Annotated in this window: 90 protein-coding genes, 2 tRNA genes and 1 other RNA gene (1 of these 93 running past the window's edge); 70 read left to right on the top strand and 23 right to left on the bottom strand. The window is 65.9% G+C overall.

What is annotated here, in order from left to right; translation table 11 throughout:
• Both A7D17_RS10370 and A7D17_RS10365 read right to left on the bottom strand, forming a co-directional pair.
• Positions 1-505: the start of a TonB-dependent receptor gene (locus A7D17_RS10370; protein WP_064508995.1), read on the bottom strand. 2270 nt of this gene lie to the left of the window's left edge; the window shows 505 of its 2775 coding nt (coding positions 1-505); its start codon is at positions 503-505; the stop codon falls past the left edge of the window.
• A gap of 315 nt (positions 506-820) precedes the next feature.
• The gene (locus A7D17_RS10365; RefSeq protein WP_064508994.1) at positions 821-2902 is read right to left on the bottom strand and encodes a glycoside hydrolase family 97 protein; all 2082 of its coding nucleotides are present in this window, start codon (positions 2900-2902) and stop codon (positions 821-823) included.
• Positions 2903-3144: 242 nt separating this feature from the next.
• On the opposite strand from A7D17_RS10365, the gene A7D17_RS10360 reads away from it, so the two are divergent.
• The 3 genes from A7D17_RS10360 to A7D17_RS10350 are packed head-to-tail and all read left to right on the top strand — an operon-like array spanning position 3145 to position 8479.
• Entirely contained in the window at positions 3145-5331 is a 2187-nt protein-coding gene (locus A7D17_RS10360) for an alpha-L-rhamnosidase-related protein (protein ID WP_064508993.1), read from the top strand.
• Complete coding sequence (locus A7D17_RS10355) at positions 5328-6806, top strand: MFS transporter (protein WP_064508992.1); 1479 nt, start codon at positions 5328-5330, stop codon at positions 6804-6806. Before A7D17_RS10360 ends, A7D17_RS10355 begins: the two co-directional genes overlap by 4 nt.
• Complete coding sequence (locus A7D17_RS10350; protein WP_064508991.1) at positions 6806-8479, top strand: alpha-amylase family glycosyl hydrolase; 1674 nt, start codon at positions 6806-6808, stop codon at positions 8477-8479. The genes A7D17_RS10355 and A7D17_RS10350 overlap by 1 nt, the downstream gene beginning before the upstream one ends.
• 181 nt (positions 8480-8660) lie before the next feature.
• Here the strand turns inward: A7D17_RS10350 and A7D17_RS10345 are convergent, their stop codons facing one another.
• Positions 8661-9782, bottom strand: a complete 1122-nt coding sequence (locus tag A7D17_RS10345) for a LacI family DNA-binding transcriptional regulator (RefSeq protein WP_064508990.1) — start codon at positions 9780-9782, stop codon at positions 8661-8663.
• Between the two features lie 325 nt (positions 9783-10107).
• Here A7D17_RS10345 and thrS point away from each other — a divergent pair, with 325 nt between their 5' ends.
• The 29 genes from thrS to A7D17_RS10200 all read left to right on the top strand — a co-directional run bounded on the left by thrS (position 10108) and on the right by A7D17_RS10200 (position 40138).
• Positions 10108-12012, top strand: a complete 1905-nt coding sequence (thrS, locus tag A7D17_RS10340) for a threonine--tRNA ligase (protein WP_064508989.1) — start codon at positions 10108-10110, stop codon at positions 12010-12012.
• A 48-nt stretch (positions 12013-12060) separates the two neighbouring features.
• Positions 12061-12603 carry a translation initiation factor IF-3 gene (infC, locus tag A7D17_RS10335; protein WP_082861869.1) on the top strand — a complete coding sequence of 181 codons (543 nt, stop codon included), beginning with the start codon at positions 12061-12063 and terminating at the stop codon, positions 12601-12603.
• 239 nt (positions 12604-12842) lie between these two features.
• The gene (rpmI, locus tag A7D17_RS10330; protein WP_002811096.1) at positions 12843-13040 is read left to right on the top strand and encodes a 50S ribosomal protein L35; all 198 of its coding nucleotides are present in this window, start codon (positions 12843-12845) and stop codon (positions 13038-13040) included.
• A 10-nt stretch (positions 13041-13050) separates the two neighbouring features.
• Positions 13051-13410, top strand: coding sequence for a 50S ribosomal protein L20 (gene rplT, locus A7D17_RS10325; RefSeq protein ID WP_003484828.1), 360 nt, complete (start codon positions 13051-13053; stop codon positions 13408-13410).
• A gap of 283 nt (positions 13411-13693) precedes the next feature.
• On the top strand, positions 13694-14689 hold the full coding sequence (gene pheS, locus A7D17_RS10320; protein WP_064508988.1) for a phenylalanine--tRNA ligase subunit alpha: 996 nt from the start codon (positions 13694-13696) through the stop codon (positions 14687-14689).
• Positions 14690-14821: 132 nt separating this feature from the next.
• Complete coding sequence (pheT, locus tag A7D17_RS10315; protein ID WP_064508987.1) at positions 14822-17200, top strand: phenylalanine--tRNA ligase subunit beta; 2379 nt, start codon at positions 14822-14824, stop codon at positions 17198-17200.
• A 21-nt stretch (positions 17201-17221) separates the two neighbouring features.
• A complete protein-coding gene (locus tag A7D17_RS10310) occupies positions 17222-17521 on the top strand; it encodes an integration host factor subunit alpha (protein WP_002811076.1) in 300 nt (99 codons plus the stop codon).
• A complete protein-coding gene (locus A7D17_RS10305) occupies positions 17502-17858 on the top strand; it encodes a MerR family transcriptional regulator (protein ID WP_005995911.1) in 357 nt (118 codons plus the stop codon). Before A7D17_RS10310 ends, A7D17_RS10305 begins: the two co-directional genes overlap by 20 nt.
• A 61-nt stretch (positions 17859-17919) precedes the next feature.
• A tRNA-Pro gene (locus tag A7D17_RS10300) sits at positions 17920-17996 on the top strand.
• Positions 17997-18466: 470 nt separating this feature from the next.
• A complete protein-coding gene (locus tag A7D17_RS10295; RefSeq protein ID WP_029220295.1) occupies positions 18467-19165 on the top strand; it encodes a polysaccharide biosynthesis/export family protein in 699 nt (232 codons plus the stop codon).
• Positions 19147-20586: a GNVR domain-containing protein gene (locus A7D17_RS10290; RefSeq protein ID WP_095522593.1), complete on the top strand. Its 1440-nt coding sequence runs from the start codon at positions 19147-19149 to the stop codon at positions 20584-20586. The genes A7D17_RS10295 and A7D17_RS10290 overlap by 19 nt, the downstream gene beginning before the upstream one ends.
• Before the next feature lie 243 nt (positions 20587-20829).
• Positions 20830-22284: an undecaprenyl-phosphate glucose phosphotransferase gene (locus A7D17_RS10285; RefSeq protein WP_064509005.1), complete on the top strand. Its 1455-nt coding sequence runs from the start codon at positions 20830-20832 to the stop codon at positions 22282-22284.
• A 94-nt stretch (positions 22285-22378) separates the two neighbouring features.
• The gene (locus A7D17_RS10280; RefSeq protein WP_064508985.1) at positions 22379-23668 is read left to right on the top strand and encodes a hypothetical protein; all 1290 of its coding nucleotides are present in this window, start codon (positions 22379-22381) and stop codon (positions 23666-23668) included.
• Positions 23665-24753, top strand: coding sequence for an acyltransferase family protein (locus tag A7D17_RS10275; protein ID WP_064508984.1), 1089 nt, complete (start codon positions 23665-23667; stop codon positions 24751-24753). The genes A7D17_RS10280 and A7D17_RS10275 overlap by 4 nt, the downstream gene beginning before the upstream one ends.
• Positions 24754-24811: 58 nt before the next feature.
• Positions 24812-25849 (top strand): acyltransferase family protein, encoded by a 1038-nt coding sequence (locus A7D17_RS10270; protein WP_239692165.1) that lies wholly within the window; start codon positions 24812-24814, stop codon positions 25847-25849.
• Between the two features lie 67 nt (positions 25850-25916).
• Entirely contained in the window at positions 25917-27059 is a 1143-nt protein-coding gene (locus tag A7D17_RS10265; RefSeq protein ID WP_064508982.1) for a glycosyltransferase family 4 protein, read from the top strand.
• Entirely contained in the window at positions 27056-28093 is a 1038-nt protein-coding gene (locus A7D17_RS10260) for a glycosyltransferase (protein ID WP_064508981.1), read from the top strand. The genes A7D17_RS10265 and A7D17_RS10260 overlap by 4 nt, the downstream gene beginning before the upstream one ends.
• On the top strand, positions 28090-29592 hold the full coding sequence (locus tag A7D17_RS10255; RefSeq protein WP_064508980.1) for a lipopolysaccharide biosynthesis protein: 1503 nt from the start codon (positions 28090-28092) through the stop codon (positions 29590-29592). The genes A7D17_RS10260 and A7D17_RS10255 overlap by 4 nt, the downstream gene beginning before the upstream one ends.
• 64 nt (positions 29593-29656) lie before the next feature.
• Positions 29657-30859: a GumK N-terminal domain-containing glycosyltransferase gene (locus A7D17_RS10250; RefSeq protein WP_064508979.1), complete on the top strand. Its 1203-nt coding sequence runs from the start codon at positions 29657-29659 to the stop codon at positions 30857-30859.
• A gap of 49 nt (positions 30860-30908) precedes the next feature.
• Entirely contained in the window at positions 30909-31703 is a 795-nt protein-coding gene (locus A7D17_RS10245) for a polysaccharide pyruvyl transferase family protein (protein ID WP_064508978.1), read from the top strand.
• 4 nt (positions 31704-31707) lie between these two features.
• A complete protein-coding gene (locus tag A7D17_RS10240; protein WP_064508977.1) occupies positions 31708-32499 on the top strand; it encodes a WecB/TagA/CpsF family glycosyltransferase in 792 nt (263 codons plus the stop codon).
• Between the two features lie 34 nt (positions 32500-32533).
• On the top strand, positions 32534-32995 hold the full coding sequence (locus tag A7D17_RS10235) for a cupin domain-containing protein (RefSeq protein WP_064508976.1): 462 nt from the start codon (positions 32534-32536) through the stop codon (positions 32993-32995).
• Between the two features lie 95 nt (positions 32996-33090).
• A complete protein-coding gene (locus A7D17_RS10230; RefSeq protein WP_064508975.1) occupies positions 33091-34107 on the top strand; it encodes a TraB/GumN family protein in 1017 nt (338 codons plus the stop codon).
• Positions 34108-34361: 254 nt separating this feature from the next.
• Complete coding sequence (locus A7D17_RS10225; protein ID WP_064508974.1) at positions 34362-35360, top strand: 3-oxoacyl-[acyl-carrier-protein] synthase III C-terminal domain-containing protein; 999 nt, start codon at positions 34362-34364, stop codon at positions 35358-35360.
• On the top strand, positions 35360-36208 hold the full coding sequence (locus tag A7D17_RS10220; protein ID WP_064508973.1) for an MBL fold metallo-hydrolase: 849 nt from the start codon (positions 35360-35362) through the stop codon (positions 36206-36208). The genes A7D17_RS10225 and A7D17_RS10220 overlap by 1 nt, the downstream gene beginning before the upstream one ends.
• Positions 36205-37164: an NAD-dependent epimerase/dehydratase family protein gene (locus A7D17_RS10215; RefSeq protein ID WP_064508972.1), complete on the top strand. Its 960-nt coding sequence runs from the start codon at positions 36205-36207 to the stop codon at positions 37162-37164. Before A7D17_RS10220 ends, A7D17_RS10215 begins: the two co-directional genes overlap by 4 nt.
• Complete coding sequence (locus A7D17_RS10210) at positions 37155-38306, top strand: glycosyltransferase (RefSeq protein ID WP_064508971.1); 1152 nt, start codon at positions 37155-37157, stop codon at positions 38304-38306. Before A7D17_RS10215 ends, A7D17_RS10210 begins: the two co-directional genes overlap by 10 nt.
• On the top strand, positions 38284-38895 hold the full coding sequence (locus tag A7D17_RS10205) for a hypothetical protein (RefSeq protein WP_064508970.1): 612 nt from the start codon (positions 38284-38286) through the stop codon (positions 38893-38895). The genes A7D17_RS10210 and A7D17_RS10205 overlap by 23 nt, the downstream gene beginning before the upstream one ends.
• Positions 38885-40138 (top strand): glycosyltransferase, encoded by a 1254-nt coding sequence (locus tag A7D17_RS10200; protein WP_064508969.1) that lies wholly within the window; start codon positions 38885-38887, stop codon positions 40136-40138. The genes A7D17_RS10205 and A7D17_RS10200 overlap by 11 nt, the downstream gene beginning before the upstream one ends.
• A gap of 236 nt (positions 40139-40374) precedes the next feature.
• Here A7D17_RS10200 and dxs read toward each other — a convergent pair whose 3' ends face one another.
• The 6 genes from dxs to A7D17_RS10170 form a co-directional block, all read right to left on the bottom strand.
• On the bottom strand, positions 40375-42291 hold the full coding sequence (gene dxs / locus A7D17_RS10195; RefSeq protein WP_064509004.1) for a 1-deoxy-D-xylulose-5-phosphate synthase: 1917 nt from the start codon (positions 42289-42291) through the stop codon (positions 40375-40377).
• A gap of 674 nt (positions 42292-42965) precedes the next feature.
• On the bottom strand, positions 42966-43622 hold the full coding sequence (locus tag A7D17_RS10190; RefSeq protein WP_064508968.1) for an HNH endonuclease: 657 nt from the start codon (positions 43620-43622) through the stop codon (positions 42966-42968).
• 262 nt (positions 43623-43884) lie between these two features.
• Entirely contained in the window at positions 43885-45678 is a 1794-nt protein-coding gene (locus A7D17_RS10185) for an acyl-CoA dehydrogenase C-terminal domain-containing protein (protein ID WP_064508967.1), read from the bottom strand.
• 37 nt (positions 45679-45715) lie between these two features.
• On the bottom strand, positions 45716-46192 hold the full coding sequence (locus A7D17_RS10180; RefSeq protein ID WP_064508966.1) for an LEA/WHy family protein: 477 nt from the start codon (positions 46190-46192) through the stop codon (positions 45716-45718).
• A 90-nt stretch (positions 46193-46282) separates the two neighbouring features.
• A non-coding RNA gene (locus A7D17_RS10175) (sX9 sRNA) lies at positions 46283-46360 on the bottom strand.
• A 100-nt stretch (positions 46361-46460) separates the two neighbouring features.
• Positions 46461-46997 carry a lipocalin family protein gene (locus A7D17_RS10170; protein ID WP_064509003.1) on the bottom strand — a complete coding sequence of 179 codons (537 nt, stop codon included), beginning with the start codon at positions 46995-46997 and terminating at the stop codon, positions 46461-46463.
• 179 nt (positions 46998-47176) lie between these two features.
• Here A7D17_RS10170 and A7D17_RS10165 point away from each other — a divergent pair.
• Together A7D17_RS10165 and A7D17_RS10160 are read left to right on the top strand one after the other, a co-directional pair.
• Positions 47177-47252 (top strand) — tRNA-Phe (locus tag A7D17_RS10165).
• Positions 47253-47514: 262 nt separating this feature from the next.
• The gene (locus A7D17_RS10160; protein WP_064508965.1) at positions 47515-47790 is read left to right on the top strand and encodes a hypothetical protein; all 276 of its coding nucleotides are present in this window, start codon (positions 47515-47517) and stop codon (positions 47788-47790) included.
• Positions 47791-47962: 172 nt separating this feature from the next.
• On the opposite strand, the gene cho is transcribed toward A7D17_RS10160, so the two are convergent.
• On the bottom strand, positions 47963-48817 hold the full coding sequence (gene cho, locus A7D17_RS10155) for an excinuclease Cho (protein ID WP_082861867.1): 855 nt from the start codon (positions 48815-48817) through the stop codon (positions 47963-47965).
• 460 nt (positions 48818-49277) lie between these two features.
• Here cho and A7D17_RS10145 point away from each other — a divergent pair, with 460 nt between their 5' ends.
• On the top strand, positions 49278-49853 hold the full coding sequence (locus tag A7D17_RS10145) for a hypothetical protein (protein ID WP_064508963.1): 576 nt from the start codon (positions 49278-49280) through the stop codon (positions 49851-49853).
• A gap of 13 nt (positions 49854-49866) precedes the next feature.
• Here the strand turns inward: A7D17_RS10145 and A7D17_RS10140 are convergent, their stop codons facing one another.
• Positions 49867-50541 carry a class I SAM-dependent methyltransferase gene (locus A7D17_RS10140; protein ID WP_064508962.1) on the bottom strand — a complete coding sequence of 225 codons (675 nt, stop codon included), beginning with the start codon at positions 50539-50541 and terminating at the stop codon, positions 49867-49869.
• Between the two features lie 269 nt (positions 50542-50810).
• Between A7D17_RS10140 and A7D17_RS10135 the strand changes: the two genes are divergently transcribed.
• Together A7D17_RS10135 and A7D17_RS10130 are read left to right on the top strand one after the other, a co-directional pair.
• Positions 50811-51143: an SMR family transporter gene (locus tag A7D17_RS10135; RefSeq protein ID WP_039523025.1), complete on the top strand. Its 333-nt coding sequence runs from the start codon at positions 50811-50813 to the stop codon at positions 51141-51143.
• A gap of 133 nt (positions 51144-51276) precedes the next feature.
• Positions 51277-52902, top strand: coding sequence for a hybrid sensor histidine kinase/response regulator (locus tag A7D17_RS10130; protein WP_064508961.1), 1626 nt, complete (start codon positions 51277-51279; stop codon positions 52900-52902).
• 218 nt (positions 52903-53120) lie between these two features.
• Here A7D17_RS10130 and A7D17_RS10125 read toward each other — a convergent pair whose 3' ends face one another.
• From A7D17_RS10125 to A7D17_RS10085, 8 genes are all read right to left on the bottom strand, one after another.
• Complete coding sequence (locus tag A7D17_RS10125; protein WP_064508960.1) at positions 53121-53567, bottom strand: DUF6691 family protein; 447 nt, start codon at positions 53565-53567, stop codon at positions 53121-53123.
• Complete coding sequence (locus tag A7D17_RS10120) at positions 53564-54004, bottom strand: YeeE/YedE family protein (RefSeq protein ID WP_064508959.1); 441 nt, start codon at positions 54002-54004, stop codon at positions 53564-53566. Before A7D17_RS10120 ends, A7D17_RS10125 begins: the two co-directional genes overlap by 4 nt.
• A gap of 1 nt (position 54005) precedes the next feature.
• The gene (locus tag A7D17_RS10115) at positions 54006-54362 is read right to left on the bottom strand and encodes a metalloregulator ArsR/SmtB family transcription factor (RefSeq protein ID WP_082861866.1); all 357 of its coding nucleotides are present in this window, start codon (positions 54360-54362) and stop codon (positions 54006-54008) included.
• Positions 54363-54753: 391 nt separating this feature from the next.
• Positions 54754-55029, bottom strand: coding sequence for a DUF3658 domain-containing protein (locus A7D17_RS10110; RefSeq protein WP_064508958.1), 276 nt, complete (start codon positions 55027-55029; stop codon positions 54754-54756).
• A gap of 120 nt (positions 55030-55149) precedes the next feature.
• Positions 55150-55428: an oxidative damage protection protein gene (locus A7D17_RS10105; RefSeq protein ID WP_046962459.1), complete on the bottom strand. Its 279-nt coding sequence runs from the start codon at positions 55426-55428 to the stop codon at positions 55150-55152.
• A gap of 21 nt (positions 55429-55449) precedes the next feature.
• Positions 55450-56523: an A/G-specific adenine glycosylase gene (gene mutY / locus A7D17_RS10100; RefSeq protein WP_064508957.1), complete on the bottom strand. Its 1074-nt coding sequence runs from the start codon at positions 56521-56523 to the stop codon at positions 55450-55452.
• 341 nt (positions 56524-56864) lie between these two features.
• On the bottom strand, positions 56865-58538 hold the full coding sequence (gene ftsY / locus A7D17_RS10090; RefSeq protein WP_064508955.1) for a signal recognition particle-docking protein FtsY: 1674 nt from the start codon (positions 58536-58538) through the stop codon (positions 56865-56867).
• A 171-nt stretch (positions 58539-58709) separates the two neighbouring features.
• Entirely contained in the window at positions 58710-59426 is a 717-nt protein-coding gene (locus A7D17_RS10085; RefSeq protein WP_082861864.1) for an AraC family transcriptional regulator, read from the bottom strand.
• Between the two features lie 161 nt (positions 59427-59587).
• On the opposite strand from A7D17_RS10085, the gene A7D17_RS10080 reads away from it, so the two are divergent.
• From A7D17_RS10080 to A7D17_RS10020, 13 genes are all read left to right on the top strand, one after another.
• Positions 59588-60526 (top strand): proline racemase family protein, encoded by a 939-nt coding sequence (locus A7D17_RS10080; protein WP_064508954.1) that lies wholly within the window; start codon positions 59588-59590, stop codon positions 60524-60526.
• A complete protein-coding gene (locus A7D17_RS10075) occupies positions 60526-61764 on the top strand; it encodes an NAD(P)/FAD-dependent oxidoreductase (RefSeq protein ID WP_064508953.1) in 1239 nt (412 codons plus the stop codon). Before A7D17_RS10080 ends, A7D17_RS10075 begins: the two co-directional genes overlap by 1 nt.
• Complete coding sequence (locus A7D17_RS10070; RefSeq protein ID WP_064508952.1) at positions 61761-62006, top strand: 2Fe-2S iron-sulfur cluster-binding protein; 246 nt, start codon at positions 61761-61763, stop codon at positions 62004-62006. The genes A7D17_RS10075 and A7D17_RS10070 overlap by 4 nt, the downstream gene beginning before the upstream one ends.
• Complete coding sequence (locus A7D17_RS10065; RefSeq protein WP_064508951.1) at positions 61999-63312, top strand: NAD(P)/FAD-dependent oxidoreductase; 1314 nt, start codon at positions 61999-62001, stop codon at positions 63310-63312. Before A7D17_RS10070 ends, A7D17_RS10065 begins: the two co-directional genes overlap by 8 nt.
• A complete protein-coding gene (locus A7D17_RS10060) occupies positions 63309-64217 on the top strand; it encodes a dihydrodipicolinate synthase family protein (RefSeq protein ID WP_064508950.1) in 909 nt (302 codons plus the stop codon). The genes A7D17_RS10065 and A7D17_RS10060 overlap by 4 nt, the downstream gene beginning before the upstream one ends.
• Before the next feature lie 192 nt (positions 64218-64409).
• Positions 64410-66005: an aldehyde dehydrogenase family protein gene (locus tag A7D17_RS10055; RefSeq protein ID WP_064508949.1), complete on the top strand. Its 1596-nt coding sequence runs from the start codon at positions 64410-64412 to the stop codon at positions 66003-66005.
• On the top strand, positions 66002-67201 hold the full coding sequence (locus tag A7D17_RS10050; RefSeq protein WP_064508948.1) for a M24 family metallopeptidase: 1200 nt from the start codon (positions 66002-66004) through the stop codon (positions 67199-67201). Before A7D17_RS10055 ends, A7D17_RS10050 begins: the two co-directional genes overlap by 4 nt.
• Before the next feature lie 96 nt (positions 67202-67297).
• Entirely contained in the window at positions 67298-69115 is a 1818-nt protein-coding gene (locus A7D17_RS10045; RefSeq protein ID WP_064508947.1) for a DUF885 domain-containing protein, read from the top strand.
• A gap of 20 nt (positions 69116-69135) precedes the next feature.
• A complete protein-coding gene (locus tag A7D17_RS10040) occupies positions 69136-70959 on the top strand; it encodes a DUF885 domain-containing protein (RefSeq protein ID WP_064509000.1) in 1824 nt (607 codons plus the stop codon).
• A gap of 64 nt (positions 70960-71023) precedes the next feature.
• A complete protein-coding gene (locus tag A7D17_RS10035; protein WP_064508946.1) occupies positions 71024-72610 on the top strand; it encodes an APC family permease in 1587 nt (528 codons plus the stop codon).
• Positions 72600-74948, top strand: coding sequence for a S9 family peptidase (locus A7D17_RS10030; protein ID WP_064508945.1), 2349 nt, complete (start codon positions 72600-72602; stop codon positions 74946-74948). The genes A7D17_RS10035 and A7D17_RS10030 overlap by 11 nt, the downstream gene beginning before the upstream one ends.
• Positions 74948-76585, top strand: coding sequence for a DUF5597 domain-containing protein (locus tag A7D17_RS10025; protein WP_082861862.1), 1638 nt, complete (start codon positions 74948-74950; stop codon positions 76583-76585). Before A7D17_RS10030 ends, A7D17_RS10025 begins: the two co-directional genes overlap by 1 nt.
• Positions 76586-76702: 117 nt before the next feature.
• On the top strand, positions 76703-76999 hold the full coding sequence (locus tag A7D17_RS10020) for a flagellar basal body rod protein FlgC (protein ID WP_064508944.1): 297 nt from the start codon (positions 76703-76705) through the stop codon (positions 76997-76999).
• A 150-nt stretch (positions 77000-77149) separates the two neighbouring features.
• Here A7D17_RS10020 and A7D17_RS10015 read toward each other — a convergent pair whose 3' ends face one another.
• Positions 77150-78718: a S53 family peptidase gene (locus A7D17_RS10015; RefSeq protein WP_064508943.1), complete on the bottom strand. Its 1569-nt coding sequence runs from the start codon at positions 78716-78718 to the stop codon at positions 77150-77152.
• A gap of 398 nt (positions 78719-79116) precedes the next feature.
• Between A7D17_RS10015 and A7D17_RS10010 the strand changes: the two genes are divergently transcribed.
• The 4 genes from A7D17_RS10010 (at position 79117) to A7D17_RS09995 (ending at position 90203) form a co-directional block, all read left to right on the top strand.
• Positions 79117-81474, top strand: coding sequence for a glucosidase family protein (locus tag A7D17_RS10010; RefSeq protein WP_064508942.1), 2358 nt, complete (start codon positions 79117-79119; stop codon positions 81472-81474).
• 263 nt (positions 81475-81737) lie between these two features.
• A complete protein-coding gene (locus tag A7D17_RS10005; protein WP_425479586.1) occupies positions 81738-84002 on the top strand; it encodes a S9 family peptidase in 2265 nt (754 codons plus the stop codon).
• A gap of 503 nt (positions 84003-84505) precedes the next feature.
• Positions 84506-87397 carry a TonB-dependent receptor gene (locus A7D17_RS10000; RefSeq protein WP_064508940.1) on the top strand — a complete coding sequence of 964 codons (2892 nt, stop codon included), beginning with the start codon at positions 84506-84508 and terminating at the stop codon, positions 87395-87397.
• A gap of 412 nt (positions 87398-87809) precedes the next feature.
• Positions 87810-90203, top strand: coding sequence for a glycoside hydrolase family 127 protein (locus tag A7D17_RS09995; RefSeq protein WP_064508939.1), 2394 nt, complete (start codon positions 87810-87812; stop codon positions 90201-90203).
• 167 nt (positions 90204-90370) lie between these two features.
• Here the strand turns inward: A7D17_RS09995 and htpG are convergent, their stop codons facing one another.
• Positions 90371-92275, bottom strand: coding sequence for a molecular chaperone HtpG (gene htpG, locus A7D17_RS09990; RefSeq protein WP_064508938.1), 1905 nt, complete (start codon positions 92273-92275; stop codon positions 90371-90373).
• A gap of 237 nt (positions 92276-92512) precedes the next feature.
• Here htpG and rsmD point away from each other — a divergent pair, with 237 nt between their 5' ends.
• The 6 genes from rsmD (at position 92513) to A7D17_RS09955 (ending at position 98523) form a co-directional block, all read left to right on the top strand.
• Entirely contained in the window at positions 92513-93136 is a 624-nt protein-coding gene (rsmD, locus tag A7D17_RS09985) for a 16S rRNA (guanine(966)-N(2))-methyltransferase RsmD (protein WP_064508937.1), read from the top strand.
• Positions 93133-93639, top strand: coding sequence for a pantetheine-phosphate adenylyltransferase (coaD, locus tag A7D17_RS09980; RefSeq protein WP_064508936.1), 507 nt, complete (start codon positions 93133-93135; stop codon positions 93637-93639). Before rsmD ends, coaD begins: the two co-directional genes overlap by 4 nt.
• Before the next feature lie 48 nt (positions 93640-93687).
• Complete coding sequence (locus A7D17_RS09975; protein WP_029220243.1) at positions 93688-94185, top strand: hypothetical protein; 498 nt, start codon at positions 93688-93690, stop codon at positions 94183-94185.
• A gap of 234 nt (positions 94186-94419) precedes the next feature.
• Positions 94420-94704, top strand: coding sequence for a YfhL family 4Fe-4S dicluster ferredoxin (locus A7D17_RS09965; protein WP_029220241.1), 285 nt, complete (start codon positions 94420-94422; stop codon positions 94702-94704).
• A complete protein-coding gene (gene ggt / locus A7D17_RS09960) occupies positions 94701-96479 on the top strand; it encodes a gamma-glutamyltransferase (protein ID WP_064508934.1) in 1779 nt (592 codons plus the stop codon). Before A7D17_RS09965 ends, ggt begins: the two co-directional genes overlap by 4 nt.
• Positions 96480-96762: 283 nt before the next feature.
• Positions 96763-98523: a glycoside hydrolase family 9 protein gene (locus tag A7D17_RS09955; RefSeq protein ID WP_064508933.1), complete on the top strand. Its 1761-nt coding sequence runs from the start codon at positions 96763-96765 to the stop codon at positions 98521-98523.
• Positions 98524-98776: 253 nt separating this feature from the next.
• Here A7D17_RS09955 and upp read toward each other — a convergent pair whose 3' ends face one another.
• Positions 98777-99409, bottom strand: a complete 633-nt coding sequence (gene upp, locus A7D17_RS09950; RefSeq protein WP_029220238.1) for a uracil phosphoribosyltransferase — start codon at positions 99407-99409, stop codon at positions 98777-98779.
• A gap of 152 nt (positions 99410-99561) precedes the next feature.
• Here upp and A7D17_RS09945 point away from each other — a divergent pair, with 152 nt between their 5' ends.
• The 4 genes from A7D17_RS09945 (at position 99562) to A7D17_RS09930 (ending at position 105570) form a co-directional block, all read left to right on the top strand.
• On the top strand, positions 99562-102123 hold the full coding sequence (locus tag A7D17_RS09945; RefSeq protein WP_064508932.1) for a TonB-dependent receptor: 2562 nt from the start codon (positions 99562-99564) through the stop codon (positions 102121-102123).
• Entirely contained in the window at positions 102123-103241 is a 1119-nt protein-coding gene (locus A7D17_RS09940; protein WP_064508931.1) for a phytase, read from the top strand. The genes A7D17_RS09945 and A7D17_RS09940 overlap by 1 nt, the downstream gene beginning before the upstream one ends.
• Positions 103229-104617 carry a purple acid phosphatase family protein gene (locus A7D17_RS09935; RefSeq protein ID WP_082861860.1) on the top strand — a complete coding sequence of 463 codons (1389 nt, stop codon included), beginning with the start codon at positions 103229-103231 and terminating at the stop codon, positions 104615-104617. Before A7D17_RS09940 ends, A7D17_RS09935 begins: the two co-directional genes overlap by 13 nt.
• 245 nt (positions 104618-104862) lie before the next feature.
• Positions 104863-105570 (top strand): glycosyltransferase family 32 protein, encoded by a 708-nt coding sequence (locus A7D17_RS09930; protein ID WP_064508930.1) that lies wholly within the window; start codon positions 104863-104865, stop codon positions 105568-105570.
• Between the two features lie 609 nt (positions 105571-106179).
• On the opposite strand, the gene A7D17_RS09925 is transcribed toward A7D17_RS09930, so the two are convergent.
• On the bottom strand, positions 106180-107676 hold the full coding sequence (locus A7D17_RS09925) for an aminotransferase class III-fold pyridoxal phosphate-dependent enzyme (RefSeq protein ID WP_064508929.1): 1497 nt from the start codon (positions 107674-107676) through the stop codon (positions 106180-106182).
• A gap of 121 nt (positions 107677-107797) precedes the next feature.
• On the opposite strand from A7D17_RS09925, the gene A7D17_RS09920 reads away from it, so the two are divergent.
• From A7D17_RS09920 to secF, 6 genes are all read left to right on the top strand, one after another.
• Positions 107798-108229, top strand: a complete 432-nt coding sequence (locus A7D17_RS09920; RefSeq protein WP_064508928.1) for an Lrp/AsnC family transcriptional regulator — start codon at positions 107798-107800, stop codon at positions 108227-108229.
• 266 nt (positions 108230-108495) lie between these two features.
• Positions 108496-109566, top strand: a complete 1071-nt coding sequence (gene queA / locus A7D17_RS09915) for a tRNA preQ1(34) S-adenosylmethionine ribosyltransferase-isomerase QueA (protein ID WP_064508997.1) — start codon at positions 108496-108498, stop codon at positions 109564-109566.
• Between the two features lie 81 nt (positions 109567-109647).
• The gene (tgt, locus tag A7D17_RS09910) at positions 109648-110793 is read left to right on the top strand and encodes a tRNA guanosine(34) transglycosylase Tgt (RefSeq protein WP_064508927.1); all 1146 of its coding nucleotides are present in this window, start codon (positions 109648-109650) and stop codon (positions 110791-110793) included.
• A 133-nt stretch (positions 110794-110926) separates the two neighbouring features.
• Complete coding sequence (yajC, locus tag A7D17_RS09905; protein ID WP_064508926.1) at positions 110927-111280, top strand: preprotein translocase subunit YajC; 354 nt, start codon at positions 110927-110929, stop codon at positions 111278-111280.
• Positions 111281-111612: 332 nt separating this feature from the next.
• The gene (gene secD, locus A7D17_RS09900) at positions 111613-113457 is read left to right on the top strand and encodes a protein translocase subunit SecD (protein ID WP_064508996.1); all 1845 of its coding nucleotides are present in this window, start codon (positions 111613-111615) and stop codon (positions 113455-113457) included.
• A gap of 91 nt (positions 113458-113548) precedes the next feature.
• The gene (gene secF, locus A7D17_RS09895) at positions 113549-114517 is read left to right on the top strand and encodes a protein translocase subunit SecF (RefSeq protein WP_064508925.1); all 969 of its coding nucleotides are present in this window, start codon (positions 113549-113551) and stop codon (positions 114515-114517) included.
• The last annotated feature ends 826 nt before the right edge of the window (positions 114518-115343 follow it).

The following is a 115343-nucleotide window of genomic DNA, read 5'->3' as shown; positions in this document are numbered from 1 at the left end:
CCTGGCCTACCAGGCCGGCGTCCGGGGTCTTGTAGACAGTGACGCCGCTGACCAGCTCGGACGGATATTGGTCGAATTCCACGCTGCGGTTGTCGCCGGTGCTGACCACTTCGCGGCCATTGAGCAGGGTGGTGGAGAAGTCTGGCGACAGGCCGCGCACGCTGATGACCTGCGCGCGGCCGGCCACGCGCTGGGCAGCCAGGCCGGGCAGGCGCGCCAGCGATTCGGCGATGCTCACGTCCGGCAGGCGGCCGATGTCTTCGGCGGAAATGGCTTCCACGATCGAGGTGGAATCACGCTTGACCGAAATGGCGCCTTCGATCGCGCGGCGCAGGCCGGTGACCTGGACCTTGTCCAACTCGGTGACCTCGCCGGCGGCCGGCTCGGACGCGGTCTGTGCGGTGGTGGTGGTTTGCGCGGGCGTTGCCGATTGCGCGGCTGCCAACGTCGGTGCCATGGCAACGGCCAGGGCGATACTCAGCGCGGAGCGCTTGTGCTTCAACATTTTCCCCTCCCAGGTACATGTTGTTCTTTTGAATTTTGATCCGGCAGATGCCTGGATGTGCTGCGTCGTGCGTCATGCAAGGCGTCGCGACTGCAACGTATGGTAGACATCGCGCCTGCGTGCAAACGGCCGCTGCATACGTATTCAACCGCCACGATGGCGATGAAATCGATTCCATGCGCGGCTTTCGATCATGCCAAGTCGCCTGCTACGGATTGTCAGGCGACCGGAATGCTGCATCCGCAGCGGCACGGTGCCGCGATGGCATGCAATCATTGGCGGCGGCCTGCATGCGGGCCGTCGCAACGGTGTCGCTCAACGCGCGCCACCCACCGGCACGAAGCGGATTGCCTGCCCGCCGCCTGGTGCCAGCCGCAGCTCCAGGGTGTCGCTGCTGCTGACCTGACGCTCTTCGCGCACGAAGGAGAACGGGTTGCTCACATAGTCGGCGCCATCGCCATCGCGATAGATCTGCGCGGTATAGCGCACGCCCGGCTCAAGAAAGCCCAGCGGCACCTGCAGCAGGCGACCGTGTTCGTCGGTGATACTGCCCAGGAACCATTCGCGGCTATGCCGGTCCTTGCGCACGATGGTGACGTAGTCACCCACCTCGCCATTCAACGCGCGGGTCTGGTCCCAATCCACCGCCACATCCTCGATGAAGCGGAACGCGTCGCGGTGTTGCAAATAGTGCTCGGGCAGGTCGGCAGCCATCTGGATCGGGCTGTACAGCGTTACGTAGAGCGCGAGCTGGCGGGCGAGCGTGCTGGGAATCGCCTGGCCGTTGCGGCCTTTCAGGCTCACGATGCCCGGCGTGTAATCCATCGGCCCGGCCAGCAGTCGCGTAAACACCAGGTTGACCTCGTGCTCGGGCGGGTTGGGTGGCTGGCCCCAGGCGTTGTATTCCATGCCACGCGCGCCTTCGCGCGAAATCCAGTTGGGATAGGTGCGGCGCAGGCCGGTGTCCTTGATCGGCTCATGTGCGTTGACGGCGATATGCCGCTCCGCTGCCTCGCGCACCACGCGCAGGTGGTGGCGTGCCATCCACTGGCCGTCGTGCCACTCCCGCAGCGGTGCGCCGCCGGCCGGATTGCGTCGCTCCACCTGGCCATCGTCGCAGACATAGCCGGTCTTGACCGAGTCCACGCCAAAACGTGCATACAGGTCCATCGCTTCGGCGATCTGGTCTTCGTAATGGTCCACTGCGCACCCCGTCTCATGATGGCCGATCAGATGCACGCCCTTGCCGGCGGCGTACTTGCTCAATGCGGGCAGATCGAAATCCGGCGTTGATCTGGTGAAGTCGAAGCTGCCGCCATTGCCGAACCATTCGCCGTCCCAGCCTGGATTCCAGCCTTCCACCAGCACGCCGCGAAAGCCGTGCGCAGCGGCAAAATCGATAGAGCGCCGGGTCGTGGCTGTGGTTGCCGCGTGCTTGGGGCCGGTGGCCCAGGTCTGCTGGTTGAGATGCATCGACCACCACACCCCGACATACTTGGACGGCTTGACCCAGTCCACATTGCCCAGCGCATTGGGCTCGTTGAGGTTGAGGATCAGGTTCGATTCCACCAGGCCGGTGGCCTGATCGGCAATCTGCAGCGTGCGCCACGGTGTATCGAAGGGCAGGGTACGGCGCGCCTTCCAGCCTTCAGCCGCCGGCGACAATTGCGCGCGCAGGCGCTGGTCGTCGGTGCGGCGCAGCCACATGCCGGCGTAATCGACCAGCGCCGCTTCGTGCAGTGCGATATGCAGCCCGCTGTCGGTACGTAGCGTAAGCGGTGTATGCGCCAGGGTAAGTTGATTCAGGGGCGTGCGGTTGTAGAGATACTCGTAATGGATCGGTTCGCCCGCCGGAATCCACCATGCATCGGCGTGCTGGGCAATGGCGAATTCGGTGAGTTCGTCATCGATGATCGCTTCGCGCAGGCCGGCTTGTTCGGGAAAGTGATAGCGCAGGCCCAGCCCGTCGTCGTAGACGCGGAAGACCACCTCGAAGCTGCGCTGCGCACCGTCACGCTCACCCAGGCGAACACGCAGTTCGTTGTAGTGGTTGCGGACCAGGCGGGTTTCGCCCCAGGGCTGCTCCCAGGTGTCGTCATGACTCTGGCGTGCCTGCGACAGCACCACCAGTCCGCGATCCAGGCGCGCATCGCGCAGATTGAAACCCAGCCGTGAACGCTGCAGTACCGGCTGGCCCAGGCGTTGCACGCGGTAGTACGGCGTGCCGCCATCCAGCTCCAGGCTCACCTGCAGGATCTTGCCGGGCGAGGCGACCTCGATCGTGGTGACCTCGGCATGCAGCATCGGCGCCACGCTCGCGATGCAGGCGAGCAACAGCAGGCGCGCGATCCAGCACGCGCCCAGCGTCGAGCGTGCTCGACATGAAGACAGCGGCATATCCCCTCCCAAGGTGGCCGTTGCGTAAGCGACGACTATGCAGCGCGACGCCGGCACCGGACCATGTTGCGTACCGGCGTCGGCCATGAATACGTATGCAGGCGTGCGGAACGGCAAGGTGCGCGTCTACCATGGCGCCACGGCACCTGGGAGGGTCCGCGACCGTGGCGCAGGTGTGCCACGCACCACAACGCGTGCAACGAGGGAGGAAGGCCGACGGCGCAAGCCGTTTCGCCGCTTCGATGCTGAAGATGATCTGCATGGCTGCAACGCTGGGCGTTGCGGCAAGCTCGCCGGCAGTGGCCGATGAGCTGGAATTTCAGGGGCGTCGCGCACAGGCGCAGGCGCTGGACGATGGCGGTTTCGTGTTGCGATGGCCGCAGGGCGAGCGCCGCATTGCGGCGCAGCCAATGCGCACGCACACCGCCAGCCCGATGTTCGACGCCTTGTTTGCGTTAGCCCAGCAGGAGTTGGCCGACGACCGTGTCGATGCGATCCGCGATCCGGCCTTCAACGCCGGCAAGCCGGTGCCGTGCACCTGCTTCGAGACCGGCGAGCGCTGGCCGTACGTGTGGACGCGCGATGTCAGTTTCGCCGCTGATCTGGCGCTGGCGCGGCTGGAACCGCAGCGCACACGCAATGCGCTGCGCTTCAAGCTGTCGGCCGCACGCGACGGGCGCACGCCTGGCGTGTTCGTTGCGCAGGACACCGGCTCCGGTGGCAGCTGGCCGATCAGCAGCGACCGGGTGGTGTGGTTCCTGGCCGCGCGCGGTCTGCTGGACGACAAGCCGTTTGCCGACGAGGTGTGGCAGGCGCTGCAGGCCACGCTCGCGCAGGATCGCGATGCGGTGTTCGATGCACAGATTGGCCTCTACCGCGGCGAAACATCGTTTCTGGACTGGCGCGAACAGACCTATCCGGACTGGACGCGCGAGGACGTGCGCTTCATCGCCGAGTCGTTTGCGCTGTCGACCAACGTGTTGCATTACCAGGCGTTGCGCCTGGCCGAACAGATGGCGCGCCAGCGCGGCGATGCGCGTGCCGCGCGGTACGCGCAATGGGCCGAGGCATTGCGGCAGGCGATCGATGCGCGCTTCTGGGATGCGCCCAGTCAGCAGTATGTGAGCTACCTGGGCAATGCCGCGCATCCAGTGCGCTATGCCAAGGTCGACCTGCTTGGGGTGTCGCTGGGCGTGCTGGCCGATGTGTTCCCTGCAGAGCGGGCACGCACGGCGCTGCGCAATTACCCGGTAGTGGCCGGTGGCAGCCCGGTGGTGTGGCCACAGGAAGCCGCACAACCGATCTACCACAACCGCGCCATCTGGCCGTTCGTCAGCGCCTATGCCTTGCGCGCATCGCGTGCACTGGACGATGCGCCGCGCATCGCGCTGGAGTTGCAGTCGTTGATGCGCGGCAGCGCGCTGGCCGGCTCCAATATGGAAAACTACGAGATGCAAAGCCTGGCCGTGCACGTGGAAGACGGTGCGCGCAGCGGCCCGGTGGTGAATTCCCCGCGTCAGCTGTGGTCGGTGGCGGGGTATCTGTCGGCGGTACTGGAAGGCGTGTTCGGCCTGTCCGCCGATGGCAGCGTCACCCCGAAGTTGCCACGCAGCCTGGTGCCGCTGTTGTTTGGTGCACGCCAACAGATCGTGCTGGAGCAGGGCGCGCGCCGGTACGTGCTGCAGCGTCCGGCCGACGACCAGGGCGAGTTGCTGGTTGCCGGGCATGTCGAGCGGCAGGGCCAGACCACGCAGGTGCAGCTGGTCGGGCGCAAGGCCGACATGGCGGCGCCACCGCAACCGGCGCAGGTGTTTGCGCCGGCAACACCGACGCTGCCCGAGGTGCAGCAGCATGCCAATCGGTCTCTGGTTGCGATTCCGGCCGGCACGACGCTGTACATGGACGGCCGGGCCCTGGATGCCGCCGAGCATTACGCATTGCCCGACGATGGGCTGCAGCATGTGCTCAGCCTCACCCGGCGCGTGGATGGCCTGGAGTCGCTGCACAGTGCGTCGCTGACGCTTGGCCCATCGCAGACCTTGCCCGGCAGCCAGACCTGGGCATGGCAAGCCGCATCCACAGGGTGGCATCGCGTGTCGTTGCGGTATCGCAACGCCAATGGCCCGATCAATACCGGCGTCACTGCTGCGGTGAAGCGGCTGGTGCTGGATTGCCCGGGCAGGCCGACGCAAACGCAGGTGATCGTGATGCCGCATAGCGTGGGCGAGCAGGTGTCCACGCAGGTGCGCTTCGATGCCGTGGCAGTGCAGGCCTGCGTCTTTCGTTTGGAAGACGGCTTCAACATGAGTGCCCTGGCGCATTTTGCCCGGTACACCGGTGGCCGTGGCGGTCGGGACGGTGTGGTCAATGCGGCGCAGGTGAGTGCATTGATGATCGGGCCGGTAGCTGACACGGAGGCCGCGCCATGACCGCGAAACCACGCCTGAGTTTCTGGCAGATCTGGAACATGTGCTTCGGCTTTCTCGGCATCCAGTTCGGGTTTGCGCTGCAGAACGCCAATGCCAGCCGCATCTTCCAGACCCTGGGCGCGCAGGTCGACGACGTGCCGGGGCTGTGGATTGCCGCGCCACTCACCGGGCTGATCGTGCAGCCCATCATCGGCTATCTGTCCGACCGCACCTGGACGCCCTGGGGCCGTCGGCGCCCGTATTTCATGGTGGGCGCGGTGTTCACGACGCTGGCGCTGCTGGTGATGCCCAACGCGCCCGTGCTCTGGATCGCTGCCGGCACGCTATGGGTGCTGGATGCCTCGATCAATATTTCGATGGAGCCGTTCCGCGCCCTGGTCGGCGACCAGCTACCGCCGGCGCAGCGGCCCACCGGCTATGCAATGCAGAGCTTTTTCATCGGCATCGGCGCGATCGTCGCCAGCTTTCTGCCCTGGCTGCTGGCCCAATGGGGCGTGGCCAACACCGCGCCCGCGGGGCAGCTGCCCGACAGCGTGCGTTATGCGTTCTATCTGGGCGCGGCGGTGCTGTTCCTGTCGATCGGCTGGACAGTGCTGCGCACGCGCGAATACAGCCCACGCCAGCTGGCTGCCTTCGACGATGCGCATCCACCTGCTGCGACCGCAGCGATGGCCGGCCTGTTGCCGCCGCCGGCTGCCAGTGCAGCGTGGTGCGGCGCGGGTGTGCTGCTGGCTATCGCCATCGCCTGGCACCAGGGCGACCGCATGCTCTACGTGCTGGCAGGCCTGTGCATCGCCTACGGCGCACTGCTGGCGCTGGCGCGGGTGCTGCCGGCCGGCAGCATGCTGGTGGCGATCGTGCAGGATGTGCGCAGCATGCCGATCACCATGCGCCGGCTGGCCTGGGTGCAGTTCTTCTCCTGGTTCGCCCTGTTCGCAATGTGGATCTACACCACTGCCGCAGTGACCCAGGTGCATTTCGGCACTACCGATACCGCATCGGCGGCCTATAACGACGGCGCCAACTGGGTGGGCGTGTTGTTCGGTGCCTACAACGGTTTCGCGGCGCTGGCGGCGCTGGTCATCCCTGTGCTGGTCCGCGCGATCGGGCTGCGCTGGAGCCATCTGTGCAACCTGTGGCTGGGCGCAGCCGGACTGTTGTCGATGGTGGTGATCCGCGACCCACACGGGTTGCTGCTGTCGATGCTCGGCGTCGGCTTTGCCTGGGCCTCGATCCTGTCGCTGCCTTATGCCTTGCTGTCCGATAGCGTGCCTGCCGCCAAGATGGGCGTGTATATGGGCATCTTCAATTTCTTTATCGTGATTCCGCAGCTGGTCGCTGCCAGTGCGCTGGGCTTCGTGCTCCGTGCATGGCTGGGCGGCCAGCCGGTCTACGCATTGGCCATCGGCGGAGTCAGCCTGTTGGTCGCCGGCGTCTGCGTGGTGCGGGTTCCAGTCGCCTCGGGAGGGCAGTGATGCGTAGTGCGATCTATGTGGCGTTGACGATGTACGCAGGCGTGGCGTTCGCGGCGCCCGCGGCGAAGGAGTACTACGGCACTCTGGAGCCATTCGCTGCCGATGCGGTGTACTTCGTGGTCACCGACCGCTTCGTCAACGGCGATCCCGGCAACGACCAGCGCGAGCAGGGCGGTGCGCAGCGCAGCTTCGATGTGCCCACGCCTTGCGCCGATGGCAGCGACGACAACATCGGCTACCTGGGTGGCGACTTCAAGGGCATCGTCGATCATGCCGACTACATTCGCGACCTGGGATTTGGCGCGGTGTGGATCACGCCCATCGTCGACAACCCTGATCAGGCATTCACCGGTGGCAAGCCGATCACCTGCGGCAGCACGCTCAGTGATCACGGCAAGACCGGCTACCACGGCTACTGGGGCGTCAACTTCTACACGTTGGACGAACACCTGCCCAGCCCGGGCCTGGATTTCGCCGGTTTTACCCGCGCCATGCACGCCAACCACCTGAAAGTGGTGCTGGATATCGTCGGCAATCACGGCTCGCCGGCTTACACCATGCCGGTGGCGCAGCCAGGTTTCGGCAAGCTCTACGATGCGCAGGGGCGCCTGGTCGCCGACCACCAGAATCTGCCGCCCGCGCAGCTGGATCCGCAGCACAACCCATTGCATGCCTTCTACAACACCGGCGGCGGGCTGGCGGAACTGTTCGATCTCAACGAGAACAATCCGGCCGTGCTCGACTACCTGGCCAGTGCGTACCTGCAATGGATGGAGCAGGGCGCCGATGCATTCCGCATCGACACCATCGGCTGGATGCCGGATCGCTTCTGGCACGCCTTTGTGGCGCGCATCCGCGAAAAACGCCCGGGATTTTTCATGTTCGGCGAAGCTTTCGACTATGACGCCGACAAGATCGCCGGACATACCTGGGCGCGCAACGCCGGCGTCAGCGTGCTGGATTTTCCATTGAAGCAGCAGTTGTCTGCAGTCTTCGGTCGTGAACAGGCGGGCTTCGAAAAACTTGCCAAGCCATTGTTCCTGCGCCAGGGGCCGTACGCGAACCCTTACGAGCTGATGAGCTTCTACGACAATCACGACATGGCGCGGCTGGATGCCAGCGACACCGGCTTCATCGACGCGCACAACTGGTTGTTCACCGCGCGCGGGATTCCGGTGATCTATTACGGCTCGGAAACCGGCTTCATGCGCGGGCGCGCCGAGCACGCCGGCAATCGCAATTATTTCGGCGTGGAGCGTATCCGTACGGCGCCGCAGAGCCCGATCTTTGCGCCGTTGCAGCGCATCGCACGCCTGCGCCGCGAGACCCCGGCATTGCAGCGCGGCGTGCAGGTCGATATCAGCCTGCGCGGTCAGCAGGCCACGTTTTTGCGCGTGTATCAGCATGCCGGTACGACCCAGACCGCCCTGGTGCTGCTCAACAAGGGCGAAGCAGCCGCCAGCATCGAGGTCAATCGCTTCCTGCAACCCGGCATCTGGCGCGATGCAGTCAGTGGCGAACACCTGCAGGTGCAGGGGCGGCTGGTCACGCAGGTCCCGGCGCACGGCGTGCGCGTGCTGCTCTCGGACGCGCCGGTCACCGATCCCGCATTGCGCAAGCAACTCGACGCGCAGATGACCGAGCAGGCCGCCCGCGACGCCCGCAACCAGTAGGAGCGCCCCCGGGCGCGATGGGGCGCTTCATGCGCGGGACGCTACGCATGGGGTGTCACGGGTATCGGCAACGCCCCGCCGCGGCCGGGTCCGCTCCTACACGCAATCAGCAGATCGGGACCGGTTACAGCACACCGTGCATGCTGTTCCGATTCCCGATTCCCGATTCCCGATTCCCGAATCAGCGCCTGGCAGCCCCATCCGCCGCCCGACCAGCCAGTGCCTCGCCGGTCTCCGCGCCGGATGGGCTCCAGCCCAGCGGGGGCTGCAGGCCGTGGCTGTGCGATGAATCGCGCACCGCCAGCTTCACCGGAATCGTGCGGCTCTGCGCCGCTTCGCCACGGATCAGCGCCACCAGGCTTTCCACCAGCAGCGTGCCGGCCTGCTTGGTGTCCTGCTGCACCGTGGACAGGGCCGGCGCCACCGAGGCGGCCAGCGCGATATCGTCGAAGCCGCTGACTGCCACGTCCTGCGGCACGCGCAGGCCGCGCTCGCGTAGGGCGCGCATCGCGCCGATGGCAATCAGGTCGCTGGCTGCGCACACCGCATCGAACGCCTTGCCGCTATCCAGCAGCGCCAGGCATGCAGCGTGACCGGACGACTCGGTGGTGATCGCATCGAACTGCAGCGCCGCGTCGGCAACCAGATCCTGTTGCGCCAGCGCAGCGACGTGGCCGCGGTAGCGCTCCTCGAATTCGGGGTAGTGATTGGAGGCATGGCCCAGGAAGGCGATGCGTCGGCAGCCCTGCGCCAACAGGTGCTCGGTGATGTCCAGCCCGCCCTGGTAGTTGTCGCTGCCGATGGAGATGCCCGGCTGGCCCGGCAGCGCCGCGCCCCAGCGCACGAAATGGGTGCCTTGTTCCACCAGCAGCTGCAGCCGCTGGCGCGACTCCTGGTAATCGCCGTAGCCCAGCAGGATGATGCCGTCGGCCTTGTTGCTGTCTTCGTAGTCGGCCTGCCAATCCTTGGACAGCTGCTGAAACGACACCAGCAGGTCGTAGCCCTGCAGCGCGCAGGCGCGGGTGATCGAGCCCAGCATCGAGTGGAAGAACGGGTTGATCAGCGAATCGTCGGCGGTGGGGTCCTCGAAGAACAGCAGCGCCAGCGTGCCGGCATTGCGCAGCCGCAGCGAGGAGGCGTTCTTGTCGACCTTGTAGTTCAGTTCGCGCGCGATGCGCAGGATGCGCTTGCGCGTTTCCTCGTTGACCATCGGGCTGCCGCGCAACGCGCGCGAGACGGTCGGCTGCGATACACCGGCCAGGTAGGCGATATCCAGCGAGGTGGCTTTACCCTTGATGGTCATGGTTGGCACTGGCAGCACAGGTGGCCGGCATCATGCCACGCGCCCGCCGGCCCCGTGCCGGCCCGCCCGGTGGCCGCCTGATTGGTTTACCATTCACGCCCAAGACCCCTTGCGAGAAGGTGGCCCGCGCCCCGCGCCGGCCCAGCGTGCGACATGAGCACTACCACCGCCCACCGTTGACCCGGACCGGCCCCTGCGCAGCCAGCGCCCGCGTGCCGTCGTCTTCCGTCGCACTTTCCGTACTTTCTTTCCGAGCCTGTCCAGCAGTGGGCAGATCTCCCATGGCAGCGGACCGCTGCAGCCAGCCCAGACCCCATTCTTGCCCATGATCAATATCACGCTCCCCGACGGCAGCCGCCGCGAATTCGAATCCCCTGTCTCGGTGATGCAGGTCGCCCAGTCGATCGGCGCCGGCCTGGCCAAGGCCACCATCGCCGGCCAGGTCGACGGCCAGCTGGTCGATGCCAGCGACGTCATCGACCACGACGCCAGCCTGCGCATCATCACCGCCAAGGACGCCGAAGGCGTGGAGATCATCCGCCACTCCTGCGCGCATCTGGTCGGGCATGCGGTCAAGCAGCTGTATCCCGAGGTCAAGATGGTGATCGGCCCGGTCATCGCCGAAGGCTTCTATTACGACATCTACAGCGAGCGCCCGTTCACGCCCGACGACATGGCCGCGATCGAGCAGCGCATGCAGGAATTGATCGCGCAGGACTACGACGTGATCAAGAAGGTCACCCCGCGCGCGGAAGTGATCGAGGTGTTCGCCCAGCGTGGCGAGGAGTACAAGCTGCGCCTGATCGAGGACATGTCCGACGACATCACCGCGATGGGCCTGTACTACCACCAGGAGTACGTGGACATGTGCCGCGGCCCGCACGTGCCCAACACGCGCTTTCTCAAGGCGTTCAAGCTGACCCGTATTTCCGGCGCCTACTGGCGCGGCGATGCCAAGAACGAGCAGTTGCAGCGCATCTACGGCACCGCCTGGGCCGACAAGAAGCAGCTGGACGCCTACATCCTGCGCATGGAGGAAGCCGACAAGCGCGACCACCGCCGCATCGGCAAGCAGCAGGACCTGTTCCATCTGCAGGAAGAGGCGCCCGGCCTGGTGTTCTGGCATCCCAAGGGCTGGTCGCTGTGGCAGGTGGTCGAGCAGTACATGCGCAAGGTCTACCGCGACAGCGGCTACGGCGAGGTGCGTTGCCCGCAGATCCTGGACGTGTCGCTATGGCAGAAGTCCGGCCACTGGGACAACTACCAGGACGCGATGTTCTTCACCGAGTCGGAGAAGCGCACCTACGCGGTCAAGCCGATGAACTGCCCCGGCCACGTGCAGGTGTTCAACCAGGGCCTGCACAGCTATCGCGACCTGCCGATCCGCTACGGCGAGTTCGGCGCCTGCCATCGCAACGAGCCCTCCGGCGCGCTGCACGGCATCCTGCGCGTGCGCGGCTTCACCCAGGACGACGGGCACGTGTTCTGCCTGGAATCGCAGATCGAATCCGAAGTCACCGCCTTCCACCAGCAGGCACTGGCGGTCTACACCGCGTTCGGCTTCGACGACATCGAGATCAAGATCGCGCTGCGCCCGGAAAAGCGCCTGGGCGACGACGTCACCTGGGACAAGGCCGAAGCCGCGCTGCGCAGCGCGCTGGGCGTGTGCGGGGTGGAGTGGCAGGAGCTGCCGGGCGAGGGCGCCTTCTATGGTCCCAAGATCGAATACCATCTCAAGGACGCCATCGGCCGCACCTGGCAGTTGGGCACGATGCAGGTCGATTTCATGATGCCGGGCCGCCTCGGCGCCGAGTACGTGGACGAGAACAGCCAGAAGAAGCATCCGGTGATGCTGCACCGGGCCATCGTCGGGTCGATGGAGCGTTTCATCGGTATCTTGATCGAGCACCATGCCGGCGCCTTCCCGTCCTGGCTGGCCCCGGTCCAGGTCGTTGTCGCCAACATCACCGACGCTCAGGCTGAATATGTGGACTCGGTTCGGAAAACCCTTGCAAATCAAGGCTTCCGTGTCAGCGCCGATTTGCGTAACGAGAAGATCGGTTATAAGATTCGCGAGCATACGCTGCAACGCGTGCCCTATCTGCTCGTGGTCGGCGACCGCGAGAAGGAAAATGGCGCGGTTGCCGTGCGGACGCGATCGGGAGAGGACCTTGGAACCATGACGGTTTCGGCCTTCATCGAGCGTCTGCAGGCAGAGCAGGCAGCGTGAGCCAACCCCGGCCGGTCTGGATGATCCGGATGCGCCGGTTCGATTCCCCTGGGAGATTGCAATATCAGTACCCCTGACAACAAACAGAACCGCAAGAACCAAGAAATCCGTGTGCCGCGCGTCCGCGTGATCGGCAGCGACGGAGAGATGGTCGGCGTGTTGTCGCGCGACGAAGCGCTCGCCAAGGCCGAGGAAGAAGGCCTGGATCTGGTCGAAATCCAGCCGCAGGCCGATCCGCCGGTCTGCAAGATCATGGATTTCGGCAAGTTCAAGTTCGAGCAGCAGAAAAAGGCCAACGAGGCCAAGAAGAAGACCAAGCAGGTCGAGATCAAGGAACTCAAGTTCCGTCCGGTCACGGACGAGGGCGATTACCAGATCAAGCTGCGCAACATGCGCCGTTTCCTGGAAGAGGGCGACAAGGTCAAGGTCAACATCCGCTTCCGTGGCCGCGAAATGAGCCACCAGGAGCTGGGCCGCGAGATGGCGGCCCGGATCGAGGCCGATCTGGGCGACGACATCGTCATCGAATCCCGTCCGCGCCTGGAAGGGCGTCAGATGGTCATGATGATCGCGCCGAAGAAGAAGATCTGACCCGCTGCCGCGGCGGCCCCGACCGGGCCGGCCGCGGCAAGCGTGGCTCGATTTGCAAGAATTCCCGGCAACGGGTAGACTGCGCGGCCCGGTTTTGCCGGGGCGCCGCGTGAGCGGCACCAGGACCTGTCCGGATCGTGTTCGATCAAGGACTTACAAGCAGGCAAGGGCAAGGATGGAAAGCGTGGTCGCAAGACTGCCGCCCGTGTCAGTGACAAAACACCATCAAGGACATAGCAATGCCCAAGATCAAGACCAACCGGGCGGCGGCCAAGCGTTTCCGCAAGACCGCCTCCGGCAAGTACAAGTGCGGCCACGCCAACCGTAGCCACATCCTCACGAAGAAAGCGACCAAGCGGAAGCGCAACCTGCGGCAGACGAACCACGTCCGTGCCGAGGACGCTGGCCGTCTCGATCGTATGCTTCCCTACCTCTGAGGACTGACCCATGGCACGAGTAAAGCGTGGCGTACAGGCGCGTCGCCGCCACAAGAAAATTCTGACCCTGGCAAAGGGTTACTACAACGCTCGCCGCAAGGTGTTCCGCGTTGCCAAGCAGGCGGTCATCAAGGCACAGCAGTACGCCTATATTGGTCGTAAGCAGAAGAAGCGTAATTTCCGTTCGCTGTGGATCACCCGCATCAATGCGGCTGCCCGCATCAACGGCCTGAGCTACAGCCGTTTCATGAATGGCCTGCTCAAGGCTGGCATCACCCTGGACCGCAAGGTGCTGGCTGATATCGCCGTGCACGACGCCGCCGGCTTTGCCGCGCTGGCCGAGAAGGCAAAGGGCGCGCTGGCGGCATAAGTGCGAGTCCCTCGCAAGAGCCCGCACATCGTTAGTGCGAGTCCTTCGCAAGAGCCCGCACATCCATGTGCGGACTGTTGAAGGGGTAGTTCCCGTCAGAGCTTGTGCATGCGTGTGCAATCTCTGACCGGAGCGAAGCAGATATTCGGGGGAAGGGCGCGAGTCCTTCCCCTTTTGCGTTTTAGACAGCCGGTATCGGTCGATTCGATGGCTGGCAATATTGGCAATGCGTTCCGGCATGTCCGGAAACACCGTTCGGCTGAGCAGTTGAGGCGCAAGTGCAATGAGTGATATTCAATCCCTGACCGAGCGCGCGCTGGCCGATGTCGCCGCCGCGCAGACGCCGGACCAACTGGAAGCCTTGCGGGTCGCCTTGCTGGGCAAGAGCGGCAGCGTCACTGCCCAGCTCAAGCAGCTCGGTACGTTGCCGCCCGACCAGCGCAAGGCCGCGGGTGAGGCGATCAACCAGACCCGCGACACGCTGACCGCAGCGTTGGCGGAGCGCAAGACGACCCTCGAAACCGCCGCACTGGACGCCCGCCTTGCCGGCGAGCGCATCGACGTCACCCTGCCGGGGCGTCGGGGCGAACGGGGCGGCCTGCATCCGGTCACGCGCACGCTCGAGCGCATCGTCGAAATCTTCGCGCGGTTGGGCTATGAGTTGTCCGATGGCCCGGAAATCGAGGACGACTGGCACAACTTCGAAGCGCTGAACTTCCCGCCGCACCATCCGGCGCGCGCGATGCACGACACCTTCTACTTCGGCGACGGCCGCCTGTTGCGGACCCACACCTCCGGTGTGCAGGTGCGCTACATGGACGCACACCAGCCGCCGCTGCGCATGATCGCCGCCGGCAAGGTGTATCGCTCCGATTCGGACCAGACCCACTCGCCGATGTTCCATCAGGTTGAAGGGCTGCTGGTGGACGAGCATTCCAACTTCGCCGATCTCAAAGGCACCTTGTCCGAGTTCGTGCGCGCCTTCTTCGAGCGCGATTTCGAAATGCGCTTCCGTCCCAGTTATTTCCCGTTCGTGGAGCCGGGTGCGGAAGTGGACATCGCCTGGCAGCAGCCCGATGGCAGCACGCGTTGGCTGGAAGTGCTCGGCTGCGGCATGGTGCACCCGAACGTGCTGCGCAGCGTCGGCATCGACCCGGAGCGCTACACCGGCTTTGCCTTCGGTCTGGGCGTGGAGCGCTTTGCGATGCTGCGCTACGGCGTCAACGACCTGCGCGCCTTCTTCGAAAACGACGTACGTTTTCTCAGGCAGTTTGCCTGACGGCGGGGAATCGGGAATAGGGAATAGGCAATCGCAAAAGCCACGCGCTTTGCGGAGCCCGTCTCGAAGCCCCGGTGCCCCGCTTTTGCGATTGCCTATTCCCCATTCCTGATTCCCGATTCCCGGCCCCTTATGAAATTCTCAGAAAATTGGCTGCGTAGCCACGTTCCGATCCAGGCCAGCCGCGAGGAGTTGGCTGCGACGCTGACGGCGATCGGCCTGGAGGTGGAAGAGGTGACGCCGTTGGGCGAGTCGCTGGGCCAGGTGGTGGTGGCGCGGATCGTCGAAGCGGTGCGGCATCCGGAGGCTGACCGCCTGCAGGTCTGCAGCGTGGATGCCGGGCAGGGCGAGTTGCTGCAGATCGTGTGCGGCGCACCCAATGCGCGTGCAGGCCTGGTGGCGCCGTTGGCGCTGGTCGGTGCGCAGATCGGCGAGCTGACCATCAAGGCGGCCAAGCTGCGTGGCGTGCCCTCCAACGGCATGTTGTGCTCGGCCAGGGAGCTGGGCCTGGACAGCGATGCCTCTGGCCTGTTCGAACTGCCGGACGATGCGCCGGTAGGTCAGGCGCTGGCCGAGTATCTCGGCCTGCCCGACGCCAGCATCGAGATCAAGCTCACCCCCAATCGCGCCGATTGCTTCAGCGTGCGCGGCATTGCCTTCGATGTAGCGGCGGCTTGCGCCAGCGAAGTGGTTGCCTTCGACGCGGCTGCCGTTGCGCCGGTGTCCACGCGGACGCTGGCGGTGGAACTGGACGCCGGCAGGGAGGCCCCGCGCTACTGCGGCCGCGTGATCGAAGGCATCGATCCGGCTGCGACCACGCCGGTCTGGCTGGCCGAGCGCCTGCGTCGCAGTGGCGTGCGCCCGGTGTCGTTGCTGGTGGACATCACCCAGTACGTGATGCTGGAACTTGGCCAGCCGATGCACGCCTTCGACCTGGACACCTTGCAGGGGCCGATCGGCGTGCGCCGTTCGCGCGCCGGCGAGCAGCTGGCGCTGCTGGACGGGCGGCAGGTGACGTTGGACGACAGCTTCCTGACCATCACCGATGCTGGCCGCCCGGTGGCGCTGGCCGGGCTGATGGGCGGGCTGGACACGCGGGTCACCGAGACCACCCGCAACGTGTTCCTGGAATCGGCGTATTTCGATCCGGCCGCGATCATGGGCCGTGGTCGCAAGCTCGGCCTGCACACCGATGCCGGCCATCGCTTCGAGCGTGGCGTGGACCCGGCGCTGGCGCCGCAGGCCATCGAAGTGGCCACGCGCCTGGTGCTGGATCTGGCCGGCGGTACGCCGGGCCCGGTGGTGCATGCCCAGTTGCCGCAGCATCTGCCGCAGGCCGCACCGATCGTGTTGCGTCGCGCGCGGATCGCACGCGTGCTCGGTATCCAGATCGACGATGCGGAGGTGGTGCGCATCCTGAGCGCGCTCGGCATGCAGCTTGAGGCCGTGGCCGAGGGCTGGCAGGTGATGGCGCCGAGCCGCCGCTTCGATGTCGCCATCGAGGAAGATCTGATCGAAGAGCTGGCGCGCATCCATGGTTACGACCGGGTGCCGACCACGCTGCCCGGCGGCGCCAGCCGGATCGCGATGCCGAGCGAGACCCAGCTGGACGAGCTCAGCGTGCGCCGTCAGCTGGTGGCGCGCGAGCTGCAGGAAACCATCAATTACGCCTTCGTCGATGCCGAGCTGCTGCAGCAATGGCAGTTCAGCGAAGGATTGGTGCCGCTGGCCAACCCGCTCAGTGCGGAGCTGGCCATCATGCGTCCGCGCCTGCTGCCGGGCCTGGTGGCGACCCTGGGCCGCAACGCGGCGCGCCAGGCCGGGCGCGTGCGCCTGTTCGAGCTGGGCAAGGTGTTTGCCGCTGCCGCCGATGCGGGCGTGGCACCGCGCGAAGCCCAGCACGTTGCTGCTGCAGTGTGCGGCGATGCGCTGGCGCTGCAGTGGGGTGAGGCCGCGCGCAAGGTGGACTTCCACGATCTCAAGGGCGACCTGATGGCATTGGCTGCCGCCAGTGGCGCGCAGCTGGAGTTCCGACCGTCGGCGCAGCCCTTCGGGCACCCGGGCCGCTCGGCTGACATCCATCGCGACGGGGTATGCATCGGCTGGATCGGTCAGGTGCATCCGCGCCTGGCCAGGGCGATGGACATCGACGTGGACGTGGTTGCGTTCGAGCTGGAGCTCGCACCGCTGGTGCAGCGCGCCTTGCCGCGTGCCGGCGAGCTGTCGCGGTTCCCCTCGGTGCGCCGCGACCTGGCCTTCCTGGTGCCGGAGGAGGTGAGTTGGGCATCGCTGTCGGCCAGCGTGCAGACGGCGGTCGGTCCGTTGCTGCGCGAGGTCCAGTTGTTCGACCGCTATGTCGGGCAGGGGGTCGATCCAGGTTTCAAGAGTCTGGCTATGGGCTTGATTTTGCAGGATAACTCGCGCACTCTCACCGACCGGGACGTGGATGCGGTCGTGACCGATGTGGTGGCGGTGGTCGAGCGCGAACACCGCGCCCGGATCCGGAGTTGAGGCGGTAACCAGGGGATTGGCATGGCATTGACGAAAGCGGAGATGGCCGAGCGTCTGTTCGACGAGGTCGGTCTGAACAAGCGTGAGGCAAAGGAATTTGTCGATGCGTTCTTCGACGTGCTGCGCGATGCGCTGGAGCAGGGCCGTCAGGTGAAGCTGTCCGGTTTCGGCAACTTCGATCTGCGGCGCAAGAACCAACGGCCCGGTCGCAATCCCAAGACCGGTGAGGAAATTCCGATCTCGGCCCGCACGGTGGTGACCTTCCGCCCGGGCCAGAAGCTCAAGGAGCGGGTGGAGGCTTATGCTGGATCCGGGCAGTAATCGCGAACTACCGCCGATTCCGGCCAAGCGCTACTTCACCATCGGTGAAGTGAGCGAGCTATGTGACGTCAAGCCGCACGTGCTGCGCTACTGGGAAACGGAGTTTCCGAGCCTGGAGCCGGTCAAGCGGCGCGGCAATCGACGCTACTACCAGCGCCACGACGTATTGATGGTGCGGCAGATCCGCGGCCTGCTCTACGAGCAGGGCTATACCATCGGCGGCGCGCGCCTGCGCCTGGAGGGCGATGGCGCCAAGAGCGAGTCGGCATTGAGCAACCAGATCATCAAGCAGGTGCGGATGGAGCTGGAAGAAGTGCTGCAACTGCTGCGCCGCTAGGAAAACGTTTCACAAAGCCGCTATAATCGCAGGCCGCCCTCGCGGCGGGACGCAACATCTTCGGGGTATAGCGCAGCCTGGTAGCGCACTAGTCTGGGGGACTAGTGGTCGTCGGTTCGAATCCGGCTACCCCGACCAAACAACAAGCCCATGTCGTCATGACATGGGCTTTTTTGTTGCGTCGCAACATTGCATTTTTATGTCTTCGCCCGACGTGGTGGATATGCAGATCGGCATATCGCAGTGCAGCATGAACGGAACGCTAGTGCCCGGTTTTTGCGGTCCGGTTCGCTATGGACCTGGGTCACGAAGTGGTGCTAAGTGTGCGGAAACGTTCCAAAACATTAGGAGCGGATTAGAACGTGGATCACGGTTTGTTAACGCGGTATCGACGAACTTGAATCAATAGGCCAACGCCGTCAAAAAAATGGCGTGCAGCGTCTTGCGGCGCGATCTTTCTGTGCCATAGTGCAGTGCAACACGTCATACCCGTCGTGATCCCGGTGTTCCGGGATGAACCCTCTGTCGTACGTTCGTGCTGGCGTGTTTGGCCGGTTGAATGCTGCGCGAGCTCCTGTCCCACCCAACCGAGGCAGCCAGCCACACGCATGAAGAAACTGATCGGACGATTTTGCCAAGGCCTCAGCCTGGCGTTGATCTGCTCGATGACACTGGGTGCCTGCAGCACCGGGAAGGACATGGCGACGTCGTTGCCGCTTCCCGATCCGCTCGCAATGTCCGCAGTGCAGCCCGAGTATCGACTCTCCCCAGGCGACCTGTTGCTGGTCAAGGTCTTCCAGATCGATGATCTGGAACGGCAGGTGCGTATCGATCAGAACGGTCACATCTCGCTGCCGCTGATCGGCGACGTCAATGCCGCCGGCATGGGTGTCGGCGAGCTGGAGAAGATGGTTGCCGACCGCTACCGCAACGGGTATCTGCAAAATCCGCAGGTGTCGGTGTTCGTGCAGGAATCCAATGGCCGCCGCGTCACCGTGACCGGTGCCGTGACCGAACCCGGCATCTACCCCGTCATTGGCGCCAACCTGACCCTGCAACAGGCTGTCGCGCAGGCCAAGGGCGTCAGCACCGTCGCAAGCCGCGGCAACGTGATCGTGTTTCGCATGGTCAACGGGCAGAAGATGATCGCGCGTTTCGACCTCACCGAGATCGAGAAGGGCGCCAATCCGGACCCTGAGATCTACGGTGGCGACATCGTTGTGGTGTATCGCTCGGATGCGCGCGTCTGGCTGCGCACCATGCTGGAACTGACCCCCTTGGTGATGGTGTGGCGCGCTTACCGATGAGTATGAATTCCGACAATCGTTCCTCGCCGTCGCAGCGCCATGGGCATCTTGAGCTGGCAGACGTGAGCTTGCTCGACTACTGGCGCGCGCTGGTGTCGCAGCGCTGGCTGATCATCCTGATCACCATCGGCGCGACGCTGCTGGCGCTGGTGATCACGTTCCTGATGCCGGAAAAGTATCGCGCCACCAGTACGCTGCAGATCGAGCGCGACTCGCTCAACGTGGTGAATGTCGACAACCTGATGCCGGTGGAGTCGCCGCAGGATCGCGACTTCTACCAGACCCAGTATCAGCTGCTGCAGAGCCGTTCGCTGGCACGTGCAGTGATTCGCGAAGCCAAGCTCGACCAGGAGCCGGCGTTCAAGCAGCAGGTGGAAGAGGCGCTGGAAAAGGCGGCGGCCAAGAATCCGGAAGCCGGCAAGTCGGTCGACTCGCGTCAGGCGATCATCGAGCGCAGCCTGACCGATACCTTGCTTGCGGGCCTGGTCGTCGAGCCGATCCTGAATTCGCGCCTGGTCTACGTCAATTACGATTCGCCGGACCCGGTGCTGGCGGCAAAGATCGCCAACACGTATCCGAAGGTGTTCATCGTCAGCACGCAGGAGCGCCGCATGAAGGCATCCTCGTTTGCGACCAAGTTCCTCGCCGAGCGTCTGGAGCAGCTGCGTTCCAAGGTCGAGGATTCGGAGAAGACGCTGGTGGCGTATTCGACCGATGAGCAGATCGTGTCGGTGGGCGACGACAAGCCTTCATTGCCGGCGCAGAACCTGACCGACCTCAACGCAATGCTGGCCTCTGCGCAGGATGCGCGCATCAAGGCCGAGGCCGCCTGGCGTCAGGCCGCGACCGGCGACGCGATGTCGCTGCCGCAGGTGCTGAGCAGCCCGTTGATCCAGACGCTGCGCGGCGAGCAGGTACGCCTGACCAGCGAGTACCAGCAGAAGCTGTCGACCTTCAAGCCGGATTACCCGGAAATGCAGCGTCTGAAAGCGCAGATCGAAGAGTCGCGCCGGCAGATCAATGGCGAGATCGTCAACGTGCGCCAGTCGCTCAAGGCGACTTACGACGCGTCCGTGCATCAGGAACAATTGCTCAACGAACGCATTGCCGGCCTGCGCAACAACGAACTCGATCTGCAGAGCCGCAGCATCCGCTACAACATGCTCAAGCGCGACGTCGATACCAACCGCCAGCTCTACGATGCGCTGCTGCAGCGTTACAAGGAGATCGGTGTTGCGAGCAACGTCGGCGCCAACAACGTGACCATCGTCGACACTGCAGATGTGCCTACGTCGAAGACTTCGCCGAAACTCAAATTGAACCTCGCTTTGGGCTTCATCTTTGGCGTATTCCTTGGTCTGGCTGTGGCGCTTGTGCGCTACTTCCTGCGGGGCAACGGGCCGGAAACACGATTGAACTGACATCGTGGTGTTGCAAAACGGTGGTTAATTAAAGTGACAACTGATTCAGCGTGGAAAAGGTTGGATCCCGTATGTTTCGGGCTCCTTCGTTTGAAAGTTTGTCTCTGTTGAAACAAAGGGCTGTCGAGCGATCTGGGGTCGGTAGGTATTACCGCGGTGATCGTTCGACGGAGATGATTGAAAGCTCGCGTGCGATTCGTATGTTCCCCCGCATGCGCCGTATCGAGTTTGGAGGACATCCCCATGCTTTTGGCAGACTTGAGTAGCGCGACTTACACCACATCCTCGCCGCGATTGTTGTCCAAGTATTCGGCTGCAGCCGACCTGGTACTGCGCGTTTTCGACCTGACCATGGTGGTCGTTTCCGGCCTGGTCGCCTATCGCATCGTGTTCGGCTCCTGGGTGCCGGCGGCGCCATACCGGGTCGCCATCGCCACCACGCTGTTGTATTCGGTCATCTGCTTCGCGCTGTTTCCGCTGTACCGCAGCTGGCGTGGTCGCGGACTGCTGAGCGAACTGATGGTGCTCGGTGGTGCCTTCGGCGGCGTGTTCGCCTTGTTCGCGGTGCATGCGCTGATCGTGCAGGTGGGCGAGCAGGTCTCGCGCGGCTGGATTGGTCTGTGGTTTGTCGGCGGCCTGGCATCGCTGGTGGCGGCCCGCACCTTGCTGCGCGGTTTCCTGAACCACCTGCGCGCCCAGGGCGTGGACGTGCAGCGCGTGGTGGTGGTCGGTCTGCGTCACCCGGTGATGAAGATCAATCACTACCTGAGCCGCAACTCGTGGGTGGGGATGAACCTGGTCGGTTACTTCCGCACGCCTTACGACATTGCGGTGACCGAGCAGCGCCAGTCGCTGCCGTGCCTGGGCGAGCCGGATGCGCTGATCGACTACCTGAAGGAAAACCAGGTCGAGCAGGTGTGGATCTCGCTGCCGCTGGGCGAGCGCGACCATATCAAGCAGCTGTTGCAGCGCCTGGATCGCTATCCGATCAATGTGAAGCTGGTGCCCGACCTGTTCGACTTCGGTTTGCTGAACCAGTCTGGTGAGCAGATCGGCAACACTCCGGTGATCAACCTGCGCCAGGGTGGCGTGGACCGCGACAATTACTTCGTGGTGGCCAAGGCGTTGCAGGACAAGATCCTGGCCGTGATTGCACTGATGGGCCTGTGGCCGCTGATGGCGGCGATTGCAGTCGGTGTCAAGCTGAGCTCGCCGGGCCCGGTGTTCTTCCGCCAGCGCCGTCATGGCCTGGGCGGCCGCGAGTTCTACATGTTCAAGTTCCGTTCGATGCGCGTGCATGACGATCATGGCACCACCATCCAGCAGGCGACCAAGAACGATACGCGTATCACCCGCTTCGGCGCGTTCCTGCGTCGCAGCAGCCTGGATGAGCTGCCGCAGATCTTCAATGTGCTGGGTGGCAGCATGTCGATCGTAGGCCCGCGTCCGCACGCGGCGCAGCACAACACGCACTACGAAAAGCTGATCAACCATTACATGCAGCGCCACTACGTAAAGCCGGGTATCACCGGTTGGGCGCAGGTGAACGGTTTCCGCGGCGAGACCCCGGAGCTGCGGACGATGAAAAAGCGCATCCAGTACGACCTCGACTACATCCGTCGCTGGTCGCTGTGGCTGGATATCCGCATCATCGTGCTGACTGCGGTGCGCGTGCTCGGACAGAAGACCGCGTACTGATGATGGCGGCAAGCGTGCGACCTGGCGCGTCCGGCGCCGCGGGCGGCTGCATTGCAGCCGCCCCTTTCAGGCAGGCGTCTGCATGCTGATCCGAATGAGCGAAGAGACCCGGGTTCGCTGGCACAACCTGCTCATCGAGCTGACGTTGCTGGTCGGGGTGGGCTACAACCTGGTGTTGGCCCTGATCAATGCGAACGTGTTCACCGTCCGGCCGGTGATCACCTATGCGGTCGAGTTCATGGTCTACGCGGCCTGCTTCCTGCTGGGCCTGGGTTCGTTGAGCCGTAAGCGCCTTGCCCTGATCATCAGCGGGCTGGGGTTGATCGTGCTGCTGATGTTTGTGCGGTTCCTGGTGAACTGGCAGATCGACCCGAAGTTCTTCCGCGACGCCTTGGTGGTGTTCGCGTTCGTGGTGCTGGGCTCGGCGTACACCGGCTCGGTGCCCAAGTTGTTCATCCGCATGACCATCATCGTGTCGTTGGTAGCGGCGTTCGAGTTGGCGATGCCGACCGCGTACGGCGACCTGGTCAACCCGAAGAGCTTCTTCGTCAATGCGCGCGGTATGAGCGCCGAAGGGTTCTGGAACGAAGACAGTAATCTGTTCGTCAGCGCCACGCGTCCGGGCGAGCGTAACTTCCTGCCTGGGTCCAATCTGCCGCGTGCCTCGTCGTGGTTCATCGAGCCGGTGACGATGGGCAACTACATCTGTTTCTTCACCGCCATCCTGCTGGTGTTCTGGCGCTGGATGCGTCCGGCTGCATTGATCCTGTCGGTGGGATTGATCGGTTTCATGATCGTGGCCTCGGACGGACGACTGGCGGCGGGCACCTGCGTGTTGATGGTGCTGCTGACGCCGTTGTTGAAACGCCTGGATCAGCGCCTGGCGTTTCTGGTGTTCTTGCTGGTGATCATGAGCGCATGGTTGCTGGTGTGGGTCACCGGGATCACCGCCTACCAGGACACCACGATGGGCCGGGTGTTCTTCACCGTGTATTCGATGAACAATCTCTCGTTCGAGTCCTGGATGGGGCTGGATTTCGCCCAGGCCTACCGCTACTTCGATAGCGGCATCTCGTACTTCATTGCATCGCAGTCGATCGTCGGCGTGCTGGCGTTCCTGTTGTCGTACTCGTTCCTGCTGCTGATGCCAAGCAAGGAAGGCCAGTTGTTCAAGAATCTGGCCATCTTCGCCTTCGCGCTGAGCCTGCTGGTCTCCAACGGTTACTTTTCGATCAAGACCTCGGCGCTGTGGTGGTTCGTCTGCGGCTGCCTCTGGCACATGCGTCCGACATGGTCTGCAGCAACGAGCCCGGAGGTCGCGGTCAAGCACGATCCAGTTGATGAGAACACCCGGATGGCGTTGCCTGCGGGAGCATCGAGGTGAGCGCGGTGGGACGCCCGGCATCGTCCGCGGTGCATGACGCTGGCGCGCGTGTTGCAGCCGGCGGGCGCGCGCGCGATCCGCGAATCGATGCCGCCAAGGCGATTGCGATCCTGCTGGTGGTGTTCTGCCATGCCAAGGGCGTGCCGCATGGCATGACCCTATTCGCCTACAGCTTCCACGTGCCCTTGTTCTTCCTGGTGTCGGGATGGCTGGCGGCAGGCTATGCCTCACGCACCACCAGCCTGTCGCAGACGATGACCAAGCAGGTGCGCAGTCTGCTGCTGCCGTATGTCACCTTCTATCTGCTGGGCTATGCGTACTGGTTGTTGACCCGCAATATCGGTGAGAAGGCAGCGCGCTGGGGCAGTCATCCCTGGTGGGAGCCCATCGTGTCGCTGCTGACCGGCATCGGTCCCGATTTGTACGTGCAGCCGCCGTTATGGTTCCTGCCGGTGATGCTGGTGACCGTGATCGGCTACATGCTGCTGCGTCGCGTGCTACCGCCGCTGGCAATCGCTGCAGTGGCGCTGGTGGCGGCGTGGTTCTGGATGAACTGGTTCCCTGCGCAGGGAGTCCGGCTTTTTTTCGGACTGGACGTGCTACCGGTGTCGTTGTGTTTCTACGCGCTCGGCGCACTGCTGATCCATGTGTCGCCGCGTCTGCCGACATCGCTGCCGGTCAGCGCGCTGGCGACCGTGGTGTTGGCGCTCGCGGTTGCCTGGCTGGCGCAGATCAACGGACGTATCGACGTGAACATGCTGCAATTCGGACGCAGCCACGCGGTGTTCCTGCTCAGCGCGGTGTTGGGCTCGCTGATGGTGATCTGCGCGGCGCGGCTGGTGCAGGGCTGGGCATGGATCCAGTGGATTGGTCGCAACACCCTGCTGATCCTGTGCACGCATATGCTGGTGTTCTTTGTGCTGTCTGGCGTTGCGGCAGTTGCCGGTGGCTTCGGCTCGGCGCGCCCGGGCCTGGGCTGGGCGATCTTCGTCACGTTGTTCGCGCTGGCCGCGTGTGTGCCCATGCGCTGGTTCCTGATGCGCTTTGCTCCGTGGACCTTGGGTGCGCGCACGGTGACGTCATGACCGGCGCTGCGGCATGAGAACGGGGGCGTATTCTCCCGCTGCGGAGCCAGCCAGGACGATGGCCCGGCCAGCGGCTGCAGCCACGCGCGATTGGCAGATCGATGCCGCAAAGGCGCTGGCGATCGTGCTGGTTGTGCTTGGGCATGCGAGCGGGATGCCACCGGCCTACAAGCTGTTTGCCTACAGCTTCCATGTGCCGCTGTTCTTCGTGCTCTCCGGCTGGGTAGGCGAGCGCTTCGGGCACCGCGCATTGAACGTGGCCACGGTCAAGAAGCTGGCGCGGACGCTGCTGATCCCGTACCTGGGCTTTTTTCTGGTCGCTTACGGAGTGTGGCTATTGATGGCCGTGCTCAATCATGCATTTCAGCAACCGGGCGCGCGTCCGTGGTGGCACCCATTCGTCGGGGTGGTGTGGGCCAACGGAACACGTTTGTATGTGCTCCCGGCGTTGTGGTTTCTGCCTGCCTTGTTTGTCACAACGCTGAGCTACATTGCATTGCGCGCACGTCTGAGCGCCACCGTGGTGGCCGCGCTCAGCTTGCCGCTCGCATTGGCCTGGGCAAGCTGGTTTCCGTCGTTGCAGATGCGCCTGCCGCTTGCGCTGGATGTGTTGCCGGTTGCGTTGTTCTTCATCGCCTTCGGCGGTGCGCTGTCGCGGGTTGCCGATGCGCTGCGTTCGGTCTCGGCACTGGCATGGGCGCTGGCCTTGCCGGTCGTTATGGCTGCATGGGGCGTGCTGGCTGCCTGGAACGGGCAGGTGGATGTCAATAACCTGCAGTTCGGGCATTGGCCGGCGCTGTTCCTGCTGGTCAGCCTGCTTGGCACGGCAATGACCTTGTGCGTGGCCTATTTCCTTCGCAACTGGCAGTGGGTGCAGTGGATCGGCACCAACACCTTGTTGATTCTCTGCACGCACACGCTGGTGTTCCTGGTAGCGACCAGCGTGGTTGCGCGGACCGGGTTGGTGGATCGCGGGCTCATCGGTACGCCGATCTGGGCGATGGGCCTGAGCATGTTCGCGATTGCATGCGCCGTGCCGATGCGCGCCGTGCTGGTGCGTCTGGCGCCATGGATGTTGGGGTTGAAGGGTCAATGACGAATTGCAGAATCATCAGCCGTCGCAGCACATGCGTGCGCGTCGCTGGCACAGGAGATTGGCGTAAATGAAAGTGGTGCATGTCGTCCGCCAATTCCACCCGTCGATCGGGGGGATGGAGGAAGTCGTTCTCAATGTGGCCCGCCAGCATCAGGCCACCAGTGCCGACACGGTGGAGGTGGTCACGCTCGATCGCGTGTTCACCGATCCGGGTGCACAGCTGGCGCCGCAGGAAACCTACCAGGGTCTGCCGATCCAGCGGATCGGCTACCGTGGTTCGTCGCGTTATCCGCTGGCGCCCTCGGTGCTGAGTGCGATCCGCTCTGCGGACCTGGTGCATCTGCATGGCATCGATTTTTTCTACGACTATCTGGCGCTGACCAAGCCCTTGCATCGCAAGCCGATGGTGGTGTCCACGCATGGTGGTTTCTTTCACACCGCTTACGCCTCGCGCATGAAGCAGCTGTGGTTCCAGACCCTGACGCGTACCTCGGCACTGGCGTATTGCCGTGTCATTGCAACCAGCGAAAACGACGGCGACCTGTTCGCCAAGGTGGTCTCGCCGGCGCGGTTGCGCGTGATCGAAAACGGCGTGGATGTAGAGAAATATGCGGGGCAGGGCGCTGCAACGCCGGGCCGGACGATGCTGTATTTCGGTCGCTGGTCGGTCAACAAGGGCCTGATCGAAACCCTGGAGTTGCTGCAGGCTGCGCTCAAGCGCGACCCGCAGTGGCGTCTGATCATCGCCGGCCGCGAGTACGATCTGAATGAGGCCGACCTGCGCAAGGCCATTGCCGAGCGCGGGTTGCAGGACAAGGTGCAGCTGAGCATGTCGCCGTCGCAGGAACAGTTGCGCGCGCTGATGCAGCAGGCGCAGTTCTTCGTATGCTTGTCGCGTCACGAGGGCTTCGGTATCGCCGCGGTGGAGGCCATGAGCGCGGGGCTGATTCCCATCCTCAGCGACATCCCGCCGTTCGTGCGGCTTGCCACCGAATCGGGGCAGGGCGTGATCGTCAACCGCGACCGCATCGAGGCGGCGGCCGACCAGGTGCAGGCGCTGGCGCTGACGGCAGACGCGGACTTTGCAAGCCGTCGCGCGGCCACCATGGCCTATGTGAGCCGGTACGACTGGAAGCACGTGGTCGGGCGCTACGTCGACGAGTACCACATCGCATTGGGCACGCCGCGCCCGCAGGAGACGCGGCGATGAGCGCGCCCGCAGCCACAGCGGCGGCGAAGCCGCAGCTCACGGTGCTGTTCTCGACCGAGCAGCCCAACGCCAACACCAATCCGTATCTGACCCAGTTGTATGACGCGCTCCCTGACGCGGTGCAACCGCGCTTTTTCTCGATGCGCGCCGCGTTGCTATCGCACTACGACGTACTGCACCTGCATTGGCCGGAGTATCTGCTGCGCCATCCCAGCGCCGCGGGAACGCTGGCCAAGCAGATGTGTGCGGCCTTGTTGCTGCTCAAATTGCAGGTGACCGGCACGCCGGTCGTGCGGACCTTGCACAACCTGGCGCCGCACGAAGATCGCGGTTGGCGCGAACGCAGCCTGTTGCGCTGGATCGATCGGCTCACCCGCCGCTGGATCCGGATCAATGCGACCACGCCGCCGCGTCCGCCGTTCACCGACGCCATCCTGCATGGACATTACCGCGACTGGTTCGCGTCCATGCCCCAGGGCAGCACTGTTCCCGGGCGGCTGTTGCACTTTGGCCTGATCCGCCCGTACAAGGGCGTGGAAACGTTGCTGGACGTGATGCAGCAGGTGAGCGACCCGCGCCTGAATCTGCGGATCGTCGGCAACCCGGCGACACCGCAGATGCGGACCCTGGTGGAAGATGCGTGCGTGCAGGATCCGCGCATCACCGCACTGCTGGCCTACGTGGAAGAGCCGGTGCTGGCGCGCGAAGTCAGCGAAGCCGAACTGGTGGTACTGCCGTACCGGCAGATGCACAACTCCGGCACCCTGCTGCTGGCGTTGTCGCTGGCGCGGCCGGTGCTGGCGCCGTGGAGCGAATCCAATGCGGCGATCGCCGACGAAGTGGGGCCAGGCTGGGTATTCCTGTATGAGGGCGACTTCGATGCAGCGCTGCTGACCGGCATGCTGGACAAGGTGCGCGCGGCGCCGCGCGCACCGGCACCGGATCTGTCGCAGCGCGACTGGCCGCGTATCGGGCAGCTGCACTACCGCACCTATCTGGAAGCGCTGGGCAAGGATGGAGACGCTGCGCTGTGACCGCCCAAACGCCTACACCGCCGACTCCCGCGCCGCCGCAGCGCAGTCTCGGTTCGCGTGCCGCCGGCGGTGCCGCAGTGACCATGCTGGGCCAGTCGGCCAAGATGGTGGTGCAGTTCGGCGGCATCATCCTGCTGGCGCGACTGCTGACGCCCTACGATTACGGCCTGATGGCGATGGTCACCGCCATTGTCGGCGCCGCGGAAATCCTGCGTGATTTCGGCCTGTCGGCCGCTGCGGTCCAGGCCAAGCACGTCAGCCGCGAACAGCGCGACAACCTGTTCTGGATCAATAGCGGCATCGGTCTGGGGCTGTCGGTGCTGGTGTTCGCGTCGGCGCATCTGATTGCCAATTTCTACAAAGAGCCGGCACTGGTCACGATCTCCCAGGCGCTGGCAGTGACCTTCCTGATCAATGGCATGACCACGCAGTACCGCGCGCATCTGAGCCGCGGGCTGCGCTTCGGGCAGGTGGCGCTGAGCGATGTGGGCTCGCAGGTGCTGGGCCTGGGCGCGGCGGTGGCTGCCGCGTTGCTGGGGTGGGGTTACTGGGCGCTGGTGGTGCAGCAGGTGGTGCAGGCGGTGGTCAACCTGGTGATCGCTGCAAGTTGCGCACGCTGGTTGCCGGGCGGCTACCAACGCGCGGCGCCGATGCGCGACTTCATGAGTTTCGGCTGGAACCTGATGGCGGCGCAATTGCTGGGGTATGCCAGCCGCAACGTGGGGCAGGTGATCATCGGCTGGCGTACCGGCCCGGATGCGCTGGGCCTGTACAACCGCGCATTCCAGCTGCTGATGATGCCGTTGAACCAGATCAACGCACCGGCCACCAGCGTGGCACTGCCGGTGCTGTCGCAGCTGCAGGACGACCGTGAACGTTTCAGCGCGTTCCTGCTGCGTGGCCAGACGGTGATGGTGCACCTGATCGTGGCGCTGTTCTCGTTCGCCTGTGCGGTGGCGATGCCGTTGATCGTGCTGGTGCTGGGCGAACAATGGCGCCAGGCAGTGCCATTGTTCCAGGTGCTCGCGCTGGGTGGCATCTTCCAGACCGCGTCGTACGCCACCTACTGGGTGTTCCTGGCCAGGGGATTGATGCGGCAGCAGCTGCTGTTCTCGTTGGTGAGCCGCATCGTGCTGATCGCCTGCATCTTCGTCGGTTCGCGCTGGGGCGCCATGGGTGTGGCGATCGGGTATTCCTTCGGTCTGCTGGTGACCTGGCCGCTGTCGTTGATCTGGGTCGGCAAGATTTCCGACACGCCGGTCGGCGCGCTATTCATCAACGCAGTGCGTGCGATGACGGCCTATGGGCTTGCCGGCGGCTGCGCTTACTACGCGTCGGTTACCGTGGGTGGCCCGTTGTGGCAGCAGTTGGGCGTTGGCGCTGCAGTGATGGCCGCGGTCTGCCTGCTGATGCTGGGCATCTGGCCGGCATTCCGTCGCGACGTGGTCTCCATCATCAATATCCGCAAGTTGCTGACACAGGCCAAGGCGCGCCGATGAGATCGACATCGTCTTCGCCTGTCGTCGGGCATGCTTTCTCTCACTCATTCATAGGACACGGCCCATGAGCGACACACCCGCCGCCGCTGCTTCCGGCATTCGCCGGCCTTGCTACCTGGTCTTGTCCGCCCACGATTACCGCACGCCGCGCCGCGCCAACATCCACTTCATTACCGATCAGCTCGCGCAGCGCGGTACCACGCGGTTCTTCTCGCTGCGCTACAGCCGCCTGTCGCGGATGAAGGGCGACATGCGCCTGCCGCTGGATGAAACCGCCAACACCGTGGTCTCGCACAAGGGCGTCGATTGCTATCTGTGGCGCACCACGGTGCACCCCTTCAATACGCGGCGGAGTTGGCTGCAGTCGGTGGAGGATGCGATGTTCCGCTGGTATGCGGCGCATCCGCCGCGCCAGTTGCTCGACTGGATGCGCGAAGCCGATGTGATCGTGTTCGAAAGCGGTATCGCGGTGGCGTTCATCGAGCTCGCCAAGCGCACCAATCCCGCGGCAAAGCTGGTGTACCGTGCATCCGACGGCCTGAGCACGATCAACGTGGCGTCCTATATCGAACGTGAGTTTGATCGGGTGGCGCCGACGCTCGACGTGATTGCGCTGGTCTCGCCGGCCATGGCAGACGAAATCGCCAGCCGCGACAATGTCTACCACGTTGGCCATGGGGTGGATCACAACCTCGATCAACTGGGAGACCCATCGCCGTATGGCGAGGGAATTCATGCTGTGGCGGTGGGGTCGATGTTGTTCGATCCGGAATTTTTCGTGGTTGCCAGCAAGGCGTTTCCGCAGGTCACGTTCCACGTGATCGGCTCAGGCATGGGCAGGCATCCGGGCTATGGCGATAACGTCGTGGTCTATGGTGAGATGAAACACGCCGAGACCATCGGCTACATCAAGCACGCGCGTTTCGGCATTGCGCCATACGCATCGGAACAGGTGCCGATCTACCTGGCCGACAGCTCGATGAAGCTGCTGCAGTACGACTTCTTTGGTTTGCCGGCCGTGTGCCCCAACGCCGTGGTCGGGCCGTACCAGTCCCGCTTTGGCTATACCCCCGGCAATGCAGAGTCGATCGTTGCCGCGATCAGCCTGGCGCTGGATGCGCCGCATGTGCGTTACCGCCAGTGCCTGAACTGGTCGGACACCACCGACCGCGTGCTGGATCCGGCCGCGTATCCGGAAACCCGTTTGTATCCGCAGCACACCGGCGCCGCCGCGCGTGCTTCCTCGGAGGCCGCGCTCTCGCATTGACCGATGCGGCGCACCTCGCACGTTTTTTGGACACAGGAGACCCTTTGTAATGGCCAACGCTTTGCTGCAGAAGTGGATAGAACACGCAGAACGTCGCGCATTGTTCTGGTGGCAGCCGAAAAACGCTGGCGTCAACATGGGCGATCACCTCTCCAAGGTGATCGTGTCCTGTGTGCTGTCGTTGCAGGACAAGACGCTGATCGAAAAGCGCGATCTCAGCAAGAAGCTGATCGCGATCGGTTCGGTGCTGCATTTCGCCAAAGACGGCGACACCGTCTGGGGCAGCGGCATCAACGGCAAGATTCCCGCCGAGCGCAATACCTTCAGCACGCTGGACGTGCGCGCGGTGCGCGGTCCCAAGACCCGTCAATTCCTGCTGGATCGCGGTATCGCGGTGCCGGAAGTCTATGGCGACCCGGGCCTGTTGACCCCGATGTTCTTCCCGCCCGAGGCAATGGGCCCGGTGGAGAAGCGGCCGTTCGCGATCGTTCCGCATTTCAACGAGCCGGTTGAAAAATACAGCGCCTACGCTGACCACCTGGTGTTCCCGAACGTCAAGCCGGCGACCTTCATGAGCCGGCTGCTGGGCGCCGAGCTGGTGGTCAGCAGTTCGTTGCATGGCCTGATCCTGGCCGAGGCCTACGGCATCCCGGCGGTGTATCTGGACTGGGGCAACGGCGAAGATCGCTTCAAGTACGACGACTACTACTACGGCACCGGGCGCACCCAGTGGCATTCGGGCAACACCGTGGAAGAGTGCCTGGCACTGGGCGGCAATGGCAGCTTCGACGTGGAAAAGCTGCAGGCCGGCTTGCTGGCTGCCTTCCCTTACGACCTTTGGTGATTCGATGATGCAGAGCCAGCGCATGGATGTGGACACCACTCCCGCCGCCGTCGAGGCGCCGCCGGGCGTGGTGATTCCACTGGGCGGCTTTCCGGTGCTGTCCACGACCCAGGAAGCCTTCGCGCTGGACCTGTTCCATGCGTTGGCGGCGCAACAACCGCGCAGGGTGTTCTTTGCCAATACCAATTTCGTCGTGCAGTGCCAGACGTTGCGGATGCGCATGCGCGAACCCAGTGTGCGCATCGTCAACGATGGAATCGGAATGGATCTGGCGGCACGGTTGATTCATGGCCGCCGCTTCGCCGGCAACCTCAACGGTACCGACCTGATCCCATACCTGTGCCGGCAAAGCGCGCAGCCATTGAAGTTCTTCCTGCTGGGTGGACGCCCGGGCGTCGGTGCGACGGCGGCGGCAACCTTGACCGGAACGTTGGGGCAGCAGGTGGTCGGCATGTGCGATGGCTATGGCGAGTTTGCCGCCGCCGGCGAAGGTCTGGCCGAGCGCATTAATCGGTCCGGCGCCGATGTGTTGCTGGTGGCGTTCGGCAACCCCTTGCAGGAGCGCTGGATTCTGGACCACAGCCAGGCGCTGCGTGTCCCCCTGGTGTTCGGCGTCGGTGCGCTGCTCGACTTCCTGTCCGGCACTGCCCGGCGCGCGCCGGACTGGGTGCGCCGGCTGCACATGGAGTGGATGTACCGGTTGCTCAACGAGCCGCGTCGCCTGCTAAAGCGTTATAGCTGGGACTTGCTGGTGTTTTTCCGCACCTGCCTGCGCGCGGGTAAGCATCTGCCTTGATGCAAGGCGACGGCTGCTGCCCTAGCATGCGGGCATGCATCCCACTGCTGCTGCCCTGATCCGCTCGCTCGACCTGGCCCCGCATCCGGAAGGCGGGCATTTCCGTCGCGTTTACGCCTCTGCCCGTCAGGTGATCGACGACGGGCGCGCCCGTCCGGCGATGACGGCCATCCGGTTTCTGCTCGCTGCAGGCGAATGCAGTGCCTGGCACCGTGTGGATGCCGAGGAAACCTGGCAGTGGCAGCAGGGCGACGCCCTGAAGTTGCTGCTCTACGACGAAGCCAGCGGACAGCTGCAGCGGCTGATCCTGGACGCGGCCGAACGCGGGGAGCCGATGCAGGTGGTTCCGGCAGGGCAGTGGCAGGCGGCACGTTCGCTGGGCGACTTCACCCTGGTGGGATGCACGGTCTCGCCGGGCTTCGTCTGGGAAGGGTTTGCGCTCCTCGATCCCGCGTCGACGTTGGCAGCGCATCTGGCAACGCTGGCCCCGCGCTGATGTCAGTCACGCACTCCGGGCCCGGTGCAACGCTTCCCTAACGCGGCGGGTGCCGGCTTCACGTAATGTCCGCCTCACACAGGGGGCGATGCGCGATGCGACACAGGGCAGTGGGGTGGGGAGTAGGGGTGATGTTGGTGTCGCTGCTGGCGGCGGCCAGCGAAGCGCCGCCGCCGAAGACGGCGCCGGCACCACCACCAGTGGTGGATCTGGAAGCGATGGTGGTACGCGGTGTGCAGCCCGGGCCCGGCTTGTGGAAGGTCAGCAAGGGCGACCACGTCTTGTGGATCCTGGGCACGCAGTCGCCGTTGCCCAAGCGCCTTCAATGGCAGGCGAGTGAAGTGGAAACCATCATCGGCCAGTCCCAACAGGTGCTGATGGCGCCGACCGTGCAGCTCGATGCGGACATGGGGTTCTTCGGCAAACTCACCTTGCTGCCGTCGGCGATGAAGGCAATGAAGAACGCCGATGGCCGCGAACTGCGGCAGGTGCTGCCGCCCGATCTCTACGCGCGCTGGAGCGTGGCCAAGGCCCGCTACATCGGCAACGATCGCGGCGTGGAGCGCAAACGCCCGATGCTGGCCGCTGGCGAGTTGTACCAGGCGGCGCTGAAACGATCGGGTCTGGCCCGCTCGCCGGTGATCTGGTCGGTGGTGGAGCGTGCCGCCAAGCGTGCTGGTATCAAGCCGACACCGACCGCGCTGGACTACAAGATCACCGACCCGCGGCAGGCGCTGAAGGAGTTTCGCGCCGGCGGCATGGACGACACTGCCTGCTTTCGCAGCATCCTGGTAACGGTGGAGCGCGATCTCCCCACCATGGTCGAACGCGCCAATGCCTGGTCGGTGGGCGACATCGAAGCGTTGCGCCAGTTGCCGCGGGAAGATCCGCAGGCGGCGTGCATGAGCGCGATGGCCAGTTCCGAAGCGGCCAGGAAGCGCGGCATCGACGATCTGGAGCGGCGCATGCGCGAGCATTGGCTCGGCATCGCCAGCGCCGCATTGCAGCGCAATCGCAGCACCTTTGCGGTGTTGCCGATCAGTCGCTTGACCGCGCCAGACGGCTATCTGGCCCGCTTGCAGGCGCTCGGCTACGAGGTGGAGGCGCCTTGATCGCCTGAAGCGCAGGGCGGCGCGCGCGTCCCAGGCACGTCTGCACACGCCAGTGCCTGCTGCGGTGCGCCCGCGATATGGGTTGTGCAGTGCTTGCAGCCGTTTGGAGCGGCGCTTGCCGCGCCCGTCGCCGCAGCCGTGTCGCGCGCCGCCCGGATGGCATTGCGATCGGGCAGGGCGACTGGCCGTGCGGGGTTAGGCCGGCCGCTCCTGCCACGGTATGCTGCGCGCCTTCTTTGCCGAGAGCTTTCGTGTTGAACGCATTGCCGCTGCGCATCCTGGGCACCGGACGCCATGTCCCGTCGCGCGAAGTCAGCTCGAGCGAATTGGACGCGCGCTGGCAGTTGCCGGCCGGAACCACGGCCGCACGCCTGGGCGTTGTCACCCGCCACTACGTGGGCGAGGGCGAAACGGCATCGTCGATGGGAGCGGCCGCGGCGCGGCAGGCGTTGGACAATGCCGGCATCGATGGCAGCCAGATCGATTGCCTGATCTCGGCCTGTGCGGTCATGGAGCAACCGATTCCCTGTCAGGCGGTGCTGATCCAGCGCGCATTGGGGTTGGGCGATTCCGGCATTCCCGCATTCGATGTCAATGCCACCTGCCTGAGCTTCCTGGTGGCCCTGGACATGGCCGCCAGTGCGCTGGCCCTGGGCCGCTATCGGCGCGTGTTGATCGTCTCCAGCGAAGTGGCCTCGGCCGGGCTGGACGATGCCCACCCCGGTACCGCGGGATTGTTCGGCGATGGCGCTGCCGCGGTCGTGGTCGGGCGCAGCAGTGCAGGCCAGGACTCGGCGTTGCTGTCCAGCCGCCTTGCCAGTTATGGCAACGGCGCGGACCTGTGCCGCATCGGCGGCGGCGGCACCCGCGCGCCGCACGGAGAAGCAAGCGCACCCGCAGCCCCGCGCCTGTTCTGGATGGATGGCCGCGGCGCGTATCGGTTTGCCGCGCGTCACCTGCCGGCGTTCTGGACGCAGCTGCTGGACGAGGCAGGGGTTGCGGCCACCGCGTTGCGCTGGCTGGTGCCGCACCAGGCCTCCGGTGGCGGCCTGGATCATGTGGTGCGCGCGCTGGGGCTGCATGCCGGGCAGGTGGTGCGCATCCTGCCGACCACCGGCAACCAGGTGGCCGCCTCGTTGCCGCATGCCTTGCATCATGCCGTGGTGGATCGGCAACTGCAGCGCGGCGAGCTGGTTGCCTTGCTCGGCACCGGCGCCGGCCTGGCGATCGGCGGCATGGTGTTGCGCTACTGATGGCGCCGCGCGTTTCCCTCGACCTGCTGCGCATCGGCCATTGCCGGCATTGCGAGCGCATGGTGCGCGCCGATGGGCATTGGCATGCGGTCGAGTTTCCGGCCTTGAGCGTGCTGATCCGGCATCCGCAGCGCGGTGCGCTGCTCTACGACACCGGCTATGCGGAGCATTTTTTCCGCGCCACCGATCCGTGGCCGGAACGCCTGTACCGCTGGACCACGCCGGTGACGCTGCCGGCGCACGAAACCCTGGGCGCGCAACTGGCGCGTCGCGGCGTGCAGCTGGACGAGATCGCCTGGTGCCTGGTGTCGCACTTCCACGCCGACCATATCGGTGGCCTGCGCGATCTGCCGAACGCGCGTTTCATCTGTCTGCGCGCGGACTATGCGCAGATGCGTGGCTGTTCGCGGTTGGGCGGGTTGCGCCGCGCGCTGTTGCCGCAGCTGCTGCCGGCCGATTTCGATCGGCGCATGCAGTTCGCCGAACAGGCGCCGCAGCGTGCATTGACCGGTGCCTGGCAGGGCCTGGGCAGTGCCTACGATCTGTTCGAAGACGGCAGCGTGCTCGCTGTGCCGCTGCCTGGCCATGTGCCGGGGCAGATGGGGCTGTGGCTGCGCGATCAACAGGACCGCCAGGTGCTGCTGTGCGCAGATGCGGTGTGGTCGTCGGCAACCTGGAAGACACTGCAATGGCCGGCGTGGCCCACCCGCCTGGTGATGCACGACTGGGCTGCCTTCCAGCGCACCGTGCGGCAGCTGCACGGCCTGTCGCAGGCGCATCCGGAGCTGGTCATCCTGCCTTCGCACTGCCAGCCCAGTCTTGACCGTTATCAACCGGAGTGGCGATGAGCCTGCGCATTCTCGTGACCGGTGCATCCGGTTTTGTCGGCGGCTCATTCCTGCGGCGTTTCCAGGGGCGGCCCGGTGTGGAGATCCATGGCATCGGTCGGCGCGCGAGCGCGCTGCCCAACTATCACCGCATCGATCTGAGCCAGCCGTTCGCGCTGGACTGGCAACCGGATGTGGTGATCCATGCGGCCGCGCTGGCGTCGCCGTGGGGAACCCGCGCGCAGTTCCACCAGCACAACGTGCAGGCCACCGCCAACGTCATCGACTTCTGCAAACGGCACGGTTGCCCGCGCCTGCTGTATGTCTCGTCCAGTTCGGTGTTCTATCGCGAGGAACATCAGTACGACCTGGATGAGGACAGCCCCATCGGCCCGGCCTTCGTCAGCACCTATGCGCAGACCAAGTACCTGGGTGAAACGTTGCTTGAGACGTATCCGGGCCAATGGTCGGTGTTGCGCCCGCGTGCGGTGTTCGGGCCGGGCGATACGGTGCTGTTTCCGCGCGTGATCGCGGCGGCCCGCAAGGGCGCGCTGCCGCGTTTTGTCGGCCAGACCCGGCCGGTGATCGGCGATCTGATCTACATCGATGCGCTGTGCGATTACCTCTACCGCGCTGCCACCGCACCGCAGCTGCAGCGCGCCTACAACCTCACCAATGCGCAGCCGGTGGACGTGCAGCAACTGTTGCTGGATGTGCTGGCACGCCTGCACTTGCCGCTGCCGCAGCGTGAGGTGCGCATCGGCACGGCGCTGCGCATGGCCAGCGTGGTGGAAGGCGCGTATCGCTTGCTGCGGTTGCGCAGCGAGCCGCCGATCACGCGCTTCGGCGTGGGCGTGTTCGCGTATTCCAAGACCTTCAATCCGCAGCGCACGCTGGCCGATCTGGGCCCGCCCAGTGTCGGTCTGGACGAGGGCGTGGAGGCGTTCGTCCGCTGGCAGGCGGCGCAATGGGCCTAGTGTCGGCCCTGGCTGTGCTCTATCTGGTCCTGCTCATCGTCAAGACCGTCGCGGCGGTGTGGGTGATACGCCGCGCACGCATGGCGCCATTGCACGACGCTGCAGCCAGCCAGGCGGATGTGACGATCCTGCAGCCCATCCTGGGGGGCGACGCGCATCTGCAGCAGGTGCTGGCCGCCAACCTGCAGGCGTTGCCGCAGGCGCATTTCCTGTGGCTGCTGGACGCAGACGACCGCGCCGGCAACACGGTGGCCGATGCGCTGGTGGCGCAGTATCGGCAGGTACGCATTACCCGCATGCAGGTGCCCGCCGCGCCGCCGGATCTCAATCCGAAGGCGTGGAAGCTGCAGGCGGCGCTTGCGCAGGTGCAGGCGCCGATCAGCCTGGTGCTGGATGACGATGCGCAGCTGAGCGCAGCGGCGCTGGCGCAGTTGCTGCGCGATCTGCAGCACGCCGACCTGGTCACCGCGTTGCCGCATTACCGCGACAGCGACACCCTGGCCGGGCGGCTGCTGGCGCAGTTCGTCAACAACAATGCCGCGCTCACCTACCTGGGCTGGTTGCCGTTCGCCGCGCCGCTGACCATCAACGGCATGTGCTACGCCGCGCGTACCGAACGCCTGCGTGCCTGGGGCGGTCTTGGCGGCGTGCTGGACCAGCTCACCGACGATCTGGCCGTGGCCGCCCTGGTGCGCGACCGTGGTGGCCGCATCCGGCAATCCATCGCCCCGGTGGCGATGCGCACCGCCATGCCGGATCTGCCCAGCTATGCCCGTCAGATGCATCGCTGGATGCTGTTCGCCTTGATCCTGCTGCGCCGTCAGCGCATCGGTATCGCCGGTGCCATCTCGGTGCTGCAGGGGTTGCCGCCGGTGTTGTTGGTGGCCCTGTTGCTCGGCATCTGCGTGCAGCCCGGTGGCTGGTCCATCGCATGCGGGGCGACGCTCTTGCTGCTGCGTGCGCTGCTGCTGTGTGTGGTGCAGTGGCGCAGCACCGGGGCGGTACGCCATCGGCCGGTGCTGTCGGTCCTGGCCGAATGCCTGCAGCCGCTGCACCTGCTGCACGCGGCCTGCGTACGCAGCATCGCCTGGCGCACGCGACGTTACCGCGTGCTGGCAGATGGTCGCTTCCGTGCGCAGTGACGCGTCGCCACTGCAGATCGCCTTCCTCACCGGGCAGAGCGATCCGGCAAGCTGCGCATTGAGCGGACAGCAACGCGATTTTCTACAGCAGCTGCACGGCGATGACCGGCAGTTGATCGCATGCAATTACCCATACCGCAGCGACATGGCGCCGCACCGTCGCGTTGCGCTGTGGCGCGCCAGCGTCTCCAACGCACGCCAATACCTGGCCGCGCGTGCGGCGCGCGTGGCGCATAGCGATCGTATGAGCGTGCAGGCCTTGCTCGCGCAGGCGCCGATGACGGTGCTGCTGGCCGGCAGTTGCGGGTTGCAGGTGCTCACCGCGCTGCAGCTGCCGCAGGAGCTGCGCGCGCGTCTGGCCGTGTTCGCCTACGGCCCGGTGTGCCGCAACCCGGCTACGTTCGCGCATCTGCATAGCGTGCAGGGGCGCGGCGACTGGATTTCGCGTGCGCTGTTTCGTGGGCCGGTGCAACTGGCGCCGGCCTGCGGGCATATGGATTACCTGACCACTGCTGACGTGCTGTCGGAGTGCCAGGCCTTCGTCGCCATGGTCCAGCAGACGTTGCGGGGCAGGGTGCATGCGCATTGATCTGGTCGCCCCGCCGTACAGCGGGCATCTGCATCCGATTGTGGCCATCGCCCGGCAGCTGGCGCCGCATCACGACGTGCACGTGATCAGCACGCCGGCTGCGCAGGCGCGTATCCAGGCATGTGGCTTGCGCGGCGCAGGCGTGCTGGATGCGCACGCCGATCGCGTGTTGCTGGAGATCGCCAACCCGCCGCATGCGGTCGGCCATCACCCCGTGCGTCTGCGCCGGCAGCTGCATGACGCGCTGGGATTGATGGCGCAGGTGGGCGATGCGTTGCAGGCGCGTTGGCGCACGCGGCGGCCGGATCTGGTGATCGCCGATTTCACCCTGCCCAGTGCCGGGCTGGCGGCGCAGGCGATGGGCATCGCCTGGTGGACCAGCATGCCGTCGCCCTGCGTGATCGAAACCGGCGACGGGCCGCCGGCTTACTTCGGTGGTCTGCTGCCTGCGACTACGCTGCGCCAGCGTGCCTGGCATGCGATTGCCCGGCGGCTCACCCGCGGCTTCAAGCGCACCCTGCATGCCTGCTACCGGCGGCAGATGCGGGCCTGCGGACTGCCGGCGCTGTACCGCAACGATGGCAGCGAGGCGGTGTACTCGCCGCAGTGCATCCTGGCCTTGGGCGTGCCGTCGTTCGAATTCGCGCAGCGCTGGCCCGCCGCGCTGCGCTTTGTCGGGCCGCAGTTGTGCACGCCCCCGGCAGCCGTGCAGGCACCGCAGTTTCTCGCCGGGCGGCGGCATGTGCTGGTGACCCTGGGCACGCACCTGCAATGGGTCAAACAGCGCATGGATGCGGTGCTGCGCGCGCTGGCGCCGCAGTTTCCCGAGGTGGTGTTCCACTTCAGCGATGGCGATACCGCCGCGCCGCTGCAGCCAGCCTGCGACAACTATCGGCGTCTGCCCTACGTGGACTATGCGCAGCACCTGCATCGCTACGCGTTGGTGGTTCACCACGGCGGCGCCGGCATCCTGTACGCCTGCCTGTCCGCCGGGCTGCCGTCCATCGTGTATCCACTGGACTACGACCAGTTCGACCACGCCGCGCGGTTGCAGGCCGCCGGTGCGGCATGGTGGCTGCGGGAGCTGGATGGGCTGCCGGTGCTATTGCGCAAGGCACTGGCGTCTCCCGAGCCGGACCCGGGGGTGTTTCGGCTGCAGAGGGAGCTGCACGACATGCAGGCGCGTGGCCGCATCGTGGAGCTGGTGGACGGATTCCAGCGTACCGGCGCGGTGCCGGCGTAGATCTTGCGCGCAGCTGTGCGGCGTCAGCCCGGTTGTCGGCCCGGTGTCGGCATTGGGGGCGGCGCGTGCCTGCGATGACCGCAACAGAGGCGGGCGGGGATACGACAGGTCGTCGCGGACATGGCCCGCTCTGGCAAGCACCGAGCGGATCCGGCAAAGAAAAAACCGGCATGTACACGCGGTACATGCCGGTTTACTGCGATTGCCGCTGGCGGCGATGTGGCAGCGTGGCGGGATCAGCCCGCCGCGGCGTTCAGCGTCGGCGCGCTGGTGGCCATTAGTTGCGGCCAGCGCGTGAGCACTGCGGCGCGGATGCCAGCCTGGTCGATGCCGGCTTCGGCCAGCAGATCTTCGCGGCTGGCGTGGTGCTGGAAGCTGTCCGGCAGGCCCAGGTGCAGCATGGCCATCAGCACGCCTTCGGCGTTGAGCAACTCGGAGACGCCCGAGCCCGCGCCGCCGGCAACCACGTTGTCTTCGATGGTGACGAAGCCGTCGTGGGTCCGGGCAAGCTCCAGCAGCATCGCCTTGTCCAGCGGTTTGACGAAGCGCATGTTGACCACGGTGAGGCCAAGCTCGCGGCCCACGGCCTCGGCCGCGTCCACGCACGCGCCGAAGCCCAGCAGGGCGATACGCGTGCCGCTGTGGCGCAACTGCGCCTTGCCGATCGGCAGGGTGGTCAGCGAGGCTTCCAGTGCCACGCCCGGGCCGGTGCCGCGCGGGTAACGCACCGCGGCCGGGCCTGCGTAGTGCACGCCGGTGCTCAACATCTGGCGACATTCGGCTTCGTCGGCCGGCGCCATCACCACCATATGCGGCACGCAGCGCAGGAAGCTCAGGTCCAGATTGCCGGCATGGGTGGCGCCATCCGGGCCGACCACGCCACCGCGGTCGATCGCAAACAGCACGTCGAGCTTCTGTACCGCCACGTCGTGCACCAGCTGGTCGTAGCCGCGCTGCAGGAAGGTGGAATAGATCGCCACCACCGGCTTGGCGCCCTGGGTCGCCATGCCGGCGGCCAACGTCACCGCGTGCTGCTCGGCAATGGCCACATCGAAGTAACGCTGCGGGTATTCCTTGCTGAAGCGCACCAGGCCCGAGCCTTCGCGCATTGCCGGGGTAATCACCAGCAACCTGGGCTCGGCGGCGGCCATGTCGCAGACCCAGTCGCTGAAGATATCGGTATAGGTCGGCTTCTTGGCGCCCGTCTTGGCGACCAGGCCCTTGCTCGGATCGAACGGGCCGACCGCGTGATAGCCGATCTGGTCGCCTTCGGCCAGCTCGTAGCCCTTGCCCTTGGTGGTGATCACGTGCAGCAGCTGCGGGCCCTTGAGGGTCTTCAGGGTCTTGAGCGCGCCGACCAGGCAGGGCAGGTCGTGGCCATCGATGGGACCTGTGTAATGGAAACCCATTTCCTCGAACAGCGTGGACGGCACGAACATGCCTTTCCAGTGTTCTTCCCAGCGCCGCACGAAGCGCGCAGTGGGGTTGTTCTTCTTGTCGCCGAGGATCTTCTTGCCGCCTTCGCGGATGGCGTTGAGCGTGCGGCTGCCGCTGGCGCGGCCCAGCATCTTGGTCAGCCCGCCGACCGCTTCGGAGATCGACATGCGGTTGTCGTTGAGGATCACCAGCAGGTTCGGTTCCGGATCCATGCCACCGGCGTGGTTGAGCGCCTCGTAGACCATGCCGGCGGTCATCGCGCCATCGCCGATCACCGCCACCACCTTGCGGTCGTCGCCATTGCGCTGCGCGGCGATGGCCATGCCGAGCGCGGCGGAGATCGAGGTGGACGAATGGCCCACGCCGAAGGTGTCGTAGACGCTCTCTTCGCGCTTGGGAAACGGCGCCACGCCGTCCTTCTGCTTGACGGTGTGGATCTGGTCGCGCCGCCCGGTCAGGATCTTGTGCGGGTAGGTCTGATGCCCGACGTCCCACACCAGCTGATCGACCGGGGTCTGATACAGGTAGTGCAGGGCGACGGTGAGTTCGATCACGCCCAGCCCGGCTGCGAAGTGCCCGCCGCTCTTGCCGACCGATTCGATGAGATAGGCGCGCAGCTCCTCGGCGATCGCCGCAAGCTCGGCTTCGTCGAAGCTGCGCAGGTCGTCGGGAGTCTGGATGCGCGACAGGCGCGGATAGCGGGTGGAGTCGATCATCATCGTGTCAATGTGCTGAAACCATATTGTCCTCCCCATGCGAAGGCCCGGCAAGCAAACCGGTTCAGCTGTCAGCGGGCGGTGAGGGTGGCGCGGCCCGGTGTTGCTGGGCTGTACCTTGCGTGCAGCCGCCTGCGGCAATCTGCCGCACCCTGTGTGGCGCTTTCGGGTAAGTGGCAATCGGCAATGGGCGATAGGCGACGGGCGACAGGCGACAGGCGACAGGCGATTCTCCAGTGGCGCATTGCCGTGCGCTGACAGGTGCAGGCGGCTGTCCGCAATCAAGCCGAGCAAAGTCGAATGTTGAGCGGTGTTCTTCCGCTGCCGTCGTCGACACCGTGGTGGAGCATCGTCGCGCAACTGCAGCGATGCGGGCCGCTGGCAGCCAGTGGCGGGCCTGCGCATGACCAAGGCTGCAAGGGTTTCGGCCGCGCCGCGCGGTTGGGTGCCGGTCGAGTGGCCGGGACGCCGAGCGGCAGGGTGTGCGGTCTGGAAGCGTTGAGGGCGACGACACGGCGTCTGCCGCTGTCGGCACTGCCGCTGCCGGTAACGTTGGGCGTGTCGCCAACTACGCGTGCGGCACATGCCGGGTCGGTGAGTGCCCTGCAGTGACCTGGGACGCGCCGCGATCCAGTCCGGGCCGCAATGAACCAGCTGCCGCAGACCAATGCGCCCTACAGCGACAACTTCGAACGCTTCGGCAGCTGGGCGCGCAGGAACGCCATCTGGTCGGAGAGGATGTTGCGGTTGGACAGGATCAGGTGCTCGATCCAGCTCGGCCGGTACGGCACCGCCAGTAGGGGCATATGCGCCTGCTGCGGCGTGCGGTTGGCCTTGCGCGAATTGCACTGGAAGCAGGCGGTGACCACATTCTCCCAGGTGTCGCGCCCGCCCTTGGAGACCGGCATCACGTGGTCGCGGGTCAGGTGCGGGCGGCTGAAATGCTGGCCGCAATACATGCACAGCTGCGAGTCGCGCGCGAACAGGGCGGTATTGCTGAGTGTGGGTGTGGGGTCCAGCGCGCGCGATCGGGCATGGCCACGGGCGGCGATGATGGGGTGCAACTCCAGCGTGCTGCGCTCGCCGGTGAGCCGCGAGATGCCGCCGTTGATCAGCATGCAGGGTTCGCCCAGCGTCCAGGACACCGCATCGCGTGCATACAGGCAGGCAGCATCCTGCCAGTTGATCCAGTCCAGGACCCGGCCATGCGCATCGAGCGAGAGCAAGCGCAGGGCGGGTAACTGGTGGATTGCAGCGACAGCGCTGCCCGCGACCGGGGCAGTGGTGCCTCCGGGGAAGATCACATCACCTACGTGCGTGTCTGTCTCCATCGGGAAAACAGCTTATACCCGATCGTTGACAGTTTGTGTATTGCAGCGAACGGCGTTGGCGCGTGTCTTGCAAACAATGGCTTGGCACGGACTGACTTGGCCGTGAAGCCGCCGTGCTGCGGGATCGATCGTTGGGCGCGTTGATGGCGTTGGTGTGAACCGGACGAGCCCAGCTGGGCGCTAGGCCTTGCCGATCGATGCCGCCTTGTCGCGGCCAGGTCCGCTCCTACACCGGCGGCAGACCCGGGCTATGCGAGGTCGCTCAGGCGTCGCCGAACAGCTCCGCCTCCAATGACATCAGCGGGGCGGCGCCGCTGCGGATGGTGGCGGCGTGGGTCAGCGTGCGCGGCAGGATGCGGGCGAAATAGAAGCGTGCGGTCTCGCGCTTGGCGCGCTTGAAGTCGTCGCCCTGCGCCGAGGCATCGGCGGCGGCCACGCTGCGCGCCCACCAGTACGCCAGCACCACATAGCCGGAATAGAACAGGTAGTCGTAGCTGGCCGCACCCAGTTCATCCGGGTTACGCGAAGCGCGGTCGAGCACGTCGCGGGTCAGCATCGCCCACTCGCTGGCCTTGTCGCGCAGCGGTTTGATGAACTCGGCCAGTGCGGCATTGCCTTCCTGCGCCTTGGCGAAGGTCTCCACGTCGGCCAGGAACAGCTTGAGCCCGGCGGCCTGGCTGGCGGCGGTCTTGCGGCCGATCAGGTCCAGCGCCTGGATGCCGGTGGTGCCTTCGTAGATGGTGGTGATGCGCGCGTCGCGGGCCAGCTGCTCCATGCCGTATTCGCGGATATAGCCGTGGCCGCCGAAGCACTGCAGCGCGTGGTAGGTGTTTTCGATCGACCATTCGGTCTGGCAGGCCTTGGAGATCGGGGTGAGGAAGCTCACCAGGGTCTCGGCATCGGTGCGTTGCTGTTCGCTCTCGCCGCGATGGGCTACATCGACCAGGCTGGCCGCATGCAGCGCCAGCAGGCGGCTGCCTTCGGTCAGCGACTTGATGGTCAGCAGCATGCGGCGCACGTCCGGGTGCACGATGATCGGGTCGGCCGGCTTGTCGGGGAATTTGGCGCCGCTGAGCGAGCGCGATTGCAGGCGTTCGCGGGTGTAGCGCAGGGCGTTCTGATAGGCGCGCTCGGACAGGCCGATGCCTTGCAGGCCTACGCTCAGGCGCGCGGTATTCATCATCGTAAACATCGCCTGCAGGCCCTTGTGCGGCTGGCCGACCAGGTAGCCCTGCGCGCCCTCGAAGTTCATCACGCAGGTCACCGAGCCCTTGATGCCCATCTTGTGCTCGATCGAGCCGCAGTGCAGCGCATTGCGCTCGCCCACGGTGCCGTCGCGGTCTACCTTGAACTTGGGGGTGACGAACAGCGAGATGCCCTTGGCACCTGCCGGGGCGTCGGGCAGTTTGGCCAGCACCAAGTGCACGATGTTGTCGGTGAGGTCGTGCTCGCCGGCGGTGATGAAGATCTTGGTGCCGGTAATGGCGTAGCTGCCGTCGGCATTGGGCTCGGCGCGGGTCTTGAGCAGGCCCAGGTCGGTGCCGCAATGCGGCTCGGTCAGGCACATCGTGCCGGTCCAGCGGCCGTCGGTCAGCGGCTTGAGGAACGCCTCCTGCTGCCAGGCCTCGCCGTGTTGGCGCAGCGCTTCGCTGGCGCCGTGCGAGAGCAGCGGGAAGTTGCCCCAGGCCAGGTTGGCGGAGTTGATCATTTCGTTGAGCGGCACGCCCAGCAGGTGCGGCATGCCTTGCCCACCGAATTCCGGCTCGGCGGTCAGCCCGTTCCAGCCGCCCTCCACGAACTGATCGTAGGCGGCGCGGAAACCCGGCGGCGTGGTCACCGCGTGGGTGCTCTTGTCGAATGCGCAGCCGATTTCGTCGCCCACGCTGTTCAGCGGCGCCAGCACCTGAGTGGTGAAGCGGCCGGCCTCTTCGAGCACGGCATCGATGATGTCGGCACTGGCTTCGGTGTAGCCGAGCCGGGCGAACAGGGCTTCGGCGCCCAGGACGTCGTGCAGGGCAAAACGGAAGTCGGCCAGTGGGGCGGTATAGCTGCTCATGCGGAATCCTTCGAAGACGGTGCGAAAGGCGTGCGCGTCAGCGCAGCACCCCGTTGAGGCCAGGGGCCGGGCTGAGCGTGTTGCGCGATTCCACCGCGAACTCGCGTTGTTTCTTGTCCTGCGGGGTCGCCCAGACGGTGCCCTTGAGGGTATAGGGCAGCGAGCGGCCGCCGGCGAGCACGTCGGCCACGGTGATCCGGCCCAGCGAGGTGGGTTGCAGGCTGACGGTGACCACATCGGCGGTTTCCGGTCCGATCGAGATGCCCACGGCCTGGTCGAGCTTGCCGGCCACCTGATCGCCGGCGGAAATCTCCAGCGACACGCGCTCGAACTGCATCGGAATGCTGCTGTAGTTCTGCAGGCGCAGGTCCACCGACCACGAGCCGTCGGCACGCACGGTGAGTTGCTGGATGCTGGCTGCCGGCTCGGATACACGGCGCACCGCGCCGCCACAGCCGCTCAACAGCAGGCCGCAGGCCAGCAACACGATCAGAAGGCGATAGGCACGACGCATGTACTTGGGTCCTTGGCGATGAGGCGGCGCCAAGAATACTACGCAGTACGGACAGCGCCTTGCGGCCTGGAGCGGCTAACCGAACATGCGGGCAGTCGCCCGCCAGGTCCGGCAGTCGTCCGCCAGGTGTGGACGGCACGCAAGAACCGGAATGTACGCGTGGACCATGCCGCAACGGGTACCGCACGCGCCTGCCCGGCGCTTGCGCAGTGGTTGTGTTGGCTGATCCAGGGCGACGTCGCCGTGGCCGACCGTCAGGCAGCCCGATTTACAGCAACGGCGCGGCCACGATCAGTGGCGACAGGTCATAGCCCATCCGGGTGGCCTGCGCCTTGAGCTGCTCGAACTGCGCGCGCGGCATCTGTGGCGAGCGCGACAGGATCCATAGGTATTTGCGGTCCGGCTCGCCGACCACTGCCCATTGATAGTCCGGGTCCAGCGCGATCACCCAATAGTCCGCCCACACCAGCGGCAACCAGCCCAGCCATTCCGGGGCAAAGCGTACCTGCAGCTGGCCGGGTTGGCCCTCGACCGGGCGCGCCACGCCGTCGGCCTGGGCCAGCTCGCCGTTGGCCGTGCGGCAGCCATTGCGCACCCCGATCAGGCCATCGTCGCGCAGCGTGTAGCTGGCGGTGATGTCGCCGCGGCACTTGTTCTGAAACGACACCGGCAGGTGCGCGATCTCATGCCACTGCCCGGCGTAGCGTGAGAGATCCAGCTGCGGCACCGCACGCACCGGTTGCTGCGCAAGCGCCGTCAGCGGCAGCAGGGCAATGCACGACAACAACAGGCGAGGCAGGCGCATGGCGATCTCCGATGGACGCGCGCAGGCTAGGCCATGCACCCCGCCGCGCGGCGTGAACCGGCGCAAGAAACCGGCTGCCGACGCAGCCCTGCAACAAAGTTCGTCACAACGCTTGCCCAAACTGCGCCTGCTCGCTATGATGCGCGTCCTCGCAACGCAGGCAGCATTGTTGCGATAGTGGCCGAGTAGCTCAGTTGGTAGAGCAGGGGATTGAAAATCCCCGTGTCGGCGGTTCGATTCCGTCCTCGGCCACCATTTTCTGCAAGCCTTCGTTCGCAAGGCTTTCCGGTCATCACCGGGTCGTTGTTCTCTCCTCGCGTTGCCTTCGATCCGACCGCCTTTTGCGGCCGTACAGATGTGCGTCTGTCGCGCAAACAGGCTTTGCCAGGTAGTGGCTTGGTGGCATGACGCGGCTGACTGCCGGTTTCAGGCAGTACTCGCGTCAGGGCACCGTAGGCGTGATGTAGCGGCGTGATTTTCCACGCGATCTTCAACCCGGCGTGGCGATAATTTGCGCATGACGCACAACACCCTCCGACGCACATTGATCCACGGCTACTGCGGCGAATTCCGCGTGGAGACGATGGAAAGTCAGGCTCCCGGACAGACGCGGTGGTTTTCGACTGCGTTCGTCTATCACCGCGACCGTAGCGCGCCGATCGCCACGATCGAAGGCGCTGGAGAGGGCGACTATCGCGGCGACGCGCGCGAGCAGGCGTTGCGGGTGGGATCGTGCCTGGCGGAGTTTCTGGATCCGAAGGAGTACCGCACCAGCGAAACCGCAGGCGAGTAGCCGCGCTGTGTAGCGGTGTGGTCAGCTGGCCGCGCCAGGCAATCTGCCTGGAAATAGTGCAGGCTTCGCCGAGACGGTACTGCGAGCCTGGCAGGGAAATTCAGCGGCAACGTGCGGCGCTCCTGGAGGCGTCGCGAGCCACTGCGTATTCGTCTGCAAAGACAGTCCACCTCTAGAGCAATGCCACGCAATGCAGGTGGGTTTCCAGCGCCTTGCGCAGAATCCGGTAGCTGTCGCGGTCGAATTCGCCGGGTGCGGCTTTCAGCTTGCGCGCCGCGGCAAGCGAGCGGGCGCTGCCAAGATACTGCCAGTCGCGAAGGACGTGGAACTGGGTCAGCTGCGCGCCTGTTTCCTTCAGCGCGACGGCACCGGGAAATGGCCACGCCGCCTGTTCCAGATGCCCAAGCGCGGTCCGCAGGCGTTCTTCATGCGCGCCCAGCGTCTCCGCGCCGTGGCAGGCGCCTGCGCAATGCTTGAGCATGGCGCGGAAACAAGGCCGGCCGGCGGTTGCGCGCTCCAGGCCCAGCAAGCCGTAGCACAGGCGTTCGCGGTCGGCCAGGCGGCGCAGTGCGTCCCTGGCCGATCGCGGGCTGGAATACAGCCCGTACAGACCCGGCGTGACCGCCGGATCGCTCTCGGCCGAATGCACGATGGAAATCTCGCCGCGATACAAGCGCATCGAGAATTGCCGCGGTACGCGCCGTAGCTTGCGGTTGTACATCGGTCGCATCGTCTTGATCAGCTGCGATTCCAGCAATTGCGCGCCGAGATCGCCCGCCATCTCCACGCTGCTGATGTGTCGGGTCTGGCGTAGCAAGGCGGCCTCGCGAGGGGTGCGGAAATGATCCATCACTCTCGCCCGCAGGTTGATGCTTTTGCCGATGTACAACGGCAGCGTGCTGTCCTGACCATGGAACAGATACACCCCGGGCGTTGCCGGCAGGCTTTCCAGCGCGCTGCGCAGATGCTCGGGGTAGGCGTAGTCCACCGTAGGTTGGCCGCGACGGGGGCGCTCAGTGCGCGCCATGGGCCATCCTGTCGCTGTGTGATCGCCGCGCGCCCGGGCACCCAATGGTCGTGGTATGCAGAAGCTGCCTGGAGGGAGTTGTGTGAGGTGCGATCCAGCAAAGACGTGTCATCGGGCAATAGCGTGCCGGCGCGCTGTCTCATGTCATGAGACTTGGGTTTCAAAGCGTCCCGGCGCCTGATTGTCGAGGACGCACGGCCTGCCCGCTGCCTCGACGGGCAACTGAGTGCCGCCGGGCTGTCGCCGCACTTGGACCTGCCGCGGCAAGATCGGCGTGTTCTGCGCAGACGCGGCGAAGTGCCTGATCGCCAGCTGGTCTGCCGGCCCAGGGCGCGCCGTTGATGCAGTGACGGCCTGGTCACAGGTGTCAGGCAATTCGATGACCAACCCTGCCGGGTATGCTTGAGCGCCAAAGACGGACCAAGGAACGGCAATGACACGGCAATACGGGTGGTGGGCGATGACGGCAATGCTGGCCATGGCGCTGCCGTGCGGTGCGACGCCGCTTCCGGCGGGCGCCTTGAAACTATTGCCTGCAGGGCAGTCGGTAATTGCGGTCGCCAGCGCGGATCTCACCGGCGATGGCCGCCCGGATTATGTGGTGGCCCTGCGCGCGACCGCCGAAGATGCGCTGCGCTCCGGTGGTCGCGACGCGCCGCCACGGACCTTGCTGGTCCTGGTCGCCAGCGCCAACGGCTTTACCGAGGCGGCCCGCAACACGGCGGTGATCTTCAAGGCCGACCAGGGCGGGCAGTGCGATCCCTTTCTGGATGCCGAAGATGGGCTGGTCGCCAAGGGCGCGTATTTCACCGTGCAAAATGGCGTGTCGTGCGGGCAGCACTGGACCGACTACATCACCTTCCGCTACGACCGCGCACGCGGCGCATTCGTTTTCCACAAGCGCGTGGTCGAAGCCTGGGAACTGAACACCGACGAGGCGCCGGACAGCGACGCCCTGCGCCTGGCCGAGCACAAGGTGATCGCGGCCGATCCGCGCACGCCGGTGTTGCTGTCTGCCTACACGCCGGCGCCGTGATCCTGCGGGGTGGTCAGGCGTCTGCCGGCCACCAGTTGTCCATATTGCGGCGATAGACGAACAGCCGCGGCGCCTTGGCCACCTGCGCGGCCGCCTGGCGTTCGCCGGCGACCAGCGAAAACCCGATGTCGGCCAGCATGCGCGACAGGACATTGGCATTGCCACGGCCAGGGTCGCTGATCACGATTTCGCACGAGGGCCTGGCGAGTTCGGGGATGAGTTTGGCCAGCAAGCTGGCGTGGCGCGTTTCGTAGAGCACGTCGCTGGCGATGATCATGTCGAACTGGCCCATGTTCAAGGCGCCGGCATCCCAATCGAGCCGGCGATACGGCACCGAGCCCAGCGAGTTGAGGGCGGCGTTATAGGCCAGGAACACTTCCGCCAACGGATGATGGTCGCTGGCAACCACATCGGCGCCACGCCGGCGCAGCACCAGGCTCGCCAGGCCCAGCCCGCAGCCGAGTTCGAGAATGCGCCGGCCTTCGATCGGGCGCGTGGCCATGGCCTGGGCCAGCAACTGGCCCGCCGGCCAGACCTGGCCGAACAGGCTCCACTGCGCCGAGGAGATGCCGGCGTCGGCAGCGGTGTCGTCCGGGTCGGCGTATTGCTGCTTGTCCGCCAATGCGCGGATGACGTAGGTCAGTTGCCCGAAGGTCAACTCGTGAATCTGGGTCTGGTAGCCCGGCATGGTGGCATCGCATGATTGCCAGAGCCTGCGCTGGCTGGAAAGACGCGCGCACCGCGCCAGAACGGCCGAATGAAGCGCAAGAGCTGCTTGCTGCCTGCGCATGCTACGGCAAAACGACCGATGCACCTGCCTGCCAGTGCCGGCCCGCCGTGCCTGCATTAGCCTGCTTTCAGCAAGCGACGGCGCAGGCAATGGCGCACAGCGACGCGCTTGCATGCAAGCCGGTGCCTGCCGCTATGGTCGCCGCATTCCACGGGCAAGGTGCCGCAATGAAGAACTGGATATTCCTGGCAATCGCGATCTGCGCAGAGGTCACCGCCACGGCGGCGCTCAAATCGAGCGAAGGCTTCACGCGCATGTGGCCATCGCTGCTCACCGTGCTGGGCTACGGCATTTCGTTCTATTTCCTGGCGCTGACGCTGCGCGTGATCCCGGTCGGCATCGCCTACGCCATGTGGTCGGGCGCGGGCATCGTGTTGATTTCGCTGGTGGCGTGGGCCGTGCACGGACAACGGCTGGATGCGCCGGCGCTGCTGGGCATGGGCCTGATCGTAGCCGGTGCGGTGGTCATCAACGTGTTTTCCAAGGTGGCGCCGCATTAGCGCGTGCTGCCTCCCGCGCACCGGGTTGCATCGGCGGGCGCGGCCGTACGGGAAAGGCTCATGGATGTGAGGGATCAACTCACCGGCCCCAACTAGACTATCGCCACGGGAATGGCCCCGCGGAGAACACCACTTGAACGATTCCCGTCACGAAGAGCTGCGAGCGCCTCACATCAGCGAATCTCGCAGTCTGCCTGTCGAGAAGCACCGCTCGGATATCTTCTTTGCTGCGGTGGAAACCACGCGCATGCCGATGACGGTGACCGACCCGCATCTGCCGGACAACCCGATCGTGTTCGCCAACCGCGCCTTCCTGGAAATGACCGGGTATTCGTCCGAGGAAATCATCGGTAACAACTGCCGTTTCCTGCAGGGTCCGGAGACCGATCCGGCCAGCGTGCAGGACGTGCGCGAGTCGATCGAAAACCGCCGCGAATTCGCCACCGAAGTGCTGAACTACCGCAAGGACGGCTCCTCGTTCTGGAATGCGCTGTTCGTCTCGCCGGTGTTCGACGAGCAAGGCAACCTGGTCTACTTCTTCGGTTCGCAGCTGGACGTGAGTCGTCGCCGCGATGCCGAGGACGCCTTGCGCCAGGCGCAGAAAATGGAGGCGCTGGGACAGCTGACCGGCGGGATCGCGCACGATTTCAATAATCTGCTGCAGGTGATGTCCGGGCACCTGGAAGTGATCCAGATGATGGCGTCCGGCGATGCCGCCAAGAATGCCGAGCGCATCGCCTTCAGTGCCGAGCATGCCGCAACCGCCGCAGCCAAGGCCGCCACGCTTACCCAGCAATTGCTGGCGTTTTCGCGCAAGCAGAAATTGCGCGGACGCGTGGTCAACCTCAATGGCCTGGTATCGGGCATGAACAACATGGCCGAGCGCGCGCTGGGCGGCGGCATCAGCGTGCGCCAGTCGCTGGAAGAGGGGCTGTGGAATTGCCAGATCGACACCACGCAGGCCGAAGTGGCGCTGTTGAACGTGCTGATCAATGCGCGCGATGCGATGGCGCAGTCCGAGCGCAAGGAGGTCACCGTGCAGACGCAGAACGTGGAGATCACCAATCACGACCTGGCGATGCACCACCAGCTGGCGCCCGGCCGCTACGTCAGCATTGCGGTCAGCGACACCGGTTCGGGCATGCCGCCGGAAGTGGCCAGCCGCGTGATGGAGCCGTTTTTCACCACCAAGGACGAAGGCCAGGGCACCGGCCTGGGACTATCGATGGTATATGGCTTCGTCAAGCAGTCCGGTGGCACCGTGCGCATCTACAGCGAAGTGGGCGAGGGCACCACGGTGCGCCTGTATTTCCCGGCGTCCAGCGAGTTCGAGAACGATCTGCAGGCCGCCAAGAGCCGTGCGATCGACAAGGGTGGCAACGAGACCATCCTGGTGGTGGAAGACAAGCAGGATGTGGCAGTGGTGGCCAGGATGTTCCTGGAGAACGCCGGCTACCGCATCCTCTCCGCATCCAGCGGACGCGAGGCAGTGGAGTTGCTGGAGCAGCACCCGGAGGTGGATGCCTTGTTCACCGACCTGATCATGCCCGGTGGCATGAACGGGGTGGTGCTCGCGCGGGAAGCGCGCCGCATGCTGCCCAGGATCAAGGTGCTGCTGACCACCGGCTATGCCGATGCCAGCATCCAGCGCACCGATGTGGGCGGGGCGGAGTTCGACGTGGTCAACAAGCCGTACACGCAGAAGGAATTGCTCAAGCGCATCCGCATGCTGCTGGATGGGCCGACTGGCGTGGGCTGAGGACGTCGTCGTACCCGGTGACGCTGCCGCGCTGCGCTGGCGTCGCCGATGCGGCCGGGCTGGCCGGTTGGCTGACGCTGCAAGACCGCACCGATCGCGCAGCGTGACCGTGGAAGCACCACGGACATCGGTACACCTGCGTTGGATCGCGTGCGCAAATGCACGCAAGCCTTGGCCGTGGTTTGCACTGCCGATGACCGGCGATGCAGTTGCGGCGGTCAGCGGCGCGATCCGCGACGCGGATCGGGTTCGGCGCGCCGTCGATACAGCAGGTGCAGCCGCATGCCGATCAGCATCGCCAACACAAACACCAGACTGGACGGCTGCAGTGCAGCCGCGCCCAGCAGTGCCGGCGCCGGGCATAGCCCCACCATCCCCCAGCCGATGCCGAACAGCGCGCTGCCCCATAGCAATGGGCCGTCGATCTGCCGATGGCTGGGTAGCTGCAGCGATGCACCACGCAGTGTTCGACCACGCCGCCGCGCCCACCAGAACGCAGGCGCCGCGACGCCGATGGCGCCGAGCATCACCAACCCAAGCGATGGGTCCCAGCGGCCGGCGACATCGAGAAAACCCAGGACCTTGGTCGGATCGGCCATGCCTGAGAGCAACAGGCCGGTCCCGAAGATCAGCCCGGCGATCGCGCTGCTGAGAACCCGATTCACCCAACGCCCCGCAACGTGGCAAGCAGGGCATGGGTGGCGATCGCCGCGCCCATGAACACGGCGGTGGCGATCAGCGAGCGGCGTGCGCCACGCGCGATGCCGCACACCCCATGCCCGCTGGTGCAGCCGCCGCCCATGCGCGCACCGAATCCCACCAGCACCCCTGCGCCGATCAGCCACCAAAATGTGGCTTGCGACTGCATGGAAGGCAGGGGCCCCACGACGGCCCACAGTGGTACGGCACCGAGCAACCCGAGCACGAACGCGCCCCGCCAATTGCGGTCATCGCGGCCCTGGCGCTGCAGCAAGCCGCCGACGATGCCACTGACGCCGGCAATGCGTCCTTCAAAGACCAGTAGCCACGCGGCGGCAAGGCCGATCAAGCCGCCCCCGGCCAATGCGCTCAACGGGGTGAAAGTGCTCCAGTCGACGACCATGTCAGTCTGGTTCCGCTGTGCCGCACACGCTGGCATACAGGGCCTGCATCACCGCAAGCACGTCGGCGCTGGCGAGGTGGTAATAGATGTATTTGCCCGCGCGACGGGTACCGACCAGGCCTTCGTCGCGCAGCACGCCCAGTTGCTGCGACAGCGTGGGCTGCACGATGGCCGTGGCCGCCTTCAGTTCGCCGACATTGCGCTCGCCCTGTGCCAGTTGGCAGAGCAACAGCAGGCGATCCTCGTTGGCCATGGCCTTGAGCAGGCCACAGGCGCGCCCGGCCGACGCGCGCAGGCGCTGCATGCTGGCAGGATCGGCGCGAAATCGTGGCAGTGCAGGCGTGGCATGGGTCGGCATGCCTTTCAATCTACTTAAAAATATAATGTTATGCAATGGAGTGTGAGAGGCGGAGGGTGTGCCCGGCGGCTACCGGACTCTCACCCCCCGAGCTGCCACACCCGCAGAGATCGCAATGCACGCAGGCGCTCGATCGCCGCTCGGCACGCGCGCAGCGCAGCGGGCGAATGCGCTGTGCCGCGACTCGGGGCTGGAGATCTGACACGGCCACACGGCGCCGCGAGCAGTCGTCATGCGGGTGCGGGCGGTGCGCAGCAGGCCGGCTGCGCGTGCGGGCCATGCCGTACTGCGCGCCGGGCGCGCTGTCTGGCGGTGAGCGTGATCGTGTTGTCAGCCGCTCTTGGGCGCTTGAAGTCGCGCGCTGGACGACGCAGTTGCCAAAGCGGATGCTTCAGCGTGGGTGTGGCGCGTGCGTGGCAAGGCGCACCTCGCCATGCCGCCAGTCGGTCATATCGCCCGCAGCCTCGAGCCGACCGCTGCGAACAAGGCCGGCAATACGCTGCGCAACCTGGTCGGCCGCATCCTCAACGTCGGCCAGATTCAACCGCTCGTCGGTGAGGGCTTTCGCAATCACCATCGCGACCTTTTGCCACTGCGCGTCGACAGCCCCGGTGATAAACGCATCGATTGCGCTCGGCTTACTGCCGGATGGGCCAGTACTCGTCATCGTGCATCACCATTGCCTATTCCCGGGGCATGGCCACAGGATGCGCGCTCCCGGGTTGCGGCGACCGACTCCGGGCCTCGCTGCCCCTCCGCACCCGCAACCTCCCAGTCCGCGCGCCACCTATTCCTCGCCAAGCGGCGCTACATAGCCCTCGGGCTTATCGGCATTACGTTCGAACAGGAATTTCTGCAGTTCGGCCTCGAGAAAGGCGCGATGCTTGGGGTCGCGCGGCGATAGCCGGTTTTCGTTGATCAGCATGGTCTGGTGCGCCAGCCATGCCTGCCACGCGCTCTTGCCGATCTGCGCAAAGATGCGCTGGCCGAGCTCGCCGGGATACGGCACAAAATCCAGGCCGTCGGTATCGCATTGCTGGTACTGGCAGAACACGGTGCGGGACATGCGAATTCCTTTGAGGCGTGCTTAGAGCGTGTCGAGCAACTTGCGGATCGGCGCCGGCAAGCCCAGCGCTCCGAGATCGGCGCGGGCGACCCAACGCAGATCGTCATTGTCGCGCACCGCCGCGCGCAGTGCGACCTTGCGCAAGCGCAACGGCTGCAGATGCAGGCGATAGTGGCTGAAGGTGTGCACGATCGGCGGCATCGCATCGGCGCGTTCGTAGCTGCCATCGATATGTTCGTCGAACCAGGCGCGCATGCCGCTGTCGGTGTCGGCCTGCGGCAGCGTCCACAGCGCGGCCCAGATGCCGGTGGGGGGGCGGCGCTGCAGCAGGATCTCGCCTTGGGCGTTTTCCAGCAGCAGCGCGGTCGCTTCGCGCTCGGGCAGGGCCTTGCCCGGTTTGGGCGTCGGCAGCGCATCCACCAGGCCCTCGCGGCGGGCGACGCAGGCATCCTGCAGCGGGCACAGCACGCACGCCGGTTTGGCGCGGGTGCACAGCGTGGCGCCGAAATCCATCTGCGCCTGCGTGTAGTCGGCCAGGCGGCCGTCGGGCACATGCGCGACATGGGTTGTCGCCAGCTGCCACAGCTGCTTTTCGACGGCCGGCAGGCCGGGATAGCCGGCAATGCCATGGAAACGCGTCATGACGCGTTTGACGTTGCCATCCATGATGGGGAAACGGTCGTTCCACGCCTGGCTCAGGATCGCACCGGCGGTGCTGCGGCCGATGCCGGGCAGCGCGAGCAAGGCATCGAGGTCACGTGGCAGCTCGCTATCGTGCAAGGCAACGCATTGCCTTGCGGCCGCATGCAAATTGCGTGCGCGTGCGTAGTAGCCCAGCCCGGCCCAGTGCGCCATCACCGTGTCGTTGTCGGCTGCCGCCAGATCGGCAAGTGCCGGAAAGCGTGCAACGAACTTCTGAAAGTACGGAATGACCACTGCAACTTGCGTCTGCTGCAGCATGATTTCCGATAGCCAGACCCGGTACGGCGCACGCGGATGCTGCCATGGCAGGTCGTGACGGCCGTGGCCGTCGAACCAGTGCAGCAACGGGGCGACAAAGGCGTCAGCGGTGGAAGCGGTGGGATCTGCGGGCATGAGGTCTGCTGGCAAGGAGGGGTGACACAGTCGGATCGAGTGCCGGACCGGCCGCGCACGCGGCGCGGCAGCGCGGATCAACGCAACGCAAACGCAAGGGCAACCCGGCACTGTTCGCAGAAGAAGCCCTCATCGCCCCGCCACTGCGGTGCCGCCGGTGCATGGTAGTAGGTCACCGGCCCATCGGCGTGTGGCTGCGTGCGCAGCGCGGCAGGCAAGCACTGCGCGAAGTGCAGGACGCGTTCGGCACGCGACCATCCGTGTGAGACCTCCTGCACCGTGCAACCTGCCTGCAACGCCAAGGCGTAGGTGGGCTGCAGGTGCGGGCAGGCGGCTGCCACTCAGCCGCCCAGCGCCTCCGGCAACAAGGCATCCACGAACGCCACCGGGTCGAACACGCGCAGGTCTTCCGGGCGTTCGCCGATGCCGGCAAACCGGATCGGAATATTGAACTCGCGCGCCAGCGCGAACACCACGCCGCCCTTGGCGGTGCCATCGAGCTTGGTCACCACCAGGCCGGTGACGCCGACCGCCGCATGGAACTGGCGCAGCTGCGAAATGGCGTTCTGGCCGGTGGTGCCGTCGATGACCATCAGCACCTCGTGCGGGGCAGCGGCGTCGATCTTGCCGAGCACGCGGCGGATCTTGCCCAGCTCGTTCATCAGGCCGGTCTGGGTATGCAGCCGGCCGGCGGTGTCGGCGATCAACACGTCGGTGCCGCGCGCCTTGGCGGCCTGCAAGGCGTCGAACGCCACCGACGCGGCGTCGGCGTTCTGCCCCTGCGCAATCACCGCCACGCCATTGCGGTCGCCCCAGGCCTGCAGCTGCGCCACCGCGGCGGCGCGGAAGGTGTCGCCGGCGGCCAGCATCAGGCTGTGGCCTTCGTCCTTGAAGCGCTTGGCGAGCTTGCCGATGGTGGTGGTCTTGCCGACGCCGTTGACGCCAACGGTGAGCACCACGAACGGCTTGAGCGAGCGGTCGATCACTAGCGGCCTGGAGACCGGCTGCAGCAGCGCGATGAGGTCGGCGCGCAAGGCCTTGAACATGGCCTGTGCGTCGGCGAATTCGCGCGACTTCATGCGCTTGCGCAAGCCTTCCACCAGCGCGGTGGTGGCGCCGATGCCGACGTCGGCGGTGATCAGCGCGGTTTCGATCTCGTCGAGCAGGTCGTCGTCGAGCTTGGGGTTGCGCGAAAACAGGCCGCCGAAGCTGCGTGCGAAGCTGCTGTTGCGCAGCCGCTCACGCCAGCCGGGTTTGCCGGCCGGGGCAGCGGGCAGGGCTTCGTGCTGGCCGACGATGCTGTCGCTGTCCTGCGTGGCCGGCGCCGGGCTGCTGACGATGGCGGGTGCGGTGACCACCGGAACGGCGCTCGCGGGAACGGCGGCAGGGGCTGCGGAGGCCGCCGGGGCTGCTGCCGGCGGCACGATGGCCGGCGCAGTGGCGACCGGTGGGACGGCCGCTGGGATGGCAGCAGCAGGTGCTGCGCCCGATGGTGTGGTGGCCGCTGGCGCTGCCGGCTGCGTCGGGGGAACTGCCGCAGGAGAGGGCGCGGCGGCAGGCGCGTTCGGTACCTGCTGCGGCTGCACGACCACTGGCGGAACCACCACCACCGGCGTCGGCAGGGGGGGCGCAGCGCTTGGTGCCGGATCCGGCAGGGCCTGCAGGGCAGAGGGTGCGGCTGCAGCAGGCGGCGTCGGCGCGGTCGGCACCGCAGCAATGCTCTGCGCCTGGCCAGTGCGTGCAGCGATGTCGCGCGCGAGCTCGTCGGCCGGGGTAACCGCCGGCTTCGGGGCGTCCGCCACCGGTGCAGGCGTTGCGGCTGGCGCGGGCGTGACCGGCGTTTCACTGGCCGGCGCTGTGCCGGTCTGCGCAGACGGCATTGCCTCGAGCGGCGAGGCAGGCGTGGTAGCGGCCGGTGCGGTGGGAAATGCGGCTGCCAGTTCTTCCAGGCTGTAGCGCGAAGTACGCGAGCTGTCGGGCGTGGTGGGCTTGTTGCGGCGGAAAAAACTGGCCATTGGCAACGCAGTAGGGGAAACCCGGAAGTCTACCATCCGGGTCCCGGCGCACCTTGACGCGCCCTTCAGTGCTGCGCTGATTCAAGGTGACCACTACGCGCTTTGCCGACGCGCTCAATCCTGCCGAATTCGGCATTTGTGCCAGCTGTGTGTCAGGGCGTCGATGCGAACCTACAACTGTCCCTTGAGGGCACGATAATCGCGCGGCGTCATGCCGACGGTGGCCTTGAACTGGCGGGCGAACGCGCTCTGGTCGGCGAAGCCGCAGCGCTGGCCGATGCTGGCGATACTGTCGTCGCCGTATAGCAGCCGCATCGCCGATTCGATGCGCAGCTTGGTCAGCAGCTGCTGCGGGGTAACCTGGAACACGCGGCGGAAGTGCCGCTCCAGCTGCGCCACCGACAGCCCGGCCAGGTCGGCCAGCGCCTGCACGCGCAGGTTGTCGCCGAAGTTGGCCTGCATGTGGTCCATCACCTGGCTGAGCCGTTCGTAGGCAGAATGACGGCTGTCCGGCTGGCCCAGGTCGCGCGAGATGCCGACCACGCCGATCACCTCGTTGGCCTCGCACAGCGGGCGCTTGAAGGTCAGGCACCAGCCAGGCAACCGGTTGGGATACAGGTGCACTTCCAGCTGGTTGTCGATCAGTTCGCCGAGCAGCACGCGACGGTCCTGCATCATGTAACTGCCGCCCAGCGGCAACGGGAACACTTCCAGCGGCGAGCGCCCGATGATCTCGCTGCGCAGCTTGCGCCCGAGCCGGCGCACCAGGGTGAGATTGCAATGGGTGTAGCGGCCTTCGCCATCCTTGATGAAGAACACCACGTCCGGCAGCGCATCGAACAGCGTCTGCATTTCCAGCGCGGGAAGGTTGAGGTCCATCAGGGTCATGGTGGCAGTCACGGTTGGACGGCTGTACGAAAGGTGCAGCCCGTTACTGATCCTAGCGCAAACGCGCGGCCCTGAAGCAGCTTGGCGATTGTGCGGATTTCCGCATTTTCACTTCGCATTGCACGCTAGTCGTTCGCGGGCCGGCGGTGGGAGCATGGGCCATGCACACCATCGACGTCATCGACTCCCACACCGCCGGCGAACCTACCCGGGTGGTGCTCTCCGGCTTCCCCGATCTGGGCGAGGGCGACCTGGCGCAGTGTCGCGAGCGCTTTGGCCGCGACTTTGACCGCTGGCGCAGCGCCATCGCCTGCGAACCGCGCGGCTCGGACACCATGGTGGGCGCGCTGTTGCTGCCGCCGCGGGACCCGAGCGCGTGCACCGGGGTGATCTTCTTCAACAACGTGGGCTATCTGGGGATGTGCGGCCACGGCACCATCGGGGTGGTGCGCACGCTGGCGGAACTGGGGCGGATCGGGCCAGGGCAGCACCGCATCGAAACCCCGGTTGGCACCGTGGGGGTGGAGCTGGCCGCAGACGGCACGGTGTGGGTAGACAACGTCGAGAGTTATCGCGCCGCCGCCGGAGTGGAGGTGGACGTGCCGGGCTACGGGCGTGTGCGCGGCGATGTGGCCTGGGGCGGTAACTGGTTCTTCATCACCGAACAGGCGCCGTGCGTGCTGGACCTGGCGCATCAGCGCGCGCTCACCGCGTACACCGAGGCAATCCGGCTGGCGCTGGAAGCGGCCGGGATCACGGGGGAGGCGGGTGGCGAAATCGATCACATCGAAGTCAACGGCGCCGCGCCCGACGGCAGCGGCGTGGCGCGCAATTTCGTGCTGTGCCCGGGGCTGGCCTACGACCGCTCGCCCTGCGGCACCGGCACCAGCGCAAAGCTGGCCTGCCTGGCCGCAGACGGCAAGCTGGGCGAGGGCGAGCGCTGGGTGCAGCAAGGCATCCTGGGCAGCGCGTTCGAGGGCAGTTATCGACTGAGCGGGCGCGGCATTGCGCCGCGCATCAGCGGGCAGGCGCATATCACTGCGCGCTCGCAGCTGGTCATCGACCCGGCCGATCCGTTCGCCTGGGGCATCGTGGCCTGATGCACGCCTCACGGCCCGCGCCTGCGCCTGCAGTGGCCGCGTCGTCGCGTGGTCCTGCAGCGGCGGCGAGCACGCCTGCGGTGGACGCAGCCCGCGCCGGGTCCGGCAGCTCTGCCGCCTCCACCCGGCGCAGTTACGACCTGATCGTGATCGGCGCCGGCATCGTGGGAGCCGCCTGCGCCGAGGCCGCGGCGGGCGAGGGCCTGCGGGTGGCGATCGTGGAGCCGGGGCCGATCGGTGGCGGCTCCACGGCAGCGGCAATGGGCCATCTGGTGGCGATGGACGACGACCCGGCCGAGCTGGCGTTGTCGGCCTATTCGCTGCGCCTGTGGGAGCGTTTCGCCACGCTGAGCGAGGCCGAATTCAGCCGTTGCGGCACCTTGTGGGTGGCCCGCGATGCACGCGAACTGGCGGCAGTACCGGCCAAGATCGCGCGGCTGGCAGCGGCCGGACTGCACGCTGACGCCATCGATGCGCAGCAGCTGTATGCCCTGGAGCCGCAGCTGGTGCCCGGCCTGGCCGGCGGCATGCGGGTGCCCGACGAGGCGGTGGTGTACCCGCCGCGCGTGGCCCGGCATCTGGTGGGGCTGGCCTGCACGGCGGGGGCGCAGGTGTTTGCTGGCCGCCGGGTGGCGCAGTTGCTGGAGCAGGGGGTGCGCCTGGACGATGGGCTGCAGCTGTCCGGACCGGTGCTGGTGGCCAGCGGCGTGGCGCTGCCGCAGCTGCTGCCGGAGTTGGCCCTGCGCCCACGCAAGGGCCACCTGGTCATCACCGACCGCCACCCCGGGCTGATCCGGCATCAGTTGCTGGAGCTGGGCTATGCCGATTCTGCGCATGGCGCCGACGACACCAGCGTGGCCTTCAATGTGCAGCCGCGGCCCACCGGGCAATTGCTCATCGGTTCGTCGCGGCAGTTCGGCGAGCACGATCGCGCGCTGTCGATGCCGGTGCTCCAGCGCATGCTGCAGCGTGCATTCGCGTATTTGCCGGTGCTGCGTGAGCTGCAGGCGATCCGTGTATGGACAGGCCTGCGTCCAACCACGCCGGACGGGCGGCCGTATCTTGGGGCGGTGCCCGGCCGGCGCGATGTCTGGGTGGCGGCAGGGCATGAGGGGCTGGGTGTCACCACGGCGCTGGGGAGCGCACGGGTGATCGTGGACAGCCTGCTTGGGCGCACGCCTGCCATCGACCCGGCGCCGTATGCACCGGCGCGCGCCGTGCAGGGGCATGCCGCATGAGCGCGACGGTGCGCCTGCAGGTGGATGCGCAGCCGGTAGAGGTGCCTGCCGGTGCCAGCGTGGCGGCCGCGGTGGCGCAGGCCACGCTGCAGTTCCGGCAATCGAGCAGCGGGCAGCCGCGTGCGCCGCTGTGCGGCATGGGCGTGTGTTTTGAATGCCGGGTGCGCATCGACGGGATCGGCCAGCAACGCGCTTGTCTGGTGGAGGCACGCGACGGCATGCAGGTACGCACCGATGGCTGAGCGCATCCTGCATTTCGATGTGCTGGTGATCGGTGCCGGCCCGGCCGGGCTGGCCGCCGCGCAGGCGGCTGCCGGCCATGGTGTGCGCGTAGGCATGGTGGACATGCAGCCGCACGCGGGTGGGCAGGTGTGGCGCAGCGATGTACGGCACGGTGCACCGCAGGATGCACGTGCGTTGCTGCAGCAGGTGGGCGATACCGCCGCGATCACGTTGCTGACGCGCACGCAGATCGTGCTGGCGCAACCGGGATGGCTGCTGGCCGATGGCCCCGACGGCACGCTGCAGCTGCATTACGCCGCCCTGGTGCTGGCCACCGGCGCGCGCGAGCTATTGCTGCCGTTCCCGGGCTGGACGCTGCCCGGCGTCACCGGCGCCGGCGCCGCGCAGGCGCTGGCCAAGCAGGGTTGGCCGCTGGCCGGCAAGCGCGTGCTGGTGGCCGGTAGCGGGCCGTTGCTGTTGGCCAGCGCTGCGACCTTGCAGCGGCATGGCGCCACGGTGCTGGGCATTCACGAACAGGCGTCGGCGGCGGCACTGCGCACGTTTGCCGCGCAGCTGTGGCGCTGGCCGGGCAAAGCCGCGCAGGCAGTGGCGCTGCGGCTGCAACTGCACCGGGTCGGGTATCGCACCGGCAGCGTGGTGGTGGCCGCGCACGGCGATACGCAGCTGCGCGAAGTGGAGCTGGAGGGGCCGGCCGGGCGCACCCGTATTGCCTGCGATCAGCTTGCGGTGGGCTACGGCCTGGTGCCCAACACCGAGCTGGCGCAGTTGCTGGGCTGCCAGCTGGAACCCTGCGGCGCGCATCGGCAGGTGCAGGTGGATGCCTTGCTGCGCACCAGCGTCACCCAGGTGTTCGCGGCCGGCGAAGCCTGCGGCATCGGCGGACGCGATTGCGCGCTGGTCGAAGGCGCGATGGCCGGACATATGGCGGCCGGCGCGCCGGACGATGCACTGCGGCTACAGCCGCGCCGGCGTACGGCGCGCGCCTTCGCCACGCTGTTGCAGCAGCAGTTCGCGCTGGACCGGCGCATCCACGCGCTGGCGCGGCCGGACACCCTGGTTTGCCGCTGCGAAGACGTGCCGCTGGGCGCGCTGGACAGCTTCAACGATGCACGCGACGCCAAGCTGGCCTCGCGCTGCGGCATGGGCGCCTGCCAGGGCCGCATCTGCGGCAGCGCACTGGCCGAACTGGGCCGTTGCCCGCCCGATCTTTCCACCGACGCCGGCCGCCGGCCGCCGTTGTTCCCGGTCCGCCTCGCGGCGCTGGCCGACTCGTTCACTTCCGACTCGCAAGGGAATCATCCATGAGCATCGCTACGTTCTGGCACGGCGTGTTGCCGGCCATCACCACCCCATTCACCGCCTCCGGTGAGATCGACCACGACTTCCTCGGCAAGCACGCCAACCAGCTGGTGGATGCCGGCTGCACCGCGATCGTGCCGCTGGGCTCGTTGGGCGAAGCGGCCACCCTGAGCGTGGACGACAAACTCGCGATCCTGCGCACCCTGGTCACAGCCTTGAACGGCCGCGTGCCGGTGGTGCCGGGCATCGCCAGCCTGGCCACCGGCGAAGCGGTGGCGCTGGCCAAGGCCGCCAAGGAGATCGGCTGCGGCGGATTGATGGTGTTGCCGCCGTATGTGTACTCCACCGATTGGCGCGAAATGGGCGCGCATGTGCGCGCGGTGATCGGCGCGACCGATCTGCCGGTGATCCTGTACAACAACCCGGTCGCCTACAAGACCGATTTCGGCCCGGCCCAGATCGCCGAGCTGGCCGCCGAATTCCCGAACCTGCAGGCAGTGAAGGAATCCTCCGGCGACGTGCGCCGTTTCGCGGCGTTGCAGGAATTGCTGGGCGATCGGCTGGCACTGCTGGTCGGCATGGACGATGCCATCGTTGAAGGCCTGAGCATGGGGGCCAAGGGCTGGATTGCCGGCCTGGTGAATGCGTATCCAAAAGAATCGGTACGCCTGTTCGAGCTGGCACGCGACGGCGGCTACCCGGCCGCCAAGGCGTTGTACAACTGGTTCCTGCCGCTGCTGCGCCTGGATACCGTGCCCACCTTCGTGCAGCTGATCAAACTGGTGCAGGCAAAGGTGGGCATGGGCAGCGAGCAGGTGCGTGCGCCGCGGCTGGTGGTGGCCGGTGCCGAGCGCGAGGCGGCGCTGAAGGTGATCGACCACGCCATCGCACACGCGCCCAAGTTGTCGTGATTGCGCAGGCGCCATGACGCTGCGCGTCACGACACTCTGTCAGCGTGTCGCGTCGGCACGCCACCGCCGCGATGGCGGGCGTGTGTCGATCGATGTGCGGGCCGCGCGCAGTGCGACCTGCGCATCGCCTCCCTGGGTAGCCGCTGCGGCACATCGCGCAGTGGCCCATTCCACGCAATCGAAGGTGCCGCAATGAACGACACGCTCCAACCCGTCCTGCTTGCCGGCCAATGGCGGCCCAGCCATGCGGCGAGCGGCAGCTTCCGCGCTGCCGATCCCAGCACCGGCGAGCCGATCGGCCCGCTGTTTCCGGTCAGCGATGCCCAGGACATCGAGACCGCGCTGCGCGCCGCGCAGGCGGCGGCCGCCGCACTGGCTGCCGCACCGGCCGAGCGCATCGCCGCCTTTCTGGAGGGCTACGCCGACGCACTGGATGCCGACGCCGACACCCTGGTGGCGCTCGCGCGCGCAGAAACCGCATTGCCGGCGCCCACCCGCCTACGTGGCAACGAGCTGCCGCGCACCAGCGGCCAGCTGCGCCAGGCGGCCCAGGCGGTGCGCAGCTACAGCTGGACCAACCCCATCATCGACACCGCCGCCGATCTGCGCGCGCATCTGGCGCCGCTGGGCAAGCCGGTATTGGTGTTCGGCCCCAACAATTTCCCGTTCGCGTTCAACGCCATTGCCGGCAGCGATTTCGCCTCGGCCATTGCCGCGCGCAATCCGGTGATCGCCAAGGCGCATCCGTTGCATCCGGCCACCAGCCAGCGCATGGCGCAACTGGCGCATACAGCCTTGCTTGCGGCGGGCCTGCCGGCAGCGGCGGTGCAGTTGCTGTATCACTTCGATAACGCACTCGGCGTGCGGCTGGCCGGCGATGCGCGCCTGGGCGCGATCGGGTTTACCGGTAGCCGCGCGGGCGGGCTGGCGTTGAAGGCCGCTGCCGATGCGGCCGGCGTACCGTTCTATGCCGAGCTTTCGAGTGTCAACCCGGTGTTCCTGTTGCCCGGCGCGCTGGCCGAGCGCGGCGATGCGCTGGCGCAGGAATTCTTTGCCTCGTGCACCCTGGGTAGCGGCCAGTTCTGCACCAATCCCGGCGTGGTGGTGGTGCCGCACGGCGCGGCAGGCGATGCCTTCGTCGCCGCCACCAAGGCGCATTTCGATGCCGCGTTGCCGATGGTGCTGTTCTCGGCCTCCGGGGTGGACGGCGTGCAACGCGGCGTGGCCACACTGCGTGAGGCTGGCGCGGCGCTGCTGGCCGGCGGGCAGCGTGGCGAAGACGGTTTCCGCTATGCGCCTACCTTGCTGAGCGTTGATGCGCAGGCGTTCCTGGCCAACCCGCAGGCGCTGCAGACCGAGGCCTTCGGGCCGGTGAGCCTGTTGGTGCGCGCACGCGATACCGCGCAGATGGCGCAGCTGGCGGCCGCGTTCGAAGGCAACCTGACCGGCACGCTGTACCGCGCAGGCGATGGCAGTGACGATGCCGCCTGGCAGGCGATCGCGCCGGTGCTGCGCGCACGGGTGGGACGCCTGATCAACAGCAAGATGCCGACCGGCGTGGCAGTGAGCGCGGCGCAGAATCATGGCGGCCCATTCCCGAGCACCGGGCATCCGGGCTTCACCGCGGTCGGCATGCCCGGTGCGATCCGTCGCTTTGCGGCGTTGCACAGCTTTGATGCGGTACCGGATGCGCTACTGCCGGTGGAACTGCGCCAGCGCAATCCCGGCGGCGTGGCGCGCCTGGTGGACGGGCAGTGGAGCAGCGCCGACGTGGGAGCGGGCGCATGAGCACGCAGATTGGCGGTCTGTCGCTTGAGCAGGCGCAGGCGCAACTGGCGCCCTGGACGCAGCGCGCCGCGCCGATCGCGGCCGATGAGTATGCGCAGCGCATCGAGCGCGCGCGCGGGCTGATGCGTGCGCACGGCGTGGATGCGTTGTTGATCGGCGCCGGCACCTCGCTGCGTTACTTCACCGGGGTGGCCTGGGGGGCAAGCGAACGGCTGGTGGCGATGCTGCTCACCATCGATGGCGACCCGGCGCTGATCTGCCCGGCCTTCGAGGAAGGCTCGCTGGACGCGGTGCTGCAGATTCCGGTGGCCAAATTCCTGTGGGAAGAACACGAGGATCCGTATGCACTGGTCGTGCAGGTCATGGACGATCGCCATGCACACGCGCTGGCGCTGGATCCGGGGATCGCGTTTGCCGTGCACACCGGCCTGCGCGCGCACCTGGGCACCGCCATCCGCGACGCCGGCGGCATTATCGATGGCTGTCGCATGTGCAAGTCGGCCGCCGAGCTGGCACTGATGCAGCAGGCCTGCGACATGACCTTGCTGGTGCAGCGCCTGGCCGCCGGCATTGCGCACGAAGGCATCGGCACCGACCAGCTGGTGCGCTTCATCGACCAGGCGCATCGCGCGCTGGGCGCAGACAACGGCTCGACCTTCTGCATCGTGCAGTTCGGTCATGCCACTGCGTTTCCGCACGGCATTCCCGGCGTGCAGCAGCTGCGCGAAGGCGAGCTGGTGCTGATCGACACTGGCTGCACCGTGCAGGGCTATCACTCCGATATCACCCGCACCTGGAGTTATGGCGCGCCCAGCGATGCGCAACGGCGCATCTGGGACCTGGAGCAGGCCGCGCAGGCCGCGGCGTTTGCGGCAATCCGCCCGGGCGTTGCCTGCGAGGCGGTGGACCAGGCCGCGCGCACGGTGCTGGAAGCGGCAGGGCTGGGCCCTGATTACCGTCTGCCCGGCTTGCCGCATCGCACCGGCCATGGCTGCGGGCTGGCGATTCATGAGGCGCCATATCTGGTGCGCGGCAACGCGCTGCCGCTGCGGCCAGGCATGTGCGCCAGCAACGAACCGATGATCGTGGTGCCCGGGCAGTTCGGCGTGCGCCTGGAAGACCACTTCCATGTCACCGACGCCGGCGCGCAGTGGTTCACGCTACCGTCGCCAGCGATCGATCAACCGTTTGCGTAAGCCTGTACGGGCTTACACACGTGTCGGAACGCACCCGGGCGCGGCGGGCGTTTCCGATCAAGCCATTCCGCCGTCCTCGCATCCTGGAGTCACTGCATGAAGCACCTGCGTCCTGTCGCCATCGGCCTGCTGGCCGCCGCCTTGTTCACTGCCTGCAAGCCGGCGCCACCCGCACCGGACACGGCAGCTGCGGCCACTGCCGCACCGACCGGCGAACTGGCCGCCCAGGCGTTCGATGCGCTGCTGGACAAGCAGTGGCAATACCAGCTGCAGCACAACCCGGAGTTCGCCAGCATCATCGGCGACAAGCGGTACAACGATCGCTGGAGCGATTATTCGCTTGCGGCCGTGCACGCAGAGCGCGCCGCGACCGTCGACCTGCTTGAGCAGTTCGAAGCAGTGGACGCAACGTCACTGGACGAACAACGCCAGCTCAGCCTGCAGATGATGCTCGGCCAGTTGCGCGACAAGCTGGAGGGCATCGACCTGAAGACCTATGCGATGCCGCTGGAGCCGATCGGTGGCATCCAGCTGGCGTTGGCCGGGTATGGCGATGCGTTTCCGTTCGAAAACGCCAAGGATTACCAGGACTACATCGCGCGGCTGCAGGCCATTCCGAGCGTGATCGAGCAGGTCATCGCGGTGTCGCGCCAGGGGGCCAAGGACGGGTTGGTGCAGCCACGTTACCTGCTGGAGCGCCTGCCCGAGCAGATCGACAAGATCGCGGCGCTGACCGGCGAGCAGAGCCCGTTCGCGTCGCCGTTGAAAAAACTCGATGCGGCGGTGCCGGCCGATCAGCGCGCCGCAATACGCAAGCAGATGCTGGCCGCGATCGACCAGCAGGTCCGCCCGGCCTACGGCAAGCTGTCCGCCTTCGTGCGCGACGAATACGCCGACCAAGGCCGCAGTTCCGAAGGCATCTGGTCGCTGCCCGATGGCGAGCGCCGCTATCGCTACGCCATCCATACCCAGACCACCACCGACATGGCGCCGGAGCAGATCCATCAGATCGGCCTGCAGGAAGTGGCACGTATCGAAGGCGAGATGGCGGTGATCGCCAAGGCGCAGGGCTTTGCAGACCTGGCCAGCTTCCGCAAGGCGGTGGACACCGACAAGCGCCACTTCGCCAGCTCCGGCGAGCAGATCCTGCAGCAGTACCGCCAGTACATCGCCGCGATGGAGCCGGAGTTACCCAAGCTGTTCGGTCATTTGCCGAAGACGCCGCTGGAAGTGCAGGCGATGCCGGCGTTCCGGCGGGCTGCGCCCGGCGCCGAATACTGGCAAAGCAATCCGGAAGGCACCAAGCCGGCCATCGTGAAGGTCAACACCAGCGACTTCGCCAGCCGCACGCTGGTCAACATCGAAACCACTGCCTATCACGAGGGCGTGCCCGGCCATCACCTGCAGATCTCGCTTGCCCAGACGCTGCCATTACCGCCGTTCCGCCAGCAGGCCGGCTACAACGCCTACATCGAAGGCTGGGCGTTGTATGCCGAGCGCCTGGGCAAGGAGATCGGTTTCTTCAAGGACCCGTACAACGACTACGGCCGGCTGTCCGGCGAGCTGCTGCGTGCCAACCGCCTGGTGCTGGATACCGGCGTGCACTACAAGCGCTGGAACCGGCAGCAGATGGTGGATTTTTTCCACGCCCATCCGTCCGACGACGAACCCAGCATTCAATCGGAAACCGATCGCTACATCGTCTGGCCGGGCCAGGCACTGGGCTACAAGCTCGGCCAGCTGCAGATCCTGGCGTTGCGCGCGGAAGCAGAAAAAGAGCTGGGCGATCGCTTCGATGTGCGCGCCTTCCACGACGCGGTGCTGGGCGGCGGCGCAATGCCGTTGGCGATGCTGCAGCAGCGCGTGCGGCAGTGGATTGCCCAGGCCAAGTCCGCACCGGGAGTGGCCAAGTGAGCGCGGTGCCGACCAGCAGCATGGCGCGGCTCAGCGCGCTGAGCCTGCTGATCGCCGCCAGCGTGGTGGGTACACCGCTACGGGTGCACGCAGCCGAGCCTGCGCCGACCGCGCAGGGTAGCCAGGACACGGCCGCGGCCCGCTTCAAGGCCTTGTACACGCGGGAATGGCGTTGGCGGCAGGCACAGTTGTCCGGCGCGGTGGATGAAGACAATCAGGCCACGCAAGACACGCAGTCCGACCATCTGCCCAAGGTCGATGTCGCCACCCAGACCCAGCGCACCGCGTACTGGCAGCAGGTGCTGGCCGAACTGGATGCGATTCCCCAGGCGCAGCTGTCGGCCGAGGACCAGGTCAGCTACCAGGTCTACCGCCAGCAGCTGCAGGTGCTGCTGGACCAGCAGCACTTCCGTGCCTGGGAAATGCCGTTCAATAGCGATTCGGCGTTCTGGAGCGATCTTGGCTTCAGTGCCGAGGCCAAGTTGCGCACGCGCGAGGACTACCAGCGCTATCTGAAAATGCTGGCCGATATCCCGCGCTATTTCGCCGAGCACACCGACAACATGCGTGCCGGTCTGGCGCGGGGCTTCAGCCAGCCCAGGGTCACGCTGACCGGGCGCGATCAATCCATCGCCGATGTGGCGCAGGCCAGGGGCGAAGCCAACCCGTTCTACGCACCGTTCAAGCAGATGCCCGCCACGCTGACGGCGCAAGTGCAGGCGCAGCTGCGCCGGCAAGCGGTCGACACCATCGACACCCAGGTGCTGCCGGCGTACTCCAAGCTGCTGGACTTCATCCGCAACGAGTACCAGCCGCGTGCACGGTCCACGCTTGCCGGTGAAGCCTTGCCCGATGGTCCGGCCTACTACCGCGCGCAGATCCGCGAGTTCACCACGCTGGAGCTGAGCCCGGACCAGATCCATCGGATCGGCCTGCAGGAGGTCGCCAAGCTGCGCAAGCAGATGGATGCCACCATCGCCGAGAGCGGCTTCAAGCCGCCGGCCGGGCAGGCGGTGTTCCCGGCGTTTCTGCACTTTCTTCGCACCGACCCGCAGTTCTACGCCAAGACGCCGGAAGAATTGCTCAAGCAGGCGGCGTGGATTGCCAAGCGCGTGGATGCCAAGGTGGGCGATTACATCGGCCGCCTGCCGCGCCGACGCTTCGCCATCGAGCCGGTGCCGCCGGAGCTGGCGCCGTTCTACACCGGCGGTCGCGGCGGTCCGGGCATCTATCTGGTCAACACCTACAACCTGCCATCGCGGCCGCTGTACAACCTGACCGCACTGACCCTGCACGAATCCTCGCCCGGCCACGCGCTGCAGATGCCACTGGCGGCAGAAGCGCAGGGTCTGCCGGCGTTTCGCCGCTATGGCTATCTCTCGGCCTATGGCGAAGGCTGGGCGCTGTATTCGGAGTACCTGGGCCAGGAAATGGGCATGTACGACACGCCCTATGATCGCTTCGGCTATCTCACCTACCAGATGTGGCGCGCCTGCCGGCTGGTGATCGACACCGGCATTCACCACGAGGGCTGGACGCGCGAACAGGCGCAAGCCTACCTGCGCGACAACACCGCGCTGAGCGAGCACGAAGTCACCACCGAGGTGGATCGCTATATCGCCTGGCCTGGGCAGGCGCTGTCGTATTACCTGGGCGAGTTGAAGATTCTGGAGCTGCGCCGCAAGGCCGAAGCGGCGTTGGGCGAAAGATTCGATCTGCGCCATTTCCACGATGCGGTGCTGCAGACCGGTTCGGTGCCGCTGCCGGTGCTGGAAGCGCGCATCGACCGCTTCATCGCCGATGGTGGCGTGTCGCCGTATCCGGACGACACCGCCGACGATTGATGCACCACCACCACGGGTGCGGCGTTGCCGCCGTCACCGCGCTTTCCACTCTTCGGGGCGACGTATGACCACGCACGGTGCGACCACGCAAGGCAAGTTCCACAAGCGACTGAGCCTGACCGACCTGACCTTTATTGGCCTGGGTTCCATCTTCGGCTCGGGGTGGTTGTTTTCCGCAAGCCATGTGTCGTCGATCGCCGGGCCGGCCGGCATCGTGTCGTGGATCCTCGGCGGCATTGCGGTGTTGCTGCTGGGGCTGGTGTATTGCGAGCTCGGCGCGGCATTGCCACGTGCCGGCGGAGTGGTGCGCTACCCGGAGTATTCGCATGGTAGCTTGCTGGGGGCGTTGACCGGCTTCATCACCTTGATCGCGTTTTCCAGCCTGATTGCGATCGAGGTGGAAGCCGCGCGGCAATATGCGGCGGCATGGTTTCCGTGGTTGAGCCAACCGGGCAGCACCCATCCCAGCATCTGGGGCTGGCTGGTGCAGCTGGCCTTGCTGGTGCTGTTCTTCCTGCTCAACTACTTCAGCGTCAAGACCTTCGCGCTGGCCAACAACATCGTCAGCATCTTCAAGTTCCTGGTACCGATCCTGGTGATCGTGCTGCTGATGAAGCACTTCAACGCCGGCAACCTGAGCGTGCATGGGTTCGCACCGTCGGGGATGGCCGGAGTGGAAGCGGCCATCTCCGCCGGCGGTATCATCTTTGCGTACCTGGGGCTGACGCCGATCGTGTCGGTAGCCAGCGAAGTGCGCGACCCGCAGCGCAATATCCCCATCGCGCTGATCCTGTCGGTGGCGCTGTCCACGGTGATCTATGTGCTGCTGCAGCTGGCCTTTCTGGGCAGCATTCCGGCCGCGCAACTGGCGCAGGGCTGGAGTGGCATCGACAAGGCATTTTCGTTGCCGTATCACGACATCGCGCTGGCGTTGGGCATGGCGTGGCTGGCGGCGTTGGTGATCTGCGATGCGATGGTCTCGCCCAGCGGCACCGGCAACATCTACATGAATGCCACCCCGCGCGTGGTGTATGGCTGGGCGCGTAGCGGTGGATTTTTGCCGGTGCTGACGCGGGTGGATCCGGCATCGGGGATTCCGCGTCCGGCGTTGTGGCTGAGCCTGGGCCTGTCGATCTTCTGGACGCTGCCGTTTCCCTCGTGGGAGACGTTGATCGGCGTGGTGTCGGCAGCCCTGGTGTTGAGTTATGCGGTGGCGCCGGTGACGGTGGCTGCGCTGCGTCGCAGTGCGCCGGATCTGCCGCGGCCGTTCTTCGTGCGCGGGCTGAGCGTGCTGGGGCCGCTGTCGTTCATGGTGGCCGCGTTGATCGTGTACTGGTCCACCTGGCCGACCCTGTCGTGGTTGCTCGGGTTGCAGGTGCTCGCGTTCGTGCTGTACGTGCTGTATCGGCTGCCCTCACGCGACGGGCGTGCGCGGCTTTTGCGGCAAGTACGCGCATCGCTGTGGTTGATCGTGTTCTTCGTGCTGGTGATGGCGGTGTCGTGGGCCGGCACTTTCGGCGGGCACGGCTGGATCGCGCATCCGTTCGATACGCTGAGCGTGGCGGTGATTGCGTTCTTCATCTACCACTGGGGCGCACGCAGCGGACTGCGTAGCGACGAACTGGCATTGGAAGAAGACGATGGGCAGTGAAGCGCGGCGTGCTGCACGGGTCAGGCAGGCGGCGCGCGTCGTGGCCGCATGCCTGCTGTGGCTCACGGCCAATGCGCAAGCGGCGCCGACGGTGGCCGACTACCAGCGCTCGCTCGGCCTGCGCGCGCAGTGGAGCACGCTGACCGAGAACGTCGCCTGGCCCGCGCAATGGCAGGATGACGGCAGGTTCTATTACCGCAAGACCGTGCCTGGCGGCTTCGCCTTCGTGCGCGTGGATGTGGCCACGTTGCACAAACAACCGGCCTTCGACCAGGCGCGCGTGGCGCAGGCGCTGCAGGCCGCCACCGGAACCGCCTATGCGGCATTGACGTTGCCGTTCGAGCAGTTTGCGTACTCGCAGGAGGGCGGACGCGAAGACGGCGCGATCGTGTTCGGCATCGAGGACGCTGCATGGCGCTGTACGTTGACCACCTACCGCTGCGCGCCCGACGATCCTGGCCGGCAGCCGCAGGGGCAACAGCGACCGCGCGGCTTTGGCGTGGTGCGCGACCCGGACGTGGCGGCCGACACCGCCCCGCGCCGCTCCCCCGATGGGCAATGGGAAGCGTTGGCCGACGGCTGGAACCTGATCGTGCGCCGGGTGGCCGATGGCCGACTCGTGCGGCGCACCGACGATGGCCGCGCCGAGGATTACTTCGATCCGGACAGCATTGCCTGGTCGCCCGATTCGCAGGCGCTGGCGGTGTATCGGGTGCGGCCGGGCACTGCGCGCCGGGTGACCCGTGTGGAGGCCGCGCCGGCCGGGCGCCTTGAGCCAGTGGTGCACACCCAGCTGTATCCCAAGCCGGGCGATGCGGTGGATGTGGAACGGCCGGTGCTGCTGGCGGTGGATGGCACACGGCGCGTGGTGGACAACGCGCTGTTTGCCACGCCGTATTCCTTGTCGCCGCTGCAATGGCGGGCGGATGGGCGCAGTGTGAGCTTCGAGTATGTGCAACGCGGCTTCCAGCACATGCGTGTGATCGCGGTGGATGCCAGCAATGGGCGTGCGCATGTGGCGGTGGCCGAAGACGCACGCACCTTCGTCTACGCCGACCGCAGCTTTCGTCATGAGGTGGACGCGCATGGCAACGAGATTGTGTGGATCTCCGAGCGCGACGGCTGGCGGCATCTGTATCTGTTCGATGGCCGCAGCGGCAAGCCCACGCGCCAACTCACGCGCGGGCCATGGGTGGTGCGCGATGTAGTGAAGGTCGACGATGCACAGCGCCGCATCTGGTTCACCGCCAGCGGTATGGATGCCGGCAAGGACCCGTATTATCGGCAGCTCTACAGCGTGGATTTCGATGGGCGAAACCTTCACCGACTGACCACCGCCGATGCCGATCACGATGTAGCCATTGCAGACGATGGGCGGCATTACGTCGACGTCTACTCGCGCCCGGACCTTCCGCCGGTGATGGAATTGCATGCCATCGATGGCCGGCTGTTGCAGCAGGTGGAGCAGGGCAACATCGACCGGTTGCTGGCCGCAGGCTGGCGCGCGCCTGAAACCTTCGTCGCCAAGGGCCGCGACGGTCGCACCGACATCTGGGGCATGGTAGTGCGGCCGCGCAATTATGACCCGCGCAAGACCTACCCGGTGATCGAAAACATCTACGCCGGCCCGCACGATTCCTTCGTGCCCAAGACGTTCTGGCCGTTCGGCTACCACTCCGGCGGCGACAAGCAGATCGGCATGCAGGCGCAGGCGGACCTGGGCTTCATCGTGGTGATGATCGACGGCATGGGCACCGCCAACCGTTCCAAGGCCTTTCACGACGTGGCGTGGAAGAACCTGGGCGATTCCGGATTCCCCGATCGTATTGCCTGGCATCGCGCCCTTGCTGCAAGGGACCGGTCCTACGACATCAGCCGCGTCGGTATCTACGGCGCGTCGGCGGGGGGGCAGAGCACCCTGGGCGCGCTGGAACGTCACCCGGCGTTCTACAAGGTAGGCGTGGCGTTTGCCGGCTGCTACGACAACCGCATGGACAAGATCAGCTGGAACGAGCAGTGGATGGGCTGGCCGGTGGATGCCAGCTATGCCGCTGCCTCGGGTGTGGTCTATGGGGGCAAATTGCAGGGCGACCTGCTGCTGATCGTCGGCGAGCAGGACAGCAATGTGGACCCGGCGTCCACCGCGCAGGTGGTGGACGCCCTGGTCAAGGCCGGCAAGGACTTTGATCTGCTCAACGTCCCCGGTGGCGAGCATTCGGTGGGCCGCTCCAGCGGGCCGATCGACTATGTACAACGCCGCCAGTACGACTTCTTCGTGCGCCACCTGCTCGGGCAGCCCACGCCGCACTGGAATTCATCCGCCCCGGAGGCTCGCTGATGCTGCTGGCCCGTTTATCCGCCCTGCGCCAGCGTGGCCGCGCGGTTGTCTGCTTGTGTGTGTTGTCGCTGTTGGCCATCGGGATGACACCAGCAGCGTGCGCAGAAGAAATGCCGCGCTTGGTCAGCCGGAACGGCCGTCATGCGGTCTTCGTCGACGGTGCGCCGTACACCATCCTGGCCGCACAGCTGCACAACTCCAGCGCCTGGCCGGCGGTGTTGCCCAAGGCGCTGGACGAGGTGGTCGCGCTGCATGCCAATACCGTGGAAGCGCCGGTGTATTGGGAGCAATTCGAGCCGGTGCAGGGCCGCTTCGACACCACCAACGTGGATGCGTTGATCGCCGGCGCACGCAAGCGCGGGCTACGCGTGGCCTTGCTGTGGTTCGGCAGCTGGAAGAACGGCCAGATGCATTACGTGCCGGAATGGATCAAGCGCGACGACGCCACGTACCCGCGCATGCGCGATGCCAATGGCGCGCCGGTGGATGTGTTGTCGCCGCATGTGGCCGCCAATGTGCAGGCCGATGCGCGCGCGTTCACCGCATTGATGCAGCACCTGCGCAAGGTCGATGGCGAGCGCCACACGGTGATCCTGGTGCAGGTGGAAAACGAACCTGGCGCCATCGGCACCGTACGCGACCACGGCCCGGCCGGCGAGGCGGCGTTTGCGCAACCAGTGCCTGCCGCGATCGCGCAAAAACTGGGCAAGCCGCAGGGCAGCTGGCAGCAGCTGTTCGGCGCCGAGGCGGCAGAAGCCTTCAATGCGCATGCGACCGCCGCGTATATCGAACAGGTGGCCGCCGCCGGCAAGCGTGCGTATCCGCTGCCGCTCTACGTCAACACCTGGCTGCGCTACAAGGGCAAGCGCTATCCGGGCATGGATTACCCGTCCGGCGGCGCCACGGTGAATGTGTTCGCGCTGTGGCGCGCGGCCACGCCGTCGATCGATTTCATCGGCACCGACATCTACACCAGCGACTACAACGAATACACCAAGGTCATCGGCCAGTACGCGCGTCCGGACAACCCGGCCTGGGTGTCGGAGACCGGCTTCGAAGCGGCCACGGCGCCGTATCTGTTCCATGTACTGGGGCAGGGCGGGGTGGGCTTCTCGATCTTCGGCATGGATGGCAACCCGGACAGCGAGGCGAATCGGGCCGCCACTGCCGCGCATGCGGCCAATTTCCAGCTGCTGGCGCCGCTGCAACGGGTGCTGGCCCAGGCCGCGTTCGATGGCCGCCTGCAAGGCGTGGCCGAGCAGCCCGGCATGGCGCAGCGCAGCCTGCGCTTTGGCGATTGGCAGGCCAAGGTGTCGTTCGGTGCGCCGATGTGGGGCGATGCGCCGGCGATCCTGCCGGGCAACGACGACCACGGTGGGCGCCTGTTGGTCGCGCAGCTGGGGCCGGAGGAGTTCCTGGTCACCGGCATGGCCGCGCGCATTGAATTTTTCCGCGAGGCGGCCGATACCCGTCATGGGCAACTGTTGCGGGTGGAGCAGGGGCGGTATGTCGACGGGCGCTGGCAGGTGGAAAAACAGCTCAACGGCGACCAGACCGACTACGGGCTCAACTTCGGCCACGGAGGTCCAGGCAGTCCCGAACCGGTGGTGCTGCGGGTGCGGGTCGGAACCTATTGACGAATGCAGGCGCTACGGCGACTGCGTGCGCGGGGTTGCCAGCACTACCTCGACCTCCCTATCGCCTCACTCCATTGCATCCCGCGTCACCTCAGTCACTTGCGTCACGGAGCCACCATGAGCATCAGCAGTATCGCCAGTTCCGGAATGCAGGCCGCCGCGCTGCGTCAGCAGGTGGCCGCCAGCAATGTCGCCCGCCAACCGGTGGACGGCAGCCCGCGTCAGGCGGTGGCGGCCCGCACGCAGGCCAATGGCGGCGTGTCGGCCAGCGTGGTCGATGCCGTGTCCGATCCGTCGGCTCCGGTCACCGATCTGGTCGACGGGCTATCGGCGCGTAACGATTTTCAGGCCAACGCCAATGTAGTGCGGCGCTCCGACCAGATGCTGGGCAGCCTGCTGGACGTAGTGACCTGAAAGCCTGATGGGATGAAGGCCGGTTCCGGATCTGTTGCGCCGGGTGCACGGCTGGCAAGCCAGTGCCGCATCTGGTGACACCTGGGCAGACCTTACGCTGCGATCTCGCAGCCGCCGTGCAGCCCGCCACGACAACCGTGTGTATCGTTCTCAGTCTTGCCGCAGCAAGGCGGTGAGCTTTGCGCCGTCGGGTACCCCCAGGCCGGTGTTGGCGTCCCAGCCGGTGGCGGCGCGATAGCCGCCGTTTGCGCCGGCCACGATGTCGCGGAACGCCTCCGGCTTTCCATACAGACGTGGGGCTACAAAGCGCGGCTGCATGCGATTGGCGCCATAGATGCGTGCCAGCAAGGCCGCCCACAGCGGTGCAGCAGCACTGGTGCCGCCCATCACTGCCGGCTGCCCGTTGATCAGCAGGTAGTAGCCGGTCTGCACATCGGCATTGGCAGCGACATCCGGTACGCCGCGCATGCGCAGTTGCCGGGTACGCTGTTGCTCGTCGGTGAGCTGCAGATTCTTTTGCCAGGCCGGGCGAGCGAAAAACCGGCTTTGCCCACCGCCGCCCTTGGACCAGGCCTGTTCGTCCGCGCTGTCGCTGTCGACCTGAAGCCGGGTGCCGCCGCAGGCCAGCACGAACGGGCTGGATGCCGGGAAACATACGTTCAGACCGGGCTGGCCATCGCTGGCGCCGTCGTCACCGGCCGCGATGCACACGGTGATTCCCAGCAAGGCTGCAGCCCGGAACGCGCAGTCGTAGGCCTGGCGCGATTGCGGTGTCCACTGCGCTTCGGTGAAGCCCCAGCTGATGGCGATCACGCCTGGCGAATGCACGTGGTCGTGGACGGCGGCATTGATCGCTTCGAGAAAACCGTTATCGGTATTGGGCGCGAAGTACATCACCAGCTTGGCGCCGGGGGCAATGGCGCCGGCAATCTGGATGTCCATCTGCGCTTCGATATCTGCAGTTTCGTTGCCGGTGCCGAGGGTGTTGCCGGCGCCTGGCAGCAGCACATCCACCATGCTGGGCATGGGCAGCCGCAGTTGCGCGAAATACGCCTGCATCTGTTCGCGCGCATAGCCACCGCCCAGCACGATGATGCCGATGCATTGGCCGTGGCCGTCGTGTTCGGGAAAGCCGTATAGCTGCGCCAGTTGCGGCGGTGTGTATTGCATGACCGGGCCGTTGGTCTGCGCGTCGGCGACATGCGGAGGAGCCGGCGCTGCAGTGGGGGCGGGTGTCGGTGCGGCGGGCAAGGTCTGCGCCTGCGGGCGCGCATCCAGTCCCATGACGGCGGTGACGATGCCTTGCAGTTCCTGCGGGATCGACACCGGGCCGGTGCGGCCGCGATAGCGCAGGGCGCCGTCGACATACGCGCGCAGGCTGACCTGGAACGCGGTCTCGCACTGCGCCACGCTGCCTTCCAGCACGACCGTGCCGCTGTCGGCATGCGCACGCTCCACCGCCAGGCCGTAGCTGGCAGCAAATGCTGCCACCGCCTGCAGGTCGGCCGGGGCGGCAGCGAAGCGCGCACTGAACTGCGCCCGCGAGAACGCTGCTGGCAGCGTGTCGGCCTGTAGTTGCAGCAGCACCTCGGCCGCCGCATCGAGCGCCGGCATCCGCACCGCCAGCAGCACCCGCAGCCGCTCATCGGCGGCCGGCACTCCGGCGTCGATCCTGGAGGGCGGTGTCTGGCGTTCACTGCCGGGAAGAACGGTATGCATGCGGCGATCTCTCTCTGTAAGGACGGTGACGCGCGGTGCGACTGCGCGGCTGCGGGGAAACGTCGTGGTGACAGCATCGTCACCTCGTGCGTCGGGGGCTCATTGAACGTCATGCTGCGTGGATGCAGTGCGCTGTCGCGGCACCGGATCGATCGCAACGCGAAGTTGTTTGCGTCCTCCACGCATGTCGCCAGGCGCCGTCGAGCGCAGGGGCGCAGCCTGGGGCAGGCCCGCCGCAGATCTTGAGACGGCGCCACTGCCGATCCATCTGGTCAGGGCGCGGCTGCGGCGGTCGATGGTGCTGTATGCCCATTTCCGCACGCGCGTCAGACAGGCCTCACAAGACGGGGGCGGCGCCAACGCGCAGCATGCAGGGTGGATCACTCAAGGGCGCAACGATGGACCGGAGAACCTTTCTGCGGCAGGGCATGGCCGCAACCGCGGCAGTCGGCACCGGCGCGGTGCTTGCGGCGCAGGGCGGCGCGAACGGTACCGCCGCACCTGCCACGCTTGCGCAACCGGTGCTGGAGGCGGTGCCAGCCACCGCGCCTTCGGGCAGCAAGCTCTGCAGTTTTCGGCATCTGCAGCAGGACTGGACCGTCTACGAGCGTCTGGACGATCCGCAGGCTGCGCTGACGCTGCAGACCGACGCCGGTGTGCTGCGCCTGGACAAGCGCCTCGAAGCCACGTATCCGGCGGCGGGCGCGCCGTACTTCGGCCTGCCGTTGGCACAGGTGGCCATGGCCGAGGCGGACCTGCTGGCAGACCGCCTGCTGCGCGACGGCGACCCGGACGAGACGCAGGTGCGCGATGTCGCGCCACCGCCGGCCTCCTTGCTCGACCCCAAGGACAATGGTGGGCGCTGGCCGTGGACCACCTTTGTCGGTACCCGCGAAGCGCTGGATACCATGCCGATCCTGCCCAACGGCCGCAGCCGCACCGCGCGCCCGGAACACGCCTTCGCCGAACTTGGCGAAGAGGCGCTGATCAAGCGCCGCGAAGAAGGCGTGCTGGGTGGCTGGATGCCGGCGGTACGCAAGGTGATGCGCCGCGAAGGCGAGCCCGATGCCTGGTACGACGTGCTGGTGTTCGCCGATGTGCGTGCCACCGACCGCTTCGTGGTGCAGACCTGGCACCGCACCATGCAGGTGCGCGGTGGGCAGGTCGTGGCGGTGCACTACACGCACAGCTATCCAGCCTTCGGCACGGCGCGCACGGCGGCCACCGCCGAGCAGTTCTACGCGGCACTGATCGATTTCGCCGCGTACTGGCAACACGCGCTGGCCGGCACCGTGCAGGCGCAGCTACCGGACGCCAGCTGGAACGCGATGGCGCACTTCGCCTTCGCACGCGAGCTGGTGGTGCGGCCGGGCGGCGACTACCCCAAGTACGGCGCGGTGGAGCGCGACTATTACGGCAACGAGTACGATGGCTTTCAGGACACCTTTACCAGCTCGCTGTACGCCAATCTGGAATGGGGCCGCTTTGCACAGGCGGCGGCGGTACTCGACAATTACTTCGACGCGTTCGTACAGGACGATGGCCTGCCCAACATGCGCGGGCCGGAAGTCGGGCAGTTCGGGCTGACCCTGTCGCTGCTGGCACGCTACCTGCGCTACACCGGCGATGTAGCGCGCCTGCGTCGATTGCGGCCCAAGATCGCGGCCACCGCGCAGCTGCTGTGCGATCTGCACGACCAGGCGCTGGCACTGCCGCGCACGGCGCAGGGGTACGGCCTGCTGCATGGCTGGAACGAATCCGATGCCTGCCTGTTTCCCGATCCCTCGCTGTGGTGGAAGCCGTACTACGCCAATAGCGCGCTGACAATCCGCGGCTGGGAAGACATCGCCCAGGTGTGGAGCGCGCTGGGCGGGGAGACCGCAACAGCGGCCCCGTGGCAGCGCCGCGCACGGCAGCTGCGTACACGGCTCCAGGCCAGCCTGCGGGCCAACGTGCGCCACGACCTGTCGCCGCCATACGTAGGCCCGCTGCCGGGTACCACGCTGACCTTTCGCCAATCGTTGCTGCAGGAAAAACCCAGCGAACAGCAATGGCCGCATCGCGCGTACGCCGAACTGCTGCAGGCCGATGTGCTGCCCGACGATCTGGCCCATCTGGTCATCGACTGCCTGCGCGGCCATGGCGGCACCAGCATCGGCGTGGTGGCCAATATCGCGCCGCCGGACCCGGGCAGCCGCGACCTGCTCGGCTTCATTTCCTATGGCTATGCGCAGCAATTGCTGCGGCTGGACCGCATCGAAGAATATCTGCTGTTCGTCTATGCGCATCGCTATCAGGTGCATACGCGCGGCAGCTGGACGGCCGGCGAGGTCAGCGGTATCACCGGCGGCATGCCGCTGTTCTGCATGCCCGCCCAGATGACCATTCCCTTGCTGTTGCGCTGGATGCTGGTCAGCGAGGACAGTGCAGGCGAGCAGCTGTTCCTGGCGCGCGCGCTGCCGCGCGCATGGCTGGGCAGCGGTGCACCGCTTGGCATCGCTGCCGCACCCACGCGCTGGGGCAAGCTCACGCTGCGCCTGCGCACCGATCTTCAACAGCGCTGCATCGAAGGCGAGGTGGAGCTCCCCGAGCGCAGGCCCAAGCGCACCTGGCTGAGCCTGCGCGTCCCGGCGGGCACGCGGTTGCAGCGCGTTCTGGTCGATGGCAAGCCGGCGCGTCTGCAGGGTCCACATGCCGACCGGGTGGCGTTGCCGGGGGAGGCAGCGCTGGTCAGGGTGCAGGCGTGGTTTGCATGACGCGCTCTCGTCGCGGTGGCAACACGCTACGTCGTTGACTACATCGGCCTCGTAACCGCACGCAGTCGCGCAGGCGTTTCGCTGCGACGCTGGCCGTGCCCCCTACCTCACAAGCCGGCGCTCGATGGGCCACGCCATCACTGTGCTGGATCGACGGAACCGCTATGAAGTCCTCGTCTGCTTGTACGCCGATACCCCGCCGTCGTCCCCCTGTGGGCTGGCACGTCTGCGTTGTGCTGTTGTCGATGCTGACGAATGCCGCGTTGGCGCAAAACGCTGAACCCACCGCTGCGCAATACACCCAGGCGATGGAACTGTCCGATCGTTATCTGTCGCTGGTCGATCACGAACCCGCCGAGCCGGTGTGGATCGATGCGGGGCACTTCCTGTACCGGCGCGGTGTTGCGCGTGTCAATCGGGCGCCGGCCATCGAATACCGCCTGGTGGATGCCGCCACCGGCCGCAACAGGCTGGCTTTCGATCATGCACGGCTGGCAGCAGCCTTGAACCAGGCCGGCGCGCAAGATGTCGATGCGGCCGCACTGGCGCTGAAACAGCCAACGCTTGTGCAGCAGCACCTGGGCTTTCAACTGGCGCGGCTGGGCTGGCAATGCGATCTGGCGCGGTATCGCTGTGCGCGTCAGCCTGACCGCGACGAGCCAGCCGAAACGATGGACATGGCGCTGCCACTCAAGCAAGGCGAGCGCACCGCCAAGGCATCGCCGGACGGGCGCTGGCGCGCATGGGTGGAGCAGGGCAACCTGGTGATTGCGCCGAAGCACGGCGGCGAACGTCGGGTTCTCAGCCACGACGGCAGCAACGGCGACTATTACGCCATCGACAGCGTGGAATGGTCGCCGGACTCGCAGCACCTGGCCGCCTACCGGGTCAAGGCACCGCCGCCGCACATGGTGTATTACATCGAATCGGCGCCGGCCGATCGCGTGCAGCCCAAGCTGCATCAGCAGATCTATCCAAAGCCGGGCGATGCGTTGCCGGTGATGCAGCCGGTGCTGTTCGATATCGCCACCGGTGCGGCCCACCCGGTCGCAATGACTTTACTGCCCAATGCCTTCACGCTGAACAGTCTGCAGTGGTGGAAGGACAGCCGCGGCTTCACCTTCGAATACAACGCGCGGGGCCACCAGCTCTATCGCGTGATCGAGGTGGATGCGCGCACTGCGGCCGCGCGCACGCTGATCGAAGAAACCTCGCCCACCTTCATCGAATACTCCGAACTCAGCGGCAGCCACGAAGACGGCGGCAAGCACGCGCGCAAGGATCTGGCCGACGGTGCGCAGATCCTGTGGGCGTCCGAGCGCGATGGCTGGGAGCATGTGTATCTCTACGATGGCCATCGCGGGCAGGTGATACGCCAGGTGACACGTGGCGACTGGGTGGTGCGCAAGCTCGACTACATCGATGAGGCGGCGGGCCAGCTGTACTTCACCGCCTCGGGCATGCAACCCGGGCAAGACCCTTATTACCGGCACGCCTACCGTATTGGCCTGGATGGCACGGGCCTGACTGCACTGACGCCGCAGGCCGCCGATCACCAGCTGAGCTACTCGCCGGACGGCAAGTGGTTCGTGGATCTTTACTCGCGCGTGGACCTTGGCCCGGTGCTGGAGCTGCGGCGCAGTGCCGATGGCCGATTGGCGCAGACCGTGGAGCGCACCGATCTGAGCCGGCTGTTCGCCAGCGGCTGGCAGCCGCCGTTGCCGTTCCATAGCCTCGGGCGCGATGGCAAGACCGAGATCTGGGGGGTGATCCATCGCCCGCAGCAGTTCGACCCACAGCAGCGGTATCGCACGGTCGAGTACATCTATGCCGGCCCGCAGGGATCGTTCGTGCCCAAGACGTTCAGTGCCCGCGTGTTTCCCCTCACCGGGATGGGATTCACGGTGGCGCAGATCGATGGCATGGGCACCAACAACCGCTCGCGCGCCTTTCACGATGTGGCCTGGCGCAACCTCAAGGATGCCGGCTTGCCCGATCGCATCGCCTGGCATAAGGCCGCTGCCGCGCATTATCCGTGGTACGACATCGCCGGCGGCATCGGCGTGTTCGGCACTTCCGCCGGCGGGCAGAACGCGTTGGGAGCATTGCTGTTCCATCCGGAATTCTATGTGGCCGGCGTGGCCAATTCCGGTTGCCACGACAACCGCATGGACAAGATCTGGTGGAACGAGCAATGGATGGGCTGGCCGGTCGGGCCGTGGTACGCGGAATCCTCCAACGTGGAAAATGCCGCACGCCTGCAAGGTCATCTCCTGCTGATCACCGGCGACATGGACATGAACGTCGATCCGGCCAGCACGTTCCAGGTGGCCGATCGCTTGATCAAGGCCAACAAGGATTTCGACCTGCTGGTGGTGCCGGGCGGCGATCACGGCGCCGGCGGCGATTACGGCAGGCGGCGCCTGCTGGATTTCTTCGTCCGCTGGATGCAGCGCGCCCCAACGCCGGACTGGAACCGCAGCCCCGCAAGCGCTGCACCGCAGTCAGCGGTGTCCGCCACACCGTGATGCGCGGCGCGGCGCCGCGATTGGCGTGATCCGGCCAGGCTGGCTGTCGCCATCGCGCAGACGCGTCGGGCCAGCCATGCAGCTGTAATCACCGTGCATGCCGATGGCCACGGGGGCGAGGCTACGCGGATGACGGTGGAGGGATCAGGCCCAACCGCACCAGCGCTGCAGTGCTCGCGCATGCGCGAGCCAACCATGCTGTTTTCCGCATGCGCTGTCGCCAAATGCGACAAGACGCCGCGCGTGCGCACAGGCACATTGTGACCAGCTGATGAAAGCGGATCGCATTGGGCGACACCGCTGCGTACCGACATCCATCCGACACCGCGCATTGCGCGCAGCCGAGAACAGGCGTGCGCCTGGCAGGTGTCGAGCGTGCCCGCAGCACGCGCGTCGCACTGGGTGTGCGGCGGTGTGCTGCTCCCTGTCCTGACCTGCGCTGGCGCATGCCGGCACGGACCTGTGTTGCCGATCGTTTGCCCACGTTCTCCCAGGAGCTCCGCATGCCGATGTCGTTGTTGCCTCATTCTCCCAACCGCGCTGCCGCCACCCGCCCGATCCAGCACGTGCTTAGCAGCGCTTTGTCGGTGGCGCTGTTTGCAGGTGCGGCGGCACCGGCGCAGGCACAACAGGCAGCCGGCGATGCAACCCAAACGCTGGACAGCGTGGTGGTCACCGGCTCGCGCCTGCGTCGTGTGGATACTGAAACCGCCAACCCGGTGGTCACGGTAAGCCAGGAACAGATCGCCGCCACCGGCAAGGCCACGGTGGGCGATCTCTTGCAGGAATTGCCATCGATCGCCGGCAATGCCACCAACCCGTACACCAATAACGGTGGCGGTACCGGCGCATCGGCGGTCTCGCTGCGCGGCCTGGGTGACAAGCGCACGCTGGTGCTGGTCAACGGCATCCGCCTGGCCTACAACGATGTCAACGCGATTCCATCCAGCATGATCGAGCGCATCGAAGTGCTCAGCGATGGCGCATCTGCGGTGTATGGCTCCGACGCCATCGGCGGCGTGGTCAACTTTATTTTGCGCACGCACTTCGACGGCGTGCAGTTCAGCAGCGACTTCGGCACCAGCAGCGAGCGCGATGGCAACCGTCGAAACTTCGCGCTCACCACCGGCAAGACCTGGGAGCGCGGCAGCCTGATCGGCGGGCTGTCGTATCACAGCATCGACCCGGTATCGGCAGGCGCACGTGCATATTCCCGGGATGCGCTGGCCTTGATGGATGGTCAGCCGGTCAAGCAGGGCTCTTCCGCCACGCCTACCGGCACGGTCAATTTCAACGACGGTTCCGATCAATCAGCGCAACTCGCCCAGACCAATGGCTGCAGCCGCGTCACGCTCAACAGTGGCGTCAGCGGGCGTGCCGGCCCGGGCGATTTCCATTGTTACAACGCCAGCGCAGATTCGTATAACTACCAGCCCTTCAATCTGCTGCAGACCCCGCAGAAACGCACCAATGCCTTCCTGCTGGGGACATTTCGCTTCAGCGACAGCGTTGAGGGGTACGTCAACACCTGGTTCAGTAAAACCGAGTCGGCATCGATCATCGCGCCGATCCCGATCTTCTCCAACGGCGACAACATCCTGGTGTCGTCGCAGAGTTACTACAACCCGTTCGGGGTCAACTTCGGCACCGATCGCACCACTGGCACGTCCTACAACGACTTGAACACGCGCGCCACCGTGCTGGGCAATCGCAGTTATCAATACAACACCTACAACTTCCAGATCAGCCCCGGTCTGCGTGGCCGCTTCGGCGACAGCTCCTGGCAGTGGGACGCCACCTTCAACTACGGCAAGGTCAAGCAGAAGTCCATCAACAACGGGTTTCTCGACTACGCAACGTTCAATCAGGCGATCGGCCCGTCGTTCCTGGACAGCGATGGTGTGGTGAAGTGCGGGGCCGCGGGCGCGGCGACCGCCGGCTGCACGCCGTTGAACTTCTTCAACCTCAATGACAGCGCCAACCTGGATACGCTGCAGGGCATGGTGGTCAACCCGATCGTGACCAGCGTCTATACCGTCAAGCAGTTCGAGGCCAATGCCAACGGCTCACTGTTCGAATTGCCTGCCGGTGAAGCCAGCCTTGCCGCCGGTATCTCCTACCGTAAGGAACGCTCCACCACCGCATCGGACGCGCTGTGGACGGGCGATGAGAACGGCCTGTGCGGGGTGATCGAATTCTGCTCGTCCACCCTCAGCGGCAGTTTTGATGTGAGGGAAGCCTATGCGGAGGCCCTGTTCCCGCTGCTCAAGGACTTGCCGGGGATCAACGCGTTGAACGTCACGGTGGGTACCCGCTATTCCGACTACAGCTCCGTCGGTAGCAAGACCAATAGCAAACTGTCGCTGGAATATCGCCCGATCGAGAACCTGCTGGTGCGTGGCACCGTCTCGCAGGTGTTTCGCGCGCCGAACATCAACGAGTTGTATGCCGGTGTTGCCGGCGATGCTGCCACCGTCAACGACCCGTGCAACGGCTACACCGGCGGCAACAGCGTGGCCTGCGCCAATGTGCCTACCAACGGCAGCTACCAGCAATCGGACGGGCAGGTGTCGGGCAAGGTGTCCGGCGCCGCGGTGGCCGGTTACCAACTCAAGCCGGAGACCGGCAAGTCGTACGACGTGGGCCTGGTGTACGACCCGCAGTGGATCGACGGCCTGTCGCTCAGCGCCGACTGGTGGCGCATCGATCTGGAGGACACCATCACCACCGTGTCCGCGCAGACCGTGCTCAACCAGTGCTACGCCAATTCGGCAAGCGCGTTCTGCGCGTTGATCCATCGCAATGGTAACGGCACCATCAATTACATCGCCGAGCCCACCGTCAACCTGGGCAAGCTGTGGGCCAAGGGCATCGATTTCAATCTGACCTATCGCCTGCCGGAGACCGCCTGGGGCCGGGTCAATGCCAGCCTCAACGGTACCTACCTCACCCGCTACGACGTGCTGCCCGACACCACCGACCCCAGCTCGGTCACTATCCACAACGTGGGTCGCTATACCCAGGCCTATGGCAATTTCCCGCGCTGGCGCGCGCTGGGGACGGTGAGCTGGGCGTTGGACGACTGGAGCGCCACCTGGCGTATTCGCTACGTCGGCAAGACCGACATCGGCAATGCCGATCTGGACCAGAGCCTGTCCGCCGACGCGGGTATTCCCGGCGTGGTGCGCAAGATCGGCGCATATGTCTACAACAATCTGCAGCTGGGCTACGAGGTGCAGCCCTGGCATACGCGCTTCGAGGTAGGTGTGGACAATGTCGCCAACAAGCAGCCGCCGCTGTATTACTCCAACAATGTGGGCAATGCCAACACCGACGTCGCCACTTACGATCTGCTGGGCCGATTCTACTGGGCACGCGCCACGGTGAAGTTCTGAGGTGCGCGTGCAGGCATGCCGGTGCGCTTGGGCCAGGCGTTAGTACGCGTTCGCCTGGCGTGCTGGTGCGCAGTGCGGCTGACAAGTCGTCACGAGCTGCCGCCAGGTGGATACGGGTGGGGCACAGGAGTCGGGGCGCGCGAAGCGTGTTTTCTGATTCCAGGCGTCAACTGGCACACTCGATGGTCCCGAAACAGTCTTATTGGTTGCCCATGAGATGTGCAGACATGCATGAAGCGACCACCGTGCGAGCGACACGCGTGGCGGAGTGGCGGCATCGGAGAGGCAAGGAGTCTGGGTATGCCGGTTTCGCAGGGAATCGCGATGCGGGCACAGTGCAGTTCCGCGTCTTCCGTGCCTGCTTGCATGATGTGGGTGTGTCCTGTCTTCTCAGCGACTGCGAGCCTTGCCAATGACCGACGCATGCAAGTTCGATGATGCCCGCCTGCCGGTTGGCAGCCTGTCGCGGCGCCGGTTTCTGGCCTGGAGCAGCCTTGCGGTTGCCGCCGGCTTCCTGCGCTTTCCCGCCGATGCTGCCGCCGCCCAACCTGGCCGCATGCGTGCGGTGCCGCTGAACCATGTGCGGTTGACTCCCTCCTTGTTTCTGGACGCACTGCAGGTCAACCGCCGGTACCTGATGCGGCTGGAGCCAGACCGGTTGCTGCACAACTTCGTGTTGTATGCCGGTCTGGATCCGAAGGCGCCCGCCTATGGCGGCTGGGAAGCGGACACCATCGCCGGGCATACGCTGGGGCACTATCTCAGTGCGTTGGCCTTGATGCATGCGCAAACCGGCGATGCGCAATGCGCCACGCGTAGCGCGTATCTGGTGAGCGAACTGGCGCGTTGCCAGGCGCATGTAGGCGATGGCTATGTGGCCGGCTTCACCCGCAAGAACGCGGCGGGGCAGATCGAAAGCGGTCGCGCGGTCTTCGATGAGCTCAAGCGCGGCAAGATCGACCCTGCACCGTTTTATCTCAATGGCAGTTGGGCGCCCCTGTACACCTGGCACAAGCTGTTCGCCGGCCTGCTCGATGTGCATGCGCATTGCGGCAATGCACAGGCGCTGCAGGTGGCGGTGGGGCTGGCCGGTTACCTGCAAGGCATCTTCGCAGCGTTGGACGATGCGCAGCTGCAGAAAGTGTTGTCTTGCGAATTCGGTGGCCTCAACGAATCGTTCGTCGAGTTGCATGTGCAAACCGGCGATGCGCAGTGGTTGGCACTGGCGCAGCGCCTGCATCATCACGCCGTGCTCGACCCGTTGATCGCCCAGCGCGACGAACTGGTGCACCAGCATTCCAATACCAATATTCCCAAGCTGATCGGCCTGGCGCGCGAGTACGAGGTCACCGGCGATGCAGCTTCCGGCGCGGCAGCGCGCTTCTTCTGGCACACGGTCACCGACCATCACACTTATGTGATCGGTGGCAACGGCGACCGCGAGTACTTCCAGCAGCCGGACAGCATTTCGAAGTTTCTCACCGAGCAGACCTGCGAGCACTGCGCCAGCTACAACATGCTCAAGCTCACCCGGCATCTGTATCAATGGGGGCCGCAGGCGGCGTATTTCGACTATTACGAGCGCACGCTGCTCAACCACGTGATGGCGCAGCAACATCCGCGCACCGGCATGTTCACCTACATGACACCGCTGTTGGCCGGCGAAGCACGCGGCTGGTCCACACCGTTCGACGATTTCTGGTGCTGCGTCGGCAGCGGCATGGAGGCGCACGCGCAGTTCGGCGACTCGATCTACTGGGAAGACGGGCAGGGCGTTTACGTCAATCTGTATGTGCCCTCCAGCGTGCGCGATGCAGCGGGTTTCGCACTGAGCTTGCGTAGCGCGCTTCCCGAACAAGGCCAGGTGACGCTGCGCATCGACGCCGCGCCTGCGGAAACGCGCATGCTCGCCTTGCGCGTGCCCGGCTGGGCCGGCGCGCACACGCTGCAGGTCAACGGGCAGCTGCAAGCAACGCAGCCGGTCGAGGGCTACCTGCACATCGAACGGCTGTGGAACGCTGGCGACACCGTGTCGCTGCAGCTGGAGATGCCGTTGCGGCTGGAACCCACGCCCGACGATCCGGCATGGGTCGCGATCATGCGCGGCCCGCTGGTGTTGGCAGCCGACCTCGGCGACGCCGCAACGCCGTGGAGCAACAAGACCCCGGTGCTGATCGGCGGCGATGACGTCCTGCAACGCCTGCGGCCGCTCCCGGCCCACGGCCACTACGCCTATGCCGATGCCGATGCCGATTCAGATGGCGCCCGGCAATGGCAGTTTTCCCCGTTCTACGCCCAGTTCGATCGCCGCAGCGCCGTCTACCTGGAGCACCGCGACGCCTCCGCCTGGCAACAACGCCAGGCCGGGCAGGCGGCAGCGGACGCGGCGCAACGCGCACTCGACGCGCGCGCACTGGATCGCATCGCGCTGGGCGAGGAAGCATCGGAGAAGGCGCACGCCCTCACCAGCGACAGCTCCTACGCACTGAGCTACCGCCGCCGCGCCGGCCGCGACGCCCGCACCGGCGGTTTCATCGCCTTCACCCTGCGCAACACCGCACAGGCCCGCATCCTGCGCCTGCGTTACTGGGGCGACGAAACCCGCCGCCGCTTCCGCATCCTCGCCGACGGCGAACTCATCGCCAACGAACGCCTGGACGGCAACCGCGGCCTGGACTTCGTCGATGTGGATTACGCCTTGCCTGCAGCACTGGCAGGCCGTACCTCCTTGCAGATCCGCATCGAACCGGAGACCGGATACTCGGCCGGGCCGGCGTTCGGGTGTTGGGTGTTGGAGTCGGCGTGAGGCGGCCAGACAGGGCCGGCCTTGCCGCCGTCTGACTGCGAAATCGCCTCGCTGCGTTGGAGGTGGGGGCGTCAGGGGCCTGGGACCGCCTGCCCGATACTCTTGAGCTCTCAAAACACAAAGGCCGGCATCAAGCCGGCCTTTGTGTCACGCTCAACTCCTGCTGCTCAGGCAGACAATTCCAGCAACAACTTGTTCAACCGCTTCACATACCCGGCCGGGTCCTTGAGGCTATCGCCCGCCGCCAGCGCCGCCTGGTCGAACAGCACGCGGCTCAAATCGCCAAACCGGTCCATATCCTGTTCCGCATCCAGCTTTTCGATCAGCGGGTGGGCCGGGTTGAATTCGAACACCGGCTTGGACTCCGGCACGGCCTGGCCGCTGGCTTCCAGCAGCTGACGCATCTGCAGGCCCAGGTCGCCCTGGCCAATGGCCAGGATCGCCGGGGAATCGGTCAGGCGGTGGGAGACGCGCACTTCGGCCACGTCGCCGCCGAGGGCGGCCTTGATGCGCGAGGCCAGGCCTTCCTTGGACTTGGCGACTTCTTCCTGCGCCTTCTTGTCTTCTTCCGAATCCAGCTTGCCCAGGTCCAGGTCGCCGCGTGCCACGTCCACGAACGACTTGCCGTCGAATTCGGTGAGGTAGCTCATCAGCCATTCGTCGATGCGGTCGGTGAGCAGCAGCACTTCGATGCCTTTCTTGCGGAAGACTTCCAGGTGCGGGCTGTCCTTGATCTGCGCGTAGCTTTCGCCGGTGAGGTAGTACAGCTTGTCCTGGCCTTCGGCCAAGCGACCCACGTAATCGGCCAGGCCCACGCTCTGCGCGCCGCTGCTGTCATGCGTGGAGGAGAAGCGCAGCAGGCCGGCGACCTTTTCGCGGTTTGCATAATCCTCGGCCGGGCCTTCCTTCAACGCTTGGCCGAAGTTGCGCCAGAAGGTGGCGTAGTCGTCCGGCTTGTCCTTGGCGAGTTTTTCCAGCATGTCCAGCGAGCGCTTGGTCAGCGCGGACTTCATCGAGTCCACCACCGGGCCGGACTGCAGGATCTCGCGCGAGACGTTGAGCGACAGGTCCGACGAATCCACCACGCCCTTGATGAAACGCAGGTACAGCGGCAGGAACTGCTCGGCCTGGTCCATGATGAAAACGCGCTGCACGTACAGCTTCAGGCCCTTGGCCGAATCGCGGTGATACAGGTCGAACGGGGCGCGGCCGGGCACGAACAGCAGCGAGGTGTATTCCAGCTTGCCTTCGACCTTGTTGTGGCTCCACGCCAGCGGGTTGCCCGCATCGTGCGCGACGTGCTTGTAGAACTCCTGGTACTCCTCGTCCTTGATCTCGGACTTGGGGCGCGTCCACAGCGCGCTGGCGCGGTTGACCGATTCCCACTCCGGCTCGGCGGGCTTTTCAGCGTCTTCGCCGTAATGCTCCTTGCGCATTTCGATCGGCAGGCCGATGTGGTCGGAATACTTCTTGAGGATGTTGCGCAGGGTCCAGCCGTCGGCAAAGGAGTCTTCGCCTTCCTTCAGGTGCAGCACAATGCGGGTGCCACGCTCGGGCTTGTCGATGCTGGCGATTTCGAATTCGCCTTCGCCGCGCGAGGACCAGTGCACGGCCTCGTTGGCGGGCAGGCCGGCGCGGCGCGAGTACACGTCCACCTGGTCGGCCACGATGAAGGCGCTATAGAAGCCCACGCCGAACTGGCCAATCAGGTTGGCGTCCTTCTTCTGGTCGCCGCTCAGGTGCTTGAGGAAATCGGCGGTCCCGGATTTGGCGATGGTGCCCAGGTGCGACACCGCGTCCTCGCGGCTCATGCCGATGCCGTTGTCGTCGATGGTGACGGTGCGCGCGTCCTTGTCGTAGTCGACGCGGATGCGCAGCTCGCCGCCGCCTTCCAGCAGCTCGGGCTTCACCAGCGCCTCGAAGCGCAGCTTGTCGGCGGCGTCGGCGGCGTTGGACACCAGCTCGCGCAGGAAGATTTCCTTGTTCGAATACAGCGAATGGATCATCAGCTGCAGCAACTGCTTGACTTCGGTCTGGAAGCCCAGCGTCTGCTTGTCGGTCTCAACGGTCATTGGGGTCGTGCTCCATGGTGGTCCGGGCCGCACTGCGGCCGATGGCCCTGGGGATGCGGCCGTGGACGGTTTTTTTCAAGGCGCGGGCGCGAATGTGTCGTGCAGCCATGCCGGGGCGGGTAGGGCGGGGCCGGCGACGACGGCGGTATCATGGGCACCCCTTGCCGCGCTCCGAGCCATGTCACCACGCGTTCCTGTCCTCTTCGACCTCCGCCGACCCGTCAACGGCAGGCCGCGATGAGCCGCCCGGCACGGCCGGCGCCGCGTGGCGCGGAGGGACAGGTGCGCATCGTGGGCGGGCGCTGGCGCAATACGCGGCTGGCGGTGCCCGATGCGCCCGGCCTGCGCCCAAGCAGCGACCGCGTCCGCGAGACGGTGTTCAACTGGCTGATGCCGCGCCTGCCCGGTGCCCGCGTGCTGGACCTATTCGCCGGTTCCGGCGCGCTGGGCCTGGAGTCGGTCTCGCGCGGCGCAGCGCATGCCACACTGATCGAGCGCGACCCCGGGCTGGCGCAGCGCCTGCGCGAGCACGTGGCCCGGCTGGGCGCGGCTGGGCAGGTGCAGGTGCTGCAGGAGGATGCGCTGCGCTGGCTGGAACGCGCGCCTGCGGCCGCGGCCGATATCGTGTTCGTCGACCCACCGTTCGCGGACGGCCTGTGGGCCGGCGTGCTCGAACGCCTGCCCGCGCATCTGGCCGCCGAGGCCTGGCTGTATCTGGAAACGCCGGCCGATGCGGTGCCCCAGCTGCCGGCCGGCTGGCACCTGCACCGCGAGGGCGGCACCCGGCAGGTGCGCTATGCGCTGTATCGCCGGGCCGCTGCTACACTGAACGGCGATCCGACCCCGGTAGTTTCCGTATGAGCGTGGCCAATAGCCGCACCGCCGTCTATCCCGGTACCTTCGACCCGATCACCAACGGCCATATCGACCTGGTGAATCGCGCCGCGCCGCTGTTCGAGCGCGTGGTGGTGGGCGTGGCGTACAGCCCGTCCAAGGGCCCGGCGTTGCCGCTGGAAAAGCGCGTCGCGCTGGCACAGGAGGCACTGGCGGCGCACAAGAACGTGGAAGTGCGCGGCTTCGACACGCTGCTGGCGCACTTCGTGCGCGACATGCAGGCCGGGGTGCTGCTGCGCGGCCTGCGTGCGGTGTCGGACTTCGAATACGAATTCCAGATGGCCAGCATGAACCGCCATCTGATCCCGGAAGTGGAAACCCTGTTCCTCACCCCGGCCGAGCAGTACAGCTTCATCTCGTCGTCGCTGGTGCGCGAAATCGCACGGCTGGGCGGCGATGTCTCCGGCTTCGTTCCGGCCTCGGTGGTCGAGGCGCTGCGCCAGGTGCGCGAATCCCGCGCCCAGGCCTGATCCGATTTTTCGTTACATCACCACACGCAGTTCAAAGGGAGGAGTTTCATGAAACACACCATGCGCGCTCTGGCGCTCGCTTCGATCGCCGCGCTGGCAGTCACCGCCTGCAAGAAGGAAGAGCCGGCTCCGACCGCCGCTGCGGCTCCCGCGCCGCTGAAGGCCCCGGCCAAGGACGACAACGCCGGCTGGAAGAAGTACCTGCAGGAAGTGGTCGGCCAGAACCTGGGCGCAACCACCAACAGCCCGTTCCTCTACTACTTGCCGCCGGAGTCCGATGCCGAGTTTGCCGGCAGCTACGAGCGTCAGCTGGAAAGCGTCAAGACCGCGCTGGCGCGTGGCGTGCAGCCGGGCAACATGCTGGCCTTCGGTTCCTCGGCCTCCACCAAGATGGCCGACCTGATCGAGGCCGCGTTCAAGGACGTGCAGCCGGATTCGATGAAGGGTGTGCGCGTGCTGTTCATTGGCGATGCCGCCGAGAATGCGCGCGTGCAGACCATCGTCCAGCCCAAGGGCGCGGAATACACCTTCGTTGAAGCCAAGTAATGCCGTACCAGGCCGGATGCGCGGGAGGGCGCAGCCGGCCGCCGTGTGCGGAGCCAGCAGCATGCTGACGTCGCACATTGCCGGAGCCGGCCGTGTCAGGCCGGTCTCCGACAGCGCCGCAGGCGGTGTCCATTTGCTGATCGTCTGCGCCGTGTGCGCCTGCCTGCAGCAGTACGTTGCGTTCCAGCGCCTGCAGTTGAATCGCGCTGCCTCGCATCGCATGGTGGTGTCGATATGTCGCTGAAAATCAACGAGCTCTGCGTCAACTGCGATGTCTGCGAGCCGGCCTGTCCGAATCAGGCGATCTCGATGGGCGAAACCATCTATGTGATCGACCCGGCGCGTTGCACCGAGTGCGTGGGCCATTTCGACGAAGCGCAGTGCGTGGTGGTGTGCCCGGTCGAATGCATCGACCCGGATCCGGACATCCCGGAAACCCACGATCAATTGCTGGCCAAGCTCATGCAGCTGCAGCGCGATCATCCCGAACTGTACGAACAGGAGCCTCCCGCCCCGTGAGCACTTTCTTTCGACATTTTTCGACACGTGGCCTGCTGTTGCTGGCGTTCGTGCTGGCACCGCCGGCCTGGTCCGCCGACGGCAGCACGCCTGCCGCCGGCGCGCCCACGGCGGTCGCTGCGCATCCACCCGGCGCTGCCGTGGCCAGCGGTCATGCGCTGGCCACCGATGCCGGCCTGCAGATCCTGCGCGAGGGCGGCAACGCATTCGATGCGGCGATTGCGGTGTCGTCCACGCTGGCGGTGGTCGAGCCGATCAGCTCGGGTCTGGGCGGCGGTGGATTCTTCCTGCTGCACGATGCCAAGACCGGCAAGGACGTGATGCTGGACGCGCGCGAATACGCGCCCGAATCGGCAACGCCGGAAAAATTCCTCAACAAGCAGGGCGAGCTGGATCGCGACCGCTCGGTCAACGGGCCGTGGTCGGCCGGTATTCCCGGTCTGCCCGCCGCGCTGGTGGAGCTGGCGGCCAAGCATGGCCGGCTGCCGCTGAAGCAATCGCTGGCGCCGTCGATCCGCATCGCCACCGAGGGGTTCCCGGTGTACGCGCGCATGGCCAAGGGCTATGCCTCGCGGCGCGAGGTGATGGAGCGGTACCCCGGAACGCGCGAAGTGTACCTGCGTGGCGGAAAGCCCATTGCCGAAGGCGACATCTTCAAGCAGCCCGAGTTGGCGCACACCTTGACGCTGCTCGGCGACAAGGGCTTCGATGGGTTCTACAAGGGCGAGACCGCCAAGAAGCTGATCGCCGGCGTCAAGCAGGCCGGCGGCCACTGGACCGCGGCAGAACTGGCCGGTTACAAGGTCAAAGAGCGCACGCCGATCCAGTTCGATTACCGCGGCTGGACGATCACCACCGCGCCGCCACCGTCGTCCGGCGGCATTGCGCTGGCGGCGATGCTGCAGATTCTGGAAGGCTGGGACCTGAGCAAGCTCGACGACGTGCATCGCACCCATCTGGTGGTGGAATCGATGCGCCGCGCCTACCGCGACCGCACCTTCTTCCTGGGCGACCCGGACTTTGTCGACGTGCCGCAGCGCGTGCTGACCAGCAAGGATTATGCGCAAGGCCTGCGTGCCACCATCAATCCGGAGAAGGCCACGCCCAGCGATCTGTTGTCGGGTAACCCCACGCCGCTGGAAGACGACGAGACCACCCACTTTTCCATCATCGACGGCGAAGGCAACCGCGTCGGCGCCACCCAGACCGTCAACCTGCTGTACGGCTCGGGCCTGATCCCCAAGGGCACCGGCGTGCTGCTCAACGACGAGATGGACGACTTCGCGCTCAAGCCGGGCACGCCGAATGCGTTCGGCGTGATGGGCTATGCCGCCAACGCTCCCAAGCCGGGCAAGCGCATGCTCAGCTCGATGACGCCCACCTTCATGGAATCGGCCGACAAGGCGATCGTCCTCGGCACCCCGGGTGGCAGCCGCATCATCACCATGGTGCTGCTCGGCATCCTGGGTTACGACGCCGGGCTGGATGCGCAGGCGGTCAGCGCATTGCCGCGCTACCACCACCAGTGGTTGCCGGACGTCATCGACGCCGAGAGCAACGCGTTCTCGCCGCAGACCGCCAAGGGCCTGCAAGCGATGGGCCACGCGCTCAAGCTGCCGGGCGACACCGCCGAGGGCGGGCGCGGTTCCAGCCACGTATGGGGCAACCTGCAGACCGTGGAATGGGACAAGCGCAGCAACGTGCTCAGTGGCGGCAGCGACCCGCGCAATCCGGTGGGCAGGGCAGACGTGCAGTTGGCAACACCGGCGCGATGAATCCGTCCTGCCTGCTCGGTGCTCCGGAGCAGGCAGGACGGAAGCGTTCGAGCGGGGATGGGCTCTGCTGCGGTAGGGTCTTGCCAGAGCTGGTTCGGCCGGGGCGGCAGCGTTGCCAGCTGCCGCGCCGTGAAACGCCTCAGGTGCGTCTGCGCAAGGTGCTGGCCTGCGCCGGCCCAAGGGTTTGCTCGTCGCACCTTGGCCAGCAGCAATGCGATTTGGCGCGGTGGCTTATGTCGGGATTGGACTTGTCGCTGTGCGTCGATTTGGCGACCATCGTGGCATGACCATTTTCCAGACCCTGATGACCGCCATGGTGATCGCATCGCCTATCGCCGCCTGTGCGGCCGATACCACCGGCACTGCCGGCACCACCACGACGACCGGCGCTGCCATCCACGTCAATCAGCTCGGTTATCTGCCCGGCTCGGCCAAGCTGGCGGTGGTCGCCTTGCCGCAGGGCGTGGCGCCGGGGGCGGACCGTTTCACGGTCGAAGATGCACAGGGCCGCAAGGTGCTGCAAGGTAGCTTGCAACCGTCGGCGCTGTGGTCGCCGGCCGGGCAGCAGGCGCGGGTGGCGGATTTCTCCAGCGTGCGTGCGCCGGGCACCTACCGGTTGAAGATCGACGGGCTGCCGGCCTCGGATGCATTTCCGATCGATGCGCGTGCGTATCAGCCGGTGGTCGATGCGTCGCTGAAGGCGTTCTACTACAACCGCGCCAGCACCGCGTTGCCAGCGCAGTTCGCCGGGCGTTACGCGCGTGCGGCCGGGCATCCGGACACGCAGGTGCGCATCCATCCTTCTGCCGCGTCTGCCACGCGTCCGGCCGACAGCGTGATCAGCGCGCCCAAGGGCTGGTACGACGCTGGCGATTACAACAAGTACATCGTCAATTCCGGCATCAGCACCCACACCTTGCTGGCGGCCTACGAGCACTACCCGGCGCTGTTCAAGGCGCAGGCCCTGACCATCCCCAACGACGCGCCCGGCGTGCCCGGCATCCTGCAGGAAACCTGGTGGAACCTGGAATGGATGCTGGCCATGCAGGACCCGGCCGATGGCGGCGTGTACCACAAGCTCACCGATAAGCAGTTCGATGGGCTGGTGATGCCGGAGCAGGCCAAACAGCAACGCTACGTGGTGATGAAGGCCACCGCGGCCACGCTGGATTTTGCGGCGGTGATGGCGGCCGCCAGCCGCGTGTATGCACCATTCGAAAAGCAGTATCCGGGCGTGTCGGCGCGCATGTTGAAGGCTGCGCGCGATGCCTGGAGCTGGGCGCAGCAGCACCCGGACGTGATCTATCGCCAGCCTGACGATGTGCGGACCGGCGGTTACGACGATGCACAGGTGGCCGACGAGTTCGCCTGGGCGGCGGCAGAGCTGTATGTCACCACCGGCGAGGATGGGTTCTACGACGCCATGCTGGCGCGCAATGTGCCTGCCAGCGTGCCGGGCTGGAGCAATGTGGGCGGGCTGGCCTGGATGTCACTGGCCGCGCATCGCGACACGCTCACGCCGCATGCGGACCGTGCACGCATCACTCAGGAGGTCACTGGTCTTGCGCAGCGCCTGGCCGACCAGTGGCAGGCATCGCCGTGGCGGTTGGCGATGACCGATACCGATTTCGTCTGGGGCAGCAATGCGGTCGTCCTCAATCAGGCGATGATGCTGTTGCAGGGCTACCGCGTGACGCAGCAGCGCCGTTACCTGGATGCCGCGCAGTCGCAACTGGATTACATCCTGGGGCGCAATCCGTTGGGGCTGTCGTTCGTTACCGGGGTGGGGCAGCGCACACCGATGCATATCCACCACCGCCCCTCGGAGGCCGATGGCATCGATGCGCCGGTGCCCGGCTGGTTGGCGGGCGGCCCGCAGCCGGGCCAGCAGGACGCCAAGGACTGCAAGGCGAGCTATCCCTCCAAGCTGCCGGCGCTGTCGTATCTGGACGATACCTGCAGCTATGCGACCAATGAGGTGGCGATCAACTGGAATGCACCGCTGGTGTATGTGAGTGCGGCGGTCCAGGCGTTGACACGCTGAGGCGGGCTTTCGCGCGAGGACGCGGTGTTGCCTCCTCCTGTCGGGGGGAAGGTGCCGTGTAGCGCCGACGAGGGTACGCCGTCGGCCAGGACACTGGCACGCCGCACCCTCACCCCAACTCCTCTCCCGCAGGAGAGGGGCCCACGTCGCCTCCGCCGCGCTTGCGGCGCGGTTGCGCCAGGGCATGCACGCCAATAGCGCGCAAGCGGTGGCTTCTTGCCCCGGAAAGAGAGGGGCGAGAAGCCATCACAGCTCACTCCACCCGCGTGCCGAAGATGCGGTCGCCTGCGTCGCCCAGGCCGGGCAGGATGTAGCCCTTTTCGTTGAGATGGTCGTCGATGGCGGCGGTGTAGACCTCCACGTCCGGGTGCACCGCTTCCAGCGCCTTCAGGCCTTCAGGTGCGGCGACCAGGAAGATGCCCTTGATACGGCGCGCGCCGGCGCGCTTGAGCATGTCGATGGTCGCGATCAGGGTACCGCCGGTGGCCAGCATCGGGTCCAGGATCAAGGCATCGCGTTCCTCCAGGCGGCCGGTGAGGCGCTCGAAGTAGGGCACTGGTTGCAGGGTTTCTTCATCGCGCTGCAGGCCCACCACGCTGACGCGGGCGGCCGGGATCAGCGCCAGCACGCCGGGCAGCATGCCAAGACCGGCGCGCAGGATCGGCACCAGGGTAATCTTGGCGCCGGCAATGCGCTGCACGTTCACCGGGCCGGCCCAGCCCTGTTGCACATGCGTTTCGGTGTCCAGGTTCGCCGTGGCCTCGTAGGCCAGCAACGTGCCCAGCTCGGTGACCAATTCGCGAAAGCCCTTGGTGCTCAAGGCGGCATCGCGCAGCAGGCCGATCTTGTGCTGGACGAGAGGGTGGCGGACTTCAACGATTTTCATGGGCAGCGACAACGCGGGAGAGACGCACAGTGTGCCGTAGCGATGCCTCGCGCTGCCACACATGACATGTGATCGCGCTTACACATGTCATGTCGGTGAAACGTCGCAGACATAGTGTGCACACCCATTCTTAACCGATTGGGGACGCACTCGTGGTGAACAAGACTCCGCTCTGCCTGGCGATCACGCTGACGCTGGCCACCGCCGGCTGGAGCCAGCAGGCACATGCGGCAGAGGTTGCTGCCCCGTCCGGCGCCGCCAGCAGCGCAGCGGCCATCGATCTGGAGCGCCTGGAAGTGCGCCCGCAGCTGGAAGCGCAGGAGCGCGCCGTGGACCTGAAACGCGCGTCCGATGCCATCCAGGATGCGGTCGCCTCCGATGCGATGGGCCGTTACCCCGACAAGAATGTTGCAGAATCCTTGCAGCGCCTGCCCGGTGTCAGCGTCACCCGCGATCAGGGCGAAGGTCGCTTCGTGGTGATCCGCGGCCTGGACTCGTCGCTCAACAGCGTCACCATCGACGGCATGAACATGGGCACGCCCGAAGACGGCACGCGCTCCACGCCGTTGGACGTGATTCCTTCTGATTCCACCGAGCGGCTGAAGGTGGTGAAGTCGCCGACCCCGGACATGCCGGGCGATTCGATCGGCGGCGCGATCCAGGTGGAATCCACCTCCGCATTCGACCGCGACGGGCGCACCCTGCGTGGTTCGATCGAAGGCAGCCACCAGTCGCTGTCCGGCAAGACCAGCCCCAAGGGCGCGTTCAATTACAGCGACATCTATAACGGCACCTTCGGCGTGGCGGTGGGTGTGAACTACCAGGACCGCGAGTTCGAATCGGACAATACCGAGGTGGCCTACGACACGTTCGCCGGCGGCGCGGAAGACGATCTGTTTGCCGGCGAAGTGCAACGCCGCAAATACTTTATCGAGCGCACCCGCATGGGCGCCAACCTCAATCTGGACTGGCGCCCGGATGCCGACAACCGTTACTACCTACGCTCGCTGTACAGCCGTTTCGACGATGCTGAAACACGTCAGCGCACCATCTTCGGCCTGGGCGACGGTGAGATTAGCGCCAACGGCGATGGCACCTACACCGTGGCCGATCTGCCGGCCGACAGCATCTCCAAGCGGGTGCGCTACCGCACCAAGAAGGAAGACAACACCGCGATCAGCTTCGGCGGCGAGAACCGCCTGAGCAGTGCCACCATTGATTACAAGGTGGGCTATACCAAGACCACCGAGCGCGTGAATGATGAAATGGAAGCGCGCTTCAACTACGACGGCGATGACCTGGCAGCCACGGTGGATCAGCGCAGCGGCATTCCGCGTCTAGGGTTCTCCGACAACGGCTGGCAGAGCAACCAGGACTTCGTGTTCGACCGCTTCGTGGTGGCGCCCAAGCAGGTGGACGACAGCGAGCGCAGCGCCCAGGTCAATGTGCGCTTCGATGGCGAACACTCCAGCTTGAAGATGGGCGTGCTTGGCCGCTGGCGCGAGCGCGATGTCAACGTGGATGAAAACGAGCTGCGGCGTGGCCCGGCGATCGACCTGAGCAGCTGGACCACCGCTGCGCCGGAGCACCGTGGCGGTACGCTGGGCGAAAGCATCGGCTCGAACGGCATGCGCCGCTACTGGCGCGCGTCGGGCGGTCTGTACAGCGCACGTCCGCAGGATGTGGGCGGCAACCAGCAGGTCTCGCTGCAGGACGACTACACCGCAACCGAAGACGTATTCGCCACCTATGCGATGGGTACCTGGGATATCGGTGCGTTGCGCGTGATTGCCGGCGTCCGCGTGGAAAACACGCAGTTCAACGCCACCGGCAACCAGGTGGACGTTGCCGAAAACGGCCGCACCGCCACGGTCACGCCGCGCGAGGCATCCAGCAGCTACACCAATGTGTTGCCGGGCCTGCACCTGCGTTACGACAGCGGCAACGACTGGGTGCTGCGATTTGCCGCCAACAAGACCTTGTCGCGTCCATCGTTCGGCGATGTGTCGCCACGTGTGAGCATCAACCGTGGCGATGAAGAAGTGAGCATCGGCAACCCCGATCTCAATCCGTACCGTTCGCAGAATCTGGACGTGTCGTTCGAAAAATACATCGGCAGCACCGGCCTGATCTCGCTGGGTGTATTTCACAAGTCGATCGACGACTACATCGTGCAGACGCTCAACACCAACGACGCGGAATTTCCTGGGCTTCAGGTCACCCGCTCGATCAACGGCGACACCGCCAAGGTGCGCGGTGCCGAATTCAACTGGCAGCAGACGCTGGATTTTCTGCCCGAAGGCTGGAACGGGTTTCTGGTCGGCGCCAGTGCCACTGCGCTGGACAGCGACTTCGACCCGGGCCTGAGCAATCGCGCCGGCGATGACTTCATGTTGCCGCGCTCGTCCAAGCGCATCTACAGCGGTCATCTGGGCTATGAAAAGTACGGTTTCAGTGCGCGCGTGGCAGCGGTGTATCGCAGCGAGTACCTGGACACCATCGGCCAGAGCCGCGCGTACGATATCTACGTCGCCCCGCACACCCAGATGGACTTCAGCATGAGTTACCAGTTCAACCGCCACATCAGCCTGTACCTGGAAGCGCAGAACCTGCTGGATGAGCCGCTGGAGCTGTACCAGGGCGTGCCTTCGCGCACGCTGCAGAACGAGGAATACGGCCGCACCTATGCGCTGGGCCTGAAGGTGGCGCTGTGATGCGTCGTGGCGTGATGCTGCACTCCACACTGCTTGCGAGCGCCTTGCTGTTGGCAGGGTGTGCGACCAAACCGGCCGACCGCGAAGCCGACGAAGCGCTGCTCACCGACCCCACCCTCAGCGACGCGAAGGTTGCGCATGAAGTGGTGCCGGAAGCCTTTATCACCGCGCTGACGCCGTCCGACAACCTGGATTCGCCGGCTAGTTGGGCAGCGCCCGATGGCAGCCGCTGGGTGATCGCCACCGCCAAAGCCACGCACGCACTGGTGGTGTTCGACGGCGACAGCGGCAAGCGGCTGCGCGTGGTCGGCGGCAAGGGCAAGGCATTGGGCAAGCTGGACCGGCCCAACGGGATTTCGGTGGTCGATGACCTGTTGTTCGTGGTGGAGCGCGACAACCGCCGCGTGCAGGTGTTCTCGCTGCCGGATTTCAAACCGCTGACCGCGTTCGGCCAGGACGATCTGCGCGAGCCTTACGGGCTATGGGTGCGCAAGCATGACGGCGGCTACGAGGTGGTGGTCAGCGACAACTACATGTCGCCGGCCAACAAGGACCAGCCGCCGCCGCTGGCCGAGCTGGGCCAGCGTTTTCGTCGGTATCAGTTGGGTGCGGCAGGGCAGGGCTGGCAGGCGCGGCTGACGCAGAGTTTTGGCGACACCACCGAAGCAGGTGCGGTGCGCATCGCCGAATCGGTGTTTGGGGATGAGGTCAATGCGCGGCTGCTGATTGCCGAAGAAGACGTGGCGGTGGGCACGCAGTTGCGCGAGTACGGCATGGACGGGCGCTACCGCGGGCGCGATGTCGGCGCCGGGCTGTTCAAGGCGCAGGCCGAGGGCTTGACCCTGCTGCAATGCGCCGACGGCAGCGGCTACTGGATCGCCACCGATCAGTTCAAGGACCGCAGCGTGTTCCAGGTGTTCGATCGCAACACGCTGGCGCATGTGGGTGCCTTCGCTGGCCGCGTCACCGCCAATACCGATGGCGTGTGGCTGGATCAGCGCGGCGATGCGCGCTTCCCCGGCGGCGTGTTCTACGCGCTGCACGACGACCAGGCCGTGGCCGCCTTCGACTGGCGCGACATCGCACGCACCCTTCGGCTGAAGGAATGCGCGCAGTGACCGCAGTCCGCACCGCGCTGTACGCCGCACTCTGTGCATGTGCACTGGCCACTGCCCCGGCACTGGCCGCCGAGCGCACCGCCGAACCCAATACCCAGGTGCCAGCCGGCTCCACCCACTATGTGGCCGATGGCTTCCCGGACCGGATCGTCGCCACGCCCGCACAGGACGCGGCCACCGGTTTTGCGGTGGCCTGGCGCACCGATGCCAGCGTCGATCAGCCATGGCTGGAGCTGGTGATCGCCGGCGATTCGCCCGACGTCGGTACGCCGCGGCGCATCCGCGCCAGCACCGCCACGCTGAGCAGCGAAAACGGCAGCTCGCATCACCATCGTGCCGATATCGACGGCTTGCAGCCCGACACCTTGTACGCCTACCGCGTGCAGGGGCACGGCACCTGGGGCGCATGGAATCACTTTCGCACTGCCGCCACGCCGCAGACACCGCTGACGCTGCTGTATTTCGGCGACACCCAGAACAAGAATCTGAGCCTGGTGTCGCGGGTGATCCGCCAGGCCTGGCGCTCGGCGCCGGATGCGCGTCTTGCGCTGTTTGCCGGTGATCTGGTCAGCGGCAAGGACGGCCAGGACGACAACGAATGGGCCGAGTGGTTCGAAGCCGGGCGCTGGTTGCTGGAAGGCACTGCAGTGGCGCCGGCACCGGGCAATCACGAGTACCACGAAGAGGGCGAAGACACCCCGCAGGCCACCCGCATCCTGGGCAGCCATTGGCCGGTGACGTTCGCACTGCCGCGCAATGGGCCGTCGGCCACCGCACGCACCAGTTACTGGTTCGACTATCAGGGCGTGCGCATCGCCGTGCTGGACGGCACCTCGGCGCTGGACCTGGGCACCGGCCCGGCGCAGGCGCAATGGCTGGACAAGATCCTCACCAATAATCCGCACCCGTGGTCGATCGTGCTGATCCACCAGCCGTTCTTTTCGCCGCGCGCCGATCGCGAGAACGAAAAACTGGTCGAGCAGGTATTGCCGGTGATCCGCCGGCACAAGGTGGATCTGGTGCTGCAAGGGCACGACCACACCTACGGCCGGCGCGGCGACCAGGCCGGGCAGGCCACGCCGGTGTTCGTGGTGTCGGTCGCCGGGCCCAAGCAATACCGGCTCTCGGACATGGCACGCAAGACCATGCGCCCGGTGGGCGAAGACACCCAGCTGTATCAGGTACTGCGCATCGACAACCAGCACCTGGGTTACGAATCGCGCACCGCCACCGGCCGCCTGTACGACGCCTTCGAACTGCAGCGCGATGCCAACGGGACCAAGCGGCTGATCGAACACCAACAGGGGCGCATTGCGCCACGCGATTGTCCGCGCAATGCCACGCTCAAGGGGCGTGCAGATCGCTGTTGGGAGTGATGCCTGATGTCACGGTGAAGGCACGGCGATGACAGGCGCCGTGCAATGTGTGGCAGATGTGCCAACTTCTGCCACGCATAGTTTTTGTTGATGGGGGCGTGAGTCACTCATTCAAAAATGTGTGTTATGTCACATTGATAACGAGGCTACGGTGCGTTTAGCCAGAGCCTCAAGCGGGTTGCGTGATCGATGCAGCTACTGCGGCCGGGGTTCTGGTGCCCCCCGGACCACTGAGCCGTATTCCCATGATCCCCCATGTGTTTCATCTGACCGCACCCACCAAACAGCTGTTGTGGGAAGAGCGCAGGGTGTGTGCCCGACTGCAACGTTTGCTCCCCGACTGGACCTGTTATGTCTGGGACGATGCCGATAATTCCGAGTTGATGCGGCGTGCGTTTCCGACGCTTGCGCAGCGCTACGAGCAGATCCGCTTTGGCGTCATGAAGGCCGATATCGCGCGTTGCGCCTACATGCATGCGCATGGCGGCTTTTACTTCGATACCGACTACAAGCTGCTGCGCCCGCTGGGCAACGATTTGCTGATGCAGCACTGCGTATTGCCGGTGGAAGAAGGCGCGCCAGGTACCGAGGATTTCAAGATCGGCAATGCCGTGTTCGGTTCCGAGGCCGGCCACCCGTTCTGGCGTGCCTTCATCGAGCATATCTTCGAGCTGCATGCCCCCGAGACGCTGGAAGACCACCGGCAGATCCCGATGATCTCCGGCCCGCGCGGGCTGACGCGTTTCTACAACGCGCACCAGCAGCAGTTTGCCGGCATCGCCTTTCCACCGCGCGATGCGTTTCATCCGGATCGCACCTGGTTTGGACTGGGCCATCGTGGCGGCGCGCTCGCGGTGGGCTCGCACCTGTGCTGGGCGTCCTGGCGCGGCAAGTCGCCGCGTCATGCGATGACCAACTACTTGCGGCGCAAGTTGAGCGCTGTTCCGATCTGATCGGCGCATAGTCCGGGATGTGGATGCGGTTCGCCGAGCCGGCCGGATGTTTCGGTCGGCGCGCAGCGTCGTTGCTTGCCAGCCTGCGCCGCTGCCCGCAGTCACGTGCCTGCGGCATCCAGGGCAGGGCGGCGTGCTTGCGCGTTGGTGCGCTCACAGGAAAGGCACGCAGTGTAGAAGGACGCAGTGGTGGTTCGGCAGCCATGTGCCAACAGCATCCAGCGCAAGGTGGCGTGCTGCACGTTGGTGTTCGGGTGGCTGGTAAGCGGTAGGGAGAGGCGCAGTGGTGGGCGCGCCAAGCATGCATCCCGGCAGACGGACCAGCGAGCCCGGAGCGACACTGCTCGCCGGGCCGGATCGGTCACTGCCAGGCGCATGCCGGCCAGCTGCGATTCATACAGGCTCGCCTGATCGCGCCGTTTCAGCTTCGCTTTGCTGCTTGACGTCGCAAGGCCGCGCTGCGCTCAGTGACCTTGGCGTTTTGCATGCTGCCCACGGTATCTACACCACGGCCTGCGCTCGGGCCGCATTGCTGCGGGCAGCGCTGCCCTGACGCGCGTCGGGCAGACGCCTCGACTGCACTCAGGCAGCCGAGGCGTGAGTGACGACTCAGGCCGCCTCGGCCTGTGCCTGGCGCGGGCCTTCCTTCAGGGCGCGTGCAATCAGGCCGACCAGCAGGTCCAGCTCGTCTTCGTCCATCGCAAAGTGCGGGGTGAAGCGCAGCGAATTTTCGCCGCCGTGGATCACGTTGACGCCGCGCTTGCGCAGCCACTCCTCGGTGGAGCCGGCGCCGTAGCATTTGAACTGTGGGGCCAGCTCGCAAGAGAACAGCAAGCCGGTGCCCTGCACCTTGGTGATCAGCCCGCCCAGCTCCGAGCGCAGCGCTTCCAGTTTGGCAATCGCCTGCGCGCCACGCACGCGGATGTTGTTGCGCACCTCGGGGGTGAACAACGCCAGAGTGGCGCAGGCCACATCGAGCGCACGCGGGTTGGTGGTCATGGTGTTGCCGTAGGTGCCCTTGCGATACACCTGCGCGGCATGCTCGGTGACGGCCAATACCGACAGCGGATATTGCGCCGCGTTGAGCGCCTTGGAATAGGTTTCCAGATCCGGTGGGGCGAGCTGTTCGAAACCGGGGTAGTCCACCACCGACAACACGCCATGCGCGCGTAGCCCGGCCTGGATCGAATCCACCAGCAGCAGGCTGCCGTGCAAGCGGGTCAGCTCGCGCGCGGCGGCGTAGAACTCGGCCGGCAATGCGCGGCCAGGGTCGCCTTCGCCCATCACCGGCTCCAGGAAGACCGCCTCGATGAACCAGTGATTGCGGGCGGCCTCGTCGAAGGCGCGCTGCAGGGCGGCCACATCGTACGGGGCGATGGCGATCACCGAATCCTCGTCGCGATAGCTGGCCAGATACTTGGTGTAGGTCTTGCGGCTGGAATCGGAATACAGCCCGGGGCGGTCGGTACGGCCGTGGAAGCTGCCCTTGACCACCAGCCGCTTGATGCTGGCGCCGGCATGGCGCGCACCCGGGTCGGTATGCAGCTTGGCGTTGGTATCGACGATACGCGCGGCCAGGCCCACGGCCTCGGACCCGGAGTTGAGGCACATGAAGCGCGCGAACGGGCAGCCGCCACGGGTATGGCCGATCTCGGCGCGCAGGGCACGGTCGAGCCGGCGCTGCGACAAGCTGGGCGTCATCACATTGGCCATCACCTGCGGGCGCGCCATGGCCTCCAGCACCGCTGCGGGGGTATGGCCGAAGCCCAGCATGCCGTAGCCGCCGGCGTCGTACAGCACCGCGCCCTTGAGCGTGACCACCCACGGCCCGCGCGCGGCCAGCGCCACGTAGGGCGTGACTGCATCGTCGGCGTAGAAGTTGATGAAACCGTCCTGCACCGCGGCGATCTGGGCATCTTCGTCCAGGTCGAGCAGGTCGCCGGCCTCGTCGCGCACCTGGGCGTATTCGGCGGCAGCGGCGTCGATGGCACGGGCCAGGTCCGGGTGGCTGCCGGCCAGGCGGGTGATGGCGGCATCGTCCAGGCCATCGGTCAGGCGGCGGCCGGCATGGGCACGCAGCGGGGCGAGCGGGGCAAGGACAGACATGGCGCATCTCCAGCAAGGTGGCGTTGTCTTTCTATTATCGGCAGGAGATCGGCATTTGGCAGCGTGAATTCTGACGAGATGTGCGCTATTTTCGGCGATTCGCCGAAACGCCTGGACAAAAGTGAGAGTCACCCCTTCCGACGAGCGCCTGTTGTCGCTGCTGCGCGAGGACGCCCGCGCCTCCACCGCGCAGATCGCGCGCCGGCTCGGCCTCTCACGCACCACCGTGCAGAGCCGCATCGAAAAGCTCGAGCGCGACGGCGTGATCAGCGGCTACACCGTGCGCACCCACGACGCCTACGACCAGGGCCGCATCCGCGCGCATATCCTGATTACCGTCTTGCCGAAGAAGATGCCGGCGGTGGTCAAGGCGCTGCGCGACATTCCCGAGGTACGCCTGCTGCATTCGGTCAGCGGCGCCTACGACCTGATCGCCCTGGGCGTGGTCGGCGGCGTCAACGAAATGGACGTGCTCACCGACGCCATCGGCGCCATCGACGGGGTGGAGCGCACGACCAGTTCGATCATTTTGTCGACCAAGTTTGAGCGGTGAGGGGGAATTGGGAATTGGGAATCGGGAATCGGGAATTGGGAATCGGGAATCGCAACAGCAACAGCAACAGCAACAGCAACGGCAACGGCAACGGCAACAGCGACAGCGACAGCAACGGCAACAGCGACGGCAACGGCGACAGCGACAGCGCTTCACCGTCACCAGTGCCGCTCCCGGCTCACTGCTCTTACGATTCCCGATTCCCGATTCCCGATTCCCGGCCGCAGTTACAATGCCCGGCTCCTCAGCCATCTAATCCTGCGGCCTTGAAGAAGTCCGATTTCCGTTACGACCTACCCGACGCGCTGATCGCCCAGGCGCCGCTGGCCGAGCGTGCGGCCAGCCGCCTGCTGGTGGTGCCGCCGGAGCCGGCGGCCTTCAGCGACCGCCAGGTGCGCGATCTGCCGGAGCTGCTGCAGCCCGGTGACCTGCTGATCTTCAACGACACCCGCGTCATCCCCGCGCGGCTGTTCGGGCAGAAGGCCAGCGGTGGGCGGGTGGAAATCCTGATCGAGCGGCTGCTGGGCGAACGCGAGGCGCGGGTGCAGATCGGCGCCAGCAAGTCGCCCAAGGCCGGGAGCCTGATCGCGCTGGATGCCGGCGGGCAGGCCGAGGTGCTGGGCCGCGATGGCGAGTTCTACCTGCTGCGGTTCGACATCCCGGTGCCGTTGCACCAGTGGTTGCCCGAGGCCGGCCGCCTGCCGCTGCCGCCGTACATCCGGCGCGAGCCGGGGGTGGAGGATCGCGAGCGCTACCAGACCGTGTTCGCCCGTGAAGTCGGCGCGGTCGCCGCGCCCACCGCCGGCCTGCACTTCGACGAGGCCCTGCTGGCGCGACTGCGCGAGCGCGGGGTGGAGTTCGGACACGTCACCCTGCATGTGGGCGCCGGCACCTTCCAGCCGGTGCGCGTGGACAGGCTGGACCAGCACGTGATGCATACCGAATGGCTCAACGTGGGCGCGGCACTGGTGGAGCAGGTGCGCCGCACCCGTGCACGCGGCGGCCGCGTGATCGCGGTGGGCACCACGGTCGTGCGCTCGCTGGAAAGCGCGTGGCGCACCACCGACGCCGCACCCGAGGGCGAACTGCAGCCGTTCGCCGGCGAAACCCAGATCTTCATCCTGCCCGGCTACCGCATCCGCAGCGTCGACGCGATGGTCACCAACTTCCACCTGCCCGAGAGCACGCTGCTGATGATGGTCTCGGCCTTCGCCGGCCGCGAGCGCATTTTCGAGGCATACCACCACGCCATCGCGCAGCGCTATCGCTTCTTTTCGTATGGCGATGCGATGTTGCTATGGGGCCGGGAATCGGGAATCGGGAATGGAGAATCGTAAGTCGGCATCCGCCGAACGATCAGTCACCTGTCAACCGCTCTTCCGATTCCCAAATCCCGATTCCCCATTCCCGGCCTTTCAATGTCCCGACTCCAGTTCCAGCTCCAGACCACCGACGGCCACGCGCGCCGTGGCCGCCTGACCTTTCCGCGCGGGACGGTGGAGACGCCGGCGTTCATGCCGGTGGGCACGTACGGGTCGGTCAAGGGCATCCTGCCCGAGCAGATCCGCGCGCTGGGCGCGGAGATCATCCTGGGCAATACCTTTCACCTGTACCTGCGCCCGGGCCTGGAGGTGATCGGCGACCATGGCGGCCTGCATGGGTTTGCGCGCTGGGACGGGCCGATCCTCACCGATTCCGGCGGCTTCCAGGTGTTTTCGCTGGCGCACCGGCGCAAGATCACCGAGCAGGGCGTGACCTTTTCCTCGCCCACCGATGGCGCACGCGTGTTCCTGGGGCCGGAAGAGAGCATGCAGATCCAGAAGGTGCTCGATTCGGACATCGTGATGATCTTCGACGAGTGCACGCCATACCCGGCCACCGAAGAGGTCGCGCGGCGCTCGATGGAGTTGAGCCTGCGCTGGGCGCAGCGCTCGCGCGACGCGCACGACGGGCTGGGCAACGATGCGGCGCTGTTCGGCATTGTGCAGGGCGGGGTGCATCCGGACCTGCGCACCCGCTCGCTGGAGGGCCTGCGCGCCATCGGCTTCGACGGCTACGCCATCGGCGGGCTGGCGGTGGGCGAGCCCGAGCACGAGCGCAATGCAATGCTGGAACACCTGCATCCGCGGCTACCGGCCGACCGCCCGCGGTATCTGATGGGCGTGGGCCGGCCGGAAGACCTGATCGAAGGCGTGGCCCGCGGGGTGGATATGTTTGACTGCGTCATGCCCACCCGCAATGCGCGCAATGGCCACTATTTCACTTCGTTCGGCACGGTGCGCATCCGCAACGCCAAGTACGAACGCGACCTGGACACCATCGAGCCCGGCTGCGGCTGCCATGCCTGCAGCAGCGGCTATACGCGCTCGTATCTGCGCCACCTGGACCGCTGCAACGAGATGCTGGCGCCGATGCTGGGCACCCTGCACAACCTCTGGTACTACGAAAAACTGATGGCCGACATGCGCGCGGCGATCGCGGCGGGAACCTTTGTGCAGTTCCGGCGGTCCTTCTATGCGGCACGCGGCGCCACCACGCCGCCGTTGCCGGGGGAAACCAGCTGAGCCCTGCCGTCCGTGCCCTCAGCGCGGACGGGGTGGAACCCGCGTGGCATAATTCCCGGCTGTTCCGCCCTGGCGGTACCTGAATAGCGAGTGGGCCCGTAGGGCGCGCTGGCACCAAACTAGGATGCACTGAATGAATTTGCTCGATTTCCTTATCCCGGTCGCCCAGGCGCAAGCCACCGGCGGCGCGCCGGCCGCTGGCCCGATGGGTAGCCTGTCTACCTTCGCGCTGCCGATCATCCTGATCGCGGTCATGTATTTCTTGATGATCCGCCCGCAGATGAAGCGTCAGAAGGAGCATAAGTCGCTGCTGGACAAGCTGGCACGCGGCGATGAAGTCATCACCTCCGGCGGCGTCGCTGGCGTGATCACCGACATCGGCGACAACTTCATCAGCGTGGAAGTGGCCGACAACGTCCGCATCCGCGTGCAGAAGAGCGCCGTGGGCCACGTGCTGCCGAAGGGCACGCTGAAGTCCGCCAGCTGAGTCGCGCTCGGCAGCAGGCACCGTCTGGCGCTGCCGGCCGGTGCTCGAAAACGGCAGGGGCCGCTCGTACACTGCGCTGTCGTCGTGCTGCAGATGCGTGATTGGGCCTGCTCGCGACATCGCTGCACAGGAACACCTGCAACACCACAGCTGCGCGCACCGTCAGGCGGGCGCAGTGTCGGTGCACGGAGTCGGAACGCGCCCTTTGGGCGCTTTCGCTCCGCGCACTGCCCGTATCCACCGGATGACCGCTCGCGACGCTGTATCGGCCGCTTGAAGTCGTTCTCACTGCTAGGCGCGGCGCCGGGATGGTGCTGTGCGGGACTGTCGCAATGCTCGAATTTCCTCGCTGGAAGTATTTCCTGATCCTGCTGGTGCTGGCGGTCAGCGCGCTGTATGCGCTGCCCAACATCTATCAGAAAGACCCGTCCGTGCAGATCACCGCCAGCCGCGGTGCGCAGCTCGACGACGCATTGCGCAGCCGGATCGACGGCGAGCTCAAGGGCGCGGGCATCACGCCCAAGGCCGTCACCAAGGAGGGCGACAGCCTGATGGTGCGCCTGCCTTCGTTGCAGGCGCAGACCCGCGCCAACGATGTGCTGCGCCAGCAGCTGGGCGAGAACTACACGGTGGCGCTGAATCTGGCCTCCACCGTGCCGGAGTGGCTGGCCAAGCTGGGCGGCAAGCCGATGGTGCTGGGCCTGGACCTGGTCGGCGGGGTGCATTTCGCCATGCAGGTCGATCAGAAGGCCGCGGTGGAAAAGCGGATCGAAGGCTTTGCCGAAGACATCCGCACCACCTTGCGTGACAGCCGCATCGCCTATCGGGCGGTGGAGCGTCGCGGCGACAACAGCATCCAGATCAGCCTGGGCGAGGGCGCCAGCGCCGACGCTGCGCGCACCGCGCTGGCCAAGGCGCAACCGACGCTGACCTACGACGTCAGCGGCCAGAACATCGCAGTGCAGGTGCCGGAGGCCGAGCTCAAGCAGATCGCCAGCGGCGCGATCGAACAGAACCTCACCACCTTGCGCAATCGCGTCAACGCGCTGGGCGTGGCCGAGCCGACCATCCAGCGCCAGGGCGAAGACCGCATCGTGGTCGAGCTGCCCGGCGTGCAGGACACCGCCGAAGCAAAGCGCCTGATCGGCGCCACCGCCTCGCTGGAATTCCGCGCGGTGGTCGAGGGTAACGCCGAAGACGCCGTGCGCAGCGGCAGCATCCCGCCGGAAGCCAAGGTCTACCGCGTGCGCGATACCGGCGCGCCGGTGTTGCTCAACAAGCGCGCGCTGGTGACCGGCGACCAGATGGTCAGTGCTAGCGTCAGCAACGACCAGAACGGCATGCCCGCAGTGTCGGTGACGCTCAACAATGTCGCCGGCCAGCGCATGCTCGACTACACCAGCGCCAACGTCGGCAAGCTGATGTCGGTGGTGTACATCGAGCGCATCCCCACCGTGACCATGGTCGACGGCAAGGAAGTGCGCAGCGTTCGCGTCAAGGAAGAAGCTCTGTCGCCCACCCGCATCGCCGGTGTGTTCGGCAAGAACTTCCAGACCACCGGCCTGGAGAAGGTGGAAGCGGAGAACCTGGCCAAGCTGCTGAAGTCCGGCTCGCTGGCTGCGCCGATGGATTTTGTCGAGGAATACGTGATCGGTCCGAGTCTGGGCGCGGAAAACGTGGAGCGCGGCGTCACTGCGGTGGTGTACTCGTTCCTGTTCACGCTGGTGTTCTTCACCATCTACTACCGCGTGTTCGGCGCGATCACCTCGGTGGCGCTGCTGTTCAACCTGCTGATCGTGGTGGCGGTGATGTCGCTGTTCGGCGCCACCATGACGCTACCGGGTTTTGCTGGCCTTGCGCTGTCGGTCGGTCTGTCGGTGGACGCCAACGTGCTGATCAACGAGCGTATCCGCGAGGAATTGCGGCTGGGCGTGCCTGCCAAATCGGCAATTGCCGCGGGTTACGAAAAGGCCGGCGGCACCATCCTGGACGCCAACCTCACCGGGCTGATCGTGGCAGTGGCCTTATACGCATTCGGCACCGGCCCGTTGAAGGGCTTCGCGCTGACCATGATGATCGGTATTTTCGCCTCGATGTTCACCGCGATCACCGTGTCGCGTGCGCTGGCGGTGCTGATCTACGGCAGCCGCAAGAAGCTGAAGACCGTCGCCATCTGATGCGAGTCCCTCGCAAGAGCCCGCAATTAAAATGCGAGTCCCTCGCAAGAGCCCGCACATCCATGTGCGGACTTTTTAGGAAGATCTTTCAATGAAAATTTTTCCGCTTCATCTGATCCCGAACGACACCAAGATCGACTTCATGCGTCTGCGCAAGCCGGTGCTGGTGTTGATGCTGGTGATCGCTGTTGCCTCGATCGGCGTCATCGTCGGCAGGGGATTCAATTACGCGCTGGAGTTCACCGGCGGTACGCTGGTGCAGACCTCGTTCCAGAAAACCGTGGACGTGGACAGGGTGCGTGAGCAGCTGGCCAAGGCCGGGTTTGAAAACGCCCAGGTCCAGAACGCACGTGGCGGTAACGAAGTCATGATCCGCCTGCAGCCGCACGGCCAGCACAACAACCGTGACGATGCCGCGCGTACCGTGGCCGAGGATGTGCGCAAGGCGGTGACCAGCGACGAGAATCCGGCTACGGTGCAGCCTGGCGAATTCGTCGGCCCGCAGGTCGGCAAGGACCTGGCCCTGAACGGCGTCTACGCCACGGTGTTCATGCTGGTGGGCTTTCTGATCTACATCGCCTTCCGCTTCGAGTGGAAGTTCGCGGTGGTTGCCAGCCTGACCGCGCTGTTCGACCTGCTGGTGACGGTGGCCTACGTATCGCTGACCGGCCGCGAGTTCGACCTGACCGTACTGGCCGGCCTGCTGTCGGTGATGGGCTTTGCGATCAACGACATCATCGTGGTGTTCGACCGTGTGCGCGAAAACTTCCGCGCATTGCGCGTAGAGCCGCTGGAAGTGCTCAACCGCTCGATCAACCAGACGCTGTCGCGCACGGTGATCACGGCGGTGATGTTCTTCCTGTCGGCGATGGCGTTGTACATCTACGGCGGCGAGTCGATGGAAGGCCTGGCCGAAACGCACATGATCGGTGCGGTGATCGTGGTGATCTCGTCGGTGATCGTGGCGGTGCCGATGCTGAGCATCGGGCCGTTTGCGGTGACCAAGCAGGACCTGCTGCCCAAGGCCAAGGACGTGGAGGCGCTGGCGCGTCGTCCTTGATGGGTTGGCAAAAGGTGTGACGAAAAAACCGCGCATTGCGCGGTTTTTTTGTTTCTGGCCGTGGGCGTCGTGACTGCATGGTGCGCACTGTGAGGCTATTACTCAAGATCGTGAACACTAGGGATTTCGTCGGACACGTGATGCCGATCGATACGCAGTACGTTGCGGTAGAGAGCCGCTGGCCAGGATGAAGCGCCGTATCCAACTGAGATACGCCTGCTCAGTGCGCAGGCTTTAGTGCCCAACGCGCACGCGTTCGTGCACTTGATCGAGCAGCCGCGTCGGCGTACGTGCTGTTACGCATTGTTTTTGGGGATGTATTTCATACGCCTGTGCCCTTGCTGGATAAAACTAGAAGCCGCGCAAAGGTAGAGTCCGCTTGCCGTCGCGTAATCCCTTGATGGCGGCTAGGATTTCCCCATTCACAAAGCGTCAGCGATCGAAGATAATCCGTGCGACACCGCATTTCGACGGTCCGATAGTAGTTAGGTCGTTCACATGCAACCCAGGCTCTTCGAGAAAAAATTCACCGACCTTGGGCTCGTGCTGAGCGACAAGACTATTTTGTATTCCCGGATTCTCGCGTTATCCCATTTCAATCGTCGCCACATGCAGAATTTCGTCCCTGCCTACGAGATATTCTTTATCAACATGAAGCACGATTCCGGGCAGTCCACTTTGCTCTACTGCAATATCAAGCTAAGGATGGTCTGATCAACGCCATCGGAGGATGAGGTAAGCCGCATCGGTCGCGCCAATGACGCTCAGGCCTGCGGTTTTTGGCCGTTTCCGGCGCATGTGCGCGGTGTTGCCCCTGCTACAGGCA

The organism is Xanthomonas floridensis (genome assembly GCF_001642575.1).
GTDB lineage: Bacteria > Pseudomonadota > Gammaproteobacteria > Xanthomonadales > Xanthomonadaceae > Xanthomonas > Xanthomonas floridensis.
The sequence above is the reverse complement of the archived record's forward strand: the minus strand, read 5'-3'. Positions and strand labels throughout refer to the sequence as shown.

Bases quoted from the DNA above. Each gene is read 5' to 3' on its own strand.
- A7D17_RS10365 (WP_064508994.1), bottom strand. From the start codon at position 2,902: ATGCCGCTGTCTTCATGTCGAGCACGCTCGACGCTGGGCGCGTGCTGG.
- A7D17_RS10360 (WP_064508993.1), top strand. From the start codon at position 3,145: ATGCTGAAGATGATCTGCATGGCTGCAACGCTGGGCGTTGCGGCAAGC.
- A7D17_RS10355 (WP_064508992.1), top strand. From the start codon at position 5,328: ATGACCGCGAAACCACGCCTGAGTTTCTGGCAGATCTGGAACATGTGC.
- A7D17_RS10350 (WP_064508991.1), top strand. From the start codon at position 6,806: ATGCGTAGTGCGATCTATGTGGCGTTGACGATGTACGCAGGCGTGGCG.
- A7D17_RS10345 (WP_064508990.1), bottom strand. From the start codon at position 9,782: ATGACCATCAAGGGTAAAGCCACCTCGCTGGATATCGCCTACCTGGCC.
- thrS (WP_064508989.1), top strand. From the start codon at position 10,108: ATGATCAATATCACGCTCCCCGACGGCAGCCGCCGCGAATTCGAATCC.
- rpmI (WP_002811096.1), top strand. From the start codon at position 12,843: ATGCCCAAGATCAAGACCAACCGGGCGGCGGCCAAGCGTTTCCGCAAG.
- rplT (WP_003484828.1), top strand. From the start codon at position 13,051: ATGGCACGAGTAAAGCGTGGCGTACAGGCGCGTCGCCGCCACAAGAAA.
- pheS (WP_064508988.1), top strand. From the start codon at position 13,694: ATGAGTGATATTCAATCCCTGACCGAGCGCGCGCTGGCCGATGTCGCC.
- pheT (WP_064508987.1), top strand. From the start codon at position 14,822: ATGAAATTCTCAGAAAATTGGCTGCGTAGCCACGTTCCGATCCAGGCC.
- A7D17_RS10310 (WP_002811076.1), top strand. From the start codon at position 17,222: ATGGCATTGACGAAAGCGGAGATGGCCGAGCGTCTGTTCGACGAGGTC.
- A7D17_RS10305 (WP_005995911.1), top strand. From the start codon at position 17,502: ATGCTGGATCCGGGCAGTAATCGCGAACTACCGCCGATTCCGGCCAAG.
- A7D17_RS10295 (WP_029220295.1), top strand. From the start codon at position 18,467: ATGAAGAAACTGATCGGACGATTTTGCCAAGGCCTCAGCCTGGCGTTG.
- A7D17_RS10285 (WP_064509005.1), top strand. From the start codon at position 20,830: ATGCTTTTGGCAGACTTGAGTAGCGCGACTTACACCACATCCTCGCCG.
- A7D17_RS10280 (WP_064508985.1), top strand. From the start codon at position 22,379: ATGAGCGAAGAGACCCGGGTTCGCTGGCACAACCTGCTCATCGAGCTG.
- A7D17_RS10270 (WP_239692165.1), top strand. From the start codon at position 24,812: ATGGCCCGGCCAGCGGCTGCAGCCACGCGCGATTGGCAGATCGATGCC.
- A7D17_RS10265 (WP_064508982.1), top strand. From the start codon at position 25,917: ATGAAAGTGGTGCATGTCGTCCGCCAATTCCACCCGTCGATCGGGGGG.
- A7D17_RS10260 (WP_064508981.1), top strand. From the start codon at position 27,056: ATGAGCGCGCCCGCAGCCACAGCGGCGGCGAAGCCGCAGCTCACGGTG.
- A7D17_RS10250 (WP_064508979.1), top strand. From the start codon at position 29,657: ATGAGCGACACACCCGCCGCCGCTGCTTCCGGCATTCGCCGGCCTTGC.
- A7D17_RS10245 (WP_064508978.1), top strand. From the start codon at position 30,909: ATGGCCAACGCTTTGCTGCAGAAGTGGATAGAACACGCAGAACGTCGC.
- A7D17_RS10240 (WP_064508977.1), top strand. From the start codon at position 31,708: ATGATGCAGAGCCAGCGCATGGATGTGGACACCACTCCCGCCGCCGTC.
- A7D17_RS10235 (WP_064508976.1), top strand. From the start codon at position 32,534: ATGCATCCCACTGCTGCTGCCCTGATCCGCTCGCTCGACCTGGCCCCG.
- A7D17_RS10230 (WP_064508975.1), top strand. From the start codon at position 33,091: ATGCGACACAGGGCAGTGGGGTGGGGAGTAGGGGTGATGTTGGTGTCG.
- A7D17_RS10220 (WP_064508973.1), top strand. From the start codon at position 35,360: ATGGCGCCGCGCGTTTCCCTCGACCTGCTGCGCATCGGCCATTGCCGG.
- A7D17_RS10215 (WP_064508972.1), top strand. From the start codon at position 36,205: ATGAGCCTGCGCATTCTCGTGACCGGTGCATCCGGTTTTGTCGGCGGC.
- A7D17_RS10210 (WP_064508971.1), top strand. From the start codon at position 37,155: ATGGGCCTAGTGTCGGCCCTGGCTGTGCTCTATCTGGTCCTGCTCATC.
- A7D17_RS10205 (WP_064508970.1), top strand. From the start codon at position 38,284: ATGGTCGCTTCCGTGCGCAGTGACGCGTCGCCACTGCAGATCGCCTTC.
- A7D17_RS10200 (WP_064508969.1), top strand. From the start codon at position 38,885: ATGCGCATTGATCTGGTCGCCCCGCCGTACAGCGGGCATCTGCATCCG.
- dxs (WP_064509004.1), bottom strand. From the start codon at position 42,291: ATGATCGACTCCACCCGCTATCCGCGCCTGTCGCGCATCCAGACTCCC.
- A7D17_RS10190 (WP_064508968.1), bottom strand. From the start codon at position 43,622: ATGGAGACAGACACGCACGTAGGTGATGTGATCTTCCCCGGAGGCACC.
- A7D17_RS10185 (WP_064508967.1), bottom strand. From the start codon at position 45,678: ATGAGCAGCTATACCGCCCCACTGGCCGACTTCCGTTTTGCCCTGCAC.
- A7D17_RS10180 (WP_064508966.1), bottom strand. From the start codon at position 46,192: ATGCGTCGTGCCTATCGCCTTCTGATCGTGTTGCTGGCCTGCGGCCTG.
- A7D17_RS10170 (WP_064509003.1), bottom strand. From the start codon at position 46,997: ATGCGCCTGCCTCGCCTGTTGTTGTCGTGCATTGCCCTGCTGCCGCTG.
- A7D17_RS10160 (WP_064508965.1), top strand. From the start codon at position 47,515: ATGACGCACAACACCCTCCGACGCACATTGATCCACGGCTACTGCGGC.
- cho (WP_082861867.1), bottom strand. From the start codon at position 48,817: ATGGCGCGCACTGAGCGCCCCCGTCGCGGCCAACCTACGGTGGACTAC.
- A7D17_RS10145 (WP_064508963.1), top strand. From the start codon at position 49,278: ATGACGGCAATGCTGGCCATGGCGCTGCCGTGCGGTGCGACGCCGCTT.
- A7D17_RS10140 (WP_064508962.1), bottom strand. From the start codon at position 50,541: ATGCCGGGCTACCAGACCCAGATTCACGAGTTGACCTTCGGGCAACTG.
- A7D17_RS10135 (WP_039523025.1), top strand. From the start codon at position 50,811: ATGAAGAACTGGATATTCCTGGCAATCGCGATCTGCGCAGAGGTCACC.
- A7D17_RS10120 (WP_064508959.1), bottom strand. From the start codon at position 54,004: ATGGTCGTCGACTGGAGCACTTTCACCCCGTTGAGCGCATTGGCCGGG.
- A7D17_RS10115 (WP_082861866.1), bottom strand. From the start codon at position 54,362: ATGCCGACCCATGCCACGCCTGCACTGCCACGATTTCGCGCCGATCCT.
- A7D17_RS10110 (WP_064508958.1), bottom strand. From the start codon at position 55,029: ATGACGAGTACTGGCCCATCCGGCAGTAAGCCGAGCGCAATCGATGCG.
- A7D17_RS10105 (WP_046962459.1), bottom strand. From the start codon at position 55,428: ATGTCCCGCACCGTGTTCTGCCAGTACCAGCAATGCGATACCGACGGC.
- mutY (WP_064508957.1), bottom strand. From the start codon at position 56,523: ATGCCCGCAGATCCCACCGCTTCCACCGCTGACGCCTTTGTCGCCCCG.
- ftsY (WP_064508955.1), bottom strand. From the start codon at position 58,538: ATGGCCAGTTTTTTCCGCCGCAACAAGCCCACCACGCCCGACAGCTCG.
- A7D17_RS10085 (WP_082861864.1), bottom strand. From the start codon at position 59,426: ATGACCCTGATGGACCTCAACCTTCCCGCGCTGGAAATGCAGACGCTG.
- A7D17_RS10080 (WP_064508954.1), top strand. From the start codon at position 59,588: ATGCACACCATCGACGTCATCGACTCCCACACCGCCGGCGAACCTACC.
- A7D17_RS10075 (WP_064508953.1), top strand. From the start codon at position 60,526: ATGCACGCCTCACGGCCCGCGCCTGCGCCTGCAGTGGCCGCGTCGTCG.
- A7D17_RS10070 (WP_064508952.1), top strand. From the start codon at position 61,761: ATGAGCGCGACGGTGCGCCTGCAGGTGGATGCGCAGCCGGTAGAGGTG.
- A7D17_RS10065 (WP_064508951.1), top strand. From the start codon at position 61,999: ATGGCTGAGCGCATCCTGCATTTCGATGTGCTGGTGATCGGTGCCGGC.
- A7D17_RS10060 (WP_064508950.1), top strand. From the start codon at position 63,309: ATGAGCATCGCTACGTTCTGGCACGGCGTGTTGCCGGCCATCACCACC.
- A7D17_RS10055 (WP_064508949.1), top strand. From the start codon at position 64,410: ATGAACGACACGCTCCAACCCGTCCTGCTTGCCGGCCAATGGCGGCCC.
- A7D17_RS10050 (WP_064508948.1), top strand. From the start codon at position 66,002: ATGAGCACGCAGATTGGCGGTCTGTCGCTTGAGCAGGCGCAGGCGCAA.
- A7D17_RS10045 (WP_064508947.1), top strand. From the start codon at position 67,298: ATGAAGCACCTGCGTCCTGTCGCCATCGGCCTGCTGGCCGCCGCCTTG.
- A7D17_RS10040 (WP_064509000.1), top strand. From the start codon at position 69,136: ATGGCGCGGCTCAGCGCGCTGAGCCTGCTGATCGCCGCCAGCGTGGTG.
- A7D17_RS10035 (WP_064508946.1), top strand. From the start codon at position 71,024: ATGACCACGCACGGTGCGACCACGCAAGGCAAGTTCCACAAGCGACTG.
- A7D17_RS10030 (WP_064508945.1), top strand. From the start codon at position 72,600: ATGGGCAGTGAAGCGCGGCGTGCTGCACGGGTCAGGCAGGCGGCGCGC.
- A7D17_RS10025 (WP_082861862.1), top strand. From the start codon at position 74,948: ATGCTGCTGGCCCGTTTATCCGCCCTGCGCCAGCGTGGCCGCGCGGTT.
- A7D17_RS10020 (WP_064508944.1), top strand. From the start codon at position 76,703: ATGAGCATCAGCAGTATCGCCAGTTCCGGAATGCAGGCCGCCGCGCTG.
- A7D17_RS10015 (WP_064508943.1), bottom strand. From the start codon at position 78,718: ATGCATACCGTTCTTCCCGGCAGTGAACGCCAGACACCGCCCTCCAGG.
- A7D17_RS10010 (WP_064508942.1), top strand. From the start codon at position 79,117: ATGGACCGGAGAACCTTTCTGCGGCAGGGCATGGCCGCAACCGCGGCA.
- A7D17_RS10000 (WP_064508940.1), top strand. From the start codon at position 84,506: ATGCCGATGTCGTTGTTGCCTCATTCTCCCAACCGCGCTGCCGCCACC.
- A7D17_RS09995 (WP_064508939.1), top strand. From the start codon at position 87,810: ATGACCGACGCATGCAAGTTCGATGATGCCCGCCTGCCGGTTGGCAGC.
- htpG (WP_064508938.1), bottom strand. From the start codon at position 92,275: ATGACCGTTGAGACCGACAAGCAGACGCTGGGCTTCCAGACCGAAGTC.
- rsmD (WP_064508937.1), top strand. From the start codon at position 92,513: ATGAGCCGCCCGGCACGGCCGGCGCCGCGTGGCGCGGAGGGACAGGTG.
- coaD (WP_064508936.1), top strand. From the start codon at position 93,133: ATGAGCGTGGCCAATAGCCGCACCGCCGTCTATCCCGGTACCTTCGAC.
- A7D17_RS09975 (WP_029220243.1), top strand. From the start codon at position 93,688: ATGAAACACACCATGCGCGCTCTGGCGCTCGCTTCGATCGCCGCGCTG.
- A7D17_RS09965 (WP_029220241.1), top strand. From the start codon at position 94,420: ATGTCGCTGAAAATCAACGAGCTCTGCGTCAACTGCGATGTCTGCGAG.
- A7D17_RS09955 (WP_064508933.1), top strand. From the start codon at position 96,763: ATGACCATTTTCCAGACCCTGATGACCGCCATGGTGATCGCATCGCCT.
- upp (WP_029220238.1), bottom strand. From the start codon at position 99,409: ATGAAAATCGTTGAAGTCCGCCACCCTCTCGTCCAGCACAAGATCGGC.
- A7D17_RS09940 (WP_064508931.1), top strand. From the start codon at position 102,123: ATGCGTCGTGGCGTGATGCTGCACTCCACACTGCTTGCGAGCGCCTTG.
- A7D17_RS09935 (WP_082861860.1), top strand. From the start codon at position 103,229: ATGCGCGCAGTGACCGCAGTCCGCACCGCGCTGTACGCCGCACTCTGT.
- A7D17_RS09930 (WP_064508930.1), top strand. From the start codon at position 104,863: ATGATCCCCCATGTGTTTCATCTGACCGCACCCACCAAACAGCTGTTG.
- A7D17_RS09925 (WP_064508929.1), bottom strand. From the start codon at position 107,676: ATGTCTGTCCTTGCCCCGCTCGCCCCGCTGCGTGCCCATGCCGGCCGC.
- tgt (WP_064508927.1), top strand. From the start codon at position 109,648: ATGTCCCGACTCCAGTTCCAGCTCCAGACCACCGACGGCCACGCGCGC.
- yajC (WP_064508926.1), top strand. From the start codon at position 110,927: ATGAATTTGCTCGATTTCCTTATCCCGGTCGCCCAGGCGCAAGCCACC.
- secD (WP_064508996.1), top strand. From the start codon at position 111,613: ATGCTCGAATTTCCTCGCTGGAAGTATTTCCTGATCCTGCTGGTGCTG.
- secF (WP_064508925.1), top strand. From the start codon at position 113,549: ATGAAAATTTTTCCGCTTCATCTGATCCCGAACGACACCAAGATCGAC.